This window comes from Mesorhizobium sp. CNPSo 4688 (assembly GCF_057784295.1).
Map to the genome: position 1 here is coordinate 1 of NZ_JBWLUY010000002.1, position 111993 is coordinate 111993.

A 111993-nucleotide genomic window follows, 5' to 3' on the forward strand; every position below is an offset into this window, starting at 1 on the left:
CAGGCCGACGAGCTTGGTGAAGCGAGCTGAAAACGCCGAGCGGCCGAGCCCCACGCGCTGCCCCAGTTCGCCAAGGGTCCAGGGTTGATCCGGCCGTTCGTGGATCAGCTGAAGTGCGGGTCCTATATGCGGGTCCGCCATAGCCCCCAGCCACCCGCCTTCTCCAGAATCGAGAGACTTGATCCAGCTTCGCAGCACTTCGACGAAGAGCACTTCCGTCAGTCGTGAGAGGGCGACGTCCTGGCCGGGGCGCGCCAGCGCCGACTCGCTCACCATGCGTTGCAGGATCGCCTCGAGCCATCCGCCGTCTTCCGTCGGCCTGAGCAGAAGCAGGGGCGGAAGCAGTTCCAGCACGCTGCCGCGCGAGGGCCGCTCCACAGTGAAATTGCCACAGATCATCGTCGAGACCGGCTCTCCGTTGCCGCCATGACGAACGACGCCAAGACGTCCGGCCGGTCGATCGAGGTCCACAATCAATAGCGGCGTCGACCGGCGATCGGAATAAATCACGTGAGGCTCGCCGCGTGTGATGACGACAAAGTCGCCCTCGGCCATGTGGAGTTCCTGTCCCTGGTCGAGCGCGAGGGTCGCCGAGCCCCGGCTGAGATAATGGAACAGGGCGTAGGGGCGCGCCGGCAATGCCAGGTTCCATGGATGGCCGAGCTCGAAGTGGAACAGCAGGGTTCCACCGAGGCGAACGCGATCCAGCACTTGGGCGAGGATGTCCATCCTCCCGATGCTAATACGACGGACGGTCAGACACAATATTCGGACGATTGAGGCCTAACGTCCAAATGCTCCCCGTACTACTTGGTCGCAGGTCGAGCCAACGGGTCGCGCGGCAAACCATCACGCAAACGGCGGATGGGAAAACCCAAGACTTTTGCCGACACGCCTGCCCTCCCCGGACCCCCCGTCGTCCGTCATCCCAACAGGAGCAATGAATGCGAAATCTTCTACTCTCAGTCGCCGCTGTCCTCATGGCCGGAGCAACGTTTGCCGCCCCCGCCCAATCAGCTCAACTGCCCAAGGGGGCGGCGCACAATATCGTGCTCGTCCATGGCGCTTTCATCGACCAGACGAGTTGGCAGCCGGTTGCCGATATCCTCACGAAGAAGGGCTACAACGTAACGCTGGTCGAAAACCCGCTCACCTCGCTCGCAGCGGACGTCGATGCCACCAAACAGGCGCTGGCGAAACAGAACGGCAAGACCGTTCTCGTTGGCCACTCCTGGGGCGGTGTGGTCATCACGCAGGCAGGTGACGATCCAAAGGTCTCGGCGCTCGTCTACGTCTCCGCATTCGCGCCCGACGTGGGAGAATCTCTGGCGAGCCTGGCCAAGAGCGGTCCGGCAACCGAAGGCGGCGCGGCTATTCATCCCGACGAAAAGGGCAACCTCTACATCGATCCAAAAGTGTTTCCTTCGGCTGTCGCGGCTGACCTTCCCAAGGAGATCGCCGAATCCCTGGCAAACCATCAGCTCCCGTTGAACCACACAGCGTTCGAGGCTCCGGTCGACACGGCAGCCTGGCACGACAAGCCGACGTTCTATGTGATCAGCACGAAGGACAAGGTCATCGCACCCGAGGTCCAGAAGATCTTCGCCGGCAGGATGAAGGCCCAGACGACGGAGGTCGCCGGCAGCCATGCCTCCCTCGTCGTCCACGCCAAGGAAGTCGCCGCGGTGATTGAAAAAGCCGCACTCGTGAAGTGACGATACCGCTCCCGGCACTTTGTGCCGGGAGCCCCACGCGTGCTCGGCGGACTTCTTAAGTCACCACCGAAAGGCTCGCCGGCTGCAACACGCCGGGGAACGGGCCGATCCTGGCCGGGCGGTGCCCGGACTGGAAGAGGTTGCTGTGCAGGTTGGCGACCCACTGCTTGCCTTCGGTCGTCAGCTCCAGATAGCGGATCGCGTCGCCAATATAGGGCTCGACCTTCAGCGTGAAGAAATCGCTGAAGATGGCGCCGAGATCGGCGGCGGTCTTGCAGCCGAGCTTTTCCACCATCCCGGTCTCGGAGAACTCGGCAAACAGCGCCGGCAGCTTGCGGTGGTAGAAGGGATCAGCGAGCTGGCCGATCAGATCCGCGGCCCTGACCAGCGCCGGCTCGGTGTCGGTAGCCTGGTAGGCCGGATCGTCCGGTACCGGAAAGCGCGTCATCTCGATGGCCGCGACAATGCGCTCCTCATCGACGAACTTCGAGGACCCAAAGCGTTGGCGCGCATAGATCTTGGCGCGCTCGATATGATAGGGCGCAAGCACCGCGTCGGAGGCGCCGCGTGGTGGCGTATGGCGCTCGCCGGCCTCGTTGATGACGAAGCTGTCGTCGCTGTCGCCCGGGCATATGCCGTGCACCATGCCAATGTCGTGGACAAGCAGCGCGCAGGTATAGTGCAGCCAGTCATCGGGGGTCAGGGACTCCGAAAGCAGCCGGCCGCGGATGATCTGCTGGCCGGCGAGCGTAACCATCAGCGTGTGCTCGATGTTGTGATAAAGCGCGTTCGAATTGCCGATACGCTCCAGGACAAGGCGGGCCGCCCCTCCTATGTAGGCCGCATACTCGGGATTGCGATGCGAGAAATACTGGAGATAGAGTTCCGACAGATGGTCGCCGAGCCGGTCGGCCATGATGGAAATCGGATTGAGCATGACAATCGTTCCTGGCCAATTTGAAGCACGCCAAGTCGCGTGCGCCACGCATCCTAGCACGGTTCCGGCGTGGATTTTATCACAGCGTTGGTGATGCACATCGCGGCGGCAGCAAGCACCTTTGCGCTTGCCTTGAAGCCATCCTATTCTGCAGGGTAGTGGGCGCTTGTGGGAATAGAATGTCGGTACTGCCTTTCCTGAGAATTTACGCGCCGCTGAACGCGGCACTGGCTGCGCCCGGGCTCCTGGCGGTGGCTGCGCTCACGTCACCAAATATTTCCGGACGAACCAGACTGGCTCTGGTTGCCCTGCTCGCAGTCATTTGGGGCGCCTATCTCCTGCAAATGGCCGCGACGCTGCTCAAGCGCCGGGCGGGAGACCTTCGGGACAGGACGCCGGCAATCGCCATCGATGTGCTCGCGGTCATGGTTCCACTCGCCGCATTTCTGCTCATCGGCACGCCCGACTGGAGCCTCTACTGTGCTGTCTGGCTGCTGAAGCCGCTGCGCGACTCGACCTTCTTCCCGGTGCTGGGCAGGGTGCTGGCCAACGAAGCGCGCAACCTGATCGGTGTCACCACGCTGTTCGGCGTCGTTCTGTTCGGTGTCGCGCTCGCGGGCTATGTCATCGAGCGCGACATCCAGCCGGAAAAGTTCGGCAGCATCCCCCAGTCCATGTGGTGGGCGGTGGTCACGCTGTCCACGACCGGCTATGGCGACGCCATTCCGCAAAGCTTCGCCGGCCGCGTCCTGGCCGGGGCGGTCATGATGAGCGGCATCGGCATCTTCGCGCTCTGGGCCGGCATTCTTGCCACGGGCTTCTATCAGGAAGTTCGTCGCGGGGAATTCGTCCGCAATTGGCAATTGGTTGCAGGCGTGCCGTTGTTTCAGAAGCTCGGCCCGGCCGTGCTGGTCGAGATCGTGGCCGCGTTAAGACCTCGCACGGTGCCGGCGGGCGCTGTGATCTGCCGCGTTGGCGAGCCCGGCGACCGGATGTTCTTCGTCGTGGAGGGGCGCGTCACCGTCGCGACGCCGAAGCCGGTGGAGCTTGGCCCTGGCGCCTTCTTCGGCGAGATGGCGCTGATCAGCGGCGAACCGCGTGTGGCGACCGTCAGCGCCGCAACGGCGGTCTCACTCCTGTCGCTGCACGCGGTGGATTTCCAGATGCTGTGCAGCAGCAGCCCGGAGATCGCGGAAATCATCCGCAAGACCGCGCTCGAGCGGCGCAGCGCAGCGCCAACGGCTTGACCCGTACTGCAGTCCCGGTCGCGAAGGTGTACATGACCTGCTCTGCGCGCCGATCTGTTTGTCGTGCCATTCATCGCCTGCGCCCATGAGAGGCGAAGCCAGATGGCCAGCACAGACTTTGTCTTGGAAGGGCAGGAGTCGCCCGAAGTTGAGCCATCGGCCGAACAGATGAAGCCGGGTTCGTTCACACAGACTATAAGGCGAACGATGCGGGACGAATTGCTGGATGAATTAGGCCTGCCGCTGAGCTCAACCTGCAGGCATTCCTCGGCGTCCCCACCCGCGCGGACCAGAAAATAGGCACGTGCCATGCCAACAACGCTGCCACCAACGCTCACACGCATGAGCAAGCTGTGCGTATCGGCATTGCTCATCATATTGATTTACGGCCAATCCACCCTGTCCGCTGAAGAGCACGACAAGACCCTTCATTACACCTCCGGCGGCTCAGGACCTGCAATCGTGACCGCAGGCTTCAACCTCGCTGACGTACAATATGTCGAGCAGCTCAATGCCCTGCCTGCGGGAATGAAGGGACTGATATGGCTGGACGAATCCGGCGGAGTGACGCCGCGCTTTATCGCGAAGGTCAAGCCCTTTATCGGCAACCCGAGGCTGTTTGGTTTTCGCCTCTGTGATGAGCCGGATATCACCGGCAAGTATCATCCTCCGGCAGTCAGCCCGGCGGCGCTCAAGGCCGAAGCCGAGTGGATAAAGGCCAATGTCCCAGGAGCGGTGACGTTTATCACCCTTATGGACATGGGGTCTTTCGAAGCCCCCGGTTTTATGAACACGTTTAATCCGGCCAACACCGGGATCGATTTCTTCGGTCTTGATCCATATCCCGTACGCGGCAAAGCTTTCGATTTGGATTTCATCGACCGGACGGTCGAGGCGGCCGTTGCTGCCGGCATCCCGATCGACAGAATTGTGCCTGTGTTCCAAGCCTTCGGCGGCGGCAAATGGAAGACCTATACCGGCGCGTCCATGGACGTTTATGAGCTACCGACACCGGACCAGGCGAACCAGATATTCGCGCGCTGGGCCGTTTACTCACCCAATCCCGTGTTTGACTTTGCCTATGCGTGGGGATCGCAGAACGGGGACACCAAGCTGGGCAGTACCAGCCCAGAGGCGCTAAGCCTTCGCGCGGCGTTCAAGGCACATAACACGGCGCAGTAGCTACAGCCGTGCTCATTCAGCCTTAAGATACCGCAGCGTTGCGTGGCCCAGATCCTCTGCAACCGCGCTGCTGCATTGCTATCCGAACAGGCGATGCACTTGGCCGTTCAACTGGACGCCAAGCCCGCGACTGCGAAAGCTGTGAATGATCGACTTGATTTCCTTCCAGCGGCGCTTCTCGGCCTGGCGCCTATGGAACCAAAGGCCGCCGCCACCAATAAGACAGCATAAGCCGACACCGAGTATGAAGAGAGGGTCGCCTTCCTCTCCGCCACCAAAGAATAGCGCGGTGACGATAAACACGCCGCCTGCAAGCAGGGCGATCAGGGCGACCATGTTATAACCTGAAGACGCATCGCTCTGGCTGCAAAGAAGGCGATAGCGTTCAGCAAGCCGCGCTTCGTCTTCGCTCAGATTCACCGCGCAGCCCCCTAGCTTCCTGCAACACATTTATCGCCCCGGTTCTCTCAATGTATGGGGAGTAGGCGACAAATGGTTCATTCAAGTGAGTGATGGATCGAAATTTTCCACCCCTCTGGAATCTGTTGGGGCCTATGGCCTCTCAGTCGCGGTTCAGCGCGGAACCGGTGCCGTCGCAGCCAAGGCCGTTCAGCCTCTCGGCGAATGCAGTCCGAGGCCGAGCCGTTCCACGCCGAATGCTGCCTATCCCTAAGCCCCCAGCGTCGGCTCCGTATTCACCTCCAGCGCCTCTTCGGCCTCGTCCTCCTCACCCAGCACCTCGCCATGGACCCCCAGCGGGCGACCGATCCAGATCGGGTCGACCAGATGGTCGCGCTTGGGATTGGTGGTGTTGGGGTGGATGAGGATGCTTAAGCCGCCATGGTTCAGCATCAGCCATGGAACCAGGGTAGCGAAAATCTCGGTGGCGAAGGAGACCTGGTACATGGCCTGCTCGTGAGGGCCGACCGGCTCGTCGCGCCAATTGCCGAGGCGCACGCGGAAACGTTCGCCGATGCGCAGGCGCAGCCATTCTGCATGCTGCCGCTCGGCCTGCCCGTCATAGTAGATATGGGCGTGATAGCTGGCGATCTCGGCAAGCGGCCTTGGCGGGCTGGCGACGTCTGCGTTCACCTCGATGGCTCCTCGATAGTTGCCCTGTGGGCAGCCTATACGCAAGGGAGCTACCCGGCCAAGGGGGCGCAGCGCGTGCTTCTCGTCTGCAGAGAACCATGCTGCCTCCGGCTTAGCTCCATAGAGACCCGCTACCGTGATGCCTCCAATCAAACCCTGCCCATCAGCACCAGAATCAGCAGCACCACCAGGACGATGCCGGCGATGCCCGAGGGGCCATAACCCCAGGAGCGCGAGTGCGGCCATGCCGGCACGGCGCCGATCAGGATCAGGATCAAAACAATGATGAGGATGGTGCTGACGGTCATAAAAAATCCCTCGCCGCGAAATGCGGATATGAGGGGACAATGCAAAAGACCGCCCGGTTGTTCCGGACGGTCTTTTGTCTGACTGATCGAAGCTGGCCTATTCGGCGGCTTTCGGGAAGGCGATTGCCGGTTCGTCGAGCGGACCCGGTCTCGGCCCCTCGGGCGCGCCGGGCTTCTTGTCGCGGCCCGATATCCTGCGGAAGAACGCATAGAAACGGCTGTTCTTGCTGCGCGTGAAGATCATCAGCATGGACGGCGTCACCACCAGCGTCAGCAACGTGGCAAAGGACAGGCCGAAGACGATCGCCGAAGACAGCGAAATCCACCATTGCGTCGACGGCGCATTGATCGTCGTCTCGTGATGGAAGATTTCGAGCCCAAGACCGAAGGCGATCGGCAGCACGCCGAGAATGGCCGACACCGCCGTCAGCACGACCGGGCGGGCGCGCTCGCGGCAGGTCTGCAGCACCGCCTCCATCTTGTCCCAGCCTTCCTCACGCAGCCGGTCATAGGTGTCGATCAAAACGATGTTGTTGTTCACCACCACGCCGGCCAGCGCGATGACGCCGATGCCCGACATGACGATGCCGAACGCCTCGCCTGTCAGAAGCAGGCCCAGGAACACGCCGATCGTCGCCATGACCACGCAGGACAGCACCAGAAGCACGCTGGTGAACTTGTTGAACTGCATCAAGAGCACCAGGAAGATCAGGAAGATCGCCGCGCCAAAGGCCTTGCCAAGGAAGGCGCTGGCTTCGGCGCTGTCCTCGTTCGAGCCGGCGAGCTTCCAGCGTATGCCGCTGTCGAGCTTCATGTCGGTGACCGCCTTGGCCACCTCCGCCTGCACCGCTGCAACCTGCGTGCCGGCGGCGACGTTGGCCTGCACCACCACGGTGCGGGCGCCGTCGATGCGGTTGAGGATGCCGACCGTCGGCTCCGGCTTGCGAACGACGAAGTTCGAGATCGGCACCGAACCTTGCGAGGTCTGCACCCTGAGCTCGTCGAGCGTCGACAGCGTGCGCCGGTCCTCTGGCAGACGCAGCCTGATGTCGACGGCGTCGTCGGCGCCGGCCGGCCGGTATTCCGACAGCTTCAGGCCGTTGGTCACCAATTGCACCACGGTGCCGACCGAGGTCGGGCTGATGCCGTACTGCGCCGCCTTGGCGCGGTCGACCTCGAGCGCCCAGTCGACGCCGGGCGGCGGCAGACCGTCGGAAATGTCGATGACGCCGGGCACCTTGGCGATGCGCGCCGCAACGGCGCGGGCCTGGTCGTCGAGCCCCTTGGGGTCGATGGCGGAAAGCCGCAGCTGGATCGCCTTGCCGGTGGGCGGACCGGCTTCCGGGACCCGCACCTCGACATCAACGCCGGGAATGCCGGCCATGACGGCGCGCAACTCGTCCAGGATCTGGTTCGCCGATTTGCGCTCGCGCCAGTCGATGAACTCATACTGGATGACGCCGACGACATCTTCGGGCACGTCCTGGCCGCCGCCCTGCGTCTTGCCGACACGGGTATAGACCGATTTCACGCCGGGCCAGCCGAGCAGCCGGTTTTCGGCGATCTTGGTTGCCGTATCCATTTCGGCCAGCGAAAGATTGCCGCGAGCATGCACGTAGAGCAGGCCGTAATCGGGTTCGACGCTGGGGAAGAACTCGACACCGGCGCCATATTTCGAATAGGCGAAGCCGACGCCGGTCAAAAGCAAGGCGGTGAGCACCAGCACGGTGATGGGGAAGCGCACCGCTTGCTTGACCAGCGCCATGTACCAGCCGTCGCGATTGTCGCCCTCGTGATGCTCCGGCGCCTTGGCGAAGATCGCGCCAAGCGTCGGCGCGAACACCAGCGCGTAGAGCATCGAGGCCGACAGCGTCACGATCAGCGTGATCGGCATGTATTTCATGAAGTCGCCGATGATGCCGGGCCAGAACAGCAGCGGCGAAAACGCCGCGATGCGCGTCATCGTCGCGGCGATGACCGGACCGGCCATGCGCTTGGCGGCGAGCGCGAAGGCTTCCGCCTTCGGCATGCCTTCACCCATGCGCCGTTCGGCGAATTCGGTGACGATGATGGCGTCGTCGACCAGCATGCCGACCGCCAGGATGAGGCTGAACAGCACGATCATGTTGATCGTGTAGCCCATCATCGCGAGCAGCAGGATGCCGATCAGGAAGGATGACGGAATGGCAAGCCCGATCAGCAGCGAGGCACGACCCGACAGCGCATAGAGGATGACGATGAACACCAGGATGACAGCGATCATCACATGGTTCTGCAGGTCGCCGAGCAACTGGTTGACGAAGACCGACTTATCCTGCGTGTAGGTGATATTCATGCCTTCCGGCATGGTCTTGACGTAGGCGTCGGACACTTCCCGCACCTTGGCCAGCGTGTCGATCAGATTGGCGCCGATGCGCTTCTTGACTTCGATGGCGATGGCCGGCTTGCCGTTGAGGCGGGTGATCGTCTGGGCGTCAGCGAAGGTCGAACGCACCGTGGCGATGTCCTTGGCCTGTACGACGGCATTGGGTCCGGCGACCACCGGCAGGGACGCCACATCCTCGGGCGTCTCGATCAGCGACGGCACCTTGACCGCGTATTTGCCTTCCGAGCCTTCGATGTTGCCGGCGGCGACCAGGCTGTTGGAGGCGCCGACCGCGCCGATCAGCTGGTCGAGCTGCAGGCCGTAGGACGACAGCTTCATCGGATCGATGACGACTTCGACGAGGTCGTCGCGCGAACCTTGCAGAGAGCCTTCGAGAACGCCCGGCACTTCCTCGATGCGGTCGCGCAATTCGCGCGCGGCGGCCGTCAGCACGCGCTCGGGCAATTCGCCCGACAACGTCACCACCAGCACCGGGAATTCGGAAATGTTGACCTCAGTGACGACAGGCTCTTCGGCGGCCTGCGGCAGGTCGGCCTTGCCGTCTTGCACCTTGGAGCGCGTGTCCTGCAGCGCGGTCGCCAGATTGGTCTGCGGCTGGAACTCGACCAGCACATAGCCGCCGCCCTGGAAGGCGGCCGAGCGCATTTCCTTGAGGCCCTTCAGGCTCTTCAGCTTGCTTTCCATCGGCCGCAGCAGAAGGCGCTCGGAATCCTCCGGCGAAATGCCCTGATAGATCAGGCTGACATACATCATCGGAATCGGAACGTCGGGTTCCGCTTCCTTCGGCGTCGACTCATAGGCAACCCAGCCCGCCAGCAGCAGGAACACCAGGACCGAAATGGTCAGCCGGGCATTGTTGATCGCGAGTTTGACGATATCCATGGCTAACGCCTGTTCTCAAGATTTCAGGAGCCGCATTGCAGCCGGTTGTCCCCGCCCGGGCCAATCCCGGCGCTACTGCGTTGTCGCTTCGCCCAACAGTTTCTGGATGGTCGCCTGGTCGGCCTCGACCGGCTTGACGACATCGCCTTCTTTGACCAACTCCTGGCCGGCGACGATGACGCGGGCATCGGCGGGAATGCCGCCAAGCACGAGGCCTCTAGGTGAATCATCGACCAGGTCGATCGGGAAGAACACCACCTTGTTGTCCTTGTCGACGGCGCGGATGCCGAGGTCGCCCTTGTCGCCGAGCGTCACTACCGAGCGCGGCAGCATGACGGCGTCGGTCGGCTGCGCGCTGAGCGAAATCTCGGCCGTCATGCCGGCCGGCACCGCGCCGTCGGCATTGGGAACGGCAATCTCGATGCGGAAGGTGCGCGTTGCCGACGAAGCGTCGCGGCTGATGTAGCGCACGGTGCCTTCAACGGTCTGGCCACTGACCAGCCGGACAGCGGCCTTGTCGCCGAGCTTGAGGTAGCCAAGGTCGCGTTCGCTGATTTCGCCGCGCGCAATCACCGGATCGAGCTTGAGGATGGTCGCCACCTCGCCGCCCTCCATGATGGAGCTGCCAAGTTCCACCGGCACCCGGTCGATAACGCCGTCGAAAGGCGCCCTCACCTCATTGCGCTCGAGTAGGGCCTGTGCCGTTTCCAGCAGCGACTGCGCGGAGGTCAGGTTCGAGCGCGCGGTGTCGAGCTGCAGCTTCGGCAAATTGCCTGACTTCATCAGTCTCAGAGCTGCGTCCAACTCGGCCTGGCGCTGCACAACCAATTGCTTGGCGTTGTCGACCATCGAGATCTTTTCTTCCGCCGCCAGCATCAGCACCAGATCGCCAGTCTTGACGTGCTGGCCCTGCTTGACTGGCAACTTGTCGATGACACCGGCAACGCGCGTCCCCAGCACCGCCCGCTTGTCAGCCTCGGTCAGCCCGGAAATGCGGATGGCGCGGGAATAGGTCTTGCGCGGCGGCGTCACCACCGCAACTGTGCGCAGCGGCGCCTTGGCCTCCGCCTCGGCGGCTCCAGGCTTGGCTGCATCCGGCGCCATGGCCTGCTCGCCTGGCTTCGCCTGATCGCCCGCCTTGGCCGGGCCTTCGACAGCGGCGCTGCCGACCGACGAGAACGCGCCTGTTCCCATCCAGGCGGCAAAACCGATGAGCACGACTATAGCGGCAAGCTTGTGAAACCTGATTTTCGGCATCATTGTTTTTCCACTGCGGGGTTCGGCCAAGTCGTTTTCTAACAGGGGGCCGTCGTCTCGAGAGCTTCCGTGTCTTCCAACTCGGGGCGCGTCGCCGATATGGGTGCGCGCTGGGCCGTGTTCAATTTGCCGTGATCGGCGACCCGGGCTTCTACATCAAAGTTGCAGCGCAATATAGTCACAAAAGTTGCGCGATCATTGCGTCAGGGGACACGGCGCGCCTGCCGCCATCCAGTTCTCGATTGCTTGATAGGTCGCTTCGGCCGAGCCGGGCGCCGGCTCACGACCGGCACCTGGCGCCCAGCCCCAGGCGACGAGTTTGTCGTCGCGCACATGCAGCGCAACATCCTCCAGGCTGCGGTCGCCATTGCGGTTGCCATCCTTGATCTGGGCGCAGATTTCCGCCGAGGATTTGCCAAACCAGACCATCTCGGCGGGCGCCAGATGCCAATTCTCGGCACCGGGCGGTCCGTGCAATGCACTGGAATTGCTGGCGAAATGACATGTGGTGCAGCGCAGGCCCGGATTGCCGAAGCCGGAGCCGTCGGCGCCACGCTGGACGTTGAAGGCATGAACGCGCGTGCCGCCATAATGAGCGCCGGACCAGCGCGGCCGGTCGTCGGCGACATGACAGTCGGCACAGCGCGGATGCGAGAACACGGCGTAGATCTTGTCCCATTCGGGCAAGCCTTTCGCGGTGTCGACCGCCATCGGCGCCGGTGTCTGGCTTTCTTGTGCGGTTGCGAAGAGCGCCGCTGACAACAGGGTGGCAACAGACGTCAGGATGATGAGGAGCTTTTTCATGCGAAGGCCACTGCCTTCGACAGCGGCAGCGTCCGGATGCGTTTGCCGGTAAGCGCGAAAATGGCGTTGGCCAGTGCCGGCGCCGCCGGCGGTGTGCCGATCTCGCCGACGCCGCCCATCTTGTGGAAGTTCTCCAATATCGCGACTTCGAAGGCCGGGCACTGAAAAATGCGCATGGCATCGAAGTCGTGAAAATTCGACTGTTCGACCATGCCGTCGGCGAAGGTGATTTCCTGACCCATGGCCGCCGACAGCCCGTAAATGGCGGCCGAGATAAGCTGCGCCTCGATGATGCCTGGGTCGAGCGCGGTACCGACGTCGGCAGCGATCCACATCTTCTCGACGCGGATGCCGGCGGGCGTGTCGGCGACCTGGACGATCTCGCCGACCCAACTGCCGAAGGACAGGGAGAAGGCCATGCCTTTGGCCTTGCCGGGCGGCAGCGCCTCATCCCACTTCGCCATCGCGGCGACCTTCTCGACCACCGCAACCGCCGCCGGATAGGCGGCCATCAATGTCTTGCGCAACGCGACCGGGTCGGTCTTTCCGGCCACCGCGATTTCGTCCAGAAATCCTTCGTGGAAGAAGCCGTTGATCGAACTGCCAACAGAGCGCCATGAGCCGACAGGGATGGTGACCGGGGCGGCAATGGCGCTCACCCGGTAATTCGGGATGGTGTAGGGCTGGTCGTAGGCACCGTCGACGATGGTCTTGTCGGGTCCGATTGGCGATATCGAAGGGAACAGCCGGCGCAAGGTGCCGGCGATCACCGATGGCGAGGCGATTGTCATGTCGACGGCGACCGGCAGGCCGTCATCGCCGAGCCGCGCCCGGAACTTGCCGACAGCCGCCGGCCGGTAGGCGTCGTGGCGCATGTCTTCTTCGCGCGTCCACGTCACCTTGACCGGCCGTCCCTCGGCCGCTTTCGCCATCAGCGCCGCGCACAGCGCATAGTCCATCTCGACTCGGCGGCCGAAGCCGCCACCCATGAACGTGGTGTGGACCGTTACCTTGTCCTGCTCGATGCCGAGGACATTGGCGCAGAGCTGGCGCACCAGGGTCGGCGCCTGGTTGCCGCACCAGATGTCGAGCACGCCGTCTTTCAGCCGCGCCGTCGCATTCATCGGCTCCATCGTTGCATGCGCCAGATAGGGCACGGCATAGTCGGCCTCGATGATTTTTTCGGGCGGTGCGCCGGCAAAGGCCTTGGCGACATCACCATTGTCGCGCATCGCCGAGCCCTCGGCCCCAAGCGCCTGCTTCAGCACCCCGGCAATCGCTGCGCTGTCCGGCGGATATTCGGCATCGGCCCATTGGGCATCGATCGCTTCCGCCGCCTTGAACGCCGCCCAGGTGTTTTCAGCAATGATGCCGAAGCCGTGGCCATAGTTGGTTTCGAGCGGCACGATCTTGATCACGCCGGGCACCTTTTCCGCCTTGGCGAGGTCAGCGCTGACCGGCTTCGACCAAAAGCGCGGGCTCATCTTCACCGTGCCATAGACCATGTCCGGCAGGCTGACGTCGATGCCGAAGATCGGCGCGCCGGTGACCTTGGCAAGCATGTCGATCCGCTTTTGCGGCTTGCCCAGAAGCTTCCAGTCGGCTTTGTCCTTGAGCGGGACTTCGGCCGGCGGCGCCATCGCGGCAGCGTTTGCCGCCACTTCGCCATAGGTCAACGACTTGCCGGAGGCCTTGTGCAGGATTGAACCGTTGGCCGTTTCCAGATCGGCAGCAGCGACGCCAAGCTTCTGCGCCGCCGCCGCGATCAGCATCTGCCGCGCGGCCGCACCCGCCTGCCTCATCTTGACGAAGCCGTCTCGGGTCGAGGCCGAGCCGCCGGTGCCTTGCAGGGCCAGGAATTTGCCGACCACGCCGAGACCAGAACGCACCGCCTGGGCGGTCATGCTCTCGTCGAAGAAAGCGAACGGGCCGCCCTCTTCCAGGATCGCCGCATTGTAATAGGCGTAGGAGGCCGGGCCGTGTTCGACCTTGACCTGGTCGAGACCGACATCGAGCTCTTCGGCGACCATGACGGCAAGCGTCGTCGAGATGCCCTGTCCCATCTCGGCGCGCGGCGCGACGATGGTAATGGTGTTGTCGGCGCCGATTTTCACATAGGGGTTGAAGGTCGCCTCACCAGCGGCGAGATCGCCCTGCAGCGGGTTCGGATAGGGCTTCCGGTAGTAGTAATAGCCGACGGCGACACCACCGGCGATGGCGGCCGCGCCGATGAGAAAGCTGCGCCGCGCGATCTTTCCGACACTGGCCATGATCAGAGCCCCGCCGTCTTGAGGACGGCCGCCTTCTTGATGGCGGCGCGGATCTTCGGATAGGTGCCGCACCGGCACAGATTGCCGCCCATGGCGTTGTCGATGTCGGCGTCCGTCGGATCGGCGACTTCGTCGAGCAACGCCACCGCGCTCATGATCTGGCCGGCCTGGCAATAGCCGCATTGCGCGACCTGCTCTTCCAGCCATGCCTGCTGCACCGGATGCAGCTTGCCGGGCGCACCGATGCCTTCGATCGTGGTGATGGCGCCTGTCGCCTGGCCGACCGGCAGCGAGCAGGAGCGGACCGGCTGGCCGTCGACATGCACCGTGCAGGCGCCACAGGCTGCGATGCCGCAGCCGAATTTCGGCCCGGTCTTGCCGATGAGATCGCGCAGCGCCCACAGCAGCGGCATTTCGGGATCGGCATCGATGTCGAACGACTGGCCGTCGACTGTGAGGCGCATGGGGATACCCTTCGTTGTCGTCCATAGCCCGGGCGAAATGGTCGGCTGCCATCTCGCCCTTACAAGTTGACAAATTTCGTAATTTTGTCAATAGAGGTTCCGTAGATAGTGTCGCAGCCGTGAATCAGATCGAAGACATCACCACCACAGACCCCAGGCGCACCCGCATTCTGGACGGCGCCTTGAAGGTGTTCCTGGCCTATGGTTTTTCGCGCACCACCATGGACGACATTGCGCGCGCCGCCGACATGTCGCGGCCGGCGCTCTATCTGCTGTTCAAGAACAAGACCGACATTTTTCGCGCCATAGCGATGATGATTTTGTCGCGCTCGGTCGAGGCGGCAAAAGTGGCGCTGGCCGGCGATCGCGCCTTCCCCGAGCGGATGACGCAAGCCATTGACGAAGCCCTGATCTCGATGATGCGCACCGTCATTGCCTCGCCGCACGGCGCCGAGCTGCTTGACATGAAGTCGAGCCTTGCCGATCTCGTCGGCTGCTGGCGCGACGGCCTTGGCGCGCATATCGCCACGGCGATCGAGAACGAGGCCAGGCGCAACGGCACCGACCTGGCGGCCAAGGGCCTGTCGGCGCGGCTGCTCTCCGACATGCTGCTTGACGGGCTGGAAGGCATGAAGGCGCGCATCAGCGACCCGGACGAACAGCGCACGGCCGTGGCCGCGCTGGTCAAGGTGATCGACCTCGCCCTTCAGGCCTGACGGCGCTCTGCCTCAGGCTTCTTGCGCGCCGCGAGGAACTCCTTGACCCGCCGTCCCGGAGCAGGCCCGCGCACCGGCTTGAAGCCGTCGTCCAACTCGCCGGAGAGATCGAGCGTCGGGCGCTTGCCGACAGCGTCGTAGTTCTCTTCCAGCCAGTCGCTGGCCGCTATGCGGCCGAGGTCGCGCAGATAGGTCAGGAAAGCCCATTCGGCATTGACCTTCGACGACGCCGACAGATCCTTGAACGCCTCGTCGGCATCGATGCGATGCATGCGTATGTCACGGTATTCGCCGCGCGGCAGACGGCCAGCGGCGATCAGTTCCTTGACGAAGGCGATCGAGCGGAATTCACGCAAAAGCCCGGCGTTGAAGGTAATCTCGTCGATGCGATTCTGGATTTCGTTGGCGCTCTTCGGCGTCCCTTCGCGCACCACCGGATTGATCTGCACCAGAAGCACGTCGTCTGTCGCCGCCGTCTTGAAGAACGGGTACAGCGCCGGATTGCCGCCATAGCCGCCATCCCAATAGGGCACGCCCTTGATCTCGACGGCACGGAACAATTGCGGCAGACAGGCCGAGGCCATCACCGTGTCGAGGTCGATCTCGCCGTCGGAAAAGACGCGCAGCTGTCCGGTCTCGACATTGGTCGCCGAGATGAACAGTTCCATCGACTTGCAGGCGCGGACGTTATTGAAATCGATCTCTTGCTCGACCACGTCGCGCAGCGGGTTGAGCGCGAGCGGATTGGCGACATAGGGCGAAAACACCCGCGACATGGTGTCGAAGAAGAAATAGCCGGGCGTGTTTTCTATCGACCAGTTGCCCCAGGCGACGTCCCACGGCATGCGCTGCACCGGGCTGAACCGGCCTTTCGCCGCCACCGCACGCCAGAAATCGTCGAGCTTTTGCCGCGCGCCGTCGACGCCGCCGCGCACGAAGCCGTCGGCCAGCGCCACCACATTCATGGCGCCGGCGCTGGTGCCGGACACCGCTGCAATGTCGAGCCTGCCATCCTCCAGCAGCCGGTCGAGCACGCCCCAGGAGAAAGCCCCGTGAGAGCCGCCGCCCTGCAGCGCGATGTTGATCTTCTTGGTTTCCTCCGCCTTGCCGTTCTTCGTCATGGCGTTCCTGTATCGGTTTGGTCGCTGCTGCCTTATCCCGCCCGGGAATCGGGCGGGTTCGACTGCAGCGGACTTATGTTGCAGTGCAGCATATAAGGGATGACCGAGGCAAGAACACGAACACGGTCGCGTGATCACATGAAATTTTGGTCATAAAGAAAAAGCCTCTCCGCCGTGAGGCGGAGAGGCCATGCTCTTCCGAAATAGGCCTGGAGCCTCAGGCAACAAGCTTCGGCACTGGCCCGACATAGCGCGATTGCGGCCGGATCAGCCGGCCCGTGGTCTGCTGTTCGCGCGCATGCGCGATCCAGCCGGCGACGCGCCCGGCGGCAAAGACATTGCTGAACGCCCCTGGCGGAAAGCCCGCCGCCTCCAGCACCAGCGCGGTGTAGAACTCGACATTGGTCTGCAGCGAGCGCTGCGGCTTGGCGATGCGAAGCACCTCGAGCGCGGTCTGCTCGACCTTTTCGGCAAAGGCCAACCGGCGGCCGGTATCTCCTTCACCGCCAAGTTGCCGCACCACCGCTTTCAGCACATCGGCGCGCGGATCGCGCACGCGGTAGATGCGATGGCCGAAGCCCATAATGCGCTCGCCATGCTGGACTTCGTCGCGCAGCCAGGTGGCCGCATCGCCATGCGCCTGGATCGCATCGAGCATCTCGATCACCGGGCCGGGCGCGCCGCCATGCAGCGGCCCTTTGAGCGCGCCTAGCCCGGCCAAAACAGAAGATGTCAGCCCGGCCTGCGTCGAAGCGACGACGCGGGTAGCAAAAGTCGAGGCATTGAGGCCGTGGTCGCAGACAGTCACCAGATAAGTGTCGAGCGCTTTTGCCAAAGCCGGCGACGGGACCGCTCCCTTGAGCATTCGCAACATGTCGGCAGCATGATCGACCGTGGCGTCCGGTGCGATCGGCTGCTCGCCGCGCTTGAAGCGCAGCAGGGCCGGCGTCAGCACCGCGGGCGCCGCGATCAGCCGCAACGCGTCCGCCAGCGTCTCGCCGTCCGGCAGTTGCGCCATGCCGGCGCGCATGGCGCTGTAGACGTCAAGCGGCGCCAGAAGCGGCAGCGAAGGCTTGAGCCGCTCGAACACCTCGAAGCGAGCTTCGCCCAGTCTTGCCGCCAGTTCCGCATCGCTGGGCAGATCGTCGAAGAAGCCATCCAGCAGCAGGCGCACCACCTGCGCGTAGCGCCAGCGGCCGGCGAGTTCCGGTAGCGAATGACCGCGGATCGTCAGATGGCCGCCGAGGCCATCGACATCGGAGAGCACCGTCTCCGCCGCCACCACATCATCGAGCCCGTTTGCCATGTCTCATCTCCTTGCAGCTTTGCCCTACAGAAGGTAAGGGTTGGCTACACATTCATCAATCTTGATCAATATAATCAATATCTGGGGTCAAAATGCCCGAATGGCTGTCGCGCGAAGAGGCGCTGGAAAGGCTCAAGGTCCGGCCGCAGACGCTCTACGCCTATGTCAGCCGTGGCCGCATAGGCATGCGGCCGGATGAGACCGACCCGCGCCGCAGCCAGTATCGCCTTGACGACATCGCCGCACTTGCCACCCGGCGGGCGCGCGGCCGCAGTCCCTCGGCCATCGCCGAGAGCGCGATCGCCTGGGGCGAGCCGTCGATCGCAACGGCGATTTCGACCGTTGTGCACGGTCGCCTCATCTACCGGGGGCAGGATGCCGTCGCGCTGTCCAAATCGGCCACGCTGGAGGAAACCGCCGCTCTGCTCTGGGCCCTACCCGAACCGGTGGCTTTCAAAACACCGTCGTCTGAGGCGCCTCATCCTGCCGGTCGCGCTTCGGCTTTTGCGCAGCTTGCGACGCTTGCCAGTCAGGGGCGGCCTTCGCTTGGACGCAGCGCCGCCTCGCTGTGCACCGAGGCTGCGCACACAATAGGAGCGCTGGCGCAGTCGCTGGGAGCCATAGCCGGCACGGCGCCTGTTCACCAACGTCTGGCGCGGGGCTGGTCAGCGGACGATACCGGCGCGGAGGCGATCCGCTGCGCCCTTGTCCTGCTTGCCGATCATGAACTCAACGCGTCGACCTTCACTGCCCGCGTCGCGGCCTCGACCGGGGCTTCGCCAGCCGCATGCCTGCTGGCGGGCCTGGCGACGCTAACCGGCCCGCGCCACGGCGGCGCCGGCGAAGCGGTGATGCAACTGGCCGAGGATGCAGCGGCGCACGGCGCCGATGCAGCGATCCGGCGCTGGCTTGGCCATGACCGGCCCTTGCCGGCATTCGGCCATCCGCTCTATCCCGACGGCGATCCCCGTGCTGCAGCACTCTTGGCAGTCGTCCCTGTCGACGAGACGCTGCAACAGTTGGAAAAGGCCGCTATCGCAGCGACCAGCACGCGCCCGAACATCGATTTCGCCCTGGCCGCGCTGACGCGTAGTTTCGGCCTGCCGCGCGATGCGCCATTTCATTTGTTTGCGCTTGGGCGCAGCGTCGGCTGGGCCGCGCATATGGTTGAACAGGTGACGAGCGGCAGCATCATCAGGCCGCGTGGCCGCTATGAGGGGTCGTTGACCTGATCGTTCCAACTCTCAGGCCGACTTCGCCCCAAACCGCGCACGGTAGGCGACAGGCGTCGTGGCGAATTGCTGACGGAAGTGATGCCGCAGCGTGCCTGCCGCGCCAAAGCCGGCAGTCTCGGCAATCAACTCGATCGGCATGGCGGTGTCTTCCAGCAGCGTGCGCGCCCGCGACAGCCGTTCCGAGAGCAGCCAGCGTGCGGGTGTGACGCCGGTTGCGGCGGTGAACCGGCGCAGAAATGTACGCTCGCTCATCCCGGCAAGTTCGGCCAGGACTGCGACGGGATAGTCGGCCGAAATATTGGCGCGCATTCTGTCGATCAAAGGCCCGAGCCGGCTGCGCTCGTGCGGCTCGGGAACGGAACTCTCGACATATTGCGCCTGGCCGCCGTCGCGGTGCGGGGGCACCACCAGACGACGCGCCACCATGTTTGCCGCTTTGGTACCGAAGTCGCGCCGCACCAGATGCAGGCAAAGGTCGATGCCCGCGGCACTGCCTGCCGATGTCAGGACATTTCCCTCATCGATGTACAAGACATCGGGAACCACGGTGATGTCGGGGTAAAGCTCCGTCAGCTTCTCGCTGTAGCGCCAATGCGTGGTCGCCTTTTTGCCCGCAAGCAGGCCCGCGGCGGCAAGCACGAACACGCCCGAACAGATCGACAGAATTCGAGCGCCGCGCTCGTTCGCCTTGCGCAGCACCTCGATCAGCGACGGCGGCACGGGCGCCTCCGATCCGCGCCACCCAGGCACGATCACCGTGCCGGCCTGGCCGATCAGATCGACCCCGCCATCGGCAACGATGCGTACGCCGCCCAGCGCGCGCATTTCACCGGCATCGATCCCAGCAACAGCAAAACGGTACCAATCCGTTCCCATTTCTGGCCTGGGCAAGGCGAAGATCTCAACCGCCACGCCAAACTCGAACGTGCAAAGTCCGTCATAGGCAACGGCAACGACGAGCGGGTTGGCAGGGCGCGGGTTGGCAGAAGGCGCATTTGGCATGATCTTGACGATATATGGCAAAGCTGCCAGCTGCAATCGCTCTGCTTCCTGCTTTATCTCCAACGCATCAGCAATGGAGATACGCGAATGAGCTACGTAACAGACATTCCGGCGGCATCGCCGGAAATCGCCCTCGACCATTTCCTGCGCCGGCTTTCCGTCGAGACCGACTGTTCCGACGTCGCCGCGGCGCTACGCGCCGGAGAGCAGGACTTTGTCCTTCTGCATGTGGTCGGTTCGCCGGAAGCCTATGAGCGCCGCCATGTGCCGGGCGCGCTGCGTCTGCCGCACCGCGAAATATCGGCCGAACGGATGGCAGAGTGGCCGGTAGAGACGCTGTTCGTCGTCTATTGCGCGGGACCGCATTGCAATGGCGCGGATCGGGCCGCCTTCAAGCTGGCCGGCCTCGGTCGTCCCGTGAAGATCATGATCGGCGGCATTACCGGCTGGCAGGACGAGGAACTCCCCTTCACTTCCGGCAAGGAGCCAGGCGTCTTGCACGCATGAGCCTTGGTTCAGCACTAGAGAGGTTCATCGTTTCACGGAAACGCCGAACCAATCTATCTCTTTGTTTGAGCATGATCTTTTCCGAAAACCGGATTCCACTTTTCGGGATCATGCTCTAGGCTAGCGCGGGAGCGCGTAGGCGATATGGTCGACCTTGCAGACAAGCGAAAGAATGCAGATGGCGGCAATTATGGTCCGTCCGTTCGGACGGCAGGATGTTGGCGCGGTGCTCGCGCTTATGCGGGCGCTGGCCATCTTCGAGGGCTATGACGACAAGTTCCGCCTCACCGAAGCGGACCTTGTCGAACACGGGCTGGGGCCATCGCCCCGGTTCGGCGTGCTCGTGGCAGAGCGAGAGAACGTGATCGTCGGCATCGCCGTCCACTACATCATCCCCTGGACCTACGACCTGAAGCCGATTGTCTGGCTCAAGGAACTCTACGTCGCCGAGGCAGCGCGCGGCTTGGCGGTCGGCCATGCGCTTGTTGAACAGCTTCGCCAATACGCCATCGGCATCGGCGCCACCGCCATCAAATGGACGGTGCTGAAATCCAATCTGCCGGCGAAGGCCTTCTACCACTCACTCGATGGGCAGCCCGACGAGATCTGGGAACCGTGGCAGCTGAAAATCGACCCGTGACGGCAAGACCGCCTCAACCAATCGAGGCGGTCGACCCTGCGGGGATCGCTTACGACATTGTGTCGAGCTTGCGCTGCATGGCGGCGATCTGTTCCTTCAACTCCTGAAGGTCGTCGCCGCTCTTTTCCGGCGCTTCCTTGCGGGCCGGCTCGGGCGCAGACGCGGCAGTGCCATTCGAGCCGGCTGGCGGGAACGGCGTGAACAGGCGCATGGCGTTCTGGAACATTTCCATGTTGCGCCGCGTCTGCTCTTCCAGCGCCTTGATCGGCGTGGCGATCTTCATCACATCCAGCGGCGACTTGCCGATCGCGCCCTTCATCTGCTCGCGGAAGCGCTCCTGCTCCTTGGAGAAGGCGATCATCGACTGTTCGAGGAAGCTCGGCACGATCATCTGCATCTGGTCGCCGTAGAAGGCGATCAGCTGGCGCAGGAACGGGATCGGCAGCATGTTCTGCCCATCCTTGTTCTCCAGCTCGAAGATGATCTGGGTCAGCACCGGATGAGTGATGTCGTCGCCGGTCTTGGCATCCTGGACCGTGAATTCCTCGCCCTTCTTGACCATCTCGGCCAGATCCTCGAGCGTCACATACGTGCTGGTGCCAGTGTTGTAGAGACGGCGATTGGCATATTTCTTGATAATGATTGGATCGTCTTTCGCGGCCATCAGCATCCTCCCGGGGACACCGGCGTGCCTGAGTAAGCCACCGGTAACGATTGCGCCATTTTTAAGGATATGCGCAAAAGCTCCATAATTCCAAGCGGTTTGTGCAGTGCGGCATCATTTAATGCTGCATGGCAGGCTAAATATGCTGCGCAGCAAAGGCCCGGCGACCGCGCCGGCCGCTCGTGCCCTGCTTGCGGCGCATGGCCGGCATGCCCATTTCCGGTTTGACTTGGGGTGTGGAACGGGCAAGAAAAGTCCCAACAACACTAGAGAATACGACCTCGAAGTCTGGAGAGAAAAATGTCCGCTGCCAATTCAATCGTTGTCGCCAGCGCGGCACGCACCGCTGTCGGCTCCTTCAACGGCGCCTTCGCCGCTACCCCGGCGCATGAGCTTGGCGCCGTCGTCATCAAGGAGCTTTTGTCGCGCGCCGGCGTCGAGCCCGGCGAAGTCGACGAGGTCATTCTCGGCCAGGTGCTGACGGCAGCCCAGGGCCAGAACCCCGCCCGCCAGGCGTCGATCAATGCCGGCCTGCCCAAGGAAACCACCGCCTGGGGCCTCAACCAGGTTTGCGGCTCGGGTCTGCGCGCCATCGCGCTCGGCATGCAGCAGATCGCCACCGGCGACGCCAAGGTGATCATTGCCGGCGGCCAGGAATCGATGTCGCTGTCGCCGCACGCCGAGCACCTGCGCGCCGGCGTCAAGATGGGCGACTACAAGATGATCGACACCATGATCAAGGACGGCCTGTGGGACGCTTTCAATGGCTATCACATGGGCAACACCGCCGAGAACGTCGCCCGCCAGTTCCAGATCACCCGCGACGACCAGGATCAGTTCGCGCTGGCGTCGCAGAACAAGGCTGAAGCGGCACAGAAGGCCGGCAAGTTCAAGGACGAGATCATCGCCGTCACCATCAAGGGCAGGAAGGGCGACACCATTGTCGACCAGGACGAGTACATCCGCCACGGCGCCACGCTCGACGCCATGACCAAGCTGAAGCCGGCCTTCGACAAGGACGGCACGGTGACCGCTGCCAACGCTTCCGGCATCAATGACGGCGCTGCCGGCGCGCTGCTGATGACCGAGGCCGAAGCCACAAGGCGCGGCATCACCCCGCTGGTGCGCATCGCGTCATGGGCGACCGCCGGCGTCGATCCGGCGATCATGGGCACCGGACCTATTCCCGCTTCGAAGCGGGCGCTGGAGAAGGCCGGCTGGTCGGTCAAGGACCTCGACCTCGTCGAGGCCAATGAAGCCTTCGCCGCGCAGGCCTGCGCCGTCAACAAGGGCATGGGCTGGGATACATCGATCGTCAACGTCAATGGCGGGGCGATTGCCATCGGCCATCCGATCGGCGCCTCCGGCGCGCGCGTCTTCAACACGCTGGTTTTCGAGATGCGCCGCCGCGGCGCCAAGAAGGGCCTCGCCACGCTCTGCATCGGCGGCGGCATGGGCGTCGCCTTGTGCGTGGAAGCGCTGTAAGAACGAGACAAGGTATCGACGGACAACAGAGTGGGGAAAGAGGAATACCCACTCGAACATGCGATCAACTTTAATGCCTGGGAGGACACATGACCAAAGTAGCGCTCGTCACCGGCGGATCGCGCGGCATAGGCGCCGCCATTTCGATCGGCCTGAAGAATGCGGGTTACACGGTTGCCGCCAACTATGCCGGCAATGACGAGGCTGCGGGGAAGTTCAGCGGGGAAACCGGCATCAAGACCTACAAATGGTCGGTCGCCGACTACGATGCCTGCGCCGCCGGGATCAGACAGGTCGAGGCCGATCTCGGCCCGGTCTCGGTGCTGGTCAACAATGCCGGCATCACCCGCGACGCCATGTTCCACAAACTGACGCGCGAGCAGTGGAAAGAAGTCATCGACACCAACCTCTCCGGTGTCTTCAACATGACGCATCCGCTGTGGGGCGGCATGCGCGACCGCAAGTTCGGCCGCGTCATCACCATCTCCTCGATCAACGGCCAGAAGGGCCAAGCCGGCCAGGTCAACTATTCCGCCGCCAAGGCCGGCGACATCGGCTTCTCCAAGGCGCTTGCCCAGGAGGGGGCCCGCGCGGGCATCACCGTCAACGTCATCTGCCCCGGCTACATCGCCACCGAGATGGTCAGGGCAATCGACGAGAAGGTGCTCAACGAGCGCATCCTGCCGCAGATCCCGGTCGGCCGCCTCGGCGAGCCGGAAGAGATCGCGCGCTGCGTCGTCTTCCTCGCCTCCGAGGATGCCGGCTTCATCACCGGCTCGACCATCACCGCCAATGGCGGTCAGTACTTCGCCTGAGACCAATATTTCGGCGAGAGAAAAACGGGCCGTTGAACAGCCCGTTTTTTTCATCGCCGACCGGCATGCTCGGAGAGCCAGTGTGTGAGGTGCTGCCCCGTTCCGGCACCCAAAGATTAACGGCGCCGGCTCAGGCTGTGCGAAACCCGCTTCACAAGCTGTGAATTCTCGGTGGGCAAGCTGTGGATAACACCACATATTGGGGTGAACAAATCGGGAAAACCCGCTCATCGCTGATTCGTCGCCGATTTGTTCCGGCTTTGACCGAAACGTTAATGGCGAAGACCGAAAAGCTCTGCCAAATGGTTAAGGCCGGTTAAGAAAAATCAATAATTTCATAATCTTGGCCAACGGCCGTTGGACGGTGATCATGTTTCAACGGCAAAGGTTAATGGCAAAGCTCGCCCTGCATGAATTGGGCCAGTTTCAGCGATTCAGCATGTGGTGAGACTCCCGGTCGCAAAATCCATATGTAGCCGTGAACAAAAGCTGAATCTGCTGGAGTCACTGATTCGTCGCCGATTCGTTCCAGACTCGTTCCAACTGTTAATCGGGATCGAATCCGGACCTCGAACGAGACTCCCGAACCGACGGCCGGAACATTCCGCTTTCGCTTCGCGCCCGAAATCCCTATGTGTCGCGTGTCATACGCGCCATGCGAGGCGCGCTCCCGACAACACGATGCAGAAAGCCTCATTTCAGGGCCGATGAACATCCAGCCGAAACACACCGAGCCGCTGATCCTGTCGGGCCGCGACGTGACTGCTGTGCTGGGGCCAACCAACACCGGCAAGACCCATCTCGCCATCGAGCGCATGGTCGCGCATGAGAGTGGCATCATCGGCCTGCCGCTGCGGCTGCTGGCGCGAGAAGTCTACGCCCGCGTCTGCGAAAAGGTCGGTGCCCACAAGGTGGCGCTGATCACCGGCGAGGAAAAAATCCAGCCGCCCGGTGCGAAATATTCGGTCTGTACCGTCGAGGCCATGCCGCGCGAGACCGACGCCGCCTTCGTCGCCATCGACGAGGTGCAGCTTGCCGGCGACCTCGAACGCGGCCACATCTTCACCGATCGCATCCTGCATCTGCGCGGCCGCCAGGAAACGCTGCTGCTCGGTGCCGCCACCATGCATGGCATCCTGCAGCGCCTGTTGAAGGGCGTTTCGGTGGTGACGCGGCCGCGGCTGTCGCACCTCGCGTATGCCGGCTCGAAGAAATTGACCCGTTTGCCGCGTCGCACCGCCATCGTCGCCTTCTCCGCCGACGAGGTCTATGCCATCGGCGAGCTGATCCGCCGCCAGCAAGGTGGTGCCGCCGTCGTGCTCGGCGCGCTCAGCCCACGCACCCGCAACGCCCAGGTGGCAATGTTCCAGGCGGGCGACGTCGATTATCTCGTTGCCACCGACGCCATCGGCATGGGTCTCAACCTCGATCTCGACCATGTCGCCTTTGCCCAGAACCGCAAATTCGATGGCTACCAGTACCGCAATCTGACAGCGGCCGAGCTCGGCCAGATCGCCGGCCGCGCCGGCCGCCATCTGCGCGACGGCACTTTCGGCGTCACCGGTCAGGTCGATCCGCTGGACGAGGAGCTGGTCAAGCGCATCGAGGGCCATGAGTTCGACCCGGTGAAGGTGCTGCAATGGCGCACCGCGCATTTCGATTTCGCCAGCCTCGACGCACTGAAGCGTTCGATCGAGGCCAACGCCCCGGTCGAAGGGCTGACGCGGGCGCTGCCGGCGGTCGATGCGCAGGCGCTCGAGCACCTCTCCCGCGACGAGGACATCCGCGCGCTCGCCACCAATGCCAAGCGCGTGGCGCTGTTGTGGGAGGCTTGCGCGCTCCCCGACTACCGCAAGATCGCGCCGGCCCAGCACTCCGACCTCATCGCCTCGATCTACACGGACCTCGCCAAACACGGCCATGTCGACGAGAACTACATGGCCGAGCAGGTGCGCAGGGCCGACACGACCGAGGGCGATATCGACACGCTGTCGCACCGGATCGCCCAGATCCGCACCTGGACATTCGTGTCCAACAGACCCGGCTGGCTGGCCGATCAGGCACACTGGCAGGAAAAGACGCGCGAAATCGAAGACAGATTGTCGGATGCGCTGCATGAGCGGTTGACGAAACGGTTTGTAGACCGCAGGACTTCCGTCCTCATGCGGCGCCTTAGAGAAAATACAATGCCTGAAGCCGAAATCAGTCCTACCGGAACCGTCCTTGTCGAAGGCCATCATGTCGGCGAGTTGCAAGGGTTCCGCTTCACCGCCGACCAGAGCGCCGGCGGCGAAGACGCCAAGGCCGTGCGCACGGCAGCGCAAAAGGCGCTGGCCGCCGAGTTCGAGGCGCGCGCAGAACGCTTCGGCGCCTGCGCCAATGGCGACCTGGCGCTCGGCTCCGACGGCACGCTGCGCTGGATCGGCGCACCGATCGGCACGCTGGTTGCCGGCGAGGACGCGCTGAAGCCGCGCCTGGTGCTGCTGGCCGACGAGCAGCTGACCGGCCCCGCCCGCGACAAGGTCGCGGCGCGCGCCGAGCGTTTCGTCAATTTCCAGATCGAGTCGCTGCTGAAGCCGCTGGTCGACCTCAAGAATGCCGAGCAGATCACCGGCATCGGCCGTGGCATCGCCTTTCAGCTCGTCGAGCATTTCGGCCTGATCAACCGCCGCGACATCGCCGAAGAAATGAAGTCGCTCGACCAGGAAGGACGCGCCGCCCTGCGCCGGCTCGGTGTGCGTTTTGGCGCCTACCACATCTTCGTGCCGGCGCTGATCAAGCCCGCACCCGCCGGGCTGATCACGCTTTTGTGGGCGCTGAAGAATGACGGCAAGGACAAGCCCGGCTTCGGCGACGTGGTCCACGCGCTGGCCTCCGGCCGCACCTCGGTGGTCATCGACCCGGCTTTCGACAAGACCTTCTACAAGCTCGCCGGCTACCGCAATCTCGGCCGCCGCGCCGTGCGCATCGACATTCTGGAACGGCTGGCCGACCTGATCCGCCCGGCGACCAACTGGAAGCCCGGCCTCGGCCAGCGCCCGGACGGCGCCTATGACGGCCAGTCCTTCATGGTGACCCCGCCGATGATGTCGATCCTCGGCGCCACCGCCGACGACATGGAAGAGATCCTGAAGGGTCTCGGCTACCGCGCCGAGCCGAAGCCGCCTGCAGAGGTGAAAGCGCGGCTGGAAGCGCAGGACAATTCGGCGCGGGAAGCGGCTGCGGCAAAGCTGGCGGAAGCGGCTGCAAAGGCTGCGGCGGAAGCCGCAGCAGCGGATGCTGTCACCGGAGCACCCGCCGAGGGTGCGGAGCCGGACGCGGCTGTTGAAGCTTCCGCCGCAGAAGTTACGTCAGAGGATACCGCAGAGTCCGTCGCCCAACCGGCAGCGGGGGCTGTTTCTGAAGATCAAATCGAAGCTCCCGCAGAAATCGCGGAAGAAGTCCCGCCCGTCATAGAAGCTGTCGCCGACGTCACTGTCACCGAAAGCGCCGACGCCCTTACCTCCCCCTCGATGGGGGAGGCCGCGGCGCGAAGCGACGCGGGTGGGGGTGACGGCGCTGACGAAGCAAGTCGTGCTGACGCCGCCGACGCTGAAGAGGCAACCGGCGACGCCGGCGCTGCCCCCACCCCGGCGCTGCGCGCCGACCCTCCCCACGAGGGGGAGGGTGGAACCGCCGAGCCTGCGCCAGAGGCTGAAGAACCAAAACCAATCCTGTTGTGGCGGCAGGGCCGTTTCGAGCAGCGCCCGCGTCATCGTCACGAAAGCCGCCGGGACAATCGCCCACGCAACGGCCAGGCTGCTCGCACCGATGCGCCTGCCGACGCTGCCGGCGGACAGCCGGCACCGGGCGAACGGCCGGCCTATCAGGGCCGGCGCGACCAGCGCGACGGTGCCGCCAAGCCGCGCTTCGACCGCTCGAAGTTCAAGCCCAAGCCGCAGGCCGAAGGCGAACAGCGCCGCGATGGCAAGCCGCAAGGCGAGCGTCGCGAAGGTCGGCCCGACTGGAAGGGCGGCAGGCCGGAAGGCAAAGGCGGTCCGCAGGGCGGCAAGCCGGCCTTCCAGGCCAAGCCGCGCGAGGAACGGCCGGTGCGCTTCGATCCGGACTCGCCCTTCGCCAAGCTCGCCGCCTTGCGCGACCAGCTGAAGAAGTAGGCACGGCACGGTTCGATGGTTGCTGAGGGTCGCCAGCGCATCGACAAATGGCTGTTTTTCGCGCGCGCGGTGAAATCGCGCTCGCTGGCGGCCAAGCTGGTGGTTGCCGGACGCGTCCGCATCAACAGCGACAAAGCAGCGCAGGCCTCGGATCTGGTCAAGGCCGGCGATGTTTTGACCATCACGCACGAGCGCCGGATCTTCGTCTGGAAGGTGCTGGCTACAGGTGTGCGACGCGGCCCGGCCGAGGAAGCGCGCACGCTCTATGAGGATCTGTCACCGCCGCCGGCGCCGAAAGGCGAGGCTGTTGCCGATGCCATTCCCGCGCTGCGCGAGGCCGGCAGCGGCCGTCCGACCAAGAAAGAACGCAGGCAAACCGACCGGCTGTTCGGCGAAGACTGAAGCCTTGGCGCTCTTCGCCATGCCGGCGATCTGGAATTCCATTTCGGAAGCGCCGGTGCCGCCAGGCACGGCCGCCCTTGCAAGCGGCAGGCAAAGGGGTTACCTCACCAAAAAAGCCTATTAAAAACGGGACGTCCCGGAGCCGACCAATGACCTATGTCGTGACCGACAACTGCATTAAATGCAAGTACATGGACTGCATCGAGGTCTGTCCGGTCGACTGTTTCTATGAAGGCGAGAACATGCTCGTCATACATCCCGACGAGTGCATCGACTGCGGTGTCTGCGAACCGGAATGCCCGGCCGATGCGATCAAGCCCGACACCGAGCCCGGTCTCGACAAATGGCTGCAGGTCAACACCGAATACGCCGAGAAATGGCCCAACATCACCGCCAAGAAGGAGCCTCCGGCAGACGCCAAGACCTTCGATGGTGAGACCGGCAAGTTCGAGAAATACTTCTCTGCCGAACCGGGCGAAGGCGACTGACTGAGAGGCCCAGTGAGCCGTTATAACGCTGCGTAACGCGCGTCATGGATCAACCGCCTTGACAGGCGGCGATGTCGCTCGACCTGTGCGTTTGCAGCAAAACCTTGATTCTTCCTACTTTTTGTGCTATATCAACTGAAACATGCCGGTGACACAACGTCGATTTATGGCGCAAGCGCCCCAAATCACTGAAAGGTGAAATCCCCAATCGGACCAGAGCAATTTGGGCCAGGCAGTCGCTATGTACGCGGTTTGCCGGTCCCGGCTTTTTCCGATGGGTTCATCTGTTGTGCGGCTAACGATCGGTGTCCCCGGTCGCACGCGTTCGGACCGGCAGGCCGCCGGTACCACAACAAGGAGTTCAGGGCGTAATGGCAACGATCACCCCGCAGAAGAAGTCCACCGCGGCACGTCACGGTTTCAAGACCGGCGAGTACATCGTCTATCCGGCGCACGGCGTCGGCCAGATCGTCTCGATCGACGAGCAGGAAGTTGCGGGCCACAAGCTGGAATTGTTTGTCATCGACTTCCAGAAGGACAAGATGCGGCTGAAAGTGCCGGTCGCCAAGGCGACCTCCATCGGCATGCGCAAGCTGTCGGAAGAGGATTATGTCGAGCGCGCGCTGAAGGTCGTGCAGGGTCGCGCCCGGGTCAAGCGCACCATGTGGTCGCGCCGCGCCCAGGAATATGATGCCAAGATCAATTCGGGCGACCTGATCTCGATCTCGGAAGTCGTGCGCGATCTCTACCGCGCCGACAACCAGCCGGAGCAGTCCTATTCCGAGCGTCAGCTCTATGAGGCGGCACTCGACCGCATGGCCCGCGAGATCGCCGCGGTCAACCGCATGTCGGAAACCGAAGCCGTGCGCCTGATCGAGGTCAACCTCAACAAGGGCCCTAAGCGCGGCGCCAAGGCCGACAATGAGGAATCCGAGCAGGAAGAAGCTGCCTGATCGCTTTCGAATTTGAATTCATGAAAAACCCGGCCTCGCGCCGGGTTTTTTGTTTTTGAGCCTTAGGTGCGTCACGGCCCCCACCCGGACCTTCGGTCCGACCTCCCCACAGGGGAGGTAAAGGGCTCAGCCGCCGGCTTCCTTCGCCGCTTCCTGCTTCAGCGTCGCGATAAAGCGCTTCGTCCGTTCGCGCTCCGGATTGCTGAACACCACGGCGGACGGCCCCTTCTCGACGACGACGCCGGCGTCGAGGAACACCACCTCCTGCGCGATCTTCGAGGCGAGGCGCAGGTCATGCGTCGCCATCACCATGGTCGTGCCTTCGCTGGCGAGCTTCCCAAGCACGTCGACCACTTCCTGCGCCAGTTCAGGATCGAGCGCCGAGGTCGGCTCGTCGCAGAGCAGCACCTTGGGCGACGGCGCCAGCGCGCGGGCAATCGCCACGCGCTGCTGTTGGCCGCCCGACAGAGTCGCCGGCCATGCATCGGCCTTGTGCGCCATGCCGACCTTCTCGAGCAGCGCCAGCGCCCGCTCACGCGCCTTTGCCGTTGGCCATTTCAGCACCGTCACCAACCCCTCCATGACGTTCTCGATGGCGGTGCGGTGCGGGAACAGCTGGAAATTCTGGAACACCATGCCGGTCTGCAGCCGCAGGCGCTGGATGTCCCGACTGGGGATCTTGATGCTGGGACGGAAGTCCAGCGTCTCGTCGCCGATGCGCACCGTGCCCGAGGTCGGGATCTCCAGGAGGTTGATGCAGCGCAGCAGCGTGCTCTTTCCCCCGCCGGACGGACCGACCAACGCGGTGACGCTGCCTTCGGCAATGGTGACCGTTACGCCCTTCAGCACAAGATTGTCGCCGAAGCGCTTTTCGATGTCGGTGAGGCCGATCATGAGCGCGCCTCCAGGAAGCCGCCGTAACGGTTGAGCCGTTCCTCCAGCCGCGTCTGCAGGGCAGACAGCACCGAGCTCATTGCCAGATAAAGGATCGCCGCCTCGACATAGAGGATCAGCGGCTCATAGGTGGTGGCGACGATGCGCTGCGCTGCCTGGAACATTTCCGGCACGGTGATGGCGGCAGCCAGCGACGTATCCTTGACCAGCGAGATGAAGGTGTTGGACAGCGGTGGCACCGCGACCCGGCCGGCTTGCGGCAGGATGGTGCGCCGCATCGCCTGGCTCCAGGTCATCCCGATCGAATAGGCCGCCTCCCACTGCCCCTTCGGCACCGACCCGATCACGGCGCGGATGATTTCGGAACTGTAGGCGCCGATGTTGAGGGTGAAGCCGATCAGCGCCGCCGGAAAGGCGTCGAGCAATATGCCGACCGAGGGCAGGCCGTAAAAGATCAGGAACAGCTGCACCAAAAGCGGCGTGCCGCGAAAAATCCAGACATAGAAGCGGACCACGGCGACCAGCGGCTTCGGCCCGAACAGCCGCACCAGAGCGACAACAAGGCCGACGAACAGGCCGAGCGCAAACGACAGCAGCGTCAGCGGCACGGTGAAGATCAGCGCCGCCCACAACAGCGTCGGCAACGAGTCCAGCATCAGTTGCAGCCAATGCGGCACGAGCGGCTCCTCTCCTTGCAAATGCCGTCTAGACCGGTCCGGCAGTGCGATTGTGCGGTTGTCATATCATGCGAAAAACGGCGAGCCGTCAAAGACGGCCCGCCGCTATTGTGTCGTTGCCGGCAAACCGCCGGGAGACTTTCGTTACTGCGAAACGTCCTGGCCGAAATAGGTGTTGGCGATCTTCTTGTAGGTGCCGTCGGCCTTGATGTCGGCCAGCGCCTTGTTGATCGCGGCCACCAGTTCGGGATCGCCCTTGCGCACGATGACGCCGGAATAGTCGGCGTTCTCTTCCTGTGCGGCGATCTTCACATTGGCGTCGGGCTTGTGCTTCTTGAAGTCGAGGAAGGACAGGCTGTCATTGATGGTGGCGTCGGCGCGGCCGGTGAGCAGCAGCTGGATCGATTGGTCGAAGCCGTCGGTGCCGACGAGTTCGGCGCCGTTGGTCTCGGCGAGCTTGCCGAAATTCGAGGTCAGCGACTGCGCCGCCTTCTTGCCCTTGAGATCGGCGAAGGTCTTGATGGCGGTATCGTCACCGCGCACGATCAGCACCGCCTTGGAGGCGATGTAGGGATCGGAGAAGTCGTACTTGGCCTTGCGCGTGTCGGTGATGCCGACCTCGTTGATGACGGCGTCATAGCGATTGGCGTCGAGACCGGCGATCAGCCCGTCCCATTTGCCTTCGAGGAACTCGACTTTCACGCCGAGCTTGTCGCCGATCGCCTTGGCGATCTCGACGTCGAAGCCGACCAGCGCGCCGGCATCATTGTGATAGGTGAAGGGCGCATAGGTGCCTTCGGTGCCGACCTTGATGGTGCCGGCCTGCTTGATCTGGTCGAGGTTGAGGCCGGCATGGCCGGATGTGACAGCCAGAACCTGCAGCGTTCCGGCGACGATGAGCGAATTGAGCCATTTCATTTTTCTGTGATCCCGTCCTTGGCCGGTGTCCGGCGCTTGTGAGAGCCGGAAACTGACAGATAGAGGGCCGCAAAATAAGGAACCAGATTTCAAAAAAATGGCGATCCAGAAATCAGATTCTCAAAGTAACTCAGATTGGTGCCAATCGCCCCGTTTTGTGCTGTCGGCGCGCCCTGTCGGATAGCACAAAACAACCGCCATCGGCGGCGGAACCAATCCCCGGTGTGGCACGTTCATGCCCTGTTGTAGGGCGCAGCGTTTCCATTTCAAGAACCTTAGCTGCGCCAGACCCAAAGCAATTCCAGGAAAGTGGGAAACCGGTTTTCCGTTCGGGATTGCGCCAAGATAGAGCCAGCGGCCGCCAGGCCGTCCGAAAATGTCCGGGAGCAGGAGCGCGGCATGATCGAAGACACGGCAGGACGGACCATGGTCCGCGCGGCGATGAAGGCGCCCTATCTTGAGCGCGACGAGGAACATGTTCTCGCCTTGCGCTGGAAGGAAGACCAGGACCAGCAGGCGCTGCACCAGATCACCGTCGCGCATATGCGGCTGGTCATCTCGATGGCTTCGAAATTCCGCCACTACGGTCTGCCGCTCGGCGATCTGGTCCAGGAGGGCCATGTCGGGCTGCTGGAAGCGGCGGCGCGCTTCGAGCCGGAGCGCGAGGTGCGCTTCTCGACCTACGCGACCTGGTGGATCCGTGCCTCGATGCAGGACTACATCCTGCGCAACTGGTCGATCGTGCGCGGCGGCACCTCTTCGGCACAAAAGGCGCTGTTCTTCAATCTGCGGCGCTTGCGCGCCCGGCTGGCCAATGGCGCCGAGCCGATCTCCAACGCCACGCTCTATCGCGAAGTCTCGGTAGCGCTGGGCGTCTCCGAAGCCGATGTGGCGATGATGGATTCCAGGCTTTCCGCGCCCGACTCCTCGCTCAACGCGCCGCTCGCCGACGATACCGGCACCACCGAGCGCATGGACTTCCTGGTCTCGGACGATCCGCTGCCGGACGAAGTCGCCAGCGACACCATCGATTTCGAACGCCGCCTGCTCTGGTTGAAAGCAGCGCTTGGCGCACTCAATGCCCGCGAACTCAGGATCATCGAGGAACGCCGGCTGACCGACGAGGGCGCTACGCTGGAAGCGCTCGGCGAGACACTCGGCATTTCCAAGGAGCGTGTCCGCCAGATCGAGGCCCGCGCCATGGAAAAGCTGAAGGTCGCGCTGGTCAAGCAGAACCCGGAATTTCAGACGCAGGCAGCCTGAAATTCCTGGTTGGCAGCAGTATTAAGATATTTTCCAGTCAGCATATAAGATCAGCACGCCAGATTTCGTCGCTCCTCATTCGCAGATTGTGAATTCTTTAACAGACCTGCTGAGCTGCAGGGTGTCTGTTTGGGTTCACCAGATCATAGCGGATGAGGATTCTGCCATGTCGCGACTCTGCGTGTTTCTTGCAGCTTTGATCCTTGTGACCCTGACGACTTTCGAGGCTAGTGCCGATCGAAGGGTTGCTTTTGTGATCGGCAATTCCGAATACCGGGAACTTCCGGCGCTCAGGAACCCGGACAGGGACGCCGGAGACATCGCAAGCACGTTCCGGATGGCCGGCTTCGACGTTTTCGTCGCCAAGGATTTGGCCAGGCTTCAGTTCGAGGAGCGTTTCCGCACCTATCTCGCGGCTGCCGACGGTGCTGATCTCGCGGTGGTCTATTATTCGGGCCACGGCTTCCAGATCGGCGGCGAGAACTTTCTCATCCCGGTCGACGCCACGCTTAAGGATGCGGCCGACGTGGAAGTCCAGGCAATCAAGCTCGATGACATGTTGCAGCAGTTGCGCTCGAAATCGAAAATCCAGGTGATCATCCTCGACGCCTGCCGCAACAATCCTTTTCCGCGTAAGAACTATTGGCTTCGCGACCAGCTGATCGTCGCCAGCGGTAGCGGACTGGCGCAGGTGAAGGGGTCTGAGAACGCGCTGATCGCTTTCGCTACCGAGCCGGGAGCCGTTGCCTATGACGGGAGCGGCAATCTCAGCCCATTTTCCTCCGCCTTCTCCCGTCGTGCGTTGGCGCCGAACCAGGAGATCAGGGCGGTCATGGCTGCTGTGCGCCGCGATGTCGTCAAGGCAACCGATGGCAAGCAGGTTCCATGGGAAAATTCCTCGCTTCTCGATGATGTCTTTCTGATGCCCCGCGCCAACCGCCCGGCGCTGCCGCCGGTGCTGGAGAAGATCGTGCCGTCCGGCATCGGGCCAGTCGCGCTGGATCTACCGGCGCCAGTTGACATCGACGGTGGCGCAGTCAGCGTCAGCATCGAAAGCCTGCCGGCACTCGGACGGCTGACGCTTGATGGCAAGCCCTTGGCCATGGGCGAAAGGATAGAGGGCAAGGACCTGCCGCGTCTGCGCATGGACGCCCCCGAATTGGCGGGTTGGCAGGAACAGGTGGATACGCTGGCCTACACCACGCACAACGAGTGGGGTGGCGAATCCCAAGGCGTTCTGTTGTTGCGGATCAGAAACGGCGCGGGTGCCGAGGGCAAGCAACTCATGGCCTCAATCGCCGCCGAGCAAAAGCAGGCGGTGGTTGAGCGCGGCATTCGTATCGCTGACGCCGCCGAGGCGATCGAAAACCGCGACATCGAAATCCCCGTCGGCGTCGGCCCGATTCCGCTCAAGCTGGATTTCCCGGCCAAGGACCCGTCGATCAGCCTGAAGCTTGCAACCTATCCGGCAACCGGGACACTGTCCCTGCCGGACCGCATCCTGTCGCCTCAATCGAGCCTGATGGCCAACGATGTCGACAAATTGCGCTACGAGGCGCAGATCGGCTCCGCGACGCCCGTCGAGATCGGCTTTCAGATCCGCGCCGACAACACATCGAAGACGGCGACGCTGAAACTGTCGCCAAGCATCGATCCTTGCGATCGAGCGGCCGGCGAACCTCTCGACCTGCAAGGCATTGTCCCGGGCCGGCTGGCGAACGAGATTGGCGACGACGCGGTTGAGTTCTGCCTGGCCTCGGTGAAGGCCTATCCGGAGATTGCCCGCTTCCGTTACCAACTCGGACGGGCGTTGCTGGCGTCGGGCAAGGTCAATGAGGCCAGGCAGGCAATCCAACAGGCCGCCGACAAGGGATACGTCCGCGCGGTTTTCGCGCTCGGCTCCATCGTCTCGTCGGGAATAGGGACGGCCCCGGATCCCGAACAGGCCAACCGCTTCTATTCAGACGCATCCGAAAAGGGTGACCCCTACGCCATGACCGCGTGGGGACGCACCCTGTTCAATGGCCGCGGCGTCCAGCGCGATGCCGCCAAGGGATTGGACTTGCTGCTCAAATCTGCGGCGATGGGGCATATCGATGCCATGAACGATCTCGCGTCGATCTTCATGGAAGGTCGCAATGGTGTTCCGGCTGATCCGGACCGCGCGCTCGCCTTCTTCAGGGCCGGGATGGAGCGGCAAGAGATGTATTCCCTGGGTGTTCTCAGCACCCCAAAGCGGGTCGCCTTGGCGATTCCGGCGTGCAAGGTACGGCCCCCGAAAATCATCACGAAAATAAAGGTAGTTCCCATACCCGCGCCAAGACCGAAGGCCCCGAAACCAGGCAAGCGGACAGCCGCAGCAATCCCGGACAACGGCCGGGTGTCGTGGGCCGGCAACAACGGTGATGGTTCCGAGCACCGTTCTGCAAATCCTGGTGGTGGCGAGAACACCAGTAGCGAAGGCACCGATGGCAACAGCGGTACCGATACTAACACTAACACTAACACTAACACTAACACTGACAGCAATCTCTGAGTGGCAGTGATCTCAACTCTACATCGCACGCGCAGACACTATCGAACCGGACTGCGCTGCTACTTGTCCGTGACGATCTTGACCTTGTCGCCGGCCGAAACCGAGGCGCCCGGCGACATCGCGTTGAGCACCCTGAACAGATCGAGCTTGCGGTCGACGCCGACCATTTGCGCCGAAAGCGAGCCCATGGTCTGGCCGGCCTGAACGGTGACGACGCGGATATGCAGTGGCTTCAGCGCCGCCTTTTCGGCCGCACTCAGGATGCGGAACGAGCCGCTGACCGAGCGCGCCACCGGGTCGAGCGTTGCGCTGGCCGAGGGGGCCGCCGTCAACAGCCGGTAGACCTGGCCGCCCGCACGGATCACCGCAATGTCGAACTGCCAGCCGTCGGCGCCGGCATGCGCGGTCGCTGCCTCATTGCCGTTGATCGTCTCCTGACGCACGCTGGTCTCGTCGAGACCGGCCACCCAGCCGCTTTTGATATAGTCGGTGAGCGCACGGTCCTTGTCGATCGACACGCCGTCGAAGCGGATCGCCATGTCGCCCGGCCCGGTCGCCGTCACCGCCGCAGCCGTATTGTCGATGACGAAACCGTTCGGCACGGTGAACGATACGCCGAGCCCCGGATGCAGGAAGGTCTGGCCGCGCACATAGCCTTCTTCCGGCGTGTCGCCGTAGAGCAGGCCGTCAATGCCAGCCAGGAAGGAATCGCGGTCGCGCGTGCCGACGCCCGGCGCGCCGAACTGGCGGGCGTGGCGCTGAGCCAGATCGATGCGCTGCGGCGTGTTGGGGTGCGTGGCCAGGAAGTCGAGGCTGGCATCGGTGGCGCCTGATATCGAGCGGAAATCGGTATAGGCCGACATCGACTGCAGGAAGCGGCCGGCGGCATAGGGATCGTAGCCGGCTTCGCCGATCGACTTGATGCCGATGGCATCGGCCTCCAGCTCCTGGTTGCGCGAGAACTGCGCCAGCCTGAGCTTGCCGCGGATCAATGCCGCCTTGGCGGTCGGGCTGTCGCCGAGCACATCGGAGACCACCTTGGTCGCCAGGCCTTCCTCGGCCTCGAGCTGCTGGCGCTGCAGGCCATGGTTGGCGGTGACGTGGCCCATCTCATGCGCGATGACGGCGGCGAGTTCGGCCGAATCATTGGCCAACGCCAAGAGGCCGCGGGTGACATAGAGATAGCCGCCCGGCAGCGCGAAGGCGTTGACGTTGGGCGAATTGAGGATGGTGATGCGATAGGTCTGGGTCGGATTGGCCGACACCACGGTCAGGCTGCCGACGACCTTGGCCACCATCCGCTCGAGCTTGGGATCGGAATATTCGCCGCCATAGGTGGCAAGGATGCGCGGATGCTGCGCCTTCGCCAGTTCGGCGAGCTTGCTGTTGGCGGCGACATTGTCGACCGTGATCGGCTTGTCGGAAGGCTGGAAGCCGGATTCCTGCACTTCCGGAGGCGTGAACATCTGGCAACTGGCCAGTGCCACGGCAAGGCCGGCCAGCGCAAGGAAGCGCGCCAGCGGCCTGCGTCTCAAAGTGTCAGTGCCGGTCGACAGCACGGCGTCCCTTCAGCTCTCGGCGCATGACCTGGACCCAGGGGTCCGCGCCAGCGAAAATCGAATTTTCGGTGGCGATCCTGCACAAATCAAAAAACCTACAGCGTTTTACGCATCCGGATGGATGCGGCGCTGTAGGGGGCAAATCACGGCTCGTGCCGGACCAGTACTGGGCGGACCTAGCCACATCAGCTGGACCATGGCAAGCAAGCGCCACATCACCTGTAGCCGGTTTGGTCGTAAATTATGTCCGCTTCCGGGCAATATCGCGTGATCCGCCCGAACTTGCGCCGATATAGCGCCGAAACGCTTCAGGACCAGTGCCGTCGAAAAAATCGGCGGCAGTTCCCGTCGCGGCAACCCTGCCATTGTCCAGAAAAACCATGTCCTCGCCGATGCGTCGCGCGTCTTCCGGCTGATGCGTGACGAACAACACCGTCATCGCCCGCTCGGCATGGACGCCGGCCACGAGGTCGAGCATGTCGTCGCGCAGTGCGGGCCCAAGCGAGGCGAACGGCTCGTCGAGCAACAGCACCGGCCGATCGCGCACCAGCACGCGGGCGAGCGCCACACGCTGCCTTTCGCCGCCGGAGAGTTCGCGCGGCAGGCGCTTTTCCTTACCGGCAAGGCCGACACGGCTCAGGGCCTCGGCGATTGCGGCGCGGTCGGTTTGCGTCAGGCTAAGCGATGGCGAGCGGCCGAGGCCGACATTCTTCTCGACCGAGAGATGGGCAAACAGATTGTTTTCCTGGAACACCATCGACACCGGCCGCGCCGACGGCGGCCTGGCGCTGACATCGGCGCCGCCGATCAGCACGCGGCCGGATTGCGGCGTCTCGAAGCCGGCCACCAGGTTGAGCAGGGTCGACTTTCCCGAACCGCTCGCCCCCATGATGGCGGTGATTTTCGAGGCAGTGAACTCGACATCGAACAGGAACGGCGTCTCGCCATAGCTGAACGCGACCTGGTTCAGCCGCACGGCCGCGCCTTTGTTGGCGGAATTCACGATCTTTCTCCCCGTCCCAGCCAATCCGCGGCGACCACCAGTGCGAGGCAGACCGCCCCGAGCAGCAAAGCCAGCCCGGCAGCGTCGGCTGTGCGGTAGCTGCCCATGCGCGCCAAGAGGAGATAGGGCAAGGTCTGCACCGAATCGCTGCCGAACAGCGCGATGACGCCAAGATCGCCGAGCGACAGCGCCATGGCGAAGGCAAAGCCGGTGGCCAGCGGCCGCCGCAGCGACGGCCAATCGACCAGCCGCAGCCGGTTCCAGCCCGAAATGCCGAGCTGTGCGCACAGCTTTTCATGGCGCTCGCTTGCCGCATCATAGGCCGGACGCAGCGCGCGGATGGCGAAGGGCATCGCCATCACCGCGTTGACGGTGACGACCATGACCGGCGCGATGGCAAAGACATCGCTGATCGTGCGCAGCAAGAGAAACCAGCCGGCGCCGATGACGATGGGCGGCACGACGAGGACAAAGCCGGCGCCGGTGTCGGTGGCATGTTCGAGCAGTGAGCGGGCGCCGCCACGGCGGTGTAGGGACAGCGCCCGGCGCGCCATGATCAGCGACAGCGATAGCGACAGCGATAGCAGCGCCGCCAGCAGGCCGAGACCGGCGCTGGTCAGCGTCGCCTGGCGCACCGCGCTCTCGCCGGCCAGCCGGCCGAGATCGGCGCCAAGGCCTGAAATGAAGGTGGCGGCCATCGGCCCGGCGACGAACAGCAAGGCGAGCACGATCAGGGCCGCGTTGAGCGCCGTTTCAGTTGTGCCGGCCGAGAGATAGCGGCGCGGCGCCACGGGCAGGTTGGCGTCGCCGGTCACATTGGCGCCAAGCCGCGTCAGCGCCAGCACGACGGCAAAGGTCAGCGCAATCTGGAGCAATGTCAGCGTCACCGCCCGCGCGGGATCGAAGTCGAAGCGCAGCGCCTGGTAGATGGCGACCTCCAGCGTCGTCGCCGCCGGCCCGCCGCCGAGGATGAGGACGATGGTGAAGGAGGTGATGCAAAGCATCAAGACAAGGCCGGCGACGCCCGGCAAAGCCGACCGCAGCACCGGCCATTCGATCAACCGGAAGGCCGCGCTCGCCCCCATGTCGAGTTGGCTTGCCAGCCGCCATTGATCGGCAGGCACCGTGCCCAGCGCTTCGAGGAACAGCCGCGCCGCCAGCGGCAGGTTGAAGAACACATGCGCGACGAGGATGCCCGACAGGCCGTATATATCAGGCCAGCTTTGGCCACCGATCGCGGCGAAGTAGCCGGCCCGGCCATAGAGCGCCAAGATGCCGAGTGCCGCGACAATGGCCGGCAAGGCCAGGGGCACGGTGAACAGCTGGAGGATGAAGCCACGGCCCAAGAAGCGCGGATGCCGCGACAGGGCGCGGGCGACGAAGAGCGCTGGGGCGACGGAAAGCAGCGTCGAGAGTGCCGCCTGCCACAGGGTGAATCGGGTGACGCGCAGGAGATAGAGATCGAAGGCGGAGGCAGCACCGCGGAGGTCGTGCGCGCCTTCGAGGATGAGGCCCGCGAAGGCGCCACCGATCAGCAGCGCGATTGCCGCAAGCGCGACAATGCCGGCGGCGATGCGGGGGTCAGAAGGTGCGCGCTTTCCACCCTCCCCCTTGTGGGGAGGGTCGGGGCGCGGATGCCGCGAAGCGGTATCCGCGAACCGGGGTGGGGGGGAGGCGGTAGTCAACGTTGCAACCCCCACCCCGCTCCGCTTCGCGGATCGACCCTCCCCACAAGGGGGAGGGTGAAGACCGCCGTCACTTGCTCATCACCGCCAGCCATTCATCGACCCAGGCCTTGCGGTTGGCCGCAACCTCTTCCGGGCTAAACAGCAGCGTCTTTGCCGGCTTGACCAGTTTGTCGAAGGCCGGGTTGAGCGGCTTGTCGGTTTTCCCTGCCGGGAACATCCAGTTGGTCTCGGGAATGACATTCTGGAATTTCGGCCCGGTCATGAAGGCCAGAAACTTTGCCGCCAGCGGGTTCTTTGCCCCGGTGGTGGTGATGCCGGCAACCTCGATCTGCAGGTATTCGCCTTCCTCGAAAGACGCCGCCTGGTAGCGCTCGGTGTTCTCGGCCACCATGTGGTAGGCTGGCGATGTCGTATAGGACAGCACCATCGGCGCCTCGCCCTTGGTGAACAGGCCGTAGGCCTCGCTCCAGCCCGGCGTCACCGTCAGCACCTTCGGCTTGAGCTTCGCCCAGGCTTCCGGCGCCTTGTCGCCATAAACCGACTTGACCCAGAGCAGCAGGCCGAGACCCGGCGTCGAGGTGCGCGGGTCCTGGATGACGATCTTGTCGGCGGCATCGCCTTCGACCAGGTCCTTCAGACTCTTGGGCGGGTTCTTCAGCTTTTCGGTGTCGTAGACGACGGCGAAATAACCGTAGTCGAAGGGGACGAAGGTATCGTCACTCCAGCCGCCCGGCACGCTGTTCTCAGCCACCGCGCCATGCGGGACAAACAGGCCGGAGGTCTTGGCTTCTGCGGTGAGGTTGGTGTCGAGGCCAAGCACGATATCGGCCTTGGTCGACGCGCCTTCCAGCTTGACGCGATTGAGCAGCGCAACGCCGTCGGCGACCGAGACGAAATCGACGCTGCAGCCGCATTCGGCCTCGAATTCCTTCTTCACCGCAGGACCCGGGCCCCAGTCGGCGGTGAAGCTCTCGTAGGTGTAGACGGTGAGTTTGTCCTGCGCGGACGCAGGGCTTGCCAAAAGCGAAACAGCAAGACCCAGGGCTGGGACAAGATGGGACAAAATCATGCGCATCGGCGCCTCCTTCATTCGTGTTGACAGGAATTGAGGCGTCGGGCTGTCCGAAGCGTCTAATCCCTCCGCCGGTACAAGCCGGATCAGGTTCAGCGGGTTGGCGAGACTGCCTCTCAGCCGGTCCGCTAAGATCGCGTCCGGCACCCCGTTAGAGCATTTCGACACATAGGCCCGGCCAAGGTGCCACGCAAGCGGAAGTTTGCCAGAGCATGATCCCGAAAAGTGGGAACCGGTTTCCGGAAAAAAGATCATGCTCCAACAAAGAGCGGAGGCGAGGCCCGGCCTTCCGTTTCGCCGGCGGGGCTGGTAAGGGCCACCGGATATGAGCACATTCACCATCCTGCTTGGCGGCGATCTCATCCGCACGCCGCGGCTCGACCGCCAGGTCGAGGGCTCGCGCATCATCGCCGCCGACGCCGGCATCGGCCATGCCCGGATGCTCGGCCTGATGCCGGAGCTATGGGTGGGCGACTTCGATTCCGTGCCGGCGGACCTGCCCGCCGATCTCGCCGCCGTGCCGCGCCAGGTATTTCCGCCGGAGAAAGACAAGACCGACGGCGAGCTGGCCATCGCCGCCGCACTGGAACGCGGCGCCACCAGCCTTGTGCTGGTCGGGGCTTTCGGCGGCAAACGCGCCGACCATGCGCACCTGCATCTGGCGCTCAGCCTGCGGCTGGCCGAGGCCGGCACGAAAGTGTTGTTGACCAGCGGCGCGCAGGAGGGGGTGCCCTTGCTGCCCGGCAAGGCCGGCTTCGACTATGCCGACGGCACGCTGTTTTCGGTGCTTGGCTTTTCCGATCTTTCGGGCCTCACCGTTTCCGGCGCCAAGTGGCCGCTCGACCATGTCGAGGTCGCCTTCGGCTCGTCGTTGACCATCTCCAACGAGGTCAAGTCCAAGACCGGGGGCGGCCTCGAAATCGCGCTCGGCCATGGCCGCGCCCTGCTGCTCGCTCATCCCTACCCCTTGCCTGAAAGCTGACATGGCCCCGCCACTTCTCAACCTCGACGGGATAAAGCTGACCTTCGGCGGCACGCCGCTGCTCGACGGCGCCGAACTCACCGCCTCCGCCGGCGACAAGATCGCGTTGGTCGGCCGCAACGGCTCCGGCAAGTCGACGCTGCTCAAGATCGCCGCCGGGCTGATCGAGCCGCAGGACGGCGAGGTGTTCCGCCAGCCTTCGGCGACGGTGCGCTATCTCCCGCAAATGCCCGACATGGAGGGCTTTGCCAATGTGCGCGCCTATGTCGAGGCCGGGCTCGGGCCTGCCGACGATCCCTACCGCGCCACCTATCTGATGGAGCATCTCGGCCTCATCGGAACCGAGAACCCCAACGACCTCTCGGGCGGCGAAGCGCGCCGTGCCGCCCTTGCACGTGTGATGGCGCCGGAGCCCGATATTCTGCTGCTTGATGAGCCGACGAACCATCTCGATTTGTCGGTCATCGAATGGCTGGAAGAGGAACTCGTCCGCACCTCGTCGGCCCTGATCGTCATCTCGCACGACCGCCGCTTCCTCGAACGCGTATCGCGCGCTACCGTCTGGCTCGACCGCGGCCAGACCCGCCGTCTCGACAAGGGCTTTGGCCATTTCGAGGAATGGCGCGACCAGGTGTTGGAAGAGGAAGAGCGCGAACAGCACAAGCTCGGTCGGCAGATCGTGCGCGAGGAGCACTGGCTGCGCTATGGCGTGACGGCGCGGCGCAAGCGCAACATGCGCCGGCTCGGCGAATTGCAGACCATGCGCCAGCGCTTTCGCGGCCATCGCGGCGCCGAAGGTACCGCGACCATGGTGGCCAGCGACGCCGCCGAATCCGGCAAGCTGGTAATCGAGGCCAAGAACATCGAGAAGAGCTTTGGCGACCTCACCGTGGTCAAAGGCTTCTCGACCCGGATCCAGCGCGGCGACCGCGTCGGGCTGGTCGGACCGAACGGCGCCGGCAAGACGACGCTGTTAAAGATGCTGACCGGCGAGATGAAGCCGGATGTGGGTTCGGTGCGACTCGGTACCAATCTGGAAATCGCCACGCTCGACCAGAAGCGCGAGTCGGTCGACCCAGCCGAGACGCTGGCGCAATACCTCACCGACGGGCGCGGCGAAAACCTTGTCATCAATGGCGAGCAGCGCCATGTCGTTTCCTACATGAAGGATTTCCTGTTCAAGCCGGAGCAGGCACGCACGCCGGTGCGCGAGCTGTCCGGCGGCGAGCGGGCGCGGCTGCTGCTGGCGCGCGTGCTGGCGCGGCCGGCGAGCCTTCTGGTGCTCGATGAGCCGACCAACGATCTCGACATGGAAACGCTGGAACTGCTGCAGGAACTGGTCGCCGGTTTTGCCGGCACTGTCATCCTGGTCAGCCACGACCGTGATTTCCTTGACCGCACCGTGACCAGCATCATCGCGCCGGACGGTGGCGGCCGCTGGATCGAATATGCCGGCGGCTATTCCGACATGCTGGCGCAGCGCGGCGGCACCAGGCTCGACGACCGCAAGGCGCGGACCAAGACTGAGGCCAGCGAAACGCCGGCTGTGGGAAAAAGCGAGGCAGCGGCGCCGAAAGGACCGGCGAAGAAACTGTCGTTCAAACAGAAATTCGCACTGGAGTCGCTGCCCAAGAAAATCGAAGCGGTAACCGCCTCGATCTCGCGGCTGGAGAACAACATCGCCGATCCCGCCTATTACGAGCGCGACCCGGCCTCGTTCCAGAAGACGATAACCGCCCTCGACAAGGAACGCGCCACGCTGGCCGCCTTGGAGGAAGAGTGGCTGGAACTGGAAATGCTGCGCGAGGAGATGGAAGGCTAGGCTTGCAGCCTTACAAGCGCGCTGCCATGCTCTTGCCCGTAGGTACGGATAGGGCCGTTCAAATGGCTGATGCTCAGTCTTCGCGAAAATCGCTCAAACTTTCCATTGACCTCCGATTGATCGAGGAAGCGAAGGCCTTGGAGATCGACATCGCTCGCGCCGCCGAGACGGGCCTTGCGAAGGCGATCGCTGCGGAAAAGACGCGTCGATGGCAAGAAGAAAACAAGGATGCCATCGAAAGCTGGAACGACTACGTCAGGCGAAACGGGCTGCCGCTGGCCAAGCGTCGTCCGTTTTGACCTGGCCCCGCTCGCCGCCCGGGGAAAGAGCAGGACAGCGTTAACGCTGCCTATCAGCCCGCCGTCTTCGCCTGCCAGGCCTTCAGCGCTTCGTCGAAGACCTTCTCGCCGGGGATGCCCTTTTCCATGGTCAGCAGCGCGCGGCGTCCGGTCTTGTAGACCACAGGCACGTCGATCCAGTCCTGGCCCCTGAGCAACGTCAGATTGGCGTCCTCGTCGGCCTTGGTGTCGTTGAGCGCCACCAGGAAGAAGCCGTCGGCGATCTTGGCCGGGATGCCGATCAGCGGGCTGCCGGCATCCTGCTCGGAGCTCTTCATGGCGACGCGCAGGATGTTGTCGACGCCACCGCCGTCGAAGCCCTCGGGCGTCAGGAAGATCATCTCGATGATATGGCTGGCCGGCAACGTCTGGTCGGTGTTGCGGCGGATGGTCATGCGCAGCTGGATGTCCTTGCCGGGAATGGTCGCCTCGGCGCGGATCGCCGGCTCGGGCGGCAGGTCGCCGCCGGGCGATTCCTGCACCAGCGACCAGACGATGCTGCCGGGTTCGGCCGAGCCCTGCGCGGTCGAGGTGCGTTCCTCGTAGAAGATCGCCTTCTGGCCGACCGCAACGGTCGGCTCGGGGGCTGCGGCCGTCGGTGCCGCCGGCGGCGTGCCGGGTGCGGGCGCTGGCGGCGTGGCTGCGGCATCAGCTGGTGCTGCCCCATTGGGTGCTGCCCCATTGGCCGGCGGAGCGGCGCCGTCGGCGGGCGGCGTTGCCGGCGGCGTGGCGGAAGCGTCAGGCGCCGGCGTGGCGGGCGCCGTCGTAGCTGTGGTGTCGCCGGGCGCCGGGGTCGCAGGCGCTGGCACCGCCGCTGGTGCCGGAGCCGGAGGCGGTGGCGTGGTCAGCGCAGCGACGGACTCGCCCTCGCCAATGCCGCTTTGACCGGCCGCGGGACCAGGGTCGGTCTCACCGCCTTCGGGCGTCAGGCGCTGGGTGAATTTCGTTCCCTCGCCGGCAGCAGCCGGTGCCGGCGCTTCGGCCGCGGGCTTTGCCGGTGCCGGCTTGACCAGCGGTTCGGTCGAGACCGTCTTGGTGTCGCCAAAGCCGAGCATCGAGCCAAACGCATCCTTGTTCAGCCAGATGCCATAGCCGCCGCCGGCGACCACCAGCAGCGCGACGACAGCGGCGATCAGCCCGCCATAGCTGCGCTTGCGCTCGGCCGGGCGCAGCCGCTGGAACGTGTCCGCGGCCGGCTGCTCGTCATTGGCAAACACATCGGCGCTATCGTCGTCGGCGTCCAGCTCCGCGGCTTGCTCGTTGACGGTTTCGGCACGCGCGGCAGGCGGCGGTGTCGGTGCGGGCCTCTGCCAGCTCGGCTCCGTCCGAGCAACCGGCGCCGGCTGCACGGGTTTCGCCGGCTGCAATGCCGGCGCGGGTGCAGGCGTGACTGGCGGCTTGACATGACTGGACTGATTCTTGTTGCGATCGATCGAGGAGAAGATGTGCTCGAGCTCGGCCAGCGGATCAGACGCCGGCGCCGCCTTGGCATAGTCCCTCTCGACACTTGAGATGGCGTCTTCCAGGGAGCGTTTCTGCTTGGCGATGACGTCGGCGGACAGCGGCGGCGAAAAATCCGCAAGCTTCTTGACCAGCGCGGCACGGGCGCCGTCGTAGGTCCTTGTGCGCACGTCGAGCGCCGGCTCGCCATATTTGTCGAGCGCCTTTTTCAGAACAGCAACGAAATCTGCCATGCTTCAGTCGACCTGTATTTTGTTTCCGCGCCGGCCCCCGCAAATCAGCCGCGATGCCCGGAAAGGCTTCAGAAAACTAGTCTTGAAACGGATCGGTCACAAGTATTGTGTCATCCCGTTCCGGGCTGGTGGAAAGGAGCGCGACGGGTGCGCCGATGAGCTCCTCGATGTAGCGGACATATTTGACCGCCTGCGCCGGAAGGTCGTTCCAGCTGCGCGCGCCGGCGGTGGTGCCTTTCCAACCCTCGAGCGTCTCGTAGAGCGGTTCGACGCGCGCCTGCGCGCCCTGGCTGGCCGGCAGATAGTCGATCATTTCACCGTCGAGCCGGTAACCGGTGCAGACCTTGATCTCATCCAGCCCATCGAGCACGTCGAGCTTGGTCAGCGCGATGCCCTTGATGCCATTGACGGCGACGGCCTGGCGCACCAGCACGGCATCGAACCAGCCGCAACGGCGCTTGCGCCCGGTGACGACGCCGAATTCGTGGCCGCGCGTGCCGAGGAATTCGCCGATCTCGTTCTTCTGCTCGGTCGGGAACGGGCCTTCGCCGACACGCGTCGTATAGGCCTTGGTGATGCCCAGCACATAGCCGATAGCGCCCGGGCCGACGCCCGAACCGGCGGCGGCCTGGCCGGCGACGGTGTTGGACGAGGTGACGAACGGATAAGTGCCGTGGTCGATGTCGAGCAGCGTTCCTTGCGCGCCCTCGAACAGGATACGCTCGCCGGCGCGGCGCTTGTCGTCGAGGATTTTCCAGACGCGGTCCATATAGGGCAGGATCTCATCGGCGACCGAGGTCAGCTCGGTCATGATCGCCTCATGGGTGACTTCGCCATGGCCAAGCCCGCGACGCAGCGCATTGTGATGCGTCAGCAGCCTGTCGACCTTGAGGGGCAGCGTTTCCAAATCCGCCAGATCCATCACCCGAACCGCGCGCCGGCCCACCTTGTCCTCATAGGCGGGGCCGATGCCACGACGGGTCGTGCCAATTTTTGTGCCGGAATTGGACGCGGCGTCCTCGCGGAATCCGTCCAGCTCCCGGTGCAGCGACAGGATAAGCGCGGTGTTTTCGGCTATTTTCAGGCGGTCCGGCGTCACGTCGACGCCTTGCGCCTTGAGTTTTGCCACTTCAGCGACAAAGGCGTGCGGGTCGAAGACGACGCCATTGCCGATGATCGACAGCTTGCCCTTCCGCACCACGCCCGACGGCAGCAGCGACAGTTTGTAGACCTTGCCGTCGACGACCAGCGTATGGCCGGCATTGTGGCCACCCTGGAAGCGCACGACCACGTCGGCGCGCTCCGACAACCAGTCGACGATCTTGCCCTTGCCTTCGTCGCCCCATTGCGAGCCGACGACCACCACATTGGCCATGTTTCTTTTCCCTTGAGATGCCGCCCTGGCGGCCTGGATATGGTTCGAAACGACAGGCCTCTATAGCGTCAAGACCTCGCAAGTGCGACCTTTCTTTGCCGCCGAAAATGGCCTGAGGCACAACAATTTTCGGCTTTGACATCATTTACTTGGGCTGGCAGGGGCCTTAGGCCGGCAACACCGCAGCTTCTGCGGCTGCCGGAATCCTGCCATGCATCGACGCGCCTACCTGTTCCTGCTGGTCACCACCTTGCTGTGGGGCGGCAATTCCGTCGCCGGCAAGCTGGCGATCGACCATGTCTCGCCGATGATGCTGGTCTTCCTGCGCTGGGTTCTGGCGGTTGCGATCATGTTGCCGATCGGCTGGCGCACGATCCGTGAAGACTGGCCGGTGGTGCGCAAACACTGGCTGCTGCTCGGCGTGCTTGGCGCCTGCGGCTTCACTTTGTTCAACACCATCTTCTACACCGCGCTCAACTATACGACCGCGATCAACGTCTCGATCGAACAGGCCGCGATGCCGATCCTGATCATCGTCGCCAATTTCATCTTTTTCCGCTTGCGGGTGAACTGGGCGCAGATCGCCGGCGTCGTGCTGACCATAGCGGGCGTGGTGCTGACCGCCTGCCACGGCGACCCGCGCCGGCTGCTGACGCTGGAACTCAATTTCGGCGACGCCATCATGCTGATCGCCGTCATCCTCTACAGCGGCTATTCGGTCGGGCTGCGGCTGAAACCGGAGATGCGCTGGCAAAGCCTGATGCTGGCGCTGTCGATCGCAGCGCTGATCACCTCGCTGCCTTTTGTCCTGTGGGAAGCCGCGGCCGGCAAGGTCATCGTCCCCGATATCAGCGGCTGGCTGATCATTGTCTACACCGCGGTCGGCGCCTCGGTCATTTCGCAGATCCTCTACATCAGGGGCAACGAACTGATCGGTGCCAACCGGGCCGGCCTGTTCATCAACCTGGTGCCGATCTTCGGCACGCTGCTGTCGGTGCTGATCGTCGGCGAGACATTCCAGCTCTACCAGGCGCTGGCGCTCGTCCTGGTGCTGGGCGGCATCTCGCTCGCCGAATATAGCGGGCGCAAGATGACGAACCTGCCGCTGGTCTTAAACGAAGAAGGCGCGGACTAGAGCAATCCCGGGAAAAGTGGGAACCGGTTTCCCGGGAAAAGCGCCCAGCGCTTTCCCTTGGGATTGCGCCCAACAAAGCCCGCGCCTTCGATTCCGTCGCTATGTCAGGATCACGTCGCGTTGACGTCGAACTGCAGCCGTTTGGCCGAGTCGATCGACTTGTGCGCCTTGACCTGTTCCAGCACATTCTCCGGGAACGGCGCATCGAGATAGAGCAGCGCAATCGCGTCGCCGCCTGGCCGGTTACGTCCCAGCTGGAAATTGGCGATGTTGACGCCGTTCTCGCCGCACACCGTGCCCAGCAGGCCGATAATGCCGGGCGCATCGGCATTGGTTGTGTAGAGCATGTGCTGGCCGACCTCGGCGTCGAGATTGATGCCCTTGATCTGGATGAACCGCGGCTTGCCGTCGGAGAAGCAGGTGCCGGCGATCGAGCGCGTCATGTGCTCGGTCTTGACCGTCAGCTTGATGTAGCCGTCGAACACGCCCGACTTGTCGCGCTTGACCTCGGCAACGATGATGCCGCGCTCCTTCACCATGATCGGCGCCGACACCATGTTGACGTCTGAGACCTGCGGCCGGATCAGGCCGGCAAGCGTGGCGCTGATCAGCGCGCGTGTGTTCATCGTCGCGGTCGAGCCGTCGAACAGGATCTCGACCTCCTTGATCGGATCCTCGGTGACCTGACCGACAAAGGCGCCGAGCACTTCGGCCAGCTTGACGAACGGCTTCAGCCGCGGCGCTTCCTCGGCGGTGATCGACGGCATGTTGATGGCGTTGGAAATGGCACCCTTGATCAGGTAGTCCGACATCTGCTCGGCGACATGCAGCGCGACATTCTCCTGCGCTTCGGTGGTCGAAGCGCCGAGATGCGGCGTTGCCACGACATTCTCCATACCGAACAATTCGTGGTTCTCCGCCGGTTCGATCTCGAACACGTCGATGCCGGCGCCTGCAACCTTGCCGCTCTTCAGCGCCGCGACCAGATCGGCCTCGACGATCAGCCCGCCACGCGCACAATTGATGATGCGCACGCCGGTCTTCATCTTGGCGATCGCGGCGGCGTCGATAATGTTGCGCGTCTTGTCGGTCAGCGGCGTATGCAGCGTGATGAAGTCGGCGCGGGCGAACAGTTCGTCGAGCTCTACTTTTTCGACGCCGAGTTCCTCGGCGCGGCTGTCCGACAGGAACGGGTCGAAGGCAATGACATGCATCTTCAGTCCGACGCCGCGCGTGGCGACGATCGACCCGATGTTACCGCAGCCGATGACACCCAGCGTCTTGCCGGTGATCTCGATGCCCATGAAGCGGTTCTTTTCCCATTTGCCGGCATGGGTGGAGGCGTTGGCCTCCGGAATCTGGCGGGCCAGCGCGAAGATCATCGCCACCGCATGCTCGGCGGTGGTGATCGAATTGCCGAAGGGCGTGTTCATCACGATGATGCCCTTGCGGCTCGCCGCCGGGATGTCGACATTGTCGACACCGATGCCGGCACGGCCCACGACCTTCAGCCTGGTGGCGGCGTTGATCAGCTTTTCGGTGACCTTGGTCGCCGAGCGGATGGCAAGACCGTCATATTGGTTGATGACTTCAAGCAGTTTTTCCTTGTCCTTGCCGAGATCGGGCAAATAGTCGACCTCGATGCCGCGGTCTTTGAAGATCTGCACGGCGGTGGTGGAGAGTTTGTCTGAGACGAGAACGCGGGGCGCCATGGCGACCTCCTTCAAATGGAATTTGATCCGTGGGAATGGGCGGCCCGAAGGCCGCCGCAAGAAATCTCAGGCCGCCGCTTTCAGCGACGCCTTCTGCGCGGCAAAGGCCCAGTCGAGCCAGGGCAGCAGCGCTTCGAGGTCGGCTGTCTCGACCGTCGCGCCGCACCAGATGCGCAGGCCGGGCGGGGCGTCACGATAGGAGCCGATGTCGTAGGCGACGCCTTCCTTGTCAAGCACAGAGACGATCGCCTTCGCAAAAGCCGCCTGCCCGTCGGCATCGAGCGCCGCGACTTGAGCGTCGGTGAAAGACAGACACACGGAAGTGTTGGACCTTGTCGCCGCATCGACTGCGAGATGGCCGAGCCATGAGGATCTGTCGACAAAGCCGTCGAGCACAGCGGCGTTGGCATCCGCTCTGGCAATCAACGCGTCGAGACCGCCGATCGACTTCGCCCAATTGAGCGCGTCGAGATAATCCTCGACGCACAGCATAGACGGCGTGTTGATGGTCTCGCCTTTGAAGATGCCTTCGATCAGCTTGCCGCCCGACGTCAGGCGGAAGATCTTTGGCAGCGGCCATGCCGGCTTGTAGGTTTCCAGCCGCTCGACCGCGCGCGGGCTGAGAATCAGCATACCGTGCGCGCCCTCGCCGCCCAGCACTTTCTGCCAGGAGAAGGTGACGACATCCAGCTTCTCGAAATCGAGCCTCTGGGCGAAGGCGGCCGAGGTCGCGTCGCAGATCGTCAGCCCCTTGCGGTCGGCCGGAATGAAATCGCCGTTCGGCACCCGAACGCCTGAGGTCGTGCCGTTCCAGGTGAAGACCACGTCGCGGTCGAAATCGATCTTCGCCAGATCAGGCAGCTCGCCATAACCCGCTTCGATCTTTCTGGTATCGGCGAGCTTCAGCTGCTTGACGACATCGGTCACCCAGCCGGAGCCAAAGCTTTCCCAGGCGACCATGTCGACGCCGCGCTCGCCAAGCAGCGACCACAGCGCCATCTCGACGGCACCGGTGTCCGACGCCGGCACGATGCCGATGCGGTAGTCCGCCGGGACCTGGAGAATTTCCCGCGTCAGCTCGATCGCCTGTTCGAGCTTGGTCTTGCCGATCTTGGCGCGGTGGGAACGGCCGAGCGCAGCGTTCGTCAGCGCCTCGACCGACCAGCCGGGGCGTTTTGCGCAGGGACCTGAGGAGAAATTGGGGTTTGCCGGACGGAGTCCGGGCTTCGTATGCGTCGTCATCGTGGTCTATCCTTCCAGATAGTGGCCCCTCGTTGGGGAGGGGTGGCCCACGGACGGCGATATGCGTTCAGCCATCAGGCGTCAAGAGGAAAGTTTTTGTCGCGGACAAGATACAAGCAATCCGCGATCAGGATGTCGTGAGCCCAAACGCAAACGGCGGATCGAAAAGATCCGCCGTCAGGCTTCGTGTCTATAGCCAGCTTACCAGAGGTCGTAGCGCAGCCCGAGTTTGACCTGATGATTGCTGATGCCCTTGCGGATCGGATAGGAGGTCAGGCTCGCGGCTGTGACATATTCGGCATCCGGCGCCGAAAAATACTGATAGCCGAGATCGACGGAAACATTCTTGGTCACCTGATAGGCCAGGCCCGCATCCAGAGTATAGGCCAAGGCATACTGGGTCTTGTTGTCGCTGCGGACGAAATCATCCGTAGGGTCGAGATTGTCGGTGAAGTAGCTCGCCGACAGCTTGTATTTGCTCCGGACCAGCCCGATGCCGGCACCCAGATAGGGTGTGATCCCGACATAAGTGCCAAGATCGACATAGCCATTGACCATCCCCGACAGGGAATAATTCTCCAGGGACGCCGACGCCACCGTTGCCGTGGCCGGCGGTATCACCGTCGCGGTGTCGTCGTAGTGGATGCCAACCTTGTTGCCCGGCAGATAGCCGAGATTGATATCGGCGCGCAGATAGTCGTTGAAATGATAACCGAAGCCGATGCTGACAAAGGCGGGATCCTGCTTTTCGCTGAAGCTCGCCGGCGCGAAGGTGAAATCCTGATCCTGGTAGCTCTTCTGCGCGAGATAGGAGACGTCGCCGCGCAGATACCAGCCCGAGCCGACCTCGACCGGTTGATAGTCCGGCGCCTGATCGACATAGACCGGCGGATCGTAGTCGGCGGCCTGCGCCGGCGTCAGCGGAGCAAGCACGAGTGCGGCGAGCGCCGGCACTGTCAGCGATTTGAAATTCATGGGTCCCCGGCTCCTGAAATTGGCGCGTCATTTGATTGCAAGCACCGTTTCAGCAGGCATTGTTAACCATAGTGGTTAAGTGCGGGTTAAGGATAACGCGGCGTTACCGAATTGATTTCGGTAGGCTTTCTTCAGCGCACGCGACCGATTGAAAATGCACCGCAATCGGCAAACGAAAACCGCCCGGCATGGCCGGGCGGTTCGCAAATTCCAGGATTTCGAAGCGACTACTTGGTGTAGATCGGCTCGGGCTGATAGGCCACCACGGGCGCGGCGCACCCATTGTTGCCGCCGAACTGGTAGCGCAAGCCACCGCGCACTTCGTGCGTATTGAAGCCACGATCGTGGCCTGGGCCGGAACTGCTTGCATCCCATTCGAACATGCGGCCGCCCTGGATATGGGAGAAGCGATAGCCCGCATCGAGGATGATTTTGTCGGTAAGGCAATATGAAGCGCCGGCCATGAGCGCATAGGCGAAGCGCCAGTTGGACGAGCCGGGATTGGTCTCGGTGGTATTCGGATCGTGGACCGTATCCCACTTGATGTGCGCGCCACCGATACCGGCGCCGACATAGGGCGTCACGCCGTGCCAAGTGCCGATATCGACATAGGCGTTGGCGAGCAGCAGCAAGGCGCTCATCTTCGACACCTCGACCGAAGTCCCGCTGATATCCGAGGTTGAGCCGTTGAATTTCGACTTGAACCAGTAGTCGGCCGTCAGATCGGTACGGAAGTGTTCGTTGATCTTGTAACCGACGCCGGCACCGAGCGAGAAACCGGCCTTGAGCTTGGCGGAATCAAAACTTCTTTCGCCAGGCGTGATAAGGTTGGTAACGGGATCGATGGTATAAGTCGTATAGTTGACGCCGCGTAGATCCGACTTGTGATAGTCGATATCGCCGCGGATGTACCAGCCGCCGACCTCGGCCGGCTGCTCATAGGCAACCGGCGGCGGCGCTTCCTCGACCACCGGCGGTTCCGCCAGATCGGCGGCGAAAACCGGCCCGGCCACGCCTGCGAACAGCGTGGCAAGGAGAGCCATTTTTGCTGTATTGAACATGCTTGTCACCCCTGAGAACCGTCGGGAAAATCCAACCCGCCTGAATATGATTGACCTCAGTTGTGGATAATGAATTGCAAAAGTTAAAACGCGTTTAACCCTGTCGATTAACCACGAATTCTCGATATTTTAGCAAACAGTCTCTGCCGGCCTGATGCCGGGACTGCCTGGCGGAAACAAAAAGCCCGCCAGGAGGCGGGCCTTGAGGTCTTCGAGCCGGCAGTTCGCGCCTGCCGCTGGAGGCGGCGCGATCAGGCGGCGCTGCGCGTTTCCGAGATGATGTCGACAATGCCGTTGACCACGGCTTCGACCAGCTGCGGGTCGTCGCCCTCGGCCATGACGCGGATCAGCGGCTCGGTGCCGGAGGGCCGGATGACCAGTCGCCCGGCCTTGCCGAGACGGTTGCGCGCATCTTCGATCGCCGCCTTGACCGGGGCTTCCTCAAGCGGCTTGCCGCCGGCGATGCGGACATTCTTCAACAGCTGCGGCACCGGCTCGAACTTCTTCGACAATTCGCTCACCGGGCGGTTCTGCCGCTTGATGCAGGCGAGAACCTGTAGCGCCGAGACGAGCCCGTCGCCGGTGGTAGAGAAATCGGACAGCACGATGTGGCCCGATTGCTCGCCGCCGACATTCAACCCATGCGCGCGCATATGTTCGACGACATAGCGGTCGCCGACCTTGGTGCGGTGCAGCTGCAGCTTCATGTCGCCGAGGAAGCGTTCGAGGCCGAGATTGGACATAACCGTCGAGACGACGCCGCCGCCGGCGAGCCGCCCGCTCTGATGCCAGGACTCGGCAATAAGCGCCATGATCTGGTCGCCGTCGACGATCGTGCCGTTCTCGTCGACAATGACCACGCGGTCGGCATCGCCGTCGAGCGCGATGCCGATGTCGGCGCGCACTTCATGCACCTTCTTCTGCAGGCCGGCCGGATGGGTCGAGCCGCATTCCTTGTTGATGTTGAAGCCGTTCGGCTCGACATTGATGGCAATGACCTCAGCGCCCAGTTCCCAAAGGGCAGCTGGGGCCACCTTGTAGGCGGCGCCATTGGCGCAGTCGACGACGATCCTGAGACCCGACAGCGACATCGAACGCGGCAGCGTGCGCTTGGCGAATTCGATGTAGCGGTCATGCACGCCGTCGACACGCTTGGCGCGCCCAAGCCCGTCGGAATCGGCGAGGGCCAGTTCGATGTCCTTGTCGAGCATGCTCTCGATGCGCTCCTCGATCTCGTCGGAGAGCTTGTAGCCATCAGGCCCAAACAGCTTGATGCCGTTATCGAAATAAGGATTGTGCGAGGCCGAGATCATGACGCCGATGTCGGCGCGCAGCGAGCGCACCAGCATGGCCACCGCCGGCGTCGGAATCGGGCCGAGCAGGAACACATCCATGCCGGCGGCGCAAAGGCCGGCCACCATCGCGTTCTCGATCATGTAGCCGGACAGCCGCGTGTCCTTGCCGAGCACGACGCGGTGGCGGTGGCTGCCGCGCTGGAACGACAGGCCGGCGGCCATGCCTACCCGCATCGCGATCTCAGCCGTCATCGGAAATTTGTTGGCGCGCCCGCGAATGCCGTCGGTGCCGAAATAGTGCCCTGCCATGCTACCCAGAATCCCCGTCGGTTCTTCAGTTGCCCGTAATGCCACAAATTTGGGCACCACAAATCATCACAATGTATGATCGTATGTTACCAATCCTTAGAAAATCATTGTAGCGATCTGTTCAAGTGTTTCCACAGCCTAACAGGATGACACGGTCTTGCCGCAATATAGCAGTCACACTAAGCCGCTCGGCGCAGGTTGTCCGGTAAACCCTTCTTTTCGAGGCCGCAGATCGCAATGATTTCATCACCTTGTCGGGAGGACGCGCTTTGCGAGGGTATCGGCGCGAGTTAGCATCTGGCGCAGCCTAGCGTTGAAAGCTATTGATTCACCAAAGGGACGCCATCGGCGCAGCAACGGGAGAAACGCCATGCTCATCCATCGACTTGCAACTTTGACGGGTCTTGCCGTCGCAACCTTGTTCATAGCGGCCCCCGCCAACGCGCTTACCATGGCCGAGTGCAGTACCAAGTATAATGCCGCCAAAGACGGCGGCACGCTGAACGGACAGACCTGGAACCAGTTCCGTAAAGCCGAATGCGGCACCGACGCGGCCGCCACCACCGAGACCGCCAAGCCTGCCAAGAAAGCTGCAGCGGCCAAGGCGGACACGACGAAGGCCGCCGCTGCCGCCGACGACGGCGCCAAGGGCCTGACGGCCAAGGAATGCAGCGCCAAATACCAGGCTGCGAAGGCCGCCGGCACGCTCAACGGCGCGAAGTGGAACGACTTCCGCAAGACCGAATGCGCCGCCGGCGCATCCGCAGCGGCAGAACCCGCCAAGGCCACGACCAAGGCAGCAGCCGCAGCCGACGATGGCGCCAAGGGCCTGACGGCCAAGGAATGCAGCGCCAAGTACCAGGCCGCCAAAGCTGCCGGCACGCTCAACGGCGCGAAGTGGAACGACTTCCGCAAGACCGAATGCGCCGCCGGCGCATCCGCGGCGGTACAACCGGCCAAGGCCACGACCAAGGCAGCTGCCGACAGCAGCGGCAAGAGCCTGAGCATGGCCGATTGCAGCGCCAAGTATCAGGCGGCCAAGTCTGCCAACACGCTGGGCGGCAAGAAGTGGAACGACTTCCGCAAGGCCGAATGCGGCGCCGGCGCCGATGACGACGACACCGTGCCGGCTCCGAGCGAGGCGACCTACACCAGCGAGCCCGAGAAGCCCTCGGTCACCGCCCCCAAGGGCGTGAAGTTCCCGACGGCGATCTCGAAGAAGTACGCCAGCGAGACCCCGGCCAAGGGCCGCATGCACACCTGCCTCGAGCTCTACTATGCCAACAAGGACGCCAACACGCTCAATGGCCTGAGGTGGATCCAGAAGGGCGGCGGCTTCTACAGTCTCTGCAACGCCAAGCTGAAGAGCTGATCGCGTAGCCATATTCTCCAGACAAAGGCCCGCGCATCGCAGCATGCGCGGGCCTTTTTGTTTCGCTCGAAGACGCCCGGCTTTGCTCGCGTCCACATATCGCGGAAGCTGTCGGCATCATCTATTCGCCCACACTGCCCACCGCCAGACTTATCGGTGGTACGCAAAGATTCCAATTGAACATATCCGGAACAAACAGTATACAAAAGGACATCGAACTTTTTTGTCAACCAGGAGGGTCTTATGTCCAGATTGAAATTGGCGGCATTGGCTGTGACGGCATGGGTTGCTTGGAGCGTCGCCCCTGCAAGCGCACTGACGATGAAGGAATGCGGCGAGGCCTATCGCACAGCCAAGGAAGGCGGCACTCTGAACGGCATGGATTGGACCGCTTTCCGCACGGAGAAGTGCGCGACGTCAGCTGCGGAGAGTGCCAGCGCGGATACGGTCAAAACCGAGCCGCAGCCGAAGAAGGAAACCAGCGCGGCGGTCGCCCCCGCTGTAGCGCCGGCGGGCGTGACATTCCCGACCACCCTCGCCGCCGAGTTCAAGACCGAAAAGCCCGCGAAGGCGCGAATGAAGACCTGCCTGCAGGGTTACCACGGCAACAAGGACGCAGGTACGTTGAACGGCCTTCGCTGGATCCAGAAGGGCGGCGGCTATTACAGCCTCTGCAATGCCAAGCTGAAGAGCTGATCGGCCAGCAGCGTTTGAAGATCGAAAAGCCCGCCAACCTCATGGTTGGCGGGCTTTTGTTGAGGTCTTGCCAGCCTCAAGCGCCTTGTTTCGAGAGCCGCAGGAGCGCGACCAGGCTTGAAAGATCGGCATCCGGGTGAATGTCGCCAGTCCCGGTTTCATCGATACGCCGACCATGGGGAGGTCATCAGCGGCAAATGGAAGGCGTTACTGCTCTGGCAGATTCACAAGGCGCCGGCCCGATTCGGTGAGCTGAAGCGGCTGGTGCCTGACATCAGCGAAAAGATGCTGATCCAACAGCTGCGCGAGATGGAGGCTGACGGCATCGTTCACCGCGAAGTCTTCCCCGAAGTGCCGCCCCGGGTCGAATACTCGATCACCGAATTCGGCATCGAGCTGGACAATGCCCTGATCCCGCTGGCCAGATGGGGCAAGCAACATGCTGGCCGGTCTGACGGTGTGCGCCCCGGCAGAGCCAGTGCAATCGCACCACACGCTCTTTGATCAACCCTGAATAGCAAAACGCCGCGGATTGAAGCCGCGGCGTCTTCTTGAATCGAGCGATTTCAGCTCAACTCGACGGCTGAGGCTCCATGCCGCCTTCGGGCTCCGGGCCCTTCTTGCGGCGGCCGGACTTCGGCACCGCTGAACCACGGCTTGGCGGTGTGTCGTCGCCGAGGTCGCGTGCGGGCTTGTGCCCGGCGATCAGCTGCTTGATCTCCTCGCCCGAAAGCGTCTCGTATTCGAGCAGCCCTTGCGCCAGCGCAATCCATTCCTTCTTCTTCTTGGTCAGGATGGACTTGGCCGAGACATAGGCCTCGTCGATCAGCCGGCGCACTTCGGCGTCGATGATCTGCGCGGTCTCTTCCGAGATGTTCTGGGTGCGCGCCACCGAATGGCCGAGGAAAACCTCTTCCTGGTTGTCGCCATAGGCGACATGGCCGAGCTTGTCCGAGAAGCCCCAGCGCGTAACCATGGCGCGCGCCAGCTTGGTCGCCTGCTCGATGTCGGAGGAAGCGCCCGAAGTGATGTTCTCCTTGCCGAACTTGAACTCCTCGGCGACGCGGCCACCCATCATAATGGCAAGCCGCGAGACCATGTACTTGTAGCTCATCGAATAGCGGTCGCCTTCCGGCAGCTGCATGACCATGCCGAGCGCACGGCCGCGCGGGATGATGGTCGCCTTGTGCAGCGGATCGGCGGACGGCACGTTGAGCGCCAGGATGGCGTGGCCGGCCTCGTGGTAGGCGGTGAGCTCCTTCTCGGCCTGGGTCATGGCCGACGAGCGGCGCTCGGCGCCCATCATGATCTTGTCCTTGGCGTCCTCGAATTCGGCCATGGTGACGAGGCGCTTGTTGCGCCGCGCCGCCATCAGAGCGGATTCGTTGACCAGGTTCATCAGATCGGCGCCGGAGAAGCCCGGCGTGCCACGCGCGACCACCTTGAGGTCGACATTGGGCGCCAGCGGCACGTTGCGCACATGCACCTTGAGGATCTTCTCGCGGCCGACGATGTCGGGGTTCGGCACCACCACCTGGCGGTCGAAACGGCCCGGGCGCAACAGCGCCGGATCGAGCACGTCGGGCCTGTTGGTGGCGGCGATCAGGATGATGCTCTCGTTGGACTCGAAACCGTCCATCTCGACCAGCAGCTGGTTCAGCGTCTGCTCGCGCTCGTCATTGCCGCCGCCGAGGCCGGCGCCGCGATGGCGGCCGACGGCGTCGATTTCGTCGATGAAGATGATGCAGGGCGCGTTCTTCTTGGCCTGGTCGAACATGTCGCGCACGCGGCTCGCGCCGACGCCGACGAACATCTCGACGAAGTCCGAACCCGAAATGGTGAAGAAGGGCACATTGGCTTCACCGGCAACCGACCGGGCGAGCAGCGTCTTGCCGGTGCCGGGAGGGCCGACGAGCAGCACGCCGCGCGGAATCTTGCCGCCCAGGCGCTGGAACTTCTGCGGATCTCGCAGGAATTCAACGATCTCTTCCAGATCTTCCTTGGCCTCGTCGACGCCGGCGACATCCTGGAAGGTGACACGGCCATGCGCCTCGGTCAGAAGCTTGGCCTTCGACTTGCCGAAGCCCATGGCGCGCCCGGAACCGGACTGCATCTGGCGCATGAAGAATATCCACACGCCGAGGATCAGGATCATCGGCAGGTAGGAAATGAGATAGCTGAACAGCGAGGTGGAACCGTCCGATTCAGGGCGCGCATTGATGACGACGTTCTTGTCCTGAAGCCGCGAGACCAGCTGCGGATCGCCGGGCGAATAGGTCTGAAAGCCATTCGCGTTGTCGGTGTAGGTGCCCATGATGCGGTCGCCGGCGATGGTCACCGTCTTGACCCGGCCGGCCGCAACCTCTTGCAGGAACTGCGAGTAGGGAACGTCTTGCGAGGCTCCGCGCGTCTGCGGCGTCTGGAACAGATTGAAGAGAGCGATGAGCAGGACCGCTATGATCGCCCAGAGCGCGAGGTTGCGATAATTCGGATTCATCAATTGTCCCGTTGGTACCCTGTGGGGCACGCGTATGAGAGGAAACTTGGGTCTAACATAGGGAGAGCGCCTCCCCTTGCCAAGCATAACAGCACGTCTGGGTTAAGCTTTCGCGCCACCATCAACGGTCACTGTGGCGGCTGGAAGGCAAGGCCGGGACCGGCGGCGCGCCGGTCAGTTCGGCGACGGCCCTGGCCAGCGCCAGATCGAAGCTGGGCAGGAAGCGTGCAAAAGGCGCAACGGTCGGGCTGAGGGCGATTGCCGGCGCCGTCGTTACATCCCCTGCAAAGCCAAGGCATTCGCCGCCGCGCCACAGCGCCGGTTCCGCTGCCAAAGCGGCGCGGACAAGGCTTGCTGGCGCGCCATTCCCGGCACTCCGTTTGGCCGCGGCAGCCGCGCCGAGCGGCGCGATCAACAATGCACCAGAACTGTCGCTCAATGTGATCGCCTCTGCTTCGGTGACCCGCCTGCGACCGTCCCAGAGTCCGGCCGCCAATGGTGCGGCAGGCGGCAGGTCGCGCGATTCACGGTACATGAAGATGCCGGTGCGCCTGTTATCGACGACCGTCCGCGACAATGTGGCGCAAAGCGGCCCGGCCTGCATTTGCTGGAACAGCGCTTCACTACGCGCCTGGTCCGGTAACAAGGCGACGCCGCCCGTCGTCGCCAGCAGGACACGCAGCCCATAGACCGCGGCTTGCGTGTCGTCTGCGTTGGCGAAACCGGGTTCGAGGTGGATGAGACCCGGTGCCGGCTGGCCGGCAAATTCCCAGATCAGCGCGGCGGCGCGACGGCCGAGTTGCTCGCGCTCGGCGGCGGCACGCCTGGCCAGGCCGATCGCCTCGGCAAAACGCTGCCCGCTCCGGTCTTCGCCGAGCACGGCGCGAATGCGCGGCCGTTCGAAATGCGCATCCGTGTTGGTCGGGTCCTCCGTCCAGCCGACATTTTCGCGCCGCAGGAAGGCCCGCAATGCCGCGCGCCGTACGCCGAGCAGCGGCCGCGTGATCCAGATCCGCCAGTCATAGAGGGTGGCCGGCGCCATGCCGGCGAGCCCGCGGCCTGCCGTTTCGCCAAGCTCGTGGCCATCATTCCGCGCGGCTCGCATCAGCACGGTCTCGGCCTGGTCGTCCGCTGTGTGGCCGGTCACGATCACACCGATGCCCTGCGCCTGCGCGGCCTCGGCCAGCAGCCGGTAGCGTGCCTCGCGCGCCGCGGCCGGCAGGCCGGTCGACGGCTTGTCGCCGGACCAGCTAAGTATGCGGTGCGCGATACCGCGCTCGGCACAGAGCTTGGCAACGGCGCGTGCTTCAGCCGCCGCTTCCGGACGCAGGCCGTGGTCGATCGTTACCGCCACCAGCCTGGCTGTCGGGGCATTGCGGTCGAGGTGAGCTTTGAGGAGAAGAAGGAGGGCGGTCGAGTCGCTGCCGCCGGACACGGCCGCAACAGCGCCGTTGGAAAAGTCGATCGTTGAAAAATCCGAAAGGTCAGGCTCGGTATCGAGCATCAATGCATGTCGCCCAAAACTGGTCCCCGGACGCCGACATGCAAGGGGAAGACTAGCACGCCGCGAGCGCCCTTTCCTGTTTGACGCGTTCCTTGAGCGCGGCCGAGATATCGGGATAACGCTTGCCGATCTCGCCGAAGGTGGCGCAGGCGACATCCTTCTGCTTGAGACCGACCAGCGACACGCCGAGCTTCAACAGCATGTCGGGCGCCTTCTTGGCCTTCGGATAGTCCTTGCTGGCGGAGAGGAAAACCTCGGCCGCGTCATGATACTTCTGCTGGCCAAGCAGGGACTCGCCCAGCCAGTAGTGCGCGTCCGCCGCCTTGGCGTCCTTGGGGAAACGGGCGATGTGGTCGCGAAAACCCTGCTCCGCGGTGCTGTAGTCGCCTGACAGGATGAACTGGTAGGAATTGCGGTAGATCTCTTCCGGATCGTTGGTGGAAGGCAGCGCCGCCACCACCGTTCCGTCGGACTTGCCGGCCTTGGGACCGGTCGCCGGCGCCTCGGCGGCGGGAGCCGCACCTTCCGCCGGCGCGGTCGCCTGCGTGTTGCCGCCGGCATCGACCACATTGCCGTTCTTGTCGACAGTGATGGTGCCGAACGTCTTCGGCGGAGTGCCGGTGATCACCTTGCCGGGATCGCCGGTCTGCGATTCGACGATGACTTCGCCGACGCTCTGGCCGCCATCCGATTGTGCTCCCGAATCGGCCGGCGCTTGGCTTCCCGGGGCCTCGGCGACGCTGTTGCCGGTATCGCCATCCTGCGGCGCCGCCTCCGATTTCTTCTGCGCCGGCGGCTGCCCGCTGGAGCCGCCTTCCAGCTGCTGGAAGCGGAATTCGTTGTCTTCCTGCTGCTTGCGCATCTGCTCCTGCATCTGCAGGACCTGGAAATTGAGTTCCTCGATCTTCCCGTTCATCTGCCGCAGCTGTTCTTCGAGGCTGGCAGCGGTGGTGCCGTCCTGCTGCTGCGCGATCTGTTGCTGCTCCGGCTTCTCCTTCTTGCCGAAAATGCCGAGCGTCGGCAGATGGAAGGAAAAGCCGCTATCCGCGGGTTGTCCGGTGCCGCTCGCAGTAGCCGCGAAGCCTGATACGAGCAGCAGCGCAAGCGTGCCGCTCAAGACCGATCTGAAATGCATGTGCCTCTCGCCGTTTAATTCGTGAGCCTGTTCGCGCCTTCCAATCACAGGAACCAGCCAGACGCCCTCGGCTCTTAGCAGGAGGCGAGACTTCGGCCAAATTTTGTTTCCGGATTTTGTTTCCGGGACCGGAACTGAAAAAGGCGGCCAATGGCCGCCTTTCGCATGCAGGTGTTGCAATTTTGCGACTAAAGCGCCGCAGTCTTGCTGATCAGGAACCGGCACCGGAGAGCGTGGTGACGGCGCGGCGATTCTGCGACCAGCAGGAGATGTCGTCGCAAACCGCGACCGGACGTTCCTTGCCGTAGGAAATCGTCTTCAGGCGGCTTGCCGAAACACCCCTGGCGACCAGGAAGTCGCGGGTGGCGGCGGCGCGGCGGGCGCCAAGCGCCAGATTGTATTCACGCGTGCCGCGCTCGTCGGCGTGGCCTTCGACGACGATGGCATACTGCTTGTACTGGTTGAGCCACTGCGCCTGGCGCGACAGCGTCGTCTGCGCATCGGCGCGGATCGAGGACGAGTCCGTATCGAAGAAGATGCGGTCGCCAATGTTGACCGTGAAGTCCTGCGCCGAGCCGGGCGTTGCGGCACCCGCGCCATTGAGACCAAGGTCGGCGGCGCTGTTCGGGGTCTTCTTCGAGGCGCAACCGGTGATGGCGAGCATCGCGATCAGCGCAATCATCGCCGGGTTTCTGGTAAGTGCTGCGATACGGCCCATGCCGCCTCTCCTTCGTATTCGAGTGATTTCGTTGATCACCCAGTAACCACGTTTGGGTTAACCGGCATTCAAGAAACACGGTTAAAATTTGGTTTCAGCCGCCCGTCCGCAGCAGAAAGGACCTGATGCCACAATGGTCGCGGACCGTAGGCGGAAATGCGGCCAAAAGGCGACTTCGGCGTGAAAAAAGCCCCAAAACGGGGCTTTTAGGGCACTGTTGCCAAGTTGCAACGAAGCGAGCAGGGGCTCGGCTGAAACGTGGTTACTCCAGCAGCGGGGACCACGCCGGATCGGAAGCGAAGTTCGCCGTCGGGATCGACTGTTCGTTGCGGCCGGTGAGATCGACGGAAACCAGTTTTGGGCCACCGGCGGAGTCACGGAAGAACATCAGCACGCGGCCGTTGGGCGCCCAGGTCGGCCCTTCCTGCTGGAAGCCGGACGACAGGATGCGCTCGCCAGAGCCGTCGGTCTTCATGACGCCGATCTGGAATTCGCCGCCCGTCTGCTTGGTGAAGGCGACGAGATCGCCGCGTGGCGACCACACCGGCGTCGAATAGACGCCGTCGCCGAACGAGATGCGGGTCTGGCCCGAACCGTCGGCGCCCATCACATAAATCTGCGCGCGGCCGCCGCGGTCGGAAGTGAAGACCACCTTGCTGCCGTCGGGCGAATAAGACGGCGAGGTGTCGATGGCCGTTGAGTTGGTCAGCCTGGTCGTCGAGCGGCTGCGCAGATCCATGGCGAAGATGTTGGAATTGCCGTCATCGCGCAGCAGGCTCATGATCACCTTCTGGCCGTCGGGCGAAAAGCGCGGCGCAAAGGTCATGCCGGGAAAGTTGCCGACCAGCTCGCGCTGCCCGGTCTCGATCTGCAGCAGATAGACCCGCGGCTGGCCGCTTTCGTACGACATATAGGTGATTTCCTGCCGGTTCGGCGAGAAACGCGGCGTCAGCACGATCGACTTGCCGTCCGAGAGATAGCGGACGTTGGCGCCGTCCTGGTCCATGATGGCAAGCCGCTTCTTGCGCGCATTCTTGGCGCCGGATTCGTCGATGAAGACGACGCGGGTATCGAAATAGCCTTTCTCTCCGGTCAGCCTCTCATAGATCGCGTCGGCGATGATGTGGGCGACGCGCCTGGTGTTGGCGTCGTTGGCGAAGAACTGCTCGCCGGACATCTGCTGGCCGGCAAAAGTGTCCCACAACCGGTACTGGGCGCGGATGCGGCCGTCCGCCTCCTTGCCGACGCTGCCGGTTACCAGCGCCTGCGCGTTGATCACCTTCCAGTCGTCGAAGCGCGGCTGCGCATCCGGATTGGCGATCTTCTCGATGAAGGCGCTCTTGTCTATCGGTGCGAACAGACCGGAGCGTTTCAGATCGGCGCTGACGATATCGGAGATCTGGGCGCCAATCTCACCTTGAAAATCGGTGATCGCGATCGGCAACGGCTCGACATTGCCCTTGTTGACGTTGATCTCGACGAGTGCTCGCGCCGGCAAGGTGGCAACGGCAGTCATGCCCAGCGCCATGGCTGCAATCGTCAGGAGCGGCTTGAGGATGGATTTCATGTCGTCTCGCTTCTCTTAACTGATTTTGTGGACGCCAGACTTAAAGCCCAAGCATCTCTCTGGGATCGAAAGTGACCCGAACCTGGGCCCAGATATCCTGCTTGCCGGCAGGAACCTGCAGGCCGGCCATGTTGCATTTCTGGACGGCACGCACCGCACTCTCGTCGAACTGCTGGTTTCCGCTCGATTTCTCGACGGTCGGCCGGCCATCGAGCTTGCCGGAGGCGTCGAGGTTGAACAGGACCACGGCGACGAAGTTTTCCGAACCCTCGAGCCCCACGGGAAGGGTCCAGCAACCGCCGAGCTGATCCGACAAAGCGCCCATTTCGCTTTGCGACAGCTTCTGGCCCTGGGTCTTGTCGGCGCCGAGCGACGCCTGCTGCGTCGAGCGCTTGGCGCCGCCGCCGGATGGCTTCTGCTTGTCGAGGAGAGCTGAAATCTCATCAGCGTTGAACTGCTTGTCCTCGGACTTCGGCTTGGACGAGGCTTCCTTGACCGGCTTGTCGGCATCCTTGCGGTCCGGCGCTTTGGCGCTTTCAGCCTGCGCCGGCTGCGGCTTCGGTCGCGCTTCGGGCGCGGGCGCGAAATTCGGCAGCTGCGCCTCCTCCGGAGGCTGCTGTTCCGTTATGGCCTCGGCGACCGCATCGGGCTTGACCTCTGGCTTCGGCTCGATAGCGGCGGTCGTCTCCGGTTGCGGCGCTGGCGCCGGCTCCTTCGCCGGGGTCGGCTTCGGTTCGGCCTGCTTGACCGGCTCGGGCTTGACCTCTTCCTTCGGCTGCGGAACCGGCGCCACTTCCGTTGCCGGTGTCGGCTTCGGCTCTTCCTTAGGCTTCGGCGCGTCCTCGGTCTTCGGCTTTTCGGTCGGCGTCGGCGCCAGGGCAGCCGTCGCTGTTTTCTCGACCGGCTTCGGCTTGGCCTCGTCCGTCACCGGCTTGTCGGTATCGACGCTGTTCTCGCCAATCTTCTGTGCCGCTGGCACGATATCGGGTCGCTTGGTCGGGGTCGGCGCCGGCTTTTCGCGCATCACTGCCTTCTTGTCGCCCTGCAGCGTCTGCGCGACGGCCTCTACCGGCACGATAGCGACCGAGACCGATTCAGCATCGGACGCCGGCATGGCAGGCGGCGACGACAGCGTGAACAGCCCGAAAGCCAACGCTACCGTGTGCAAGATCACCGATGTGGTGAGGCCAGTCCGCATCTTGGCGCTACTGTTCCTGTTCCTGCAATGAAACCAGGCCGATGTTCTTGTAACCAGCGGCCGAAATGCGGGCCATCACCTTCATGGCGGTGCCATAGTCGGTCGACTTGTCGCCGCGGATGAAGATGCGTTCGTCATAGCCGGTCTTGGAAATTGCCTGCAGCTTCGCGACCAGCTCGTCGATCGGAATTTCGGTCTCCTGCAGGAAGATCTTGCCGGCCGGGTCGATCGAGACGGTGATCGGCTGGGTATCGACGTTCATCGCCTTGGCCTGCGTATCCGGCAGATCGATCGGAACGCCGACCGTCAGCAAGGGTGCCGCGACCATGAAGATGATCAACAGCACCAGCATCACGTCGACCATCGGCGTGACGTTGATTTCCGATATCAGCGCGTGATGGCGGCCGCGCCGCCTGTGGCCGCGTCCGCCGCGTCCCGAGATGCCTACCGACATACCCATCTTGCTGCTCCTCAGGCCTTCGGTGCGACTTTTTCATCGATTTGGCGCGAGAGTATGGCGGAGAACTCGTCCGAGAACCCTTCCATGCGCACCGCGATCTTGTTCGCGTCCGATGACAGCTTGTTGTAGGCGATAACAGCCGGGATGGCAGCGAGCAGGCCGATGGCCGTTGCCAGCAGCGCCTCGGCGATGCCGGGCGCCACCACCGAAAGGCTGGTGTTCTTGGACGCGGCAATGGCCTGGAACGAGGTCATGATGCCGATGACGGTGCCGAACAGGCCGATGAAGGGTGCCGCCGAACCGGTGGTGGCGAGGAAGCCGAGCCGTCCCTCCAGCCGTTCCATCTCGCGCGTCAGCGCCAGGTCCATCGCCTTGTCGATGCGGGTCTGCAGGCCGAGCGGCGATTTGGCGCCCTTCTCGAAACTCTTTTTCCATTCGCGCATGGCGGCGACGAAGATCGCGCCCATGCCGGTGGTCTTGCGGTCCGCGAGCGTGCGGTAGAGCTCCTCCAGCGACTGCCCCGACCAGAACACCTGTTCGAAGCGATTGAGCGACAGCCGCATGCGGGCATAGCTGACCAGCTTGTCGACGATGATCGCCCAGGTCCAGATCGAAGCGCAGAGCAGCCCGATCATCACCAGCTTGACCACCCAGCCGGCCTGCATGAACAGCGCCCAAATCGACAAATGCGCTGCCGGGTCGGCGAGTGCGATATTTTCCATCGTTCAAGTCCTTAAGATTTTCCGGGCATCGCTGGCGGCTGGCCCATGGGCATCCCTTGTGGTCCGTTCGCGCTAGGCTTGCGGATTACCCCAAAATGCACCGTTAGCGGCCTTTTCAGGGCAAATATTGGTGAAAGGAAGGCGCACGGATTCTTCCAATCTTCACCAGTCTCTTCATGAACCGTTATGGTTAAGGATGGGTTAGGAAATATGGCGCGGCGCATTGCCGCGCCCCGGGACGACGGCAGCCCGCCCATCACAGTCGAATGCGCTGCCGATCAGCCCGCTCGTTGCAGGCCGGAATGCCTGGATATCAGCTTGCTCTCGGTATGAAGGCCGCGATCCATTCCTTGGGAAAGCGTTTCGGCCGGCCGTTCTCACCGATGATCGCCGCCTGGACCTTGGCCTCGACCAGCACCTCGGCGCGGCGCTTCAATTGCTGTGCCATGACGATGCGGGCGCCGGAAATGTCTTCGGTGCGAGTGTCGATGGTCAGGATATCGTCCATGCGGGCGGGCGAACGAAAATCGATCTCCATGCGCCGCACCACCCAGACGATGCGTTCGCCATGCTTGCCTTGGTGAAGTTCGGTGTGATGGACGCCGGCGAGCCTTAGATAGTCCGAACGGCCGCGCTCGAAGAATTCGAGATAGCGCGCATGATAGACGACGCCGGAGAAATCGGTGTCGGCATAATAGACCCGCACCATCAGCCGATGGCCGAATTCCGTCAGCGTACCGGAAAGCCCGGCAGTGAGTGCCGCCGATTCACCATGATCGTCCATCGCGCTTTCCTTTTTACCCCAAGCGGGGCACCTGTCCTGCCAAAATCACCAGCGCAGCAAACCGGATGGCACTGTTGACGGCGATGATCAAGACCTTGATGGCGGCGCTACTGGTGCTGGCGGCGTCTGCGCTGCCCGGCCACGCCGCGAGCTTTTCGATGAAGCGCGGCCTCAACCTCGACCAATGGACGACCTGGGTCGGGGAAGACAAATGGAATGACCGACAAGCCATCTTGCCCTATCCGGAATGGCGCAAGTTCCTCAACGGGGACGACCTCAAGGCGCTGAAGGCCGCCGGCTTCGACTTCCTGCGCATGCCGGTCGATCCCTCGCCGTTCATGTCGGACCAGACGCTGGCGCTGCGCGACGACCTTTATGCCAGCGTGCGGGACTCGGCTCGTATGATCAACCGCGCCGGCCTGAAAGTGATCGTCGACATGCACCTGATCCCCGCCGGTGGCGGCCGCGAGATCGGCATGGGCCAGGTGATGGACGAGCCCGCCATTTTCGACGCCTATGTCGAGGTCATCCGCAAGATGGCGCGCACGCTTGCCACCGAGGACCCGACGCAGGTCGCTTTCGAGCCGATGAACGAGCCGATCGTCGACTGCGACAGCGACGGCACCAGCCTGTGGCCGGAGCGTCAGCGAAAGCTGTTCGCCGCCGCGCGCGCCTCTGCCACCAGGCTGACGCTTATCCTCACCGGCGCATGCTATTCCAACGCGGCCTCGCTGGTCAGGTTCGACCCGAAGACGATCCCTGACGACAACATCATCTGGACGTTCCACTCCTACGACCCGTTCCTGCTGACCCATCAGGGCGCGACCTGGGCCGGCGATTTCATTCCCTATGTCACCGGCCTGCCCTACCCGCTGACCGCGGTGCCGCGCGCCAAACTCGATGCGACGCTGGATGCGATCCGCGCCAAGATGAAGGCTGAGGCGCCGTGGACCAGGCGGAGCGGCCTGCTCGCCTATCTCGACGAGCAGGTGGCCAGCATGGACACGGACGAAAAGCTGCTCGGCGTCATGGATGCGCCGTTCGAAAAAGTCGACGCGTGGGCGAAAACCAACGGCATCAAGCCGGAAAACATCACACTGGGCGAGTTCGGCATGATCCGCCAGGAATACGGCAATCCCTATGTGATGCCGCCGCAGTATCGCGCGGCTTACGTCAAGGACATGATTGCGCGCGCCGAGGCGCACGGTTTCTCATGGTCGGTGTGGAGTTTTGGCGGCGCCTTTGGCATCGTCGACGCCTTCAACGGCGAGAAGGCCGAACCTGCCGTGATGGATGCGATCCGCTCGCTGCCTTAGGCCGAACCCAGATCGATCTGCAGGATCTCCGGCCGCATGCCGAAGCGTATTGGCGCGATACTGAAGCCAAGCCCGCCAGATACGATCAGGTTGCGGTCATTCTCGATGACATGGCCATAGGCGAAACGATTGCCGAATCGGGACGGCACCACGGGCGAATAGCCGAACAGCCTGACCTGTCCGCCATGTGTGTGGCCCGACAGCGTCAGCGAAACCCGCCACGGCACTTTCGGGAAAATGTCCGGCTCGTGGGCGAGCAAGATGATCGGCGCCTGGTCGCTGACCTTCGCCAGCGTGCCGTCGAGATCGTCCAGGCCCTTGAAGTGACTGCGGCCCCAGGCCCGGCCGGGGAGCAACGCCAACTGATCGGCAAGACCGGCGAGCCAGAAGCCATGCCCGTGCTTTTCCAGGCGCACAACATCGTTTTCCAGCACCGCAATGCCGACGGCCTCCAGCGCCTTGCGTGAAATCGTCGGTCCGGCGCCAACCCTTTGGGCGGTACGGTCTTCCCACCAGTCATGGTTGCCGAGGATCGACCAGACGCCCAGTGGCGCCTTGAGGCCGGAAAGTGCCGGCGCCCATTCCGACGCATCCACCCAACCCGTCACCATTCGAGTGCCAGCCGGATAGTCGCCCAGCATGAGGATCACATCCGGATTGAGGGCATTCGCCTCGACGGCGAGCGACGCGATCCGCTCCGGCGTCATCCAGGGGCGGCAGGCATGGATGTCGGAAAGCACCGCGATGCGCAGCTTCAATCCCGCCGGCCAATGCGGCGGCGTCAGCTGATAGCGCTTCACACGCGTCAACAGCATCGGCTCGATGCCGACCGCATAGGCACTGAGCGAAGCCAGCGAGAGGAACGAACTCCCGACGAATTTCAGGAACCCGCGTCTGGTGATCACTTTCCCGGCTCCGACCCTGATCGGAGCGGTTCCGCGCCGACATTAAGACGCACGATAAAATCCAGGAATGCGCCTTCACGCTGGCAGGCTTGAGGAGATTCTGCGCAGACAAACCGTTCCGAAGAACAAATCTCCGTTACTCTTCCTGGAACAGGTTGATCTGCTGCTGCGCCAGGTCCTTCGGCGCGTCGAGGCCGAGATGGCGCCAGGCATTGGCGGTCAGCACGCGGCCGCGCGGTGTGCGCTGGATGAAACCCTGCTGGATCAGATAGGGCTCGATGATGTCCTCGATGGCATCGCGCGGCTCCGACAGGCCGGCGGCGATGGTCTCGATGCCGACCGGCCCACCGCCGAAATTGCGGGCAATCATGGAGAGATAGCGGCGATCGAGCGCGTCGAGGCCGAGCGCGTCGACCTCTAGCCGCGTCAAGGCTTCGTCGGCAATCTGCCTGTCGACATGGCCGTCACCGGCAACGGAGGCGAAATCGCGCACCCGGCGCAGCAGCCGGCCGGCGATGCGCGGCGTGCCGCGGGCGCGGCGCGCGATCTCCAGCGCACCGTCGTCGCCGAGCGGCATTTGCAGGATGCGGGCGCCGCGGCGCACGATCTGCTCCAGCTCCTCGACCGAATAGAAATTGAGCCGCACCGGAATGCCGAAACGGTCGCGCAGCGGATTGGTCAAAAGGCCGAGCCGCGTGGTGGCGGCGACCAGGGTGAAGCGGGCGAGGTCGATCTTGACCGAGCGCGCCGCCGGGCCCTCGCCGATGATCAGGTCGAGCTGGAAATCCTCCATCGCCGGATAGAGGATTTCCTCCACCGCCGGATTGAGCCGGTGGATCTCGTCGATGAACAGCACGTCGCGGTCTTCGAGATTGGTCAAGAGCGCGGCGAGATCGCCGGCCTTGGCGATGACCGGGCCCGAGGTCGAACGGAAATTGACGCCGAGCTCGCGCGCCATGATCTGCGCCAGCGTCGTCTTGCCAAGCCCAGGCGGGCCAACGAACAGCACATGGTCGAGCGCCTCGCTGCGGCCCTTGGCGGCTTCGATGAAGACCTTGAGATTAGCCCTGACCGCCGCCTGGCCGACGAAATCGGCGAGCGTCTGCGGCCGCAAAGTCTGCTCGGCATCCTCGCCGCGCTTTTCCGGGGCAATGAGGCGAGGGGAAAGGCTCATGCCGCCTTCCTCGCACAGGGTAAAGGAGGGGGCAAGCAACCGCTCACCGCGCCAGTTCCTTCAACCCGAAACGTATGAGCTTCGAGGCATCCGCATCCTCGCCCGCCGTCTTCAGCGCCGCCGCCACTGCATTGGCCGCGGTGTCGCGGGAATAGCCGAGATTGACCAGCGCCGACACGGCGTCGATGATCGGTGCCGGCGCGACACCCTCGCCGAGTTCCTGCTTCAGGCCGATCGTGCCGGAGGCGGTTCCGGCATAGGCCGGCGCCTTGTTCTTCAATTCGGTGACGATGCGCTCTGCCACCTTCTTGCCGACGCCTGGCGCGCGGCTGACCATGGCGATGTCGCGCAGTGCGATCGCGTTGGCGAGGTCGGCCGGCGCCAGTGTCGAAAGGATGGCCAGCGCCACCTTGGCGCCGACGCCCTGCACATTGGTCATCAAGAGCCGGAACCATTCGCGCTCCAGCACCGACTGAAAGCCGTAAAGCCGGATCATGTCCTCGCGCACATAGGTCTCGATAAACAGCACCACCGCTTCGCCGGGCGACGGCAGCGAGGCCAGAGTGCGCGCCGAGCAATAGGCGACATAGCCGACGCCATGCACGTCAACGAGGCAGAAATCCTCGTCGATCTCATCGAGTGTGCCCTTGAGCTTGCCTATCATGCTCAATAGCCTTTCATGATGCCAACGCCGCCATCCGGTAGGCGACGCTCTGCCGGTGATGCGCATGGCAGATGGCGATGGCCAGCGCGTCGGCGGCATGTTCGGTGTCGAAAGTGGCTTTCGGCAACAGCACCTTGACCATCATGTGGATCTGCTTCTTGTCGCCATGGCCAACGCCGATCACCGCTTTCTTGACGGCATTGGGGGCATATTCGGCGACGACAAGGCCGGCGCGCGCCGGCACCAGCATGGCGATGCCGCGCGCCTGACCGAGCTTCAGCGTCGCCACTGCATCCTTGTTGACGAAGGTTTGCTCGACGGCCGCCTCCTGCGGCATGGCAGCGTGCAGGATCTCGGCCAGCCCGTCATGCAACTGACAAAGCCGTGTCGCAAGCGCCGCCTTGTCGTCGGAGCGCACGGTGCCGGAGCCGACGAAGCGCAGCGAATTGCCGAGGCTTTCGACGATGCCCCAGCCGGTGCGCCTCAGCCCCGGGTCGATACCGATGATGCGAATCGCTTCCCCCATCCGCCAAGTTTACCTCCGGCGGACAGCGATGCCAGCGAAATGTGAACAAACCGGAAACGGGAGGCGTTTTAACCCCGGGCGAAAGCCGTGTTGAGCAGCGTGATCTGGTCGGAAACCGGATTGACGCGGCGGACGGCGGACGGCGTCTCGGTAAACGCGCCGCCATAGATCTCCTCGTCCATGCGGCGCACCAGAGCCTGGAGGCGCAGCGAGCGTGTCACGAGATCGAGGAAATCCTTCGGCAGTTCGTTCCAGCCGACCGCCTCGTCATGCGCCGACGCGGTGTCGAGGCGAACCTTGGATTTTTCCGAAGCAACCTGGTCGCGGGTCATCTCGCCTGAGTTTGCCGCCCGCTGCAAAAGCAGCCAGGAGGCGACCTGCATCAGCCTTGTCGTCAGCCGCATCGATTCGGCCGCATAGAGCGTCGCCGCCAGCCTGGACAACTTTTTGGCCTCGGCCCGGCCCTTGCCGTCGAGATATTCGGCTGCTTGCTCAACCAGGCCCATGCCTTCCTGGTAAAGCGGTTTGAAGGATTGGGAGAAAACCCGGCGTTCCGCCAGTTTGATGGTTTTCGCGATGCCCTTCGAAGGCTCGTTCATCGATACGCCCCTGCACTACCCCGTCGGCTGATTCGGCTTCTTCGCCGTCACGCCGGCACCCTAGATGACTGAAGCTTGAAAATGCGCTTCGCCGCCGTTGAAGGCAAGCACATGTTTAACAAACGGTTAACGCCGGCGGATGGGCGCGAGGCAGCCCAAAATGCGGACAAAAAAAGAGCCGCGGATAAGGCGGCTCTCAGGAGTTTAACAGGGAGGCGTCAAACGAAGTGGCTCCAACCACTCGGTAAGAATCCAGATAACTGGATGGACATAGTAAACACCTGTAAAGCTTAATGAACCCTTAACGGAGCGGATATTTCTTGATCAACCGCTGCCCTTCTGTGTCGTATCAGCACAACGGCCCGCGGAACCCAATCGATCGAGGAAGAGGCCAGTACCGGCTCGATCTCTGGATGGCCAGAGCGGCTTAATCTCGCGACGTTTCAGGATCATGCCGCAGAGCCTGTCCTCTTTTGCCATGACAGCCGCCCGTCGCCGCGGCTTGCGACCAAAATGAATGATCAAACCGCGGTAACAGACTGGCGCGCCTATGCGACATCGTTCCGAAACACGCATTGCGTTAAACGCCCGCTCCGCACGACGTCGCGCGCAAATCTGTGCCGCCGCGGCCCACTAGAATTGCTTCAGGAGCACCCTATGGACTGGTATTCGATCATCAAATTCTTCCACATCGCTACGGCCACCTTGTGGGTCGGAGGTGGGTTCGTGCTGTTCCTGCTCGGCATGCTTGCCGAGCGCGCCGGCAACATCGAGGAAAAGCTGCAGGCGATCCGTGCCAGCGGACAACTGGGCGGCAGGTTTTTCGCACCGATGTCGATGCTGACGCTGATCTTCGGCCTGATCATGTGCAGCTTCTGGGTGGGATTCGCAGATTTGTGGATTGTCATCGGTCTCGTCGGCTATGCCACGACCTTTTCGATCGGCATGTTCGTCTTCAAACCAATCGGCGAGCGCATGGGAGCGGTGATCGCTAAGGAGGGAATGTCACCTGCTGTCCTTGCCATGGGCCAGCGCATGATGAGCGTGGCACGCTTCGACTATGCAGTGATGCTGGTCGTGGTCGCGGACATGGTGCTCAAACCGACCGAGCACGACATCGGCATTCTCGCCGGCATGATTTTGGTCGTCATCGCCGGCGCCGCACTGGCCTTTGGCGGCAGTCGCCGTCTCGTGCCGAGCGCTGTCTAACACCGAGAATATGCAGGCGACCGTACGGCCGCCTCGCGCTGCTTTACAGCAGGCCGGAGATCCCGTCCCACAGCAGCTTGACCGCGACCACGGCCACGGTCGCGTAGGTGAAGGGATAGAAGATCTCCGGCCGCATGCGCCGTACCAGCCAGGCGCCGGCAATGGTGGCCAGCGGTGCCAGCGGCATCAGCACGGCGGACGCCGTCAGATTGGCGGTGTCGAATTGGCCGAGCGCGAAATAGGGGATCAGCTTCAGCGCGTTCGTGGCGGCAAAGAAAATCGCCGATGTCCCCGACAGCACTTTCGGATCGAGCCGGATCGGCAGCGCATAGACCTGGAAGGGCGGGCCGCCGACATGGGCGACGAAGCTGGTGAAGCCGGCGACGGTGCCCCAGAAGGCGGCGGTGATGCGGTTTGGCGCCGCCGCATGGTCGGAACCGTGGCGAAACTGCAGATAGAGCCAGCGCAGCACGAAGATGAGCGCGACGGCACCGACGATCAGCCGCACCATCTCTTCGGTGACGAGCGCTGCCGTCAGCCAGCCCAGCCCTATGCCGATCACTGCACCCGGCATCATGTCGACCAGCATCTTGCGGTCATAGACGCCCCACCACGTCCACACCGAAACGATGTCCATTAGGCACAGGATCGGCAACAGGATGGCGGCCGCCTGCACCGGCGGCATGGCCAGCGCCATCAAAGGCACGCCGACAAAGCCGACAGCGCCGCCGAAGCCGCCTTTCGACAGGCCGACAAGGATCACCGCCGGAATGGCGGCGGCATAGAACCACGGATCGGCGAGCAGACCTGACATGAAGTGAGGGAGGCTGGAGGGAGACTGGCCCTGCAATAGCCCAGAAACCCGTGCACCGCGACCATGAAAATGCCGGCTGTGGCGATCAATTGTGCGTAAGGCACCGGCGTCGGATTTGCGGCACGATTGCCGTCGATGCATAAGGCACCGTCCCCCGCATGAGGTTTTCCAGAATGAGCGAAGTCCAGATCCGCCGCGCCGAGGAAATCGACCTCCCCGCCATCATCGCCATGCTTGCGGACGATCCGCTCGGTCGCAGCCGCGAAGACGCAAGCGAACCGCTGGCCAAAGCCTATCGCGACGCTTTTGCGGCTGTGAATGCCGACCCCAACCAGTTTCTGGCCGTGATGACGGACGGCGGCCGCGTCATCGGCACGCTGCAGATCAGCTATCTTGCCGGCCTGTCGCTGCAGGGCGCCTGGCGCGGCCAGATCGAGGCTGTCCGCGTCGCCGCCGACCGGCGCGGCGAACGGCTGGGGCAGCGCCTGCTGGAATGGGCGGTCGAACAATGCCGCGCACGCGGCTGCAAAATTGTCCAGCTAACCACCAACAAGAGCCGCCACGACGCCCACCGCTTCTATGACCGGCTCGGCTTCAAGGCCAGCCACATCGGCTACAAGCTGGAGCTCTAGCTAAAACGACGCTTACCCGAGTGGCGGCGGACGGCGTCGGATCGGCTGCGCCTTGATGATGGCGGTGCTGGTTTCGGCCTTGTCGGCGATTCGGTCGAGCAGCTTGTCGAGCTCGCCCATCGAACGCACATAAAGCCGCGCCACGAAACAATCGTCGCCGGTGACCTTGTCGCATTCGCCGAACTCGGGGATCTCCTCGATCAGCTGCTGCACGATATGCAGCTTGCCCGGCAATGGCCGGATACGCACGATCGCCTGCAGCGGATAGCCCAGCGCCTCCGGGTCGATCTCGACAGTGAAGGCGCGGATGACCCCGCGCTCCTCGAGCCGCCGAAGCCGCTCGGACACGCTGGGCGACGACAGCCCGACCTGCTGCGCCAGTTCCTTCAATGATGTCCGGGAATCCTTGACCAGGATGTCGAGAAGCTTTCTGTCCAGATCGTCCAGCATTTTCATTCTTTCGCAAAAAGGCGAAGATCGCCTTATTAAATTAGGCCACGTCCACATATCACCTTTTATAGATCATATAAACCCTCAGGATCGCATGAGATTATCCAGTCTCAAACAGATATCAGAGCTATTGTCATGGACAACACGGTGCGCGGCACGATCGAGATGACGGCGGCGATGACAATCATCGGCACGATCGGCTGGTTCGTCGTCATGTCGGGCCAGCCCGTCATGGACGTGGTGTTCTGGCGCTGCGCCTTCGGTGCGGTGGCGCTGCTCATCACCTGTGCAGCACTTGGGCTGCTGCGCGGCAGGCTGACATTGCGCATTCTTGCCATCGCCGCTATCGGCGGCGCGGCCATCGTCATCAATTGGCTGTTGCTGTTCAGCGCCTTCTCCCGCGCCTCGATCTCGATCGCCACGGCAGTCTACAACACCCAGCCCTTCATGCTGGTCGGTTTCGGCGCGCTGTTCTTCGGCGAGCGGCTGACCCTGACCAAGCTGACCTGGCTCGGCATCGCCTTCGCCGGCATGCTGTTGATCGTGCAGACAGGGCCTGATGCCGGTTCCAGCACCATCGGCATCGATTATGTCATCGGCATAGCCATGGCGCTTGGCGCGGCCTTCTTCTGGGCCGTCGCGGCCATCGTCGCCAAAAAGCTGACGGGCACCCCACCGCATCTGATCGCGCTGATCCAGGTCTGCGTCGGCGTCGTCATGCTGGCGCCCTTCGCCAACCTCTCCCACTTGCCCGCCGACAGCTGGAGCTGGGCCATGCTGGTCACGCTCGGCGTCGTCCACACCGGCCTGGTGTACATATTGATGTATGGCGCCATCCAGAAACTGCCGACGCATCTGCAGGGGTCGCTGTCCTTCATCTACCCGGTCGTGGCGATCCTGGTCGATGTCATTGCGTTCGGCCACCGGCTGCATCCGGCCCAGTTCGTCGGCGCCGCCGCCATCCTGATCGCGGCAGCCGGCATGAACCTCGGCTGGACATTGTGGAAAGCCAAACCGCCGGTCGAAAGCCCGCAAGCCGTCAAATGAGCAGCAGACCGGCCGCTCGCCGGCGATCATAAACCAAGCCATCGCATCGATCCTCGCCCGCCTGTTCAAGGCGGGCGCTTTGCTCTATGCCGCAATGCAACCATCTTCGCCCGGCATAGGCGAACTCCCGGATCGAAAGCCAATGAACGACGCTACACCCCCCAATCGCTGCCGCATCGTGCTGATCGCGCCCAGGGACACGCCTGCCGAGCGTATTGCTGCGGCCTTCGAGGGCGGCGACGTCGCTTCGCTGATCCTGCCTGAAAACGGCATGGACGAGGCTGCCTTCCAGGCGTTCGCCGAACAGATCGTGCCGGCGGCGCAGGCGGCCGGCATCGCCGTCATCATCGCCGGCGACACCCGCATTGCCGGCCGCGTTCAGGCCGACGGAATTCATGTCGAGGTCTCCAAGGACGCGCTCGCCGAGACCATCGAACATTTCCAGGGCAAGATGATGGTCGGCGCCGGCGGCGCCAAGACCCGCGACGACGCGCTGGAGCTCGGCGAAACCAGGCCCGATTACATCTTCTTCGGCCGCTTTGGCTACGACAACAAGCCGGAACCGCATCCGCGCAATCTGTCGCTCGGCCGCTGGTGGGCCGACATGATCCAGATCCCTTGCATCGTCATGGCCGGGTCGGACCTGGCTTCGGTTGAGGCGGTGGCGGACACCGGCGCCGAATTCGTGGCGCTGTCCAGCGCTGTCTTCGCCGACGGCGCCGATCCGAAGGCGGCGATTGCTGCCGCCAATGCGCTGCTCGACGAAACCGCGCCGCGCTTCGAGGACTGACGTGCGCCGACCCGGACTTCCTATCGCGGTTCTCGTTGCGGCCTTGATGAGCGGGGCAGCGATGGCGGCGGAGCCCATTCCGCTGCCGCAGCCCAGGCCCGATGCCGCCGCACCCGACATCAGCGCGCCGGCTACGGGTGCCCATGATGCGGGTGCCGCAAACACCGGCGCCACCGGTTCTGGCGTTCATGTCGACAAGCCGATCGACACCCCGCTGCCGCAGCCCGCGACGACCGCGCCGTTGCCGTCGGCCGACGCCATCAATCCCGAGCGTTTCGGCGCCAAGCCGGCGGACCCCGCTTATGGCGCTTTCCAGCGCGGCCTCTACAAGACCGCCTACAATCTGGCGCTGGTGCGGGCCCAGAATGGCGACCCGGCGGCGCAAACGCTGGTGGCCGAGATCCTGTCGCGCGGGCTGGGCGTGCCGCTCAACCCGGCGGAGGCCGCCAAATGGTATGCGCAGGCCGCTGAACAGGGCATTCCGGAATCGCAGTTCCAGTATGCGCTGATGCTGCTCGACGGCCGCTACGTCAAGAAGGACGAGAAGGGAGCTTACGCCCTGATGCAGGCCGCCGCCGAAGCCGGCAATCGCCTGGCGCAGTTCAACTTCGCGCAGCTGCTTGTGCAGCAGGATCCGGGCGATGCCGGCATCGCCAGGGCCGTGCCCTATTATGAGCGGGCCGCGGCGACCGGCCTTGCCGACGCCCAGTATGCGATGGCGCAGGTCTATGCCAATGGTGTCGGCGGCAAGCCGCACGACGATGCCCAGGCGCGCCGCCTGCTGGTGCAGGCCGCAAGGCAGAACTACGACACCGCGCAGATCGATCTTGCCGCCTGGATGATCGAAGGCCGCGGCGGTGCTCGCGACCTGAAATCCGGCTTCAACTGGATGAAGCAGGCAGCCGAAGGCGGCAACATCGCCGCCCAGAACCGTCTGGCAAAGCTTTACATGGGCGGCATCGGCACCGATCCCGACCTGATCCTGGCCGGGGCCTGGTACGTGGTCGCCCGCCGCGCGGGCCTTATCGATCCGGAGATGGACGATTTCCTGCAAGGACTTACCGACGACCAGACCAAGCAGGCCCTGCAGAAGGCCAACCGCCTGCCTTGAGCTTGCCTTGCATCCCCCGCTCCCTTGCCTCTTCTGGTGATTTGTGGTCTTGGGAGCCCGAAATCGCTTGTCCAGCGACCATCTCATTCCCGGATCAATATCATCATGGCCAAGATCAATGGCAACGAAATCCGTCCCGGCTATGTCATCGAGCACGATGGCGGCCTCTGGGTGGCGGTCAAGACCAACACCGTCAAGCCCGGCAAGGGCGGCGCTTACAACCAGGTCGAGCTGAAGAACCTGATCAACGGCACCAAGCTCAACGAACGCTTCCGTTCGGCTGAGACCGTCGAGCAGATCCGGCTCGACCTGAAGGATTTTTCCTTCCTCTACGCACAGGACGACGCGCTGGTGTTCATGGACACCCAGAGCTACGAGCAGCTCGAACTGGCGAAGGATTTCGTCGGCGATCGCGCCGCTTTCCTGCAGGACGGCATGATGGTGACGGTCCAGCTTTATGAGGACAGGCCGATCGGCATTTCGCTGCCCGACCAAGTGACGCTGACCATCACCGAAGCCGACCCGGTGGTGAAGGGCCAGACGGCTGCGTCTTCCTATAAGCCGGCGGTGCTGGAAAACGGCATTCGCGTGCTGGTGCCGCCATTCATCGGCGCCGGCGAACGCATCGTCGTCGACACCAACGAGCTCACCTACATGCGCCGCGCAGACTGATCTTAAGGCGCAGCAGCAGGAAGAAACACGATGGCACGCTCAGCACTTCTCAATGTCATGGTCCAGGCCGCCATGAAGGCCGGCCGCTCGCTGTCGCGCGACTTCGGCGAGGTACAGAACCTGCAGGTGTCGATGAAGGGGCCGGGCGACTATGTCAGCCAGGCCGACCGCAAGGCCGAGGACATCCTGTTTGCCGAACTGTCGAAGGCGCGGCCGGGCTATGCCTTCCTGATGGAAGAGCGCGGTGTGGTCGAAGGCGACGACGACCAGCACCGCTGGATCGTCGACCCGCTCGACGGCACCACCAATTTCCTGCATGGCATTCCGATCTTTTCCATCTCGATCGCGCTGGAGCGCCAGGGTCAGCTAGTCGCCGCCGTCATCTACAATCCGGCGATGGACGAGCTCTACACCGCCGAGCGCGGCGGCGGCGCTTTCATGAACGATCGCCGGCTGCGCGTTGCCGGCCGTATCAAGCTCACCGACTGCGTGATCGGCTGCGGCATCCCGCATCTGGGCCGCGGCCAGCACGGCAATTTCCTGGTCGAGCTGCGCAATGTGATGGCCGAGGTCTCCGGCGTGCGCCGCTTGGGTTCGGTCGCGCTCGATCTCGCCTATGTCGCCGCTGGCCGCATGGACGGCTTCTGGGAAACCGGCCTGTCGGCCTGGGACATCGCCGCCGGCCTGCTGCTGGTCCGCGAAGCCGGCGGCTTCGTCTCCGATATGGAGGGCGGCCAGGACATGCTCAACGCCGGCTCGGTCGTTGCTGGCAACGAGGTCATCCAGCGCGCGCTGCTCAAGGCGGTGAAGAAGCCGATCTCGGCGCGCTGAAGCGCCGCAGTCGCAAAACCGCAACCAAAGCTTGAAATACTGCCCGGCGACCGCCCAGATAAGGGGGACGAAGGACCTTCGCGCATGCCGCCACAATCCCCGCCAGAAACGCCAATCGATATCCCCTTTGTCGGGCGTTGGCACTATTCGCGTGCGGAGATGATCGCCGACGGCATCGTCCATGCGGTCGGCATCGTGCTGGCGATAGCGGCGGGCTCGACCTTGCTGGCGCTGGCCGCTTTCCATGCCGGTCCGGGCGAATACATCGCCGTCGCTTTCTACGTGGTATCGCTGCTGACCGTGCTGTCGGTGTCGCTCACCTACAATCTGTGGCCGGTGACATCGCCGGCAAAATGGATCTTGCGGCGCTTCGACCATGCAGCGATCTACCTACTGATCGCCGCTACCTACACGCCCTTTCTGGCCCAGCTCGACGGCTCGCCGTTGGCGCTGCCGATGATTGCCCTTGTCTGGACCGCGGCTGTGACCGGTATCGCCATAAAAGTATTTCTGCCCGGCCGCTTCGACCGCCTGGCCATAGTCTTCTATCTCGCCATCGGCTGGAGCGGCATCGTTCTGGTCAAGCCGCTGGTCGCGACATTGCCGACAACGTCGATCGCGCTGATCGTCGCCGGCGGCATCGTCTATTCCTGCGGCGTCATCTTCTTCGCCTGGAAGGGGCTGCGTTTCCACAATGCCGTCTGGCACGGCTTTGTCATCACCGGCGCCGGGCTGCATCTTGCCGCCATGGTCGACTGCCTGGTCATCAACCGCCTCTGAAAGGCGCAGTGCCGCCCGACCCATCGGGCAATATTGCCAAGCGCCATTCAATTTGGTCACAATTGCGTTTAGAGTCGCGAATTACGTGATCGGCGGCACTGGAGCAATTCCGGGAAAGTGTGAGCGGTTTCCCGTTCGGAATTGCGTCAAGGCAAATAAAGAGCATCGGAAACGGGGCACGGATGGCTTTTCTCAGATCCTTCGGCGTGGGCAGGCGTTCTGATGTCCTGATGTACGATCCGCACAAACTGTCGAGCCCGCAGGTCTTCCTCCTGACCATGGTCATCTTCCTGGTCATCGTCGCCTTCATCGCAGCCATCCTCACCCGCCAGATCTCGACCGCCTTCGGCAGCAATCCCGGCCTCAACGGCCTTATCATCGGCGTGCTGGCGGTCGGCATCCTGCTTGCCTTCGCCCAGGTCGGACGGCTGTTTCGTGAAGTGCGCTGGGTCAATTCGTTCCGCGCCGGCTCCGAAACCACCGAACCGGTGCTGCTGGCGCCGATGAAGGCGATGATCGGCCGTTCCTCGACGGTCGCCTTCTCGACCTCCTCGATGCGTACCATGCTGGATTCGATCGCCACCCGCCTCGACGAAAGCCGCGACACCTCGCGCTATCTCGTCGGGCTGCTGGTGTTCCTCGGCTTGCTCGGGACCTTCTGGGGTCTGCTCAACACCATCGGTTCGATCCGCGAGACCATCGAATCGCTCGATCCCGGCACCGGCGACGCCGCCGCCGTGCTCGATTCGTTGAAACAGGGCCTGTCGGCGCCGCTGGCCGGCATGGGCACCGCCTTCTCGTCCTCGCTGTTCGGCCTTTCCGGTTCGCTGGTGCTCGGCTTCCTCGACCTGCAGGCCGGCCGCGCCCAGACCCGCTTCTACACCGAGCTTGAAAACTGGCTGTCCTCGGTCACCGATCTCTCCTCCGACATTGTCGTTGCCGATCCGGCCAAGAACGAGCCTTCCGACGAGATCCGCCTGTTGTCGGAGCGGCTGCGCAGCATGCAGGAAAACGGCGGCGGCTCCAATCCGCGCGTCGCCACCGCCATGGCCAATCTCGCCGACGGCATTTCCGGCCTGGTCAAGAACATGCGCTCCGAGCAGCAGATCATGCGCGACTGGGTCGAGGCCCAGTCGGACGAGCAGAAGGCGATGCGCAACACGCTGGAAAAGATCGCCGACGCCCTGAAGAAGCCCGGGGTGCACTAGCATGGCGCTCGCCAGGGGCCGTCGCACCGACCGCCGCATCGATTATTGGCCGGGCTTCGTCGACGCACTGTCGACGCTGTTGCTCGCCATCATGTTCCTGCTCACCGTCTTCGTACTGGCGCAGTTCCTGCTCGGCCGCGAACTCTCCGGCAAGGACACCGTGCTCTCGCGCCTCAACTCGCAGATCAACGAACTGACGCAGTTGCTGGCGCTGGAGCGCTCGACGGCGCAGGACAAGGATGATTCGCTCGCCAATCTGCAGGCCTCGCTGTCGGCGTCGGAAGCCGAGAAGAGCCGGCTGGAGCAATTGCTGGCGCAAGGTGCAGGCGCCGGCGACGCCGCCAACCAGCGTGCGGCTCAACTGGGCGGCGAACTCGACAACCAGCGTCAGATCAGCCAGCAGGCGCTGAGCCAGGTCGAGATCCTCAACCAGCAGATCGCGGCGTTGCGCAAGCAGATCGGCGCGCTCGAGGACGCCCTCAATGTCTCTGAAACCCGCGACCGCGATTCCAACACCAAGATCGCCGATCTCGGCCGTCGGCTGAATGTCGCGCTGGCGCAGCGCGTGCAGGAACTGAACCGCTACCGCTCAGACTTCTTCGGCCGCCTGCGCGAAATCCTCGCCGACCGCGAGAACATCCGCATCGTCGGCGACCGCTTCGTCTTCCAGTCGGAGGTGCTGTTTCCGACCGGCTCCGAAGTGATCAACGATGCCGGCAAGGTCGAGATGAAGAAGCTCGCCGACGCCATCATCGAACTGCAAAAGGAAATTCCGCCGGAGATCAACTGGGTGCTGCGCGTCGACGGCCACACCGACAACAAGCCGCTGTCGGGCACGGGCCGCTACCGCGACAATTGGGAGTTGTCGACGGCGCGCTCGACCTCGGTGGTCAAGTTCCTGATCGAGAACGGCGTGCCCGCTAACCGGCTGGTCGCCGCCGGCTTCGGCGAATTTCAGCCGCTCGATCCCGCCGACACCGAAGACGCCCGCAACAAGAACCGCCGCATTGAACTGAAGCTCACCGAACGGTGATTTTTGGTCACGCGAATTTGTTCGACGGCTCAACTCTAGGGCGCAAGGCAGCCTCGGCAAGGCCTGAAAACATTATCTTTTTTTAATTACACTTCACGTTTCTGGGCTCCTAATTTGCCGCGCAGGGCCGAGAACCGCCGGCGATGCCTCCCATCGCGACGCGACGGAACCCGACGGCCCGCGTCCGGAAGGCGGAGTGAAAGCGCTTACCCCTTCCAAAGCAGGAGGAGACGCACATCATGCGTTCTTTGAAGACTCTCAGGACTGCAGCCCTCACCACACTTCTGATCGCCGTTCCGCTCGCCGGCGCCTATGCCGCCGGACATCACAAGGGCGCCCTCGACGCCAGCGACCCGACCGACATGACCGGTCCGCGCGTGACCGGCCTGATCGAGCAGATAAAGGGCGTCGACCAGGGCATCACCGATGCCAGGCAGGCCAACGCGATCACGTCGGCCGAAGCGCATCGGCTGCATCTGCGCGCGGCGCATATCAGCCAGGCCGCCGAACGGGTCGCTGGCTCGGATCATGGCCGGATCCCGGCCGCGCAATACCACGACCTGCTGCGCCGCCTCGACAACGTCGACCAGGCCCTGATGTCCGACACCGGTAGTGGCTTCATGATCGGTGACGGTTCCGACGGCGGCAATTATCCGAACGGCTGAGAACCCGCTGCGATATCCTCGGATATCCAAAGAATGAGAAAGGGACAGTCTGACGCCCGCGGGATCTGGTCCGAGGGCGTCTTTTTACCAGCCGAGCCAGAGCGCGACGAGCGCAACCACCGCCGGCACGGTCTGGATATACAGGATCTTCCTGCTGGCGGTCGCCGCGCCATAGAGCCCGGCAATGGCAACGCAAAGCAGGAAGAACACCTTGATCTGGAATCCGGCCGCGCCGAGATAGAGGCCCCAGATCAGCCCGGCGGCAAGGAAGCCGTTGTAAAGCCCCTGATTGGCGGCCAGCACCTTCGATGCGCTGGCGAAGTCCGGCTTGAGGTTGAACGCCTTGTGGCCACGCGGCGTGTCCCACGCCACCATCTCCAGATAGACGATGTAGCAGTGGATCAGCGCCACCAGCCCGACCAGTATGTTGGCGATCATGTCTTTCTCCCCCAGGCGGCATCACGCCGTCTGCCATAGTGAGCACGCCCGCCACGGCGTGCAAGCTCGCGCCGCCTTGCCCCCATTAACCGACACTTGTGCAGGGTTGCCAAGCCTGGCGCATTGGTATCTTTTCCCGCCGTCCAAAACGCGGAATCTGCCATGTCCTTTCAGAAACTCGATGATCTCGGCCACAAGCTCGAAGCGCTGGAACATGCGCTCGCCATCCTCGGCGCCGATGAGGCGACCCACATGGCAGTCGGTGGCGGTGAGAAGCGCGCCGAAGCCACGTCTTCCCTGGCCGGCATGCTGCATGCCCGGGCAACGGCGCCGGAAATCGCCGACTGGCTCGCTGCAGCCGAACGGGAGGCGTTGAACGAGGAGCAGCAGGCGGCGGTCCGGGAATTGCGCCGTCAATACACCAACCTGACCTGCCTGCCGGTCGAGTTCGTCGAACGCCAGACGGTGGCGCGCATGCGCTCCGAGCAGCTCTGGCGTGACCTGCGCGCCAAGAACGACTGGGCCGGTTTCCTGCCGGCACTCGAAGGTGTCATCGCGCTGGTCCGCGAGGAGGCCGCACTGCGCGCTGACGCGCTCGGCCTTGATCCCTACGACGCGCTGATGGAGCAATACGATCCCGGCAACCGCGCCGCCGACATCACGCCGGTCTTCACTGAGTTGAAGACGTTCCTGAAGTCCTTCGTGCCTGAGGCGCTGGCCGTGCAGGAGGCGCGGCTGGCCAGCCACTCGCTGAAGCCGCTCTCGGGCAGCTATGCGATAGACCGGCAGCGCGAGCTTGGCCTCGCCATGATGGCGGCGGTTGGCTTCGACCTCACCCATGGCTCGCTGTCGGTGTCACATCATCCTTTCTGCGGCGGCGTGCCGAGCGACGTGCGCATCACCACCCGCTACAAGACCTCGGATTTCCTGTCGGCACTGATGGGCGTGCTGCACGAGACCGGCCACGCGCTCTACGAACAGAACCTGCCGAAGGCCTGGGCGCACTGGCCGCTGGGCAAGGCGCGCGGCATGGCGGTGCATGAAAGCCAGAGCCTGTTCGTCGAGAAGCAGATCGGCCGCAATCCCGAATTCTGGCGCTGGGCGCTGCCGGTGGTCGAAAGGCATCTCGGCGAGGCCTGGTCGCTCGACGATATCCTGCCGCATGTGCACCGGGTCGAGCGCGGCCTGATCCGCGTCGACGCTGACGAGGTCACCTATCCGCTGCATGTCATCCTGCGCTACGAGCTGGAGCAGGAGCTAGTCTCGGGACGGCTGCAGGCCGCCGACCTGCCCGAGGCGTGGGACGCCAAGATGCGGGAGTATCTTGGTCTGTCGACCATAGACAATCCCGCCGACGGGCCGATGCAGGACGTGCATTGGCCAGGTGCGGCCTTCGGCTATTTCCCGTCCTACACGCTGGGCGCCATGATGGCGGCGCAGCAATGGGCGGCGCTGACCAGCGAGCATCCGTCCGCCGACGACGATCTGGCAAAAGGAAACTTCGAGGTCATAAATGGCTGGCGCCGCGACAAGATCTGGTCGCAGGGCTCACGCTGGTCAACGCCCGAACTGCTCGAACGCGCCACCGGCGAAAAACTGAATGCCGCGCATTTCACCCGCCACCTGCAGCAGCGATACGGGGCTTGAGCCATTTCGGCTGGCACGGCATCCAAAAACATAGGGCATTAACCTACGTCGATCCGCCGCCCGTCGAAGTGAAGGTCAGCGATCCGGACACGGAGCAGCGACAGGTCATCGCCAGCATGTTCCGGTTGACCTTGTTCGTCGGCGTCCCGGTATTCATCGCTATCCGGCGTGGCCGGCGCCAGCCTGCCCGCGGCTGAACTCAATTTGCGCCGCAGCACCTACTCCGCGGCACCCCTGAACGCGCTGGCTCCGGTTTCGAACTGCAGCTTGGCCAGCCGCGCGTAGATACCGCCCTTGGCAACCAGGCTCTGATGCGTGCCTTCCTCGACGATGCGGCCGCCATCCATGACCAGGATGCGGTCAGCCTTCAGCACCGTTGCAAGACGGTGGGCGATGACGATGGTGGTGCGGCCCTGCATCAACCGTTCCAGAGCCGTCTGCACCAGTGTTTCGCTTTCGGCATCGAGCGCCGAGGTCGCCTCGTCGAGCAACAGGATCGGCGCGTCGCGCAGGATGGCCCGGGCGATCGCCACGCGCTGGCGCTGGCCGCCGGACAAGGTCACGCCGCGCTCGCCAACCTGGCTGTCATAGCCCTTGTCGAGTTTGAGGATGAATTCGTCGGCCAGCGCGTCCCTGGCGGCCGTCTCGATCTCGGCATTCGTGGCGCTCGGCCGACCGAAGCCGATATTGTCGCGCGCGCTCGCCGCAAAAATGGTGACATCCTGCGGCACGATGGCGATGCGCTCCCGGACATCGGCCGGATCGGCCTCGCGCACGTCGACGCCGTCGATGGCGATGCGGCCGGTCTCGGGATCGTAAAAACGCAGGATCAGTGAAAAGACCGTGCTTTTTCCGGCGCCCGAGGGCCCGACGATCGCCACCGTCTCGCCCGGCTTCACCTGGAAGCTCAGGCCATGGACGGCGGCGCGGTCGGGCCTTGCCGGATAGGAGAAGGAGACATCGTCGAAGCTGATCGCGCCCTTCGCCTTGGCCGGCAGCTGCAATGGCTTGGCAGGCGCCAGGATCGCCGGCGTCTCGTCGAGGATCTCGGTCAGCCGTTCGGCCGCACCCGCCGCCTGGGAGAGCTCGCCCCACACTTCCGACAGCGCGCCGAGCGCGCCAGCGGCAAACACCGAATAGAGCAGGAACTGGCCGAGCGTGCCCGCCGACATCGTGCCGGCAAGTACGTCGCGCGAGCCGAACCACAGCACCGCCACGACCGAGGAAAAGATCATGAAGATGGCAAAGAAGGTGAGGAAAGAGCGGGCGAAAATCGACGAGCGCGCCGCCTGGAACGCTGCTTCCACCGCAGCCGAGAACCGCCCGGTGACCAGCGTCTCGTTGGTGAAAGCCTGCAGCGTACGCACCGCGCCGATCTGCTCGCTGGCATAGGCGGTCGCTTGCGCCAGCGTGTCCTGCGCCTGCCGCGACCGGCGCCGGACCGAGCGGCCGAAGGCGACCAGCGGCAGCACGATCACCGGAATGGCCGCTATGACCAGGCCGGACAGTTTCGGGCTGGTGACGACCATCATCGCCACAGCGCCGAGGCCGAGGATGACATTGCGCAGCGCCACCGAGGCGGTGGCGCCGACGGCGGATTTCACCTGCGTCGTATCGGCCGCGAGCCGCGAGACGATCTCACCCGACTGGGCGGTGTCGAAGAAGGACGGCGACAGCGTCGTGACATGCGAAAACACATCGCTGCGGATGTCGGCAACAACCCGCTCGCCGAGCGTGATGACGAAATAGTAGCGGCCAGCCGATGCCGCCGCCAGAATGGCTGCCATCGCCACCAAAGCGGCGAAGTACTCGGCGATGAAGGAGGTTCCGGGTGCGCTGAAACCGTGGTCGATCATGCGCCGCACGGCGAGCGGCAGCGCCAGTGTCGTCGCCGCCGCGATGGCCAGCGAGATGACGGCGCCGATGACCAGTTTGCGGTAGCGGCTGATGTAGGGAGAGAGGCGCCTGAGCGGCCCGAGCGAGCGTCTGCGCCCGTCTTGCTCGCCGCTGATGTCCGCCATGACCGTTTCCTCTGGCCGCTTCCCGGTGGGCGCTTTCAATATGCGCCCGCCACGGCCTTGTGATTCAATTCCGGCTGATGTATAGGCTCGCCGACCGTTTTAGAAGCCGTGGCTTTTCAATAGCTGCGGCTTCGAGTTTTAAAAAGGGGCGCATCGACGCAGGCCACGGGCCCGTCGGCAGCGCCACAAGCCAGGAAGCACGACAATGAAGGCCGACATCCATCCCGATTACCACACCATCAAGGTCGTCATGACCGATGGCACCGAATACATGACCCGTTCGACCTGGGGCAAGGAAGGCGATACGATGAACCTCGATATCGACCCGACCACGCACCCGGCCTGGACCGGCGGCCAGCAGACCCTGCTCGACCGCGGCGGCCGCTTGTCGAAGTTCAAGAAGCGCTTCGAAGGTTTCGGCCTCTAAGCTGGCCACGCCTGCACAATCTAAAAAACCCGCCCCAGAGGCGGGTTTTTTGTTGCGACCAAGGTAGGTCACTCAAGCTGGCGCAGGCGCCCCCACCCCGCTGCGCGCAGCGACCCTCCCCACAAGGGCGAAGGTAAGGGTCTACCCTTCCAATAACTCCCGTAGCGCCATGCGCTTGTAGGCGGCCACCAGCCTGTCGCCCTCCTGCCGGTCGACCGAGATCGCCAGCCGCACCGCGGCCTCGCCCATCTGCCAGACCAGAAACGCCGTCGTCTCCAGCGCTACCGGATCGGCATCGGGTTGCAGCCGCTTGAGGACCGCGGTCAGGAATTCGGCATTGGCGCGGCTGTCGGCGAGTTCGAGCTGGCGCAGCGCCTTGTCGGCCTGGGTACCCGACCATATGTCCCGCATCACCGGCTCGGCCAGGAACAGCCGGTAGTAGATATCGACCAGCTCCGAAAACGCCTGCCGGAGGCCTTCGGCGTCGGTGACATCCTTGAGTGCCGAGGAGATGCAGGCCTGGCTTTCGGCGGTGTAACGCTCGGCCAGCGCCCAGACGATCGCCCGCTTGTCGGGAAAGAACTGGTAGAGCGAACCGATCGACACCCCGGCCCGTTCTGCCACCTCGCCCATGCGCATGGCGTCGCTGCCTTGTTGGGCAATCAACGCAGAGGCTGCGGCCAGCATCCGTTCGACCCGCTCGCGGCTGCGTTGCTGCGTCGGCGCCCGCCGCGGCGATGCGACCTGCTCCTGGGCAGATGCGGGCGCTGCTGTGTCTTCCATGACTGTCTCCGGTCTCGAGAAAATTGCCAACAACGGCTTGACTCGCAAAATACGAGGGTTTATCACGTTTTGCAAATGTGAGGATTACTCATATTTTCAAACAGAGGAAAAACCACAATGACTGACACCAAACCAATCCTGATCCTCGGCGGCACCGGCAAGACCGGCCGTCGCCTCGCCGAGCGGCTGACCGCACAGGGCGTTCCCGTGCGCATCGGCTCGCGCTCCGGCAGCCCACGCTTCGACTGGGAGGTTCCGGCGACCTGGGGCCCGGCCCTGCAAGGCGTGCGTGCCGTCTACATCAGCTACTATCCCGACATCGCCGTGCCGGGCGCGGCCGAGACCGTCGAGGCCTTCGCCAGGCTTGCAGTGGCCAATGGCATCACCCGGCTGGTGCTGCTCTCCGGACGCGGCGAGACCGAGGCCCAGCGCGCCGAAGAGATGGTTAAAGCCTCGGGCGCCGACTGGACGATCCTGCGCTGTGCCTGGTTTTCGCAGAACTTCAGTGAAGGCTTTCTCATCGAGTCCTTGCTCGAAGGCGAGGTTGCCTTGCCGGTCGGCACTGTCGGTGAGCCCTTCATCGATGCCGACGACATTGCCGACGCTGCCTTCGTCGCGCTGACCGAGCCAGGCCATGTCGGGCAGCTCTATGAGCTGACCGGGCCGCGTCTGCTGAGCTTCGCCGACGCCGTCGCCGAGATTGCCAAGGCGGCCGGTCGCGACATCCGCTATCTCAAGGTCTCGCATGACGAATTCACCACCGCGATGGCCGCATATGAACTGCCGCCTGAAATCGCCTGGCTGCTCAACGAGCTGTTCACCGAAGTGCTCGACGGCCGTAACGAGACGCTGACCGATGGCGTCCAGGCTGTGCTCGGCCGCGCGCCGAAAGACTTTTCCGCCTACGCACATGAAACCGCCGCAACCGGCATCTGGAGCAACTGAGATGATCAAGTTTCTTCCCACCCTCACCATCATTGCCGCAATCGGTTCGGGCGTCGTCGGCGGCGTGTTCTTCGCCTTTTCCAACTTCGTCATGGCGGCGCTTGCCCGGCTGCCCGTCTCTCAAGGCATTGCGGCGATGAATTCGATCAACATCACGGTGATCACCCCGACCTTCATGACGGCGCTGTTCGGCACCGGCCTGCTCTGCCTGGTGCTTATCGCCGCCGCCATCATGGGCTGGAGCCAGTCCGGTTCGTACTGGTTGCTTGCCGGGGCGGTGATCTACCTGATCGGCAACCCGATCGTGACCATGGTCTTCAATGTGCCGCTCAACGATGCGCTCGCTGCCGTCGATCCAGCCAGCGCCAATGGCGCCGCCGTCTGGGCAAACCATCTGAACCAATGGGTGATGTGGAACCACGTCCGCACCATCACCGCCATCGTATCGATGGCCTGCTTCATCTTCGCGTTGCTCTAGGAGGCTGAAAGCAAAAAGACCCCGCTCAGGCGGGGTCTTTTTGCGTGTGACCCTTACGGTCGGAATGGCCTAGATCGCGGTCCGGATCGATGACGTCGCGCACCAACTGCTTGAGCTTGGCGGCGTCGGGAAAGCCGCCGTCGCGTTTGCGGTCCCAGACCAGCACCTCGTTGCAGGAAATGGTGAAGATGCCGCCGGTGCCCGGCACCAGCGTCACTTCGCCCAGATCCGTGCCGAAGGTCGAGAGCAGTTCCTGCGCCATCCAGCCGGCGCGCAACAGCCACTGGCACTGCGTGCAATAGGTGATGCGGATGGTGGGCAGCTGGCTCATGTCCGAGTTTCGATCACGCCGCGCTGAGCTTGGCCATGGTCTCGTCGTCGACCTCGAAATTGGCGTAGACGCTCTGCACGTCGTCATCGTCTTCGAGCGTCGCCACCAGCTTCATCAGCGACTGGGCGCGTTCTTCGTCGACCGGAACATTGTTCTGCGGCTGCCAGATCGGCTTCACCGATTCGGCCTCGCCGAGCGAGGCTTCCAGCGCCTTCGACACTTCGCCCATGCTCTCGAAGGCACAGTAGATGGTATGGCCTTCCTCGTCCGATTCCACGTCATCGGCGCCGGCCTCGATCGCCGCGTCCATCACCTTGTCGGCGCTGCCGACAGAGGCCGGATAGTAGATCTCGCCGGCGCGGTTCCACATGAACGACACCGAGCCGGTTTCGCCGAGCGCACCGCCGGCCTTGGTGAAGGCGGCGCGCACATTCGAGGCCGAGCGGTTGCGGTTGTCGGTCAGCGCCTCGACGATCAGTGCCACGCCACCCGGGCCGTAGCCTTCATAGCGCACCGCCTCGTAGTTTTCGGCATCGCCCATCGACGCCTTGTTGATGGCGCGTTGGATATTGTCCTTCGGCATAGACACCGCCTTGGCGTTCTGGATGGCCAGGCGCAGGCGCGGGTTCATCGACGGATCCGGCGTCCCGCTCTTGGCGGCGACGGTGATTTCGCGCGCCAGCTTGGAAAACATTTTCGACCGCACCGCGTCCTGGCGGCCCTTGCGGTGCATGATGTTCTTGAACTGTGAATGGCCAGCCATGGCACCCCTGTCGTCTTCGGCTAGAGCATTACGAAGCGAGGCGACGATACCCGGCCTTCCCGCAAATGCTCGAATTTAAATTTCAGAACGTCTCTCGCATGCCTGCGAAGGCATACGGCGCTCTTTGTCGGAATGGCCGGCTTATAGATAAATCGGCTCAATTCGTCCAGACACGGCGTTCACAGCGCCCCGGCGAGCAGCTTCAATGCCCACCACCGGATTTCCTGCGCCGCCGCGCCAGCATGTTGAGTCCTTCGACCAACGCCGAGAAACCCATGGCGGCATAGATGTAGCCCTTGGGAACATGATAGCCCATGCCGTCGGCGATCAGCGTCATGCCGATCATTAGCAGGAAGCCCAAGGCCAGCATGACGATGCTCGGGTTCTTGGCGATGAAATTGGCCAGCGGCCCGGCCGCCAGCATCATCACGCTCACCGCCACGATCACGGCGATATACATGATGGCGATCTCGTCGGTCATGCCGACGGCGGTGATGATGGAATCGATGGAAAAGACGAGGTCGAGCAGCAGGATCTGGAAAATGGCGCCGGCAAGCGAGATCTGCAGCGTCTCGCCCAGCATCGTGTCCTTGTGATCCTCCGGATCGACCGTGTGATGGATTTCCTTGGTCGCCTTCCACACCAGGAACAGGCCGCCGGCAATCAGGATCAGGTCGCGCCAGGAAAAGCCGTGGCCGAAAGCGGTGAACACCGGCGTCGTCAGCTGAACGATGATCGAGATGGTGGCGAGCAGCACCAGCCGCATGACCAGCGCCGCCGAAATGCCGAGGCGGCGGGCGCGGGCGCGCTGCGCTTCCGGCAATTTGTTGGTCAGGATCGAGATGAAGATCAGATTGTCGATGCCGAGCACGACCTCGAGCACAATCAGCGTCAGCAACGCGACCCAGGCGGTGGGGTCAGAGACAAATTGAAAATGCGGCGCCAGGAATTCGATGAGCTGCATGGAGGTCGTCCCCTCTACGATCTGAAGCAGGTGTCGCCGCCAGTTAGGTACTGCGTGCGTCTATATCAATGTCACGACCAGAAGGACGGCGCTGTTTCCTCCAGCCGCGGCCCGCGACGAAACGGCGCGATCTTCTCGGTCAGCCCGGTGCGGTCGGAAATATCGACGCCGATGCCACACAATGTCGCCGGTCCGGTCGCCGCCTCGAACCGGCCTTTCGGCACCTTCGACAGGAAGCGGTTGAGCGGTTCTTCCTTGTCCATGCCGAGCGAGGAATCATAATCGCCACACATGCCGGCGTCGGACATGTAGCCGGTGCCGCCATTGAGGATCTGGTGGTCGGCGGTGGGCTGGTGCGTGTGGGTGCCAATGACGAGACTGGCGCGACCGTCGACGAAATGCGCGAAGCACATTTTCTCCGAAGTCGCCTCAGCGTGAAAGTCGATGACCACGGCATCGGCCTGCTCGCCCAGCGGACAGGCCGCCAGCTCGCGCTCGCCGGTCTGGAACGGATCGTCGAGTTCGGGATGCATGAACACCCGGCCCATAATGTTGGCGACCAGCACGCGTGCGCCGTTTTTGGCGATGTAGACGCCGGAGCCGCGCCCCGGCGTGCCCTTGGGAAAATTGGAGGGACGCAAAAAGCGCTCCTCGCGCGGCGCAAAGATCAGCGCGTCGCGCTGGTCCCAGACATGGTTGCCGGTGGTGACGACATCGGCGCCGGCGGCAATGGTGTCGCGAAAAATGTCTTCGGTGATGCCGAAACCGCCGGCGGCGTTCTCACCATTGACGATGACGAAATCGAGTTTGAAGTCGGAGATCAGGCCGGGCAGTTGTTCCCACACTGCCGTACGTCCCGATTTGCCCACCATGTCGCCGAGGAAGAGAAGTCTCATGCCCACTTCTATCCAGAGGCGAGGACGCTAGGCAAGCGCTACCCCGGCGATTGGCGCTAACGCCGGCCGAAAGTATCGCGCTGCTGGTGGAGCGGCTTTGCATTCGCGCCCGCAACGCGAACAGGCGACGCTATCGGCGACGCCGGCGGCGCGTTGCGTCCGCGCAGCCAGAAAAACCAGACGTAGAAAGCGGTGAACCCGCCCGAAACGGCAAAGAGCAGCAACCCGCCGCGCCAGCCCTTCATAGCGGCGGTATCGAGGGACGATGGATCGGCGGGGTCGTAGTACAGTTCCACCTGGTCGCCTTTGGACGTGGTGTAGAGACCGATATCCTTCGCCTTGCCGGACCAACTCATCGGTGCATCGTTGGCGACATAGGCGATGGCGACATTGATGCCTTTCGTGGTCAGGCCGTTTTTCTGCGTTTCGGTATAGGGACTGACATCCGTCACGGTGGCGACCGTCTGATGCCAGGCGAACTGGTGATGCAGGGCGGTTCCGACAATGTGCAAGCCCATCGCGAACAGCGTCACCGCGATGAGGACGAGCGGCATCAGCAGGTAGCGTGCTAAGACAAACATGACGACCGCCATCGGCTCGGATTGTATTGCGGAGAATACTATCCGGCATGTCTTGGAAACGCGTTAATGCATGTCGCTCAAAAGTGGTCCCGGTTTTGAGATAACGACATACATCAAACTAAGATCGCGAACTTTTAAGCGAAACGGCGCAGTCCGCTCTCGGTGAGTATTTCCTGGATGATGACGTCATGTGGCTCGTCCGGGACCAGCGCCACCTCCTGGCAGTCGAATGCGATGCCGATCAGCCGTGGCGGCAAGCCCTTGTCGATCAGCCTGGCGATGGCGCGGTCGTAATAGCCGGCGCCGTAGCCGATGCGATGGCCACGGTTGTCGAAGGCGGCGAGCGGCACCAGCATCACCGCGGGGTCGAGCACCTCGGCCTCCTCATGCGGACCGACCGTGCCGAATCCCATCTCGACCATCGGCGCGCCGCGCACCAGTTCGCGAAAGACGATTGTGGTCTTGTCGAGAATGGCCGGCAGGCAAAGCCTGGCTCCCTTCTCGCGCAAGGCAAACATCAGCGGCCTTACGTCGACTTCCGACCGCATCGGCCAGAAGGCTGAAACGATCTGGCCAGGCTCGATAGCGAGGTGATCGCGCGCCGTCTCGGCCATCTCAAGCGCTATCTCCACTCGCCACATCGGATCGAGCGCATCGCGGCGGCCGAGAGCTTCGCGGCGCAGTTGTTTCTTCAGGTCTTTTAAGGATGTCATGCGCTGAACGATAGAAAAGGTCGGTTTCTGGCGGCGTTTTAGGAGCGACGTTTTCTACCGCATCATCCACCAAATGCGTGGACGCGGGCAAGAAGTGACGATCCACACAACCGGTGGAGAGAGCGATCCCGGGAACCTACAAAGTAGGTGGGCGCCGTATGAGAAAACCCACGGGTCTTCCCAGGGACAGCTCCCTAAGGATCGTTAAGGCCCCGGGGAAAATGTTCTCCTGCCGGGAAGCACAGACCGTCCTCCCCAATATAGGCCGCTGGTCGGTCCAGCGCCAGTGACACGAGCCGATGTTTCCATTTCAGATGCACGCCCTTTTCGTCACGACCGGCTCGCCCTTGCACAGGCCGGGCGGCGTCCTTACGGTCGCGATGACCAACCGAGGAGCAAGCATGCGTTTTGAAGGCACGGCGGCCTATGTCGCCGACAAGGATCTGATGGTGGCGGTCAATGCGGCGATCGCGCTGGAGCGGCCCTTGCTGGTCAAGGGCGAGCCCGGTACCGGCAAGACCGAACTTGCCAGGCAAGTGGCGGCGGCACTCGGCCTCGACCTGATCGAATGGCACGTCAAGTCGACGACGCGCGCGCAGCAAGGACTCTACGAATATGACGCGGTCTCGCGGCTGCGCGACAGCCAGCTCGGCGACGAGCGCTTCAACGACATCAGGAACTACATCAAGCGCGGCAAGCTGTGGGAGGCGTTCGCGGCCGGCAAGAAGGTCGTGCTTTTGATCGATGAGATCGATAAGGCCGACATCGAGTTCCCCAACGATCTGTTGCAGGAACTCGATCGGATGGAGTTCTTCGTCTACGAGACCGGCGAGACCATTCGCGCCGCGGTCCGGCCGATCGTCATCATCACCTCCAACAACGAGAAGGAACTGCCCGACGCCTTCCTGCGCCGCTGCTTCTTCCACTACATCCGCTTTCCGGACGTCGACACGCTGCACAAAATCGTCGACGTCCACTATCCCGGCATCAAGCAGAACCTGGTCCGGGCGGCGCTGACCCAGTTCTACGAGATCCGTGATGTGCCGGGGCTGAAGAAGAAGCCGTCGACCTCCGAGGCGCTCGACTGGATCCGCCTGTTGGTCGCCGACGACATCGCACCCGAGGATCTGCGCGCCGACCCCAAGAACGCACTGCCCAAACTGCATGGCGCATTGCTGAAGAACGAGCAGGACGTGCACCTGTTCGAACGCCTGGCTTTTATGGCCAGACGGCAAGGTTAGGCCGTGTCAGAAGATCACGCGGAGCTTGAGGTTGCCATCGTTCGCTGGATCGACGACGAGCCGCAGCCGGGGATTGTCGAATTTGAGTTCAGCGACCGATTTGGTCGCCAATGGCATTTCCGCGAGAAACAAGCCCTCGTTTCGAACGCATGGTTAGGTGCTGGCAACATCTATCCACAGCCCGGCAGCTTGCGTTGCCGGGTGCTGTCTCAGAGCCAGGATAGTGAAGGCCGTTCGATAGCGGAAATTGATACGTCTCGACCGTGGTATGTGGAATCGATTGAGGAGGTCAGTCGCTTCCAAGTCTTTGCCAGCCAGCTTTTGCGGGCAGGCCCGTCAAGCCAAGGCGGCTCCCAGGATTAGAAGGTATCTGTGCGTGGACCCTTGTCGTGCTGACGGGCATTGCCGAAGCTGACCTATCACATGGAGAGCATTTCATGACCGAGATCACCGTCCGCCCGCTGGCGCAGGCCGACCATGCCGACTGGCGGCGTCTGTGGACTGCCTACCTCACCTTCTACGAAACCAAGCTCCCTGACGAGGTGTATGACATCACCTGGAAACGGCTGTTCACGGACGGAGAATTCGAGCCGAAGGGTTTTATCGCCACGCTCGACGGCAAGGCGGTCGGCCTGACCCACTATCTCTACCATCGCTCCGGCTGGTCCGAAAAAAACAACTGCTACCTGCAGGACCTGTTCGCCGACCCTGATGTGCGCGGCAAGGGCGTGGGTGCGGCGCTGATCGAGGCGGTAAAGCAGGAGGCCGGCAAGATTGGCGTCAAGAACGTCTACTGGATGACCCACGAGACCAACACCACCGCGCGCAAGCTCTACGACCGCGTTGCTCGGCGGACTGGCTTCATCGAGTACGATCTGCTGTAGATAGCCCATGTTCATCCCCTTCTTCCTCGAACTGAAGGCCGCGCGGGTGCCCGTTTCGCTCAGGGAGTATCTGTCGCTGCTGGAGGGGCTGGAAGCCGGTCTGGTCGATTATGACGTCGAGGGTTTTTATTACCTCGCCCGCGCCGCTCTGGTGAAGGACGAGCGTCATATCGACCGCTTCGATCAGGTGTTCGCGCATGTCTTCAAGGGCATTGAAGCGCTTGGCGGACCGGATGCGGTCGATGTCGCCAACATCCCCGAGGAGTGGCTGCGCCGGCTCGCCGAAAAGCATCTGACCGAGGAGGAGAAAAAACTGGTCGAGGCGCTCGGCGGTTTCGACAAGCTGATGGAGACGCTGAAGCAGCGGCTCGAGGAACAAAAAGGCCGGCACCAGGGCGGATCGAAATGGATCGGCACCGGCGGCACTTCGCCTTTCGGCGCCTATGGCTACAATCCCGAAGGCGTGCGCATCGGCCAGCACGAAAGCCGCAACCGCCGTGCGGTGAAGGTGTGGGACAAGCGCGAGTTCAGGAATTTCGACGACGCCGTCGAGCTCGGCACCCGCAACATCAAGGTGGCGCTGAAGCGGCTGCGCCGCTGGGTGCGCGAGGGCGCGGAGGAAGAGTTCGACCTGCCCGGCACCATCCATGCCACCGCCGAGCACGGCTATCTCGACGTGCAGACGCGCCCCGAACGGCGCAATGCTGTGAAGCTTCTGATGTTCTTCGATGTCGGCGGCTCGATGGACGATCACATCAAAAGCGTCGAGGAGCTGTTTTCGGCCGCCCGCGCCGAGTTCCGCCAGCTCGAATATTTTTACTTCCACAACTGCCTCTATGAGGGCGTGTGGAAGGACAACCGCCGCCGCCATGCCGAGGTGATTTCGACCTTCGACCTGCTTCACAAATACGGCCCGGACTACAAGGTGATCGTCGTCGGCGACGCCTCGATGAGCCCTTACGAGATTGCGCACCCCGGCGGTTCGGTCGAGCACTGGAACCCGGAAGCCGGCGCCGTCTGGCTCGGCCGCCTGTTGCAACAATGGCCGAACGCGGTCTGGCTGAACCCCGAAAACCCTGAGAATTGGGGCTTCACCCACTCGATCGCCATGATCCGCGATATCTTCGGCGGCCGCATGTTCCCGCTGACGCTGGCCGGGCTCGAAGCCGCGACCAAGCAGCTCTCACGCAAGCATTGAGCCCCAAACACGCCTCTGCGCTGGGCAGGCGTGTAACAAATGCTTATGTTGGTGCGAATACTGGCTGCAACCAACAACAAGCCGCCAAGGCTGAGGAGATTAGATGGATACCCATACCTACCCCGTTACCCGCACTGACGCCGAATGGCGTGCCCGGCTGACGCCGGAGCAGTATGCCGTCATGCGCGGCCACGGCACCGAACGGCCCGGAAGCTGCGCTTTGCTCTACGAAAAGCGCGCTGGCACCTTTTCCTGCGTCGGCTGCGACCAGCCGCTGTTCGAATCCAAGCTGAAGTTCGAGAGCGGCACCGGCTGGCCGAGCTTCAATGACCCGGTGCCCGGTTCGGTCGAGAACACCGTCGACCGCAGCTACGGCATGGTCCGCACCGAATGCCACTGCTCGCGCTGCGGCAGCCATCTCGGCCATGTCTTCGAGGACGGTCCGCCGCCGACCGGCCTGCGCTATTGCATCAATGGCGTGGCGCTGAAATTCGAACCGGCGGCTTAAACCGCAACCCGGTCATCATCTCTTGCACAGGGCGGCTCCGGCCGCCCTTTTTCGTGCCCCGCCGGCGTCTCAGACAACGACCACCAGGATCAACCATAGCGCGGAACCGAGCATCATCAGCGAGGCCTTGGCGCCGCCGGCCTTTTCGGCGATTCGCCAGACGGCCAGGGTCAGGAATATGTTGTAGGGCACCGGCGCGAAATGCACGGCCAGCACCACGGCCAGCGGCAGCTTCAGCCCGAGCAGGACGAGCGCGACCACCGACGACGCGACGTTGATCGCGGTGCCGACAACGACCATGTCGCGCCAGAACAGGCGATCGAGCGACACGGCACCGTGCCAGCGCGAGCGGAAGAAGCCGGCCGTTCCGCCCGTCTTGCCACCTTCGCTCCCCGCGGGTCCTGGCATCAGCTCAACTCTTTCATTCTGAGCGATCCCGAGCGCGGCATGCGCGCACGACGATCGCGTAGAAGCATATGGCTTGGCGATCGCCGTCAAACAATCGCAAAATCTTTCCGGATGGCCCTTGCCTGCATCCGCCGCAAAGCTAATTTGCTGACCGTGCTGTTCCTTCGTCCCGAGGTCGCCTGCCAGGGAGGTCTTCGATGAGCGACAAAAGCTACAATGTCCTGTTCCTGTGCAACGCCAATGCGGCGCGCTCGATCATGGGCGAAGCCATCCTAAACCGCATCGGCGCTGAGAAATTCAAGGCCTTCTCCGCCGGGTCGCAGCCGAAGGGCACCGTCAATCCCTACGCGCTGCAGCTGCTCGAGAGCCTCAACTACGACACCGGCTTCGCCCGCTCGAAAGGCTGGGACGAGTTTGCAAAGCCCGACGCGCCGGAAATGGATTTCGTCTTCACCGTCTGCGATAGCACCGCCAACGAGACCTGCCCGGTCTGGCCCGGCCACCCGATGACCGCACTGTGGGCGATACCGGATCCGGCCAAGGCACAAGGCACCGACGCCGAAATGCATCTGGCCTTCGCCGATGCCTATCGCATGCTCAACAACCGCATATCGCTGTTCACCAACCTGCCGATGGACGCGCTGGGCCACATGGCGTTGCAGCAGCATCTGGATGAGATCGGACGCGACGCGCCGAAGCCGAATTAGCGCCAGCCGATCTCAGCCTGTCCCAGCACCTCAGTAGCGGCGTGCTCGAAGCGCGAGCATTCCGTCACCAGCCAGTCGGCCATGGCCGGCCAGTTGTCCTCGGCAAAGCAGTTCACCCGCCACATCGAATTGATGCCGAGCCCATCGCAGCTCTGTTCCGGCCTGAGCTTCAGCCTGCCTTCGATCGCCGGCTGGAAAGGCTTCAGCCGCGACCAGGCTTCAGTGGCGCCGAACTTCTCGTTGCGGCCGAAGAAGACGCCGACATGGTTTTGCGCCGGCGCGACATACATGGACAGGACCAGGGCGAAGTCCGGCAGCCCGCGCTGCCAGAACCAGGGTCCGCGCCGCGCCATGGATGCGCGTTCCTCCGGATGCCGTTCGGCGAACAGCGCCCAGAAGCTGCGTTGGCGGAATTCAGAGGCGCGGCGGGCGCCGAAGTCGAATTCGCTCATGGCCGGCTGCCCCGCTGCCCGAGACCGTTTCGAAATTCGTTCTAGCGAGTCATTTGATGGCGTTTTGAGAACCGTAGCGTAGCGGACATTTGGGTCCGTGCGCAACGGAAGCGCAGAAAACGCCATCAGACGGCCGATGCGGCAGGTGCCGCATTTGGTCTCGCCCGAGGACGGCGCGGACCCGTCAGACCTCGCGGCCTCTGACGAATGAGATCAGTGCTTCCTATCAGCCGCGCGATGCATAGCGGCAAATTCCGCCAAGGTCGGAAAATGACCTCCGACCTTCGGCTGGGCAAGAGGACGCTTCGTTGCACCTGGCCCCTCCATCCCAAACCTGCGGTCAATCCAAACGCTGGCGAGCCCGATGCTCTCTGCCGGCGCATGATCATGAAACAGACTCTGCGCCACATGAAGGACTTCGTCTTGCTGAATGCCCAGATCCTGGTTCAGCCTGTCGAACAGGAAACGAAAATTGTCCAGATCCGGCTTGTAGCTGCCAATATCTTCCGCCGTGTAAACGGCATCGAAGCTGATCCCGAGCTTACGGTTTGAAGCCGCGAAACTCTGGCCGTCGACATTGGACAATACGACCAAACGGAAATGCTGTTTCAGATAGGCCAGCGCCTCCCTGGAATCCGGAAAGGCAGGCCAATCGGGCACCGAGGTGCCGAAACGTTCATGCAGATCGGCCTGCGCGGTGACACCCCAATGTCGAGCGAGCCTTGCGTGCACTGCCGCCAACAGTGTTCTGTAATGCAAGGAAGGAGTCTCGGCTTCCTGCAGCGTCTCTATTTCCCCATAGGTTTCCAACGCTTCGTCCCGGCTGATTTCGCGATCTGCGATGCTCAAAAGCGGCTGAAGCGCGTTCCAGATGCCGGTTTCCCAGTCGATCAGCGTGCCATAGACGTCGAATGTCAGCACTTTGAAACGAGTCAAATCCATATCGGTGATCCTCACACACGTGGAATTTTCGCATCCGTAGCGCCGCGCGAGGCCGATATCTCGGCAAAACCTTCCGGAATTTAGGCTTTTCCTCCCGATCTTCCGAGCAGATTCCGGCGAACTTCAGCCGGGGTTGAGTTTCGCTCCCGCCGCAGGTGGGCATCGCTCTCGGTTATGAGACGCCGCCGGCCTCCGGCCACGCGCCTCAGACCATGCCGAGCGCGGCCTTGTAGAGATCGAGGATGGTTTCCTCTTCCTGCCGCTCGGCCTGGTCCTTCTTGCGCAGCCGGATGATCGAGCGCATCGCCTTGGTGTCGAAGCCGGTGCCCTTGGCCTCAGCAAACACTTCCTTGATGTCGTCGGCGATGGTCTTCTTTTCTTCCTCGAGCCGCTCGATGCGCTCGATGAAGGCGCGCAACTGGCCGGCGGCAACAGTCTGGCTGGTCTCGGTGATGTCGTCGGCCATGTTTTTCTCCGCTTCTTTTTAGGCGCCGCGATTCTGGCGCGGCAAAATTGGAGCGGGTTCGATGCCCGAGCGGGCGCGGCGGGTCAAGCCATTATCGATGCTTCGTGGACGGCTGCTGCCAGCCGTCCCCAATGTGATCGATCGCATCACCCAAAGGCGATCAGCAAATCCTTCGCGTCGATCTGGTCGCCGGCCTTGACCAGCACTTCGGCCACCGTGCCGTCGCGCTCGGCATGCAGCGCGGTCTCCATCTTCATGGCTTCGATCGACAACAGCACATCGCCAGCCTTGACCGCCTGGCCGGCGGCAACAGCAAGCGCGGAGACCACGCCCGGCATCGGCGCGCCGACATGCGCCTCGTTGCCGGGTTCTGCCTTGCGCCGTGCCTTGGCCGCCGAGGCGCCATGCGCCCTGTCCGGCACCCGGACGCGGCGCGGCTGGCCGTTGAGCTCGAAGAACACGGTGACCATGCCCTTCTCATCGACATCGCCGATCGCAAGACAGCGCACCACAAGCGTCTTGCCTTTTTCGATGTCCAGGAAGATCTCGTCCTCGGACTTCATGCCGTAGAAATAGGTTGGCGTCGGCAAGACGCTGACAGGCCCGTAGGTCTCCTGCGCGGCGGCGAAGTCGGTGAACACCTTCGGATACATCAGCCAGGACGCGAATTCGTACTCCGAGAGCTTGCGCTCCAGCTTCTCCTCAATTTCCTTGCGGCTGGCCTTGAGGTCGGCCGGCCTGAGCAGCGAGCCCGGCCGCACGGTGATCGGTTTGCTTTCCTTCAGTGCCTTCTTCTGCAGCTTCGCAGGCCAGCCGCCGGGCGACTGGCCGAGATCACCGCGCAGCATCGAGACGACCGAGTCCGGGAAAGCGATGTCCTTGGCCGGGTTTTCGACGTCGGCGACAGTGAGGTCCTGGCTCACCATCATCAGCGCCATGTCGCCGACCACCTTGGATGACGGCGTCACCTTGACGATGTCGCCGAACATCAGGTTGACGTCGTGATAGGCTTGGGCCACCTCGTGCCAGCGCGTCTCCAGCCCGAGCGAGCGCGCCTGTTCCTTGAGGTTGGTGAACTGGCCGCCCGGCATCTCGTGCAAATAGACCTCCGAGGCAGGCCCCTTGAGGTCGCTTTCGAAGGCGGCGTACTGGTTACGCACCGCTTCCCAATAGAAGGAGATGTTGCGGATCCATTGCGGATCGAGACCAGGATCGCGCTCGGTTCCCTTCAGCGCCTCGACAATCGAGCCAAGGCAGGGCTGCGAGGTGTTGCCGGAGAAGGAATCCATCGCCGCATCGATGGCGTCGACGCCGCTTTCCACGCCCGCCAGCACCGTCGCCGCCGACAGGCCTGACGTATCGTGGGTGTGGAAGTGGATCGGCAAATCGGTCGCCTCGCGCAGCGCCTTGAACAGCACGCGTGCGGCAGCCGGTTTCAACAATCCCGCCATGTCCTTGACGGCGATGATGTGGGCGCCGGCGGCCTGCAATTCCTTCGCCAGCCCGACATAGTATTTGAGGTCGTATTTGGCGCGCGCCGGATCGAGGATATCGCCGGTGTAGCAAATCGCCGCTTCGACCAGCTTGCCCTCGGCGCCCACCGCGTCCATGGCGACGCGCATATTCTCGACCCAGTTCAGGCAGTCGAAGACGCGGAACAGGTCGACGCCGCCACTTGCTGCCTGTTTGACGAAATGCTGCACGACATTGTCGGGATAGTTGGTGTAGCCGACGCCGTTGGCGCCGCGCAGAAGCATCTGCAGCAAAAGATTGGGGGCGGCCTCGCGCACTTTGCTCAGCCGCTCCCACGGATCCTCGGTGAGGAAGCGCATGGCGACGTCGAAGGTGGCGCCGCCCCAGCATTCCAGCGACAGCAGCCGCGGCAGCGCCCGCGCATAGGTGCCGGCAATGCCGGCAATGTCATGCGTGCGCATGCGGGTGGCGAGCAGCGACTGATGGCCGTCGCGCATCGTCGTGTCGGTGACCAGCACCTCCTTTTGCTCACGCATCCAGGCGGCGAATTTCTCCGGCCCCAGCGCGTCGAGTTTCTGCTTGCTGCCGCCCGGCACATTGCCGTTGAGATAGGGCACGATCGGCGCGGCCGCATCGGCCTTCGGCATCGGACGGCCACGGGTTTCGGGATGGCCGTTGACACTGACGTCGGCCAGATAGTTGAGCAGCTTGGTGGCACGGTCCTGCCGCTTCACCTGCTCGAACAGTTCCGGCGTCGTATCGATGAACCTGGTCGTGTAGGAATTGTCGGCGAAGCGCGGGTGGTTGATGATCGCCTCGAGGAAGGTGAGATTGGTCGCCACGCCGCGGATGCGGAACTCGCGCAAGGCCCGGTTCATGCGGGCGATCGCCTCTGCCGGTGTCGGCGCCCAGGCCGTCACCTTCTCCAGCAGCGGATCGTAGAAGCGGGTGATGACCGCGCCCGAATAGGCGGTGCCGCCGTCGAGGCGAATGCCGAAACCGGCGGCTTCGCGATAGGCGGTGATGCGGCCGTAATCCGGAATGAAACTATGCTCCGGATCCTCGGTGGTGATGCGGCACTGCAGCGCGTGGCCGTTCAGCCTGATGTCGGCCTGCACCGGCACGCCCGATTCCTTCGTGCCGATGGCAAAGCCGTCCAGGATGTGGATCTGCGCCTTGACGATGTCGATGCCGGTCACCTGCTCGGTGACGGTGTGCTCGACCTGGATGCGCGGATTGACCTCGATGAAGTAGAATTTGCCGGTGTCGGCGTCCTGCAGGAACTCCACCGTGCCGGCGCCGATATAGCTGGTCTCGCGCGCGATCTTGAGCGCATAGCCGCAAAGCTCCTGGCGCAATGCCTCGCTGAGGTAGGGCGCCGGCGCCCGCTCGACGACCTTCTGGTTGCGGCGCTGGATCGAACAGTCGCGCTCGAACAGATGCACGGCATTGCCGTGCGTGTCGCCAAGCACCTGGACCTCGACATGGCGGGCGCGCTCGATCAGCTTTTCGAGATAGACCTCGTCCTTGCCGAAGGCGGCCTTGGCCTCACGCTTGCCTTCGGTGACTTCGCGGACCAGATCGGCCTCGGCGCGGATGGCGCGCATGCCGCGCCCGCCACCACCCCACGATGCCTTGAGCATCACCGGATAGCCGATTTCCTTGGCCAATTTCTTGACCGTGTCCATGTCGTCCGGCAGCGGGTCGGTTGCCGGGATCACCGGCACGCCGACCTCGATGGCGAGATTGCGCGCGGCGACCTTGTTGCCGAGCCGGCGCATCGTGTCTGGCTTCGGGCCGATAAAGGTGATGCCAGCCTCGGCGCAGGCATCTGCGAATTCAGGGCTTTCCGACAAAAGGCCATAGCCCGGATGGATGGCGTCGGCGCCGGACAACCTGGCGACGCGGATCACTTCCTCGATCGACAGATAGCTTTCGATCGGTCCCATATCCTTGGCCAGATGCGGCCCGCGCCCCACCTGGTAGCTTTCATCGGCCTTGAACCGATGCAGCGAATATTTGTCCTCCTCGGCCCAGATCGCCACGGTTTTGAGGCCGAGTTCGTTGGCCGCGCGAAAGACGCGGATGGCAATTTCGGACCGGTTGGCGACGAGGATCTTCGTGATGGCCAAGGAAGAAGGCTCCGGACAGGGAGGGATGGGGGCTCAGCAATGATTAACGCGAAAATGCTGCAGTGCAACCAAAATCGGGAGGCGATTAAACCGATTTAAATAAATTCTAGCACTGCAAAGCGAAAGACTGCGTGCGAATGGCGTCGCGAAGTGACGCGAATTGTCATCCCGCGCACAATCCGCTCCCGGCTAATGGTTCCTTTTTAGCCAATGCCGTCGCTACGCGCTCCGGCAGGTCAAAGAAAAATGCCCGGCGCAAGCGCCGGGCATTTCGTAGGGATTGCGTTATCCGATCAGGTCTTCGGCAGCCAGGTGATCTTGCCGTCCGGACCCTTCTTCCACTCGTACATGATGTAGCCCGGGAGCTTCGGATCGCCCTTCTCGTCATAGGCGAGGTCGCCCAGAACGGTCTTGAACGGACCCTTCTCATGCAGCGCCTTGGCCACTTCCACCGGGTCGTTCGTCTTGGCCACGGCAGCGGCCTCCGCGATCACCTGCATGGCAGCGTAGGCGTAGAGCGTGTAGGCTTCCGGTTCAAAGCCCTGGGCGCGGAACTTCTCGACCAGTGCCTTGTTCTCGGGGATCAGGCGCGGATCCGGACCGAAGGTGTTGAGCGTGCCGATAACCGCGTCGCCGGCGATCGCAGCCAGCTCGTCGGTGACGATGCCGTCGCCCGACATCAGGGTAGCCTTGAGGCCCTGGTCAGCCGACTGGCGGATGATCAGGCCGGCTTCCGTATGCAGGCCGCCCCAATAGATCAGGGTGACGCCGGCGTCCTTCATCTTGGCGATCAGCGCCGAGAAGTCCTTGTCGCCGACATTGACGCCTTCGTACATGACTTCCGTCAGGCCGGCTGCGTTCATCGTCTTCTTGGTTTCGTCGGCAAGGCCCTGACCGTAGGGGGTCTTGTCGTGGATGACGGCAACCTTGGCGTCCTTGAAGTTGGCCGCGATATAGGCGCCGGCAATGCCGCCCTGCTGGTCGTCGCGTCCGCAGGTGCGGAACACGTTCCACAGGCCGCGCTCGGTGAATTTCGGGTTGGTCGCCGCCGGGGTCACTTCGACGATGTTGTTGTCGACATAGACTTCCTGCGAGACCGGAATCGAGACGCCCGAGTTGAAGTGGCCGACCACGAACTTGACGCCATCGCCGACGAACTTGTTGGCGACCGAGATGCCTTGCTTCGGATCGGAGACGTCGTCGCCGACTTCAAGCTTGATCTGCTCGCCATTCATACCGCCTGCTGCGTTGATGTCAGCGACGGCCGCTTCCGCACCCTTCTGCAGCTGCGCACCGAAGGCCGCATTCGGACCGGTGATCGGACCGGCGACGCCGACGAGGACGTCAGCCCATGCGTTACCGCCGAACGCGACAAGCGCGGTCAGGGCAACGGCGGACAAAAGTGATTTCTTCATTTAAACGCTCCCATTTACGAGGTGGGCGTGGATGATACTTTCATGCGATGCCCACCCTTATCGCAGAAAGCGTACTTTGCCGATTTTCAGGCCCTTGTCACGCCGATTCATCCCCGAAACGGCGTTAATGATGAACGTCAGCCTTTCGGTTTCCAGCTTAAGATCGAAGCCCGTTCGTAAAGCCAATTATACTGCGTCACCATTTGGTTGGTGCGCGTGTATTGATAGCCGACAAACCCCAATATCATGAGCACGATTGTATCCACGACATAGTATTGCAGTGAAAACATCGTGCCGCCGAACAGGGCATGATGAATGAACCTTATGCCGATGCCGAGCCCCAGCAGGTAGACGAACAGCACCGGCAGGCTGCGCCATGTCTGAGCGCTGGCCTTGCCGGTCATCCATGCCGCCCAGCCGCCGAGCAGACAGGTGACGAAGAAGAACTGCCAGATGGAAGGTTCCTCGTGAAGAATGCCTTGCATGGTGAAGACTCCTGAAATCAGTGGTGGCCGCCTTCGAGATAGGCCGCGCGCACTTCCGGATTGGCGAGCAATTCCTTGCCGGTGCCGCTCATGGTCACGTTGCCGTTGACCATGACATAGCCACGCGTGGCGAGCTTGAGCGCGCCGAAGGCGTTCTGCTCGACCAGGAACACGGTCAGCCCTTGCGTGCGGTTCAGCTCGCGGATGGCGTCGAAGATCTGCTTGACGATCAGCGGTGCCAGACCCAGCGACGGCTCGTCGAGCAGGAGCAGCTTCGGCCGCGCCATCAGCGCGCGTCCGATCGACAGCATCTGCTGCTCGCCGCCCGACAGCGTGCCGCCGCGCTGGGCGATGCGCTCCTTGAGGCGCGGGAACAGCGTGAACACCTTCTCGGCATCCTCGTCATAGTGCTTGAGGTTGTCGAGACCGGCCCCCATCTGCAGGTTTTCCATCACCGTCATGCGCGGGAAAATGCGCCTGCCCTCCGGCGACTGCGCGATGCGCAAGCGCGCGATCTCGTGCGTCGGCATCTGGGTAATGTCGGTACCGGCGAAAGTGATGGTGCCGGCACGGGCCCGCGGCGCCCCGAAAATGGTCATCATCAGCGTCGACTTGCCGGCGCCATTGGCGCCGATCAGCGCGACGATCTCGCCCTGGTTGACGTGAACATCGACGCCGTTCAGCGCCTTGATGTTGCCGTAGTAGGTCTCGACGCCCCTGATATCGAGCAGCGTTGTCTCGGCCATCACTTACGCCCTCCGCGCGGCTTTGATGTCGGGGATTTCCCGGCGGGCTTGGCCGTGGCCCGCTCGGTCGGTTTTCTCGGCGCGACGTTGGCCTTTGCATCGAGTTGAGCTGCCTTCGAGGCGCCTTTCGACACCGTGACCCGCTCGCCCTCGCTGTGGCCGATCGTGTCGCTCACCGGGCCGGCGAGATAGGAAGACGACGAGCCAGGTCCGTGCGCCGTGTCAGGCCCTATGTCCAGCTGCTCGATGACGTCTTCATCGCCGACTTCGGTCAGCACCGTCTCGACCTCCTCGTCGTCGACGCCGAGATAGGCGGCGATGACGCGCGGGTCGGTGCGCACCGATTGCGGGCTGCCGTCGGAAATCTTGCGGCCATATTCGAGCACCACGACATGGTCGGAAATCTGCATGACCACCGACATGTCGTGCTCGATCAGCAGGATCGAGGTGCTGCTCTTGATGTCCATCAGCAGCGAATTGAGCGCGGCCGATTCCTTCGGATTGAGGCCGGCCGCCGGCTCGTCGAGACACAGAAGCTCAGGCCCCGTGCACATGGCGCGCGCGATCTCGAGGCGCCGCTGCGCGCCATAGGGCAGGTCCCCGGCCGGGTCGTCGGCGCGATCGACGAGATCGGCCTTCTCCAGCCAGTGCTTGGCAAGCTCCACCGATTCGGCCGAGGCCCTGCGGTAGCCGCCGATCCCGAACAGGCCCAGGATCGTATAGCCCGATGCCTTCATCAGCTTGTTGTGCTGGGCAACCAGGAGGTTCTCCAGCAGCGTCATGCCGGAGAACAGCCGGATGTTCTGGAAGGTACGCGCCACCTTGGCGCGCGCCGGGATCTCGTGGTTAGGCAGCCGTTCGAGCAGGAAGCTCGAGCCGTCGGCACCGTTAAGCGTGATCATGCCTTCCGACGGCTTGTAGAAGCCGGTGATGCAATTGAAGACGGTGGTCTTGCCGGCGCCGTTGGGTCCGATCAGCGCGGTGATCTCGCCGCGCTTGGCCTGGAAGGACAGGTCGCCGATGGCGACCAGGCCGCCGAACTTCATCGACAGATGCTCGACCTGGAGGATGGCGTCTTTCATGCCCGCATTGGCCTTCTGAATCGAACTCGCATTCATCAGCCGTGTCCTTCCTTGGTGAAGGAACTGGAGACCGCTCTTCGCTCCTTGAGGAAGGCTGTCGGTTCACGACTGCCGACGAAGCCGCGCGGCTTCCAAAGCATGACGATGACCATGGCCATGCCGAACAGAAGCATGCGGTAAAGCTCCGGCGTGAAGTCCTTGCCGAAGACCTGCTTGAGGAAGTCGAGTTCGCGCAGCGCCTCGGTGCCGCCGATCATCACCATTGCGGCGACCGCAATGCCGACCAGCGAGCCCATGCCGCCGAGCACGACGATGGCCAGGATGATCGCCGATTCCAGGAAGACGAAGGATTCAGGGCTGACGAAACCTTGCCGTGCGGCGAAGAACGCGCCGGCAAAACCGCCGAACATGGCGCCGGTGGCAAAGGCGGTGAGCTTGGTGGTGGTGGTGTTGATGCCGAGCGAGCGGCAGGCGATCTCGTCCTCGCGCAGCGCCTCCCAGGCGCGGCCGACAGGCATGCGCCTGAGCCTGATGGTGACGAAGGCGGTCAGCAGCGCCAGCGCCAGGATCAGATAGTAGAGGAAGATCTTGTAGTAGGCGCTCGACTGGGCGATGTGCAGCACCTTGCCGATATAGTTCGGGTCCGTCGAATTGAACGTCATCAGGCCGAAGAACGTGACCTTCGGGATACCGGAGATGCCGGCCGAGCCGTTGGTGACTTCACGCCAGTTGATCAGCACCAGGCGGATGATCTCGCCGAAGGCCAGAGTGACGATCGCCAGGTAGTCGCCACGCAGCCGGAGCACAGGAAAGCCGAGCATCACGCCCCAGAAGGCGGCCATGGCGCCGGCTGTCGGCAGCAGGATCCAGAACGACAGGCCATAATGCGAACCGAGCAGCGCATAGGCATAGGCGCCGACCGCGTAGAAGGCGACGTAGCCGAGATCGAGCAGGCCGGCGAGGCCGACGACGATGTTCAGCCCCCAGGCCAGCATCACATAGATCAGGATCTGGATGCCGAAATTGTCGATCCACTTCAGCGAGCCCTGCAGCCCGCCGACGAACGACCACGACATCAGCGACAACACGCCGACGACCAGGATCGGATAGAGCACCAATGCGGTGACCCCGAGCTTGGTGAAATTGTCGTGGATGTAGGCGCGGAAGTAAAAGATCACGCAGGCCAGCGCATAGATGACGGCCAGCGCGCGCAGGAACTGCAGATAGCCGGCCAGACCATCGCCCACCAGCCCCGGCAAGGCGCCGCCGAACACAAACAGTATGGCTGCCAGCACGATGGCAACGATGAAGGCCGGAAGCAGGAAGAAGCGCGACGCCACGCTGGCCGGCAACAGGCCGGTGGCGACATTGGCGATCTTCTGATTGGCCATGAAGGGCTGGCCATAGGCAATGTAGAAGAAGCGGCCAAGCATGGTCAGCACGACCACGGTGATGAGCAGCCACCAGCGCGTTACCAGGATCAGCTGGTTGCTGATGTTCTGGTCGGTCTTCAGGCCGATGAACAGAACGAACAGGCCCAGCGAGATGGCACCGGCATAGAGCGCCTCACGAAATGCGCGCTGCACGGGGGAGGCGACGGTGTCGCGCTCCGAGGATACGGTAACCGCCATTGTCTCAGACCTTTTCGACTTCTGGCCGGCCCAAAATGCCGGAAGGCAGGAAGATCAGCACGATCGCCAGGATGGAGAACGCCGCGACGTCCTTGTAGTCGATCGAGAAATAGGCCGACCACATGCTTTCGATGAAGCCGATCAGCAGCCCGCCAAGCACGGCGCCCGGCAGAGACCCGATGCCGCCGAGAACGGCCGCGGTGAAGGCCTTGACCCCCGGCACGAAGCCGTCGGAGAAGGCGATGACGCCGTAATACATCAGGAACAGGGTGCCGGCGACTGCCGCAAGCGCTGCGCCCATGATGAAGGTGATCGAGATCGTACGATCGACATCGACGCCGAGAAGTGCGGCCATCTTGCGGTCCTGCTCACACGCCCGCTGCGCCCGGCCCAGTGAGGTCCTGTTGACCAGGTACCAGAACAAGGCGAGCAGCAGCGCCGTGACGATGACGATGATGATCTGCTTCAGCGACACGCTGATGCCGTTGATGTTGTAGACTTGGCTGACCATCGGCGGGATCGGCTTGTTGCGCGGACCCTGCGTCACCTGGATGAAGTTCGACAGCGCGATCGAC

108 protein-coding genes, 1 other RNA gene, 1 pseudogene and 1 riboswitch (1 of these 111 only partly in view) are annotated in these 111993 nt (G+C 63.3%); of the genes and pseudogenes, 45 read left to right on the forward strand and 65 right to left on the reverse strand.

Going from position 1 to position 111993, the window contains the following annotated elements:
* Nucleotides 1-729: cupin domain-containing protein (locus AC04SH_RS03035; protein WP_488573902.1), on the reverse strand; the 729-nt coding region annotated here is incomplete at its 3' end.
* 215 nt (nucleotides 730-944) lie between these two features.
* Between AC04SH_RS03035 and AC04SH_RS03040 the strand changes: the two genes are divergently transcribed.
* Nucleotides 945-1715 carry an alpha/beta hydrolase gene (locus AC04SH_RS03040; RefSeq protein WP_488573903.1) on the forward strand — a complete coding sequence of 257 codons (771 nt, stop codon included), beginning with the start codon at nucleotides 945-947 and terminating at the stop codon, nucleotides 1713-1715.
* Nucleotides 1716-1770: 55 nt separating this feature from the next.
* Here AC04SH_RS03040 and AC04SH_RS03045 read toward each other — a convergent pair whose 3' ends face one another.
* Entirely contained in the window at nucleotides 1771-2652 is an 882-nt protein-coding gene (locus AC04SH_RS03045; protein ID WP_477239205.1) for a metal-dependent phosphohydrolase, read from the reverse strand.
* Nucleotides 2653-2831: 179 nt separating this feature from the next.
* On the opposite strand from AC04SH_RS03045, the gene AC04SH_RS03050 reads away from it, so the two are divergent.
* Entirely contained in the window at nucleotides 2832-3899 is a 1068-nt protein-coding gene (locus tag AC04SH_RS03050) for a cyclic nucleotide-gated potassium channel (protein ID WP_488573904.1), read from the forward strand.
* Nucleotides 3900-4208: 309 nt separating this feature from the next.
* Nucleotides 4209-5081: a hypothetical protein gene (locus tag AC04SH_RS03055; RefSeq protein WP_488573905.1), complete on the forward strand. Its 873-nt coding sequence runs from the start codon at nucleotides 4209-4211 to the stop codon at nucleotides 5079-5081.
* A 78-nt stretch (nucleotides 5082-5159) separates the two neighbouring features.
* On the opposite strand, the gene AC04SH_RS03060 is transcribed toward AC04SH_RS03055, so the two are convergent.
* The 8 genes from AC04SH_RS03060 to AC04SH_RS03095 all read right to left on the reverse strand — a co-directional run bounded on the left by AC04SH_RS03060 (nucleotide 5160) and on the right by AC04SH_RS03095 (nucleotide 14544).
* Nucleotides 5160-5501, reverse strand: coding sequence for a hypothetical protein (locus AC04SH_RS03060; RefSeq protein WP_488573906.1), 342 nt, complete (start codon nucleotides 5499-5501; stop codon nucleotides 5160-5162).
* A gap of 249 nt (nucleotides 5502-5750) precedes the next feature.
* Complete coding sequence (locus tag AC04SH_RS03065) at nucleotides 5751-6173, reverse strand: DOPA 4,5-dioxygenase family protein (RefSeq protein ID WP_488573907.1); 423 nt, start codon at nucleotides 6171-6173, stop codon at nucleotides 5751-5753.
* Nucleotides 6174-6322: 149 nt separating this feature from the next.
* Nucleotides 6323-6481, reverse strand: a complete 159-nt coding sequence (locus AC04SH_RS03070) for a DUF3309 family protein (RefSeq protein WP_488573908.1) — start codon at nucleotides 6479-6481, stop codon at nucleotides 6323-6325.
* 97 nt (nucleotides 6482-6578) lie between these two features.
* The gene (locus tag AC04SH_RS03075) at nucleotides 6579-9749 is read right to left on the reverse strand and encodes an efflux RND transporter permease subunit (RefSeq protein WP_488573909.1); all 3171 of its coding nucleotides are present in this window, start codon (nucleotides 9747-9749) and stop codon (nucleotides 6579-6581) included.
* Nucleotides 9750-9821: 72 nt separating this feature from the next.
* Nucleotides 9822-11006 (reverse strand): efflux RND transporter periplasmic adaptor subunit, encoded by a 1185-nt coding sequence (locus tag AC04SH_RS03080; RefSeq protein WP_477239249.1) that lies wholly within the window; start codon nucleotides 11004-11006, stop codon nucleotides 9822-9824.
* A gap of 195 nt (nucleotides 11007-11201) precedes the next feature.
* On the reverse strand, nucleotides 11202-11810 hold the full coding sequence (locus tag AC04SH_RS03085; RefSeq protein WP_488573910.1) for a hypothetical protein: 609 nt from the start codon (nucleotides 11808-11810) through the stop codon (nucleotides 11202-11204).
* Complete coding sequence (locus tag AC04SH_RS03090) at nucleotides 11807-14080, reverse strand: xanthine dehydrogenase family protein molybdopterin-binding subunit (RefSeq protein ID WP_488573911.1); 2274 nt, start codon at nucleotides 14078-14080, stop codon at nucleotides 11807-11809. The genes AC04SH_RS03085 and AC04SH_RS03090 overlap by 4 nt, the downstream gene beginning before the upstream one ends.
* A 2-nt stretch (nucleotides 14081-14082) precedes the next feature.
* Nucleotides 14083-14544, reverse strand: coding sequence for a (2Fe-2S)-binding protein (locus tag AC04SH_RS03095; RefSeq protein ID WP_488573912.1), 462 nt, complete (start codon nucleotides 14542-14544; stop codon nucleotides 14083-14085).
* 119 nt (nucleotides 14545-14663) lie between these two features.
* Between AC04SH_RS03095 and AC04SH_RS03100 the strand changes: the two genes are divergently transcribed.
* Nucleotides 14664-15260: a TetR/AcrR family transcriptional regulator gene (locus tag AC04SH_RS03100; protein ID WP_192247561.1), complete on the forward strand. Its 597-nt coding sequence runs from the start codon at nucleotides 14664-14666 to the stop codon at nucleotides 15258-15260.
* Here the strand turns inward: AC04SH_RS03100 and AC04SH_RS03105 are convergent.
* Both AC04SH_RS03105 and AC04SH_RS03110 read right to left on the reverse strand, forming a co-directional pair.
* Nucleotides 15251-16381, reverse strand: coding sequence for a patatin-like phospholipase family protein (locus AC04SH_RS03105; protein WP_488573913.1), 1131 nt, complete (start codon nucleotides 16379-16381; stop codon nucleotides 15251-15253). The two genes, AC04SH_RS03100 and AC04SH_RS03105, sit on opposite strands and share 10 nt — an antisense overlap.
* A 217-nt stretch (nucleotides 16382-16598) precedes the next feature.
* Nucleotides 16599-17687: a citrate synthase/methylcitrate synthase gene (locus tag AC04SH_RS03110; RefSeq protein ID WP_488573914.1), complete on the reverse strand. Its 1089-nt coding sequence runs from the start codon at nucleotides 17685-17687 to the stop codon at nucleotides 16599-16601.
* 92 nt (nucleotides 17688-17779) lie between these two features.
* On the opposite strand from AC04SH_RS03110, the gene AC04SH_RS03115 reads away from it, so the two are divergent.
* Nucleotides 17780-18919, forward strand: a complete 1140-nt coding sequence (locus AC04SH_RS03115) for a citrate/2-methylcitrate synthase (protein ID WP_488573915.1) — start codon at nucleotides 17780-17782, stop codon at nucleotides 18917-18919.
* A 12-nt stretch (nucleotides 18920-18931) separates the two neighbouring features.
* Here AC04SH_RS03115 and ftrA read toward each other — a convergent pair whose 3' ends face one another.
* Nucleotides 18932-19924 (reverse strand): transcriptional regulator FtrA, encoded by a 993-nt coding sequence (gene ftrA, locus AC04SH_RS03120; RefSeq protein WP_488574240.1) that lies wholly within the window; start codon nucleotides 19922-19924, stop codon nucleotides 18932-18934.
* A gap of 87 nt (nucleotides 19925-20011) precedes the next feature.
* Here ftrA and AC04SH_RS03125 point away from each other — a divergent pair, with 87 nt between their 5' ends.
* Both AC04SH_RS03125 and AC04SH_RS03130 read left to right on the forward strand, forming a co-directional pair.
* Nucleotides 20012-20431 (forward strand): rhodanese-like domain-containing protein, encoded by a 420-nt coding sequence (locus AC04SH_RS03125; RefSeq protein ID WP_477239233.1) that lies wholly within the window; start codon nucleotides 20012-20014, stop codon nucleotides 20429-20431.
* A gap of 190 nt (nucleotides 20432-20621) precedes the next feature.
* Entirely contained in the window at nucleotides 20622-21071 is a 450-nt protein-coding gene (locus AC04SH_RS03130; RefSeq protein ID WP_488573916.1) for a GNAT family N-acetyltransferase, read from the forward strand.
* A 49-nt stretch (nucleotides 21072-21120) separates the two neighbouring features.
* Here the strand turns inward: AC04SH_RS03130 and phaR are convergent, their stop codons facing one another.
* Nucleotides 21121-21735 carry a polyhydroxyalkanoate synthesis repressor PhaR gene (gene phaR, locus AC04SH_RS03135; RefSeq protein WP_477239237.1) on the reverse strand — a complete coding sequence of 205 codons (615 nt, stop codon included), beginning with the start codon at nucleotides 21733-21735 and terminating at the stop codon, nucleotides 21121-21123.
* A 300-nt stretch (nucleotides 21736-22035) separates the two neighbouring features.
* Here phaR and AC04SH_RS03140 point away from each other — a divergent pair, with 300 nt between their 5' ends.
* From AC04SH_RS03140 to AC04SH_RS03165, 6 genes are all read left to right on the forward strand, one after another.
* Nucleotides 22036-23220, forward strand: a complete 1185-nt coding sequence (locus AC04SH_RS03140; RefSeq protein WP_488573917.1) for an acetyl-CoA C-acetyltransferase — start codon at nucleotides 22036-22038, stop codon at nucleotides 23218-23220.
* Between the two features lie 89 nt (nucleotides 23221-23309).
* Complete coding sequence (gene phbB / locus AC04SH_RS03145) at nucleotides 23310-24035, forward strand: acetoacetyl-CoA reductase (RefSeq protein WP_488573918.1); 726 nt, start codon at nucleotides 23310-23312, stop codon at nucleotides 24033-24035.
* Nucleotides 24036-24742: 707 nt separating this feature from the next.
* Nucleotides 24743-28189 (forward strand): helicase-related protein, encoded by a 3447-nt coding sequence (locus tag AC04SH_RS03150; RefSeq protein ID WP_488573919.1) that lies wholly within the window; start codon nucleotides 24743-24745, stop codon nucleotides 28187-28189.
* A 15-nt stretch (nucleotides 28190-28204) separates the two neighbouring features.
* Nucleotides 28205-28591 (forward strand): RNA-binding S4 domain-containing protein, encoded by a 387-nt coding sequence (locus AC04SH_RS03155; protein ID WP_477239245.1) that lies wholly within the window; start codon nucleotides 28205-28207, stop codon nucleotides 28589-28591.
* A gap of 149 nt (nucleotides 28592-28740) precedes the next feature.
* Nucleotides 28741-29079 (forward strand): ferredoxin FdxA, encoded by a 339-nt coding sequence (gene fdxA, locus AC04SH_RS03160; protein ID WP_142869280.1) that lies wholly within the window; start codon nucleotides 28741-28743, stop codon nucleotides 29077-29079.
* Nucleotides 29080-29450: 371 nt separating this feature from the next.
* Nucleotides 29451-30032: a CarD family transcriptional regulator gene (locus tag AC04SH_RS03165; protein WP_112559634.1), complete on the forward strand. Its 582-nt coding sequence runs from the start codon at nucleotides 29451-29453 to the stop codon at nucleotides 30030-30032.
* Between the two features lie 126 nt (nucleotides 30033-30158).
* Here the strand turns inward: AC04SH_RS03165 and AC04SH_RS03170 are convergent, their stop codons facing one another.
* The 3 genes from AC04SH_RS03170 to AC04SH_RS03180 form a co-directional block, all read right to left on the reverse strand.
* A complete protein-coding gene (locus AC04SH_RS03170) occupies nucleotides 30159-30926 on the reverse strand; it encodes an amino acid ABC transporter ATP-binding protein (RefSeq protein ID WP_488573920.1) in 768 nt (255 codons plus the stop codon).
* Nucleotides 30923-31603: an amino acid ABC transporter permease gene (locus tag AC04SH_RS03175; protein WP_192247526.1), complete on the reverse strand. Its 681-nt coding sequence runs from the start codon at nucleotides 31601-31603 to the stop codon at nucleotides 30923-30925. The genes AC04SH_RS03170 and AC04SH_RS03175 overlap by 4 nt, the downstream gene beginning before the upstream one ends.
* A gap of 144 nt (nucleotides 31604-31747) precedes the next feature.
* Nucleotides 31748-32521, reverse strand: coding sequence for an amino acid ABC transporter substrate-binding protein (locus tag AC04SH_RS03180; RefSeq protein WP_488573921.1), 774 nt, complete (start codon nucleotides 32519-32521; stop codon nucleotides 31748-31750).
* A gap of 399 nt (nucleotides 32522-32920) precedes the next feature.
* On the opposite strand from AC04SH_RS03180, the gene AC04SH_RS03185 reads away from it, so the two are divergent.
* Entirely contained in the window at nucleotides 32921-33784 is an 864-nt protein-coding gene (locus tag AC04SH_RS03185; protein ID WP_477239426.1) for an RNA polymerase factor sigma-32, read from the forward strand.
* Nucleotides 33785-33950: 166 nt separating this feature from the next.
* Nucleotides 33951-36320: a caspase family protein gene (locus AC04SH_RS03190; protein WP_488573922.1), complete on the forward strand. Its 2370-nt coding sequence runs from the start codon at nucleotides 33951-33953 to the stop codon at nucleotides 36318-36320.
* A 59-nt stretch (nucleotides 36321-36379) separates the two neighbouring features.
* Here AC04SH_RS03190 and AC04SH_RS03195 read toward each other — a convergent pair whose 3' ends face one another.
* The 4 genes from AC04SH_RS03195 to thiB all read right to left on the reverse strand — a co-directional run bounded on the left by AC04SH_RS03195 (nucleotide 36380) and on the right by thiB (nucleotide 41645).
* Nucleotides 36380-37786 carry a M48 family metalloprotease gene (locus tag AC04SH_RS03195; RefSeq protein ID WP_488574241.1) on the reverse strand — a complete coding sequence of 469 codons (1407 nt, stop codon included), beginning with the start codon at nucleotides 37784-37786 and terminating at the stop codon, nucleotides 36380-36382.
* Nucleotides 37787-38120: 334 nt separating this feature from the next.
* Nucleotides 38121-38882, reverse strand: a complete 762-nt coding sequence (gene thiQ / locus AC04SH_RS03200; protein ID WP_488573923.1) for a thiamine ABC transporter ATP-binding protein — start codon at nucleotides 38880-38882, stop codon at nucleotides 38121-38123.
* Nucleotides 38879-40456, reverse strand: a complete 1578-nt coding sequence (gene thiP / locus AC04SH_RS03205; RefSeq protein WP_488574242.1) for a thiamine/thiamine pyrophosphate ABC transporter permease — start codon at nucleotides 40454-40456, stop codon at nucleotides 38879-38881. Before thiP ends, thiQ begins: the two co-directional genes overlap by 4 nt.
* Before the next feature lie 181 nt (nucleotides 40457-40637).
* Entirely contained in the window at nucleotides 40638-41645 is a 1008-nt protein-coding gene (gene thiB, locus AC04SH_RS03210; protein ID WP_488573924.1) for a thiamine ABC transporter substrate binding subunit, read from the reverse strand.
* 43 nt (nucleotides 41646-41688) lie between these two features.
* Nucleotides 41689-41803, reverse strand: a riboswitch (TPP riboswitch).
* 164 nt (nucleotides 41804-41967) lie between these two features.
* Here thiB and AC04SH_RS03215 point away from each other — a divergent pair.
* The 3 genes from AC04SH_RS03215 (at nucleotide 41968) to AC04SH_RS03225 (ending at nucleotide 44745) form a co-directional block, all read left to right on the forward strand.
* Complete coding sequence (locus AC04SH_RS03215) at nucleotides 41968-42624, forward strand: thiamine diphosphokinase (protein WP_488573925.1); 657 nt, start codon at nucleotides 41968-41970, stop codon at nucleotides 42622-42624.
* A gap of 1 nt (nucleotide 42625) precedes the next feature.
* Nucleotides 42626-44446 (forward strand): ABC-F family ATP-binding cassette domain-containing protein, encoded by a 1821-nt coding sequence (locus AC04SH_RS03220; RefSeq protein ID WP_488573926.1) that lies wholly within the window; start codon nucleotides 42626-42628, stop codon nucleotides 44444-44446.
* A gap of 62 nt (nucleotides 44447-44508) precedes the next feature.
* Nucleotides 44509-44745: a type II toxin-antitoxin system CcdA family antitoxin gene (locus tag AC04SH_RS03225; protein WP_488573927.1), complete on the forward strand. Its 237-nt coding sequence runs from the start codon at nucleotides 44509-44511 to the stop codon at nucleotides 44743-44745.
* Nucleotides 44746-44798: 53 nt separating this feature from the next.
* Here AC04SH_RS03225 and AC04SH_RS03230 read toward each other — a convergent pair whose 3' ends face one another.
* Both AC04SH_RS03230 and AC04SH_RS03235 read right to left on the reverse strand, forming a co-directional pair.
* A complete protein-coding gene (locus AC04SH_RS03230) occupies nucleotides 44799-46478 on the reverse strand; it encodes a hypothetical protein (protein ID WP_488573928.1) in 1680 nt (559 codons plus the stop codon).
* A 76-nt stretch (nucleotides 46479-46554) separates the two neighbouring features.
* Nucleotides 46555-47853, reverse strand: a complete 1299-nt coding sequence (locus AC04SH_RS03235; protein WP_488573929.1) for an adenylosuccinate synthase — start codon at nucleotides 47851-47853, stop codon at nucleotides 46555-46557.
* 211 nt (nucleotides 47854-48064) lie between these two features.
* Here AC04SH_RS03235 and AC04SH_RS03240 point away from each other — a divergent pair, with 211 nt between their 5' ends.
* Nucleotides 48065-48988: a DMT family transporter gene (locus tag AC04SH_RS03240; RefSeq protein WP_192258563.1), complete on the forward strand. Its 924-nt coding sequence runs from the start codon at nucleotides 48065-48067 to the stop codon at nucleotides 48986-48988.
* Between the two features lie 110 nt (nucleotides 48989-49098).
* Here the strand turns inward: AC04SH_RS03240 and serA are convergent, their stop codons facing one another.
* The 5 genes from serA to glmM form a co-directional block, all read right to left on the reverse strand.
* Nucleotides 49099-50700: a phosphoglycerate dehydrogenase gene (gene serA / locus AC04SH_RS03245; RefSeq protein ID WP_488573930.1), complete on the reverse strand. Its 1602-nt coding sequence runs from the start codon at nucleotides 50698-50700 to the stop codon at nucleotides 49099-49101.
* Nucleotides 50701-50766: 66 nt separating this feature from the next.
* Nucleotides 50767-51942: a phosphoserine transaminase gene (locus AC04SH_RS03250; protein WP_477235069.1), complete on the reverse strand. Its 1176-nt coding sequence runs from the start codon at nucleotides 51940-51942 to the stop codon at nucleotides 50767-50769.
* A gap of 201 nt (nucleotides 51943-52143) precedes the next feature.
* Nucleotides 52144-52917 carry an outer membrane protein gene (locus AC04SH_RS03255; RefSeq protein ID WP_477235071.1) on the reverse strand — a complete coding sequence of 258 codons (774 nt, stop codon included), beginning with the start codon at nucleotides 52915-52917 and terminating at the stop codon, nucleotides 52144-52146.
* Nucleotides 52918-53144: 227 nt separating this feature from the next.
* Nucleotides 53145-53978 (reverse strand): outer membrane protein, encoded by an 834-nt coding sequence (locus tag AC04SH_RS03260; RefSeq protein WP_477235073.1) that lies wholly within the window; start codon nucleotides 53976-53978, stop codon nucleotides 53145-53147.
* Between the two features lie 251 nt (nucleotides 53979-54229).
* Complete coding sequence (glmM, locus tag AC04SH_RS03265; RefSeq protein ID WP_477235075.1) at nucleotides 54230-55582, reverse strand: phosphoglucosamine mutase; 1353 nt, start codon at nucleotides 55580-55582, stop codon at nucleotides 54230-54232.
* Nucleotides 55583-56234: 652 nt separating this feature from the next.
* On the opposite strand from glmM, the gene AC04SH_RS03270 reads away from it, so the two are divergent.
* The 3 genes from AC04SH_RS03270 (at nucleotide 56235) to AC04SH_RS03280 (ending at nucleotide 58154) form a co-directional block, all read left to right on the forward strand.
* Nucleotides 56235-56954, forward strand: coding sequence for a hypothetical protein (locus AC04SH_RS03270; RefSeq protein WP_477235615.1), 720 nt, complete (start codon nucleotides 56235-56237; stop codon nucleotides 56952-56954).
* A gap of 243 nt (nucleotides 56955-57197) precedes the next feature.
* Entirely contained in the window at nucleotides 57198-57650 is a 453-nt protein-coding gene (locus tag AC04SH_RS03275) for a hypothetical protein (protein WP_477235077.1), read from the forward strand.
* 117 nt (nucleotides 57651-57767) lie between these two features.
* Complete coding sequence (locus AC04SH_RS03280) at nucleotides 57768-58154, forward strand: winged helix-turn-helix transcriptional regulator (RefSeq protein ID WP_477235079.1); 387 nt, start codon at nucleotides 57768-57770, stop codon at nucleotides 58152-58154.
* 67 nt (nucleotides 58155-58221) lie between these two features.
* On the opposite strand, the gene ftsH is transcribed toward AC04SH_RS03280, so the two are convergent.
* From ftsH to ybgC, 9 genes are all read right to left on the reverse strand, one after another.
* Nucleotides 58222-60147, reverse strand: a complete 1926-nt coding sequence (ftsH, locus tag AC04SH_RS03285) for an ATP-dependent zinc metalloprotease FtsH (protein ID WP_477235081.1) — start codon at nucleotides 60145-60147, stop codon at nucleotides 58222-58224.
* Between the two features lie 121 nt (nucleotides 60148-60268).
* The gene (gene tilS, locus AC04SH_RS03290) at nucleotides 60269-61651 is read right to left on the reverse strand and encodes a tRNA lysidine(34) synthetase TilS (RefSeq protein ID WP_477235084.1); all 1383 of its coding nucleotides are present in this window, start codon (nucleotides 61649-61651) and stop codon (nucleotides 60269-60271) included.
* Nucleotides 61652-61703: 52 nt separating this feature from the next.
* Nucleotides 61704-62786 (reverse strand): tol-pal system protein YbgF, encoded by a 1083-nt coding sequence (gene ybgF / locus AC04SH_RS03295; protein WP_477235086.1) that lies wholly within the window; start codon nucleotides 62784-62786, stop codon nucleotides 61704-61706.
* A 211-nt stretch (nucleotides 62787-62997) separates the two neighbouring features.
* Nucleotides 62998-63504 carry a peptidoglycan-associated lipoprotein Pal gene (pal, locus tag AC04SH_RS03300; protein ID WP_112559660.1) on the reverse strand — a complete coding sequence of 169 codons (507 nt, stop codon included), beginning with the start codon at nucleotides 63502-63504 and terminating at the stop codon, nucleotides 62998-63000.
* A 262-nt stretch (nucleotides 63505-63766) separates the two neighbouring features.
* Nucleotides 63767-65071: a Tol-Pal system beta propeller repeat protein TolB gene (gene tolB, locus AC04SH_RS03305; RefSeq protein WP_112559662.1), complete on the reverse strand. Its 1305-nt coding sequence runs from the start codon at nucleotides 65069-65071 to the stop codon at nucleotides 63767-63769.
* Nucleotides 65072-65111: 40 nt separating this feature from the next.
* Nucleotides 65112-66269, reverse strand: a complete 1158-nt coding sequence (locus AC04SH_RS03310; RefSeq protein WP_192258709.1) for an energy transducer TonB family protein — start codon at nucleotides 66267-66269, stop codon at nucleotides 65112-65114.
* A gap of 7 nt (nucleotides 66270-66276) precedes the next feature.
* The gene (gene tolR, locus AC04SH_RS03315) at nucleotides 66277-66729 is read right to left on the reverse strand and encodes a protein TolR (RefSeq protein ID WP_192258710.1); all 453 of its coding nucleotides are present in this window, start codon (nucleotides 66727-66729) and stop codon (nucleotides 66277-66279) included.
* A gap of 11 nt (nucleotides 66730-66740) precedes the next feature.
* The gene (gene tolQ, locus AC04SH_RS03320) at nucleotides 66741-67451 is read right to left on the reverse strand and encodes a protein TolQ (RefSeq protein ID WP_142869706.1); all 711 of its coding nucleotides are present in this window, start codon (nucleotides 67449-67451) and stop codon (nucleotides 66741-66743) included.
* Nucleotides 67452-67764: 313 nt separating this feature from the next.
* Entirely contained in the window at nucleotides 67765-68235 is a 471-nt protein-coding gene (gene ybgC / locus AC04SH_RS03325) for a tol-pal system-associated acyl-CoA thioesterase (RefSeq protein WP_192258711.1), read from the reverse strand.
* A 65-nt stretch (nucleotides 68236-68300) separates the two neighbouring features.
* On the opposite strand from ybgC, the gene AC04SH_RS03330 reads away from it, so the two are divergent.
* Nucleotides 68301-69551, forward strand: a complete 1251-nt coding sequence (locus tag AC04SH_RS03330) for a glycoside hydrolase family 5 protein (RefSeq protein ID WP_488573931.1) — start codon at nucleotides 68301-68303, stop codon at nucleotides 69549-69551.
* On the opposite strand, the gene AC04SH_RS03335 is transcribed toward AC04SH_RS03330, so the two are convergent.
* The 5 genes from AC04SH_RS03335 to rcdA form a co-directional block, all read right to left on the reverse strand.
* Nucleotides 69548-70456, reverse strand: coding sequence for a metallophosphoesterase (locus tag AC04SH_RS03335; RefSeq protein WP_488573932.1), 909 nt, complete (start codon nucleotides 70454-70456; stop codon nucleotides 69548-69550). The two genes, AC04SH_RS03330 and AC04SH_RS03335, sit on opposite strands and share 4 nt — an antisense overlap.
* 136 nt (nucleotides 70457-70592) lie before the next feature.
* On the reverse strand, nucleotides 70593-71630 hold the full coding sequence (gene ruvB, locus AC04SH_RS03340; protein WP_112559820.1) for a Holliday junction branch migration DNA helicase RuvB: 1038 nt from the start codon (nucleotides 71628-71630) through the stop codon (nucleotides 70593-70595).
* Between the two features lie 43 nt (nucleotides 71631-71673).
* On the reverse strand, nucleotides 71674-72294 hold the full coding sequence (gene ruvA, locus AC04SH_RS03345) for a Holliday junction branch migration protein RuvA (RefSeq protein ID WP_477235095.1): 621 nt from the start codon (nucleotides 72292-72294) through the stop codon (nucleotides 71674-71676).
* Nucleotides 72295-72307: 13 nt separating this feature from the next.
* A complete protein-coding gene (ruvC, locus tag AC04SH_RS03350; RefSeq protein WP_112559670.1) occupies nucleotides 72308-72820 on the reverse strand; it encodes a crossover junction endodeoxyribonuclease RuvC in 513 nt (170 codons plus the stop codon).
* A 68-nt stretch (nucleotides 72821-72888) separates the two neighbouring features.
* Nucleotides 72889-73419, reverse strand: coding sequence for a protease adaptor protein RcdA (rcdA, locus tag AC04SH_RS03355; protein WP_181062223.1), 531 nt, complete (start codon nucleotides 73417-73419; stop codon nucleotides 72889-72891).
* 657 nt (nucleotides 73420-74076) lie between these two features.
* On the opposite strand from rcdA, the gene AC04SH_RS03360 reads away from it, so the two are divergent.
* The gene (locus AC04SH_RS03360; RefSeq protein WP_488573933.1) at nucleotides 74077-74628 is read left to right on the forward strand and encodes a DUF2269 family protein; all 552 of its coding nucleotides are present in this window, start codon (nucleotides 74077-74079) and stop codon (nucleotides 74626-74628) included.
* 43 nt (nucleotides 74629-74671) lie between these two features.
* Here AC04SH_RS03360 and AC04SH_RS03365 read toward each other — a convergent pair whose 3' ends face one another.
* A complete protein-coding gene (locus tag AC04SH_RS03365; protein WP_488573934.1) occupies nucleotides 74672-75442 on the reverse strand; it encodes a sulfite exporter TauE/SafE family protein in 771 nt (256 codons plus the stop codon).
* Nucleotides 75443-75615: 173 nt separating this feature from the next.
* Here AC04SH_RS03365 and AC04SH_RS03370 point away from each other — a divergent pair, with 173 nt between their 5' ends.
* Complete coding sequence (locus AC04SH_RS03370) at nucleotides 75616-76074, forward strand: GNAT family N-acetyltransferase (RefSeq protein ID WP_477235103.1); 459 nt, start codon at nucleotides 75616-75618, stop codon at nucleotides 76072-76074.
* A gap of 12 nt (nucleotides 76075-76086) precedes the next feature.
* Here AC04SH_RS03370 and AC04SH_RS03375 read toward each other — a convergent pair whose 3' ends face one another.
* On the reverse strand, nucleotides 76087-76524 hold the full coding sequence (locus AC04SH_RS03375) for an Lrp/AsnC family transcriptional regulator (protein WP_477235105.1): 438 nt from the start codon (nucleotides 76522-76524) through the stop codon (nucleotides 76087-76089).
* Between the two features lie 135 nt (nucleotides 76525-76659).
* On the opposite strand from AC04SH_RS03375, the gene AC04SH_RS03380 reads away from it, so the two are divergent.
* From AC04SH_RS03380 to AC04SH_RS03420, 9 genes are all read left to right on the forward strand, one after another.
* On the forward strand, nucleotides 76660-77571 hold the full coding sequence (locus AC04SH_RS03380; RefSeq protein WP_488573935.1) for a DMT family transporter: 912 nt from the start codon (nucleotides 76660-76662) through the stop codon (nucleotides 77569-77571).
* Between the two features lie 142 nt (nucleotides 77572-77713).
* Entirely contained in the window at nucleotides 77714-78361 is a 648-nt protein-coding gene (locus tag AC04SH_RS03385; protein ID WP_488573936.1) for a thiamine phosphate synthase, read from the forward strand.
* 46 nt (nucleotides 78362-78407) lie between these two features.
* Nucleotides 78408-79472, forward strand: coding sequence for a tetratricopeptide repeat protein (locus AC04SH_RS03390; protein ID WP_488573937.1), 1065 nt, complete (start codon nucleotides 78408-78410; stop codon nucleotides 79470-79472).
* A 105-nt stretch (nucleotides 79473-79577) separates the two neighbouring features.
* Nucleotides 79578-80144, forward strand: a complete 567-nt coding sequence (gene efp / locus AC04SH_RS03395; protein WP_112559678.1) for an elongation factor P — start codon at nucleotides 79578-79580, stop codon at nucleotides 80142-80144.
* A 30-nt stretch (nucleotides 80145-80174) separates the two neighbouring features.
* Nucleotides 80175-80975, forward strand: coding sequence for an inositol monophosphatase family protein (locus AC04SH_RS03400; protein WP_488573938.1), 801 nt, complete (start codon nucleotides 80175-80177; stop codon nucleotides 80973-80975).
* A gap of 84 nt (nucleotides 80976-81059) precedes the next feature.
* Nucleotides 81060-81755, forward strand: coding sequence for a PAQR family membrane homeostasis protein TrhA (gene trhA / locus AC04SH_RS03405; protein WP_488573939.1), 696 nt, complete (start codon nucleotides 81060-81062; stop codon nucleotides 81753-81755).
* A gap of 182 nt (nucleotides 81756-81937) precedes the next feature.
* Nucleotides 81938-82963: a MotA/TolQ/ExbB proton channel family protein gene (locus tag AC04SH_RS03410; RefSeq protein WP_477235117.1), complete on the forward strand. Its 1026-nt coding sequence runs from the start codon at nucleotides 81938-81940 to the stop codon at nucleotides 82961-82963.
* A gap of 1 nt (nucleotide 82964) precedes the next feature.
* Complete coding sequence (locus AC04SH_RS03415; protein WP_488573940.1) at nucleotides 82965-83996, forward strand: peptidoglycan -binding protein; 1032 nt, start codon at nucleotides 82965-82967, stop codon at nucleotides 83994-83996.
* 239 nt (nucleotides 83997-84235) lie between these two features.
* Nucleotides 84236-84661, forward strand: a complete 426-nt coding sequence (locus AC04SH_RS03420) for a hypothetical protein (protein ID WP_477235121.1) — start codon at nucleotides 84236-84238, stop codon at nucleotides 84659-84661.
* 84 nt (nucleotides 84662-84745) lie between these two features.
* Here AC04SH_RS03420 and AC04SH_RS03425 read toward each other — a convergent pair whose 3' ends face one another.
* Complete coding sequence (locus AC04SH_RS03425; RefSeq protein WP_477235123.1) at nucleotides 84746-85099, reverse strand: DUF1304 domain-containing protein; 354 nt, start codon at nucleotides 85097-85099, stop codon at nucleotides 84746-84748.
* 162 nt (nucleotides 85100-85261) lie between these two features.
* Between AC04SH_RS03425 and AC04SH_RS03430 the strand changes: the two genes are divergently transcribed.
* Nucleotides 85262-86746: a carboxypeptidase M32 gene (locus tag AC04SH_RS03430; protein ID WP_488573941.1), complete on the forward strand. Its 1485-nt coding sequence runs from the start codon at nucleotides 85262-85264 to the stop codon at nucleotides 86744-86746.
* Nucleotides 86743-86943 carry a hypothetical protein gene (locus tag AC04SH_RS03435; protein ID WP_488573942.1) on the forward strand — a complete coding sequence of 67 codons (201 nt, stop codon included), beginning with the start codon at nucleotides 86743-86745 and terminating at the stop codon, nucleotides 86941-86943. The genes AC04SH_RS03430 and AC04SH_RS03435 overlap by 4 nt, the downstream gene beginning before the upstream one ends.
* A 21-nt stretch (nucleotides 86944-86964) precedes the next feature.
* Here AC04SH_RS03435 and AC04SH_RS03440 read toward each other — a convergent pair whose 3' ends face one another.
* Nucleotides 86965-88767, reverse strand: a complete 1803-nt coding sequence (locus AC04SH_RS03440; RefSeq protein ID WP_488573943.1) for an ABC transporter transmembrane domain-containing protein — start codon at nucleotides 88765-88767, stop codon at nucleotides 86965-86967.
* 205 nt (nucleotides 88768-88972) lie between these two features.
* On the opposite strand from AC04SH_RS03440, the gene rpmE reads away from it, so the two are divergent.
* Nucleotides 88973-89194: a 50S ribosomal protein L31 gene (gene rpmE, locus AC04SH_RS03445; RefSeq protein ID WP_112559687.1), complete on the forward strand. Its 222-nt coding sequence runs from the start codon at nucleotides 88973-88975 to the stop codon at nucleotides 89192-89194.
* Nucleotides 89195-89335: 141 nt separating this feature from the next.
* Here rpmE and AC04SH_RS03450 read toward each other — a convergent pair whose 3' ends face one another.
* Nucleotides 89336-89977, reverse strand: coding sequence for a TetR/AcrR family transcriptional regulator (locus AC04SH_RS03450; protein ID WP_488573944.1), 642 nt, complete (start codon nucleotides 89975-89977; stop codon nucleotides 89336-89338).
* A gap of 117 nt (nucleotides 89978-90094) precedes the next feature.
* Here AC04SH_RS03450 and AC04SH_RS03455 point away from each other — a divergent pair, with 117 nt between their 5' ends.
* Nucleotides 90095-90922 carry an NAD(P)H-binding protein gene (locus tag AC04SH_RS03455; protein WP_488573945.1) on the forward strand — a complete coding sequence of 276 codons (828 nt, stop codon included), beginning with the start codon at nucleotides 90095-90097 and terminating at the stop codon, nucleotides 90920-90922.
* A 1-nt stretch (nucleotide 90923) separates the two neighbouring features.
* The gene (locus AC04SH_RS03460; RefSeq protein ID WP_488573946.1) at nucleotides 90924-91400 is read left to right on the forward strand and encodes an anthrone oxygenase family protein; all 477 of its coding nucleotides are present in this window, start codon (nucleotides 90924-90926) and stop codon (nucleotides 91398-91400) included.
* Between the two features lie 25 nt (nucleotides 91401-91425).
* Here the strand turns inward: AC04SH_RS03460 and AC04SH_RS03465 are convergent, their stop codons facing one another.
* The 7 genes from AC04SH_RS03465 to ssrS all read right to left on the reverse strand — a co-directional run bounded on the left by AC04SH_RS03465 (nucleotide 91426) and on the right by ssrS (nucleotide 95899).
* Nucleotides 91426-91731 carry an Rdx family protein gene (locus tag AC04SH_RS03465; protein WP_488553067.1) on the reverse strand — a complete coding sequence of 102 codons (306 nt, stop codon included), beginning with the start codon at nucleotides 91729-91731 and terminating at the stop codon, nucleotides 91426-91428.
* Between the two features lie 13 nt (nucleotides 91732-91744).
* Complete coding sequence (locus tag AC04SH_RS03470) at nucleotides 91745-92494, reverse strand: YebC/PmpR family DNA-binding transcriptional regulator (RefSeq protein WP_112559692.1); 750 nt, start codon at nucleotides 92492-92494, stop codon at nucleotides 91745-91747.
* Between the two features lie 202 nt (nucleotides 92495-92696).
* Nucleotides 92697-93458 (reverse strand): TerC family protein, encoded by a 762-nt coding sequence (locus AC04SH_RS03475; protein WP_142869731.1) that lies wholly within the window; start codon nucleotides 93456-93458, stop codon nucleotides 92697-92699.
* 71 nt (nucleotides 93459-93529) lie between these two features.
* Complete coding sequence (locus tag AC04SH_RS03480; RefSeq protein WP_488573947.1) at nucleotides 93530-94354, reverse strand: TIGR00282 family metallophosphoesterase; 825 nt, start codon at nucleotides 94352-94354, stop codon at nucleotides 93530-93532.
* A 56-nt stretch (nucleotides 94355-94410) separates the two neighbouring features.
* Nucleotides 94411-94947 carry a hypothetical protein gene (locus AC04SH_RS03485; protein ID WP_488573948.1) on the reverse strand — a complete coding sequence of 179 codons (537 nt, stop codon included), beginning with the start codon at nucleotides 94945-94947 and terminating at the stop codon, nucleotides 94411-94413.
* Between the two features lie 122 nt (nucleotides 94948-95069).
* A complete protein-coding gene (locus AC04SH_RS03490) occupies nucleotides 95070-95648 on the reverse strand; it encodes a 5-formyltetrahydrofolate cyclo-ligase (protein WP_477235144.1) in 579 nt (192 codons plus the stop codon).
* A gap of 95 nt (nucleotides 95649-95743) precedes the next feature.
* Nucleotides 95744-95899, reverse strand: a non-coding RNA gene (gene ssrS / locus AC04SH_RS03495) — 6S RNA.
* Between the two features lie 150 nt (nucleotides 95900-96049).
* Here ssrS and AC04SH_RS03500 point away from each other — a divergent pair.
* The 5 genes from AC04SH_RS03500 (at nucleotide 96050) to msrB (ending at nucleotide 99479) form a co-directional block, all read left to right on the forward strand.
* Nucleotides 96050-96889, forward strand: a complete 840-nt coding sequence (locus AC04SH_RS03500) for an AAA family ATPase (RefSeq protein WP_203280533.1) — start codon at nucleotides 96050-96052, stop codon at nucleotides 96887-96889.
* Between the two features lie 3 nt (nucleotides 96890-96892).
* Nucleotides 96893-97252 (forward strand): hypothetical protein, encoded by a 360-nt coding sequence (locus tag AC04SH_RS03505; RefSeq protein WP_488573949.1) that lies wholly within the window; start codon nucleotides 96893-96895, stop codon nucleotides 97250-97252.
* A gap of 74 nt (nucleotides 97253-97326) precedes the next feature.
* A complete protein-coding gene (locus AC04SH_RS03510; RefSeq protein WP_203280531.1) occupies nucleotides 97327-97773 on the forward strand; it encodes a GNAT family N-acetyltransferase in 447 nt (148 codons plus the stop codon).
* A 7-nt stretch (nucleotides 97774-97780) separates the two neighbouring features.
* On the forward strand, nucleotides 97781-98971 hold the full coding sequence (locus AC04SH_RS03515) for a vWA domain-containing protein (protein ID WP_488573950.1): 1191 nt from the start codon (nucleotides 97781-97783) through the stop codon (nucleotides 98969-98971).
* A gap of 103 nt (nucleotides 98972-99074) precedes the next feature.
* Nucleotides 99075-99479 (forward strand): peptide-methionine (R)-S-oxide reductase MsrB, encoded by a 405-nt coding sequence (gene msrB / locus AC04SH_RS03520; RefSeq protein ID WP_488573951.1) that lies wholly within the window; start codon nucleotides 99075-99077, stop codon nucleotides 99477-99479.
* A 69-nt stretch (nucleotides 99480-99548) separates the two neighbouring features.
* Here msrB and AC04SH_RS03525 read toward each other — a convergent pair whose 3' ends face one another.
* Nucleotides 99549-99887 carry a hypothetical protein gene (locus tag AC04SH_RS03525; protein WP_488573952.1) on the reverse strand — a complete coding sequence of 113 codons (339 nt, stop codon included), beginning with the start codon at nucleotides 99885-99887 and terminating at the stop codon, nucleotides 99549-99551.
* 197 nt (nucleotides 99888-100084) lie between these two features.
* Here AC04SH_RS03525 and AC04SH_RS03530 point away from each other — a divergent pair, with 197 nt between their 5' ends.
* Nucleotides 100085-100594 carry an arsenate reductase ArsC gene (locus tag AC04SH_RS03530; RefSeq protein WP_488573953.1) on the forward strand — a complete coding sequence of 170 codons (510 nt, stop codon included), beginning with the start codon at nucleotides 100085-100087 and terminating at the stop codon, nucleotides 100592-100594.
* Here the strand turns inward: AC04SH_RS03530 and AC04SH_RS03535 are convergent.
* The 10 genes and pseudogenes from AC04SH_RS03535 to AC04SH_RS03580 form a co-directional block, all read right to left on the reverse strand.
* Nucleotides 100591-101046, reverse strand: a complete 456-nt coding sequence (locus AC04SH_RS03535) for a hypothetical protein (RefSeq protein ID WP_488573954.1) — start codon at nucleotides 101044-101046, stop codon at nucleotides 100591-100593. The two genes, AC04SH_RS03530 and AC04SH_RS03535, sit on opposite strands and share 4 nt — an antisense overlap.
* A gap of 213 nt (nucleotides 101047-101259) precedes the next feature.
* Nucleotides 101260-101988, reverse strand: coding sequence for a haloacid dehalogenase type II (locus AC04SH_RS03540; protein ID WP_488573955.1), 729 nt, complete (start codon nucleotides 101986-101988; stop codon nucleotides 101260-101262).
* A gap of 205 nt (nucleotides 101989-102193) precedes the next feature.
* Nucleotides 102194-102454, reverse strand: a complete 261-nt coding sequence (locus AC04SH_RS03545; RefSeq protein ID WP_023800031.1) for a DUF2312 domain-containing protein — start codon at nucleotides 102452-102454, stop codon at nucleotides 102194-102196.
* Between the two features lie 146 nt (nucleotides 102455-102600).
* Nucleotides 102601-106059, reverse strand: coding sequence for a pyruvate carboxylase (pyc, locus tag AC04SH_RS03550; RefSeq protein ID WP_488573956.1), 3459 nt, complete (start codon nucleotides 106057-106059; stop codon nucleotides 102601-102603).
* Between the two features lie 293 nt (nucleotides 106060-106352).
* Nucleotides 106353-107474 carry a branched-chain amino acid ABC transporter substrate-binding protein gene (locus tag AC04SH_RS03555; protein WP_477235161.1) on the reverse strand — a complete coding sequence of 374 codons (1122 nt, stop codon included), beginning with the start codon at nucleotides 107472-107474 and terminating at the stop codon, nucleotides 106353-106355.
* 137 nt (nucleotides 107475-107611) lie between these two features.
* Complete coding sequence (locus tag AC04SH_RS03560) at nucleotides 107612-107959, reverse strand: DUF6867 family protein (protein WP_477235163.1); 348 nt, start codon at nucleotides 107957-107959, stop codon at nucleotides 107612-107614.
* A gap of 17 nt (nucleotides 107960-107976) precedes the next feature.
* Nucleotides 107977-108705 (reverse strand): ABC transporter ATP-binding protein, encoded by a 729-nt coding sequence (locus AC04SH_RS03565; RefSeq protein ID WP_488573957.1) that lies wholly within the window; start codon nucleotides 108703-108705, stop codon nucleotides 107977-107979.
* 14 nt (nucleotides 108706-108719) lie between these two features.
* Nucleotides 108720-109823, reverse strand: a pseudogene (locus AC04SH_RS03570) (ABC transporter ATP-binding protein); the annotation flags it as partial.
* Nucleotides 109823-111418, reverse strand: a complete 1596-nt coding sequence (livM, locus tag AC04SH_RS03575; protein WP_488573958.1) for a high-affinity branched-chain amino acid ABC transporter permease LivM — start codon at nucleotides 111416-111418, stop codon at nucleotides 109823-109825. The pseudogene AC04SH_RS03570 and the gene livM, both read right to left, overlap by 1 nt.
* Nucleotides 111419-111422: 4 nt before the next feature.
* Nucleotides 111423-111993 carry the 3' portion of a branched-chain amino acid ABC transporter permease gene (locus tag AC04SH_RS03580; protein WP_352556727.1) on the reverse strand. The gene runs 332 nt beyond the window's last position, so only the last 571 of its 903 coding nucleotides appear in the window; its start codon lies beyond the right edge, outside the window — the gene reads right to left on this strand; it ends in the stop codon at nucleotides 111423-111425.

Excerpts from the sequence above, each read along its gene's own strand:
- AC04SH_RS03490 (WP_477235144.1), bottom strand. The coding sequence starts at position 95,648 with ATGACATCCTTAAAAGACCTGAAGAAACAACTGCGCCGCGAAGCTCTC.
- AC04SH_RS03465 (WP_488553067.1), bottom strand. The coding sequence starts at position 91,731 with ATGAGCCAGCTGCCCACCATCCGCATCACCTATTGCACGCAGTGCCAG.
- AC04SH_RS03075 (WP_488573909.1), bottom strand. The coding sequence starts at position 9,749 with ATGGATATCGTCAAACTCGCGATCAACAATGCCCGGCTGACCATTTCG.
- AC04SH_RS03165 (WP_112559634.1), top strand. The coding sequence starts at position 29,451 with ATGGCAACGATCACCCCGCAGAAGAAGTCCACCGCGGCACGTCACGGT.
- AC04SH_RS03045 (WP_477239205.1), bottom strand. The coding sequence starts at position 2,652 with ATGCTCAATCCGATTTCCATCATGGCCGACCGGCTCGGCGACCATCTG.
- AC04SH_RS03235 (WP_488573929.1), bottom strand. The coding sequence starts at position 47,853 with ATGGCCAATGTGGTGGTCGTCGGCTCGCAATGGGGCGACGAAGGCAAG.
- AC04SH_RS03230 (WP_488573928.1), bottom strand. The coding sequence starts at position 46,478 with ATGGCAGATTTCGTTGCTGTTCTGAAAAAGGCGCTCGACAAATATGGC.
- AC04SH_RS03185 (WP_477239426.1), top strand. The coding sequence starts at position 32,921 with ATGATCGAAGACACGGCAGGACGGACCATGGTCCGCGCGGCGATGAAG.
- tilS (WP_477235084.1), bottom strand. The coding sequence starts at position 61,651 with ATGCTCGATACCGAGCCTGACCTTTCGGATTTTTCAACGATCGACTTT.
- livM (WP_488573958.1), bottom strand. The coding sequence starts at position 111,418 with ATGGCGGTTACCGTATCCTCGGAGCGCGACACCGTCGCCTCCCCCGTG.
- AC04SH_RS03385 (WP_488573936.1), top strand. The coding sequence starts at position 77,714 with ATGAACGACGCTACACCCCCCAATCGCTGCCGCATCGTGCTGATCGCG.
- AC04SH_RS03110 (WP_488573914.1), bottom strand. The coding sequence starts at position 17,687 with ATGGCAAACGGGCTCGATGATGTGGTGGCGGCGGAGACGGTGCTCTCC.
- AC04SH_RS03040 (WP_488573903.1), top strand. The coding sequence starts at position 945 with ATGCGAAATCTTCTACTCTCAGTCGCCGCTGTCCTCATGGCCGGAGCA.
- AC04SH_RS03400 (WP_488573938.1), top strand. The coding sequence starts at position 80,175 with ATGGCACGCTCAGCACTTCTCAATGTCATGGTCCAGGCCGCCATGAAG.
- AC04SH_RS03155 (WP_477239245.1), top strand. The coding sequence starts at position 28,205 with ATGGTTGCTGAGGGTCGCCAGCGCATCGACAAATGGCTGTTTTTCGCG.
- ruvA (WP_477235095.1), bottom strand. The coding sequence starts at position 72,294 with ATGATAGGCAAGCTCAAGGGCACACTCGATGAGATCGACGAGGATTTC.
- phbB (WP_488573918.1), top strand. The coding sequence starts at position 23,310 with ATGACCAAAGTAGCGCTCGTCACCGGCGGATCGCGCGGCATAGGCGCC.
- AC04SH_RS03140 (WP_488573917.1), top strand. The coding sequence starts at position 22,036 with ATGTCCGCTGCCAATTCAATCGTTGTCGCCAGCGCGGCACGCACCGCT.
- AC04SH_RS03195 (WP_488574241.1), bottom strand. The coding sequence starts at position 37,786 with ATGTTCACGCCTCCGGAAGTGCAGGAATCCGGCTTCCAGCCTTCCGAC.
- AC04SH_RS03250 (WP_477235069.1), bottom strand. The coding sequence starts at position 51,942 with ATGACGACGCATACGAAGCCCGGACTCCGTCCGGCAAACCCCAATTTC.
- AC04SH_RS03050 (WP_488573904.1), top strand. The coding sequence starts at position 2,832 with ATGTCGGTACTGCCTTTCCTGAGAATTTACGCGCCGCTGAACGCGGCA.
- AC04SH_RS03130 (WP_488573916.1), top strand. The coding sequence starts at position 20,622 with ATGGTCCGTCCGTTCGGACGGCAGGATGTTGGCGCGGTGCTCGCGCTT.
- AC04SH_RS03220 (WP_488573926.1), top strand. The coding sequence starts at position 42,626 with ATGGCCCCGCCACTTCTCAACCTCGACGGGATAAAGCTGACCTTCGGC.
- AC04SH_RS03375 (WP_477235105.1), bottom strand. The coding sequence starts at position 76,524 with ATGCTGGACGATCTGGACAGAAAGCTTCTCGACATCCTGGTCAAGGAT.
- tolR (WP_192258710.1), bottom strand. The coding sequence starts at position 66,729 with ATGGGTATGTCGGTAGGCATCTCGGGACGCGGCGGACGCGGCCACAGG.
- phaR (WP_477239237.1), bottom strand. The coding sequence starts at position 21,735 with ATGGCCGCGAAAGACGATCCAATCATTATCAAGAAATATGCCAATCGC.
- rpmE (WP_112559687.1), top strand. The coding sequence starts at position 88,973 with ATGAAGGCCGACATCCATCCCGATTACCACACCATCAAGGTCGTCATG.
- AC04SH_RS03560 (WP_477235163.1), bottom strand. The coding sequence starts at position 107,959 with ATGCAAGGCATTCTTCACGAGGAACCTTCCATCTGGCAGTTCTTCTTC.
- AC04SH_RS03365 (WP_488573934.1), bottom strand. The coding sequence starts at position 75,442 with ATGTCAGGTCTGCTCGCCGATCCGTGGTTCTATGCCGCCGCCATTCCG.
- AC04SH_RS03330 (WP_488573931.1), top strand. The coding sequence starts at position 68,301 with ATGGCACTGTTGACGGCGATGATCAAGACCTTGATGGCGGCGCTACTG.
- AC04SH_RS03565 (WP_488573957.1), bottom strand. The coding sequence starts at position 108,705 with ATGGCCGAGACAACGCTGCTCGATATCAGGGGCGTCGAGACCTACTAC.
- AC04SH_RS03545 (WP_023800031.1), bottom strand. The coding sequence starts at position 102,454 with ATGGCCGACGACATCACCGAGACCAGCCAGACTGTTGCCGCCGGCCAG.
- AC04SH_RS03125 (WP_477239233.1), top strand. The coding sequence starts at position 20,012 with ATGAGCTACGTAACAGACATTCCGGCGGCATCGCCGGAAATCGCCCTC.
- AC04SH_RS03170 (WP_488573920.1), bottom strand. The coding sequence starts at position 30,926 with ATGATCGGCCTCACCGACATCGAAAAGCGCTTCGGCGACAATCTTGTG.
- AC04SH_RS03275 (WP_477235077.1), top strand. The coding sequence starts at position 57,198 with ATGTCCAGATTGAAATTGGCGGCATTGGCTGTGACGGCATGGGTTGCT.
- AC04SH_RS03480 (WP_488573947.1), bottom strand. The coding sequence starts at position 94,354 with ATGAGACTTCTCTTCCTCGGCGACATGGTGGGCAAATCGGGACGTACG.
- AC04SH_RS03450 (WP_488573944.1), bottom strand. The coding sequence starts at position 89,977 with ATGGAAGACACAGCAGCGCCCGCATCTGCCCAGGAGCAGGTCGCATCG.
- AC04SH_RS03190 (WP_488573922.1), top strand. The coding sequence starts at position 33,951 with ATGTCGCGACTCTGCGTGTTTCTTGCAGCTTTGATCCTTGTGACCCTG.
- msrB (WP_488573951.1), top strand. The coding sequence starts at position 99,075 with ATGGATACCCATACCTACCCCGTTACCCGCACTGACGCCGAATGGCGT.
- tolB (WP_112559662.1), bottom strand. The coding sequence starts at position 65,071 with ATGAAATCCATCCTCAAGCCGCTCCTGACGATTGCAGCCATGGCGCTG.
- AC04SH_RS03485 (WP_488573948.1), bottom strand. The coding sequence starts at position 94,947 with ATGGCGGTCGTCATGTTTGTCTTAGCACGCTACCTGCTGATGCCGCTC.
- AC04SH_RS03310 (WP_192258709.1), bottom strand. The coding sequence starts at position 66,269 with ATGCGGACTGGCCTCACCACATCGGTGATCTTGCACACGGTAGCGTTG.
- ybgC (WP_192258711.1), bottom strand. The coding sequence starts at position 68,235 with ATGGACGATCATGGTGAATCGGCGGCACTCACTGCCGGGCTTTCCGGT.
- efp (WP_112559678.1), top strand. The coding sequence starts at position 79,578 with ATGGCCAAGATCAATGGCAACGAAATCCGTCCCGGCTATGTCATCGAG.
- AC04SH_RS03055 (WP_488573905.1), top strand. The coding sequence starts at position 4,209 with ATGCCAACAACGCTGCCACCAACGCTCACACGCATGAGCAAGCTGTGC.
- AC04SH_RS03255 (WP_477235071.1), bottom strand. The coding sequence starts at position 52,917 with ATGAATTTCAAATCGCTGACAGTGCCGGCGCTCGCCGCACTCGTGCTT.
- AC04SH_RS03555 (WP_477235161.1), bottom strand. The coding sequence starts at position 107,474 with ATGAAGAAATCACTTTTGTCCGCCGTTGCCCTGACCGCGCTTGTCGCG.
- AC04SH_RS03410 (WP_477235117.1), top strand. The coding sequence starts at position 81,938 with ATGGCTTTTCTCAGATCCTTCGGCGTGGGCAGGCGTTCTGATGTCCTG.
- AC04SH_RS03500 (WP_203280533.1), top strand. The coding sequence starts at position 96,050 with ATGCGTTTTGAAGGCACGGCGGCCTATGTCGCCGACAAGGATCTGATG.
- pal (WP_112559660.1), bottom strand. The coding sequence starts at position 63,504 with ATGGGCCGTATCGCAGCACTTACCAGAAACCCGGCGATGATTGCGCTG.
- AC04SH_RS03430 (WP_488573941.1), top strand. The coding sequence starts at position 85,262 with ATGTCCTTTCAGAAACTCGATGATCTCGGCCACAAGCTCGAAGCGCTG.
- tolQ (WP_142869706.1), bottom strand. The coding sequence starts at position 67,451 with ATGGAAAATATCGCACTCGCCGACCCGGCAGCGCATTTGTCGATTTGG.
- AC04SH_RS03095 (WP_488573912.1), bottom strand. The coding sequence starts at position 14,544 with ATGCGCCTCACAGTCGACGGCCAGTCGTTCGACATCGATGCCGATCCC.
- AC04SH_RS03080 (WP_477239249.1), bottom strand. The coding sequence starts at position 11,006 with ATGCCGAAAATCAGGTTTCACAAGCTTGCCGCTATAGTCGTGCTCATC.
- AC04SH_RS03540 (WP_488573955.1), bottom strand. The coding sequence starts at position 101,988 with ATGGATTTGACTCGTTTCAAAGTGCTGACATTCGACGTCTATGGCACG.
- AC04SH_RS03240 (WP_192258563.1), top strand. The coding sequence starts at position 48,065 with ATGCATCGACGCGCCTACCTGTTCCTGCTGGTCACCACCTTGCTGTGG.
- AC04SH_RS03390 (WP_488573937.1), top strand. The coding sequence starts at position 78,408 with ATGAGCGGGGCAGCGATGGCGGCGGAGCCCATTCCGCTGCCGCAGCCC.
- AC04SH_RS03115 (WP_488573915.1), top strand. The coding sequence starts at position 17,780 with ATGCCCGAATGGCTGTCGCGCGAAGAGGCGCTGGAAAGGCTCAAGGTC.
- AC04SH_RS03180 (WP_488573921.1), bottom strand. The coding sequence starts at position 32,521 with ATGAAATGGCTCAATTCGCTCATCGTCGCCGGAACGCTGCAGGTTCTG.
- AC04SH_RS03525 (WP_488573952.1), bottom strand. The coding sequence starts at position 99,887 with ATGCCAGGACCCGCGGGGAGCGAAGGTGGCAAGACGGGCGGAACGGCC.
- AC04SH_RS03415 (WP_488573940.1), top strand. The coding sequence starts at position 82,965 with ATGGCGCTCGCCAGGGGCCGTCGCACCGACCGCCGCATCGATTATTGG.
- glmM (WP_477235075.1), bottom strand. The coding sequence starts at position 55,582 with ATGGCAGGGCACTATTTCGGCACCGACGGCATTCGCGGGCGCGCCAAC.
- AC04SH_RS03105 (WP_488573913.1), bottom strand. The coding sequence starts at position 16,381 with ATGACGAAGAACGGCAAGGCGGAGGAAACCAAGAAGATCAACATCGCG.
- AC04SH_RS03530 (WP_488573953.1), top strand. The coding sequence starts at position 100,085 with ATGAGCGACAAAAGCTACAATGTCCTGTTCCTGTGCAACGCCAATGCG.
- AC04SH_RS03510 (WP_203280531.1), top strand. The coding sequence starts at position 97,327 with ATGACCGAGATCACCGTCCGCCCGCTGGCGCAGGCCGACCATGCCGAC.
- AC04SH_RS03515 (WP_488573950.1), top strand. The coding sequence starts at position 97,781 with ATGTTCATCCCCTTCTTCCTCGAACTGAAGGCCGCGCGGGTGCCCGTT.
- AC04SH_RS03370 (WP_477235103.1), top strand. The coding sequence starts at position 75,616 with ATGAGCGAAGTCCAGATCCGCCGCGCCGAGGAAATCGACCTCCCCGCC.
- AC04SH_RS03360 (WP_488573933.1), top strand. The coding sequence starts at position 74,077 with ATGGACTGGTATTCGATCATCAAATTCTTCCACATCGCTACGGCCACC.
- ftrA (WP_488574240.1), bottom strand. The coding sequence starts at position 19,924 with ATGCCAAATGCGCCTTCTGCCAACCCGCGCCCTGCCAACCCGCTCGTC.
- ybgF (WP_477235086.1), bottom strand. The coding sequence starts at position 62,786 with ATGCATTTCAGATCGGTCTTGAGCGGCACGCTTGCGCTGCTGCTCGTA.
- rcdA (WP_181062223.1), bottom strand. The coding sequence starts at position 73,419 with ATGAACGAGCCTTCGAAGGGCATCGCGAAAACCATCAAACTGGCGGAA.
- AC04SH_RS03150 (WP_488573919.1), top strand. The coding sequence starts at position 24,743 with ATGAACATCCAGCCGAAACACACCGAGCCGCTGATCCTGTCGGGCCGC.
- serA (WP_488573930.1), bottom strand. The coding sequence starts at position 50,700 with ATGGCGCCCCGCGTTCTCGTCTCAGACAAACTCTCCACCACCGCCGTG.
- AC04SH_RS03085 (WP_488573910.1), bottom strand. The coding sequence starts at position 11,810 with ATGAAAAAGCTCCTCATCATCCTGACGTCTGTTGCCACCCTGTTGTCA.
- ruvC (WP_112559670.1), bottom strand. The coding sequence starts at position 72,820 with ATGGGGGAAGCGATTCGCATCATCGGTATCGACCCGGGGCTGAGGCGC.
- AC04SH_RS03090 (WP_488573911.1), bottom strand. The coding sequence starts at position 14,080 with ATGGCCAGTGTCGGAAAGATCGCGCGGCGCAGCTTTCTCATCGGCGCG.
- AC04SH_RS03470 (WP_112559692.1), bottom strand. The coding sequence starts at position 92,494 with ATGGCTGGCCATTCACAGTTCAAGAACATCATGCACCGCAAGGGCCGC.
- AC04SH_RS03440 (WP_488573943.1), bottom strand. The coding sequence starts at position 88,767 with ATGGCGGACATCAGCGGCGAGCAAGACGGGCGCAGACGCTCGCTCGGG.
- AC04SH_RS03460 (WP_488573946.1), top strand. The coding sequence starts at position 90,924 with ATGATCAAGTTTCTTCCCACCCTCACCATCATTGCCGCAATCGGTTCG.
- AC04SH_RS03535 (WP_488573954.1), bottom strand. The coding sequence starts at position 101,046 with ATGAGCGAATTCGACTTCGGCGCCCGCCGCGCCTCTGAATTCCGCCAA.
- AC04SH_RS03380 (WP_488573935.1), top strand. The coding sequence starts at position 76,660 with ATGGACAACACGGTGCGCGGCACGATCGAGATGACGGCGGCGATGACA.
- AC04SH_RS03215 (WP_488573925.1), top strand. The coding sequence starts at position 41,968 with ATGAGCACATTCACCATCCTGCTTGGCGGCGATCTCATCCGCACGCCG.
- ftsH (WP_477235081.1), bottom strand. The coding sequence starts at position 60,147 with ATGAATCCGAATTATCGCAACCTCGCGCTCTGGGCGATCATAGCGGTC.
- AC04SH_RS03260 (WP_477235073.1), bottom strand. The coding sequence starts at position 53,978 with ATGTTCAATACAGCAAAAATGGCTCTCCTTGCCACGCTGTTCGCAGGC.
- fdxA (WP_142869280.1), top strand. The coding sequence starts at position 28,741 with ATGACCTATGTCGTGACCGACAACTGCATTAAATGCAAGTACATGGAC.
- AC04SH_RS03425 (WP_477235123.1), bottom strand. The coding sequence starts at position 85,099 with ATGATCGCCAACATACTGGTCGGGCTGGTGGCGCTGATCCACTGCTAC.
- trhA (WP_488573939.1), top strand. The coding sequence starts at position 81,060 with ATGCCGCCACAATCCCCGCCAGAAACGCCAATCGATATCCCCTTTGTC.
- thiB (WP_488573924.1), bottom strand. The coding sequence starts at position 41,645 with ATGCGCATGATTTTGTCCCATCTTGTCCCAGCCCTGGGTCTTGCTGTT.
- AC04SH_RS03070 (WP_488573908.1), bottom strand. The coding sequence starts at position 6,481 with ATGACCGTCAGCACCATCCTCATCATTGTTTTGATCCTGATCCTGATC.
- AC04SH_RS03225 (WP_488573927.1), top strand. The coding sequence starts at position 44,509 with ATGGCTGATGCTCAGTCTTCGCGAAAATCGCTCAAACTTTCCATTGAC.
- AC04SH_RS03455 (WP_488573945.1), top strand. The coding sequence starts at position 90,095 with ATGACTGACACCAAACCAATCCTGATCCTCGGCGGCACCGGCAAGACC.
- AC04SH_RS03420 (WP_477235121.1), top strand. The coding sequence starts at position 84,236 with ATGCGTTCTTTGAAGACTCTCAGGACTGCAGCCCTCACCACACTTCTG.
- AC04SH_RS03475 (WP_142869731.1), bottom strand. The coding sequence starts at position 93,458 with ATGCAGCTCATCGAATTCCTGGCGCCGCATTTTCAATTTGTCTCTGAC.
- ruvB (WP_112559820.1), bottom strand. The coding sequence starts at position 71,630 with ATGAGCCTTTCCCCTCGCCTCATTGCCCCGGAAAAGCGCGGCGAGGAT.